The sequence below is a fragment of the Pararhizobium sp. PWRC1-1 genome (assembly GCF_049897905.1).
Lineage (GTDB): Bacteria > Pseudomonadota > Alphaproteobacteria > Rhizobiales > Rhizobiaceae > Pararhizobium.
In genome coordinates this window covers 1-114,345 of sequence record NZ_JAFCXE010000017.1, presented here as the reverse complement: position 1 = coordinate 114,345, position 114,345 = coordinate 1, and the positions used below count along the sequence as shown (strand labels likewise).

Genomic DNA, 114,345 nt, shown 5'->3' with positions numbered 1-114,345 from the left:
TTCTTCCTTCGTCATAGGCAGATGCACGAGTGGATTGCGCTCCTCGCTGTTCACCGACCCTGCAAAACCCGGCCAGCTATGTCGATCGGAAAGCATCGGATCGACAAGGAAGCGAACGCCGCCATAGATGACATGCAGTGTTGCATTGCGTATCTGGGTTATCGCTATACCGCCTTTGGACGCGGCTGTATCCTGCGCGCTTGCAGGAAGGGCACTGGCTGCAAGTGCAGCGCCTGTTAGTGCAAAAAGTTCTCTGCGGGTGGTCATGTGTCTTCTTCTCCCGTGAAGGCCGTTAGCGAGCGATGAACTTGTCGGTGGAGATCACCTCGCCATAGGCGAAGGCTAGTGCCGACATCAGCGTGGCATGAACCTGCGCCGCCGGGATGGTGACGCCGTCGAAGTCTAGATCAAGCGTGGCGCAGGCATCGTGGATCGTGGTGGTTTTGTAGCCCAAATCATTGGCCGCACGTACCGTCGCATCGACGCACATATGGCTCATCGCCCCGACAACCACGACTTCCTCAATGTCTTTTTCCTTGAGAAGATCTCCCAACCCGGTGTCGCGGAAGGAATTCGGGACGTTCTTAGTGATGACCGGCTCGCCGGGCGCGGGGCGCACGGCATCGTTGATCTCGGCCCCTGCACTGCCGGGGACGAAAAGCGGACCGTCTGGCATTTCGTGGCGGATATTGACGACCAGATCACCTTTTGACCGGGCATCATCAATGACGCGGGCGGCGTTGGCTGCGGCGGCCTCGATCCCATACAACGCGAAATTGCCTGATGGCCAGTAATCATTCTGCAGGTCGACGACCAAAATGGCGCGGTTGGACATGAACGTTCCTTTCGTGATCTCATATTTGTTGCACTGAGTATCGCTTTGCGCGACTGTCTTGGCCACTGGCGCAATCGACAGAATTAGAGGCAATAACGCCAAATGACTGCGACCCAAATCGGCATCGTTCTTTACCCAGGTGCGCAGCTTTCGGCCGCCCTGGGCCTAACCGACCTGTTCACAGTCGCGGGTCGGATTGCAGACGGCGTAGAACATCCCACAACACGTTTGCGGGTACGACATCTTCGGGTCGAGGGTGAAACAGATCCCGTTGTCTTGTTCGACAGCGATCCCGATCCGATCGGCGAAGGCGAAGGTCCCTGGGATGTGCTGATCCTGCCGCCCTCGCTGGAGCCACCGATATCGGTCGATGCCGCCGCGCCCCTGGCGCGCTGGCTGCGCGCGCGACATGGTGAGGGTTCCGTATTGGCTTCGGTTTGCGCCGGGGCCTTCCTTCTGGCGGAAACCGGCCTTCTCGCCGGTCGTGCGGTTACGACCCACTGGGGCTCTGCCGATGACTTCCGCAACCGCTTTCCCGATGTGGCGCTCGACATCGATCGGTTGATCATCGACGGCGGCGATATCATCTCGGTGGGGGGGCTGATGGCGTGGACCGATCTCGGTTTGAAGCTGGTAGAGCGTTTTCTGGGTCCTGTGGTGATGGCTCAGACCGCGCGCATGCTGCTGGTCGATCCGCCGGGACGTGAACAGCGTTATTACAGCGGGTTTGCCCCGCGACTGACCCATGGGGACGGAGCCATCGTCAAGGCACAGCATTTTCTTCAATCAAATGGAGGCAGAGAAGCCGGACTTGCGAATCTGGCCGAACAGGCAGGGCTGGAAGAACGGACCTTCCTGCGTCGCTTTCAAAAAGCCACGGGCATGACCGCGACCGACTACGCTCAACGCCTTCGGGTCGCCAAGTCGCAGGAGCTCTTGCAGTTTGGGCTTTTGCCGATCGAACGCATCGCCTGGGAGGTCGGCTATTCCGATCCGGGCGCGTTTCGCAAAATCTTCTTTCGTATTGTTGGCTTGACCCCAGGAGAGTATCGCCAGCGATTTCGGGCCTAGCTGCGACTCTCGGATGAAGACTGATTGCACGCCGCCTTCGGTGACTACAGGACCGACACAGGATGGGCCTTGCCCATGAAAATTGTCGCTCCTCCGCCGATCAATCCACGCCACGGCACGCTGAATTTCACGTTTCGACTCCGCAACCAAGCTCTCCGCGCTGCTGCTCGACAAGTGAGATCGTGCTGCGATTGAGGATCTTATCAGGAAGCGCATCACCCCAGTCCTTCATGGCATAAAGGATATCGCGCAAAGACAGTCCGAGTTCGGTCAGCTCGTAGACCACACGCGGAGGCGTTTCTGCGTATGCCATTCGCGTCACCAGACCATGCTCTTCAAAGCGCCTGAGGCGATGGGTCAGCGTGTGTGCGCTGATCGCGGGCAGCATGCCGCGCAATTCGGTAAAGCGACGCGGCCCGCCCAGCAGTTCACGGACAATCAAGGTGGCCCAGGGGCCATCGAGAAGAACCAGAAATCGCTCGACCCCGCAGCACGGCAGTTTTTTCGCAACCATCGAATTTTCTTCCATTAGTGCATTTGACGTAACTGATGCAGATAATGCACCGATGAGCTCCTATCTTCAACGACAATGGAGCAAACTATGTCATTCATCATTCACGGCGCGACGGGGGCACAAGGTGGCCCGCTTTTTAACCTCTTGCTAGCAAAAGGGAAAACCGTACTTGCAGCGGTCCGCGATCCGGCCAAGTCCGAGGGAAAACCATGTATCGCCGTCGATAACAGTTCTCTGGATTCCCTAGTAGCCGCCTACAAGGACGCGGATGGTGTTTTCTTTCACCTGCCGCTGGCTCCGGAAACGTTAAGCATTGAGTATGCGCGCAACTTTCTGGAAGCGATCAAGATAGCAAGGCCCAAGCGTGTGGTGATTTCGACCAGTGGCGCCGTCATTGATGATCCCGGATCCTCCGTTCAGGTGCCTGAAGACAGTGCCATCGGAATTCTCGTTCGCGGGATTAGAAGCACGAACGTATCCCACGCCATCGTGGCTCCCCGCCTTTACCTGGAAAATCTGCTTTTGCCCATGGTAGTGGGCGGTGTGAAACAAGACGGCATTCTCTTGTATCCGATCCGCGCGGAGCTCCCGGTATCTTGGAGCTCCCATCTGGATATCGCAGAAGTCGCCGAAAGACTGCTAGCCGACCATACGGTCACCGGCATCGTCGGTGTAGGACACCTGCCCGGAATGAAGGGTGCTGCACTGGCTAATGGCTTCTCAGCGCGGTTCAATCGACCAGTCCAGTTCGAAGAACAGTCGCCGGAAGAATTCCGCAAATTGCTGGAACCGATGTTCGGCCCTGCCGCTGCCAATGTTGCCGCCTTTTATCAAGCTCTCTCAACGCTCGAGGAAAACGTGATTGCTGAAGAAACGAGCGCGCAGCGGCTTCTCGGCCTCGCACCACGCAGCGTCGAACAATGGCTGGATGACGTGTCCGCCTGACTGCTGTGTATGTGACGAATTAGGAAGTCGTCTCGGTCAGAGCCGAGGCGACTGATCGTCCGGGATAACTGTTTTGGAGGGTTGATTGTCTCGGAGCATCGCATGAGCGATCAGTTTGCGACCTGCTCCCTATCTGTGGACGACCGTCGTGGTCCGACGTTGACCGCGACCTCGTCTTTTGGCCATCCGCTCAATTCATCCTTTTCTGCCCTCTGCTCCTCTCGACGCAATATCGCATCGAAAACAAAGACGCCTCCTGGTACAATGCCGGCAACGAGTGCGGCGGCGACGCGCGAGATGGACCACCGCAGTGGCCGGCGCGCCATAATCACTGCTATTACGTACAGGACAAAAAGCGTACCGTGGATCGGGCCCATCAGGCGGACCATCTCGGGGTACCCGCCAAAATGCTTCAACGGGACAGCGACACCCAAAAGCACCAGAAAGGATATGCCTTCAGCAAGAGCGAAGAGGCGTAGCCGTGCGCTTTCGGAGCGTTCTTCCGGCTGGTTGATTTCAGCCACCCGCCTCACGCCATGCAGCCGTTGCGACCAGCGAGGGAGGTGGTAGACAAAAAATGGTGCCGCGCAGACCACTGGAATGAGCATTCTCCAGTCTAGGGGCCATTCAAGGCCTGTGAAACGGTAGAGCTGAGTATTGAAGAATGAAGCAAATGCACAGATCAAAGCGAGGCAGCTAGCGAGTATGTGATCAAGCACCCGCTGTCGCAAAGTTCTGATGCTCAAGGTCAGAGCATGCAGGCTGCGACCGGACACAAGCAAGCCAAGTAGCCCGAAGACAATAGCGGCTCGCGCTTCCGGCGATGGCACTGTGGCCAGTTGAGCAATCCCCGTACCCGTCATGACGAGGAAAACGAGTGAACTTCCAAGGGCCAATATCCAATCTAGATAGTGGTGGCGCTCGTCCCCGTGTCGAAGGCTGCGTACTGCCATAATTGTCAGATAACCCGTCAGCAGGCCGATCGCTGCCTGAAAGATATCCTCATGCCAGAAGGCAAGCGGAAAGGATGTTATTGAAGCTATCCCCATCCCCCAAACGAAAACACGGCCCCACCTGCGGTGCGAAGAACCGCCTTTCTTTGTGAACAGCGGAACAATTCCGCCATACATTCCGATATAGCCGGAGACGATATGCAGCAGAAGTACGGGATGCCGGACCCAGACAACGCCGCCGATGATGCTATCCATCATTGCGTCCTCCTGCTCTAGTACTTTGCAGTGGATCTCGATCGATAGTCCGGGGATCCGGCGCTTCAGCGCGCCCGCTTTCCCTCGTCATTGGTCGGGGACGGCCCTGCAACATCGCGGTGGCCGATGGTTTCTTCCCACCAGAGCGGGCACAAGACGTTGCTGGCATTATTCGACCTCACGGAGGAGTTTCTCGATCGCGTTCAAACGCGTTCTGAGCTCTGTGACGTCCTTGTGAAGCCCGGCAATCGCCTCGTCTGCACCCGTCACTCGTTTGATATCGAGCCGACTCCGATAGGCCGATGCAGCATATTTCATGGCGAAAACGGCAAAGATCGCGACAAGGAGGAGGATTGAGATGGGATAGAAATTGGCGGACGTTTCAGTCATCAGAGTCTCCGGTGCTATGAAGTGTGCCAGGCGTAGGAAACGGTCCTGCCTGTGCGATGGATTGGGGATCGACAGCGAGTGCAAAAGGCACAATCTCGTAGAAATTGGCGGCTTTCCCGCTTTGCGCCGTCTCGAATTGGCTGACAACCAGCTCGGCGGACTCCAGTTTGCGCAAATGCATTTTCATGAGCGGTCGACTAATCTGGGCTTCCCGCGCAAGCTCGCTTACGTAAGCGCGCCTCCCATCGGAAAGCTGCGCGACAATCCAGAGACGGGCGGGGTGCGCCAGTGCCTGTATTCGCAGCAACAGTTGCTCGGCTGTTTTCATGAGACGGCCTTTCATAGAAGCATTTAAGGCAGTGGTTTTTCCCATGGCTGCGTGCCAGTCGGAACGCAGCCATGGGACCGGAAGATGTCAGAGAGAAATAGCGTTTATGTTTCCACCAAAGTCCCACTGCCCGAACTTTCGGCTCAGTTGTACTTATTCATAACTCCCGCAGCTTTCCGCGACACCTCACCCATGTCGATGCCCGCGGCTACCATCCAGGCGATGGCAGCTTTGGTTACCTCAGGGCCGGCTTTCGCAGGCACACCGGCATCGAATGGCGGCTCTGGATCATACTGCATGGTAAGCTGCTGGACTTTCGCGGTGTGTTCGCCGGCGAGTTCTGCCAGTAGCGTAAGCCCGAAATCTAGCCCGGCCGTCACGCCGCCGCCGGTGATCCGGTTGCGGTCCTTGACGACCCGCTTTTCTACGGGATTGGCACCAAAGAGCGCGGGCATTCTTCGACTAAGGTGTCGGCCCGCATCACCACGCCGCTGTCACTCATCATCACGTCAGTGTTCTTCCAGACAAGATGAACGTCACAGTGTGCATTGAGGGCCGTCTGCGGGCCGATGAGGTCCAGTGGCGTCAATCCCGGAAAAAGCAGCATGGCCACTTTGGGCCGCGGCCCGTCGCTCGGGCGAGCGACGTGATACTTTTCCCCCTGCAGCGGTAGCTTAGCCTTACTCTGGGCCACCGCCGAGTCCGAAGCGGCCAATGCGAACGAGCTTGCAGCAAGAGCTCCAAATGATCGGCGATTGAGGATTGGCATACGGTTCTCCATATCTGGCGAGCGGCTTCTGCGGAAGCATCATAGGCATGCTCGAAACACACCCGCATTGCGATAGATTTTTTTTACGCGATATATTTATATTACGCAATGCGACAACCTGTCACCGTTGCTTGTGCTTGAGCGCCATAGGGAGCGTTGCCCAATCGCGACTCCGGCGTCTTGTGCCGCAAAGCTTACCGCGTGACGGAGCGCGTTAGTCGTTCCATTGCTTAATCTGTTGTGTCGCCTTCGAGCCACGCCGACGACAGCGCCGCCGAAAATGGTGATATTCCATGCCGTGACGATCATCGCCTGGGCCACGTCGACCGCCGGGCTGGCCGCGCGTGCCGCCGCGGTCTGAAAGAGCGTTGCCGCCCGCCAAATGCTGGTCCCAGATAAGTGCGGCCCTATAGATCGCCAACGGTTCGGTCATCACGCGAGTATGAGCCGCTGCGAGGAACAGGCCGATGCTGTTGACGGTCACTGGTCGCCGCCAGTGCTGCTGTTTGCCAAGATCCCCAAGTGTTGCCACACTGTCAGACTTGCCTTGGTCACATCGGGCAAAATGACGATCGGAGTCCGGCGAGTGGTGTGAGGGCTAATTTCAGGCCGCTCCATCACGGGCGTGTGTTCGACGCCAGATGCTCGAACAGGCTTCTTGCGGGAGGCGTCAACGCCTCGTCGCTGCGAACACAGACAGACAGCCGCCGCGTGGCCCAGTGGTCCTGGAGCTGGGCGATGGCGATGCGGGCCGATCGCTTTGCGCGCTGCGCCGCAGATTCGGGCACGACGCCGATGCCAACACCTTCGCCCGCCAAGCGGCAGATGCCCTCGAAGCTGCGCAGCGCCACGCGGATTTTGAGCTTCACCCCCAACCGCGCCGCCTGCATCTCAATATGTTGCTGAAGCGCGCCGTCCGTCAGGCCGATAAAGGGATGGTAGAGCAGATCGGCGAAGCGAAGCTGCAGCCTTTCAGCGAGACCATGCCCCTGCGCGCACACCGCCACAAGGCGGTCGATGGCGAAGGGGCGCAATGTCAGGCCGGCGGTCTCGGCAGCGCTCGACAGGATGCCGATCTCTGCAAAGCCCGCAGCGACGCTTCTGGCGATATCCGTGCTCTGACGCTCCTTCAGTTCGACATCGACCTGGGGGTGGGCCGGCATCCATGGCGCAAGGCGACCCGGCAGAATTTCCGTGATGGCCGCCGTGTTGGCGAGGATCCGGACGGTCGCGCGCAGTCCCTTCGCATGACGCCCGAGCTCGCCGCGCATCTGCGCCATCTGGTGCAGGATCGTGCGCGCATGATGGGCGAGCGCTTCGCCGGCTTCGGTTGGTGCCACACCGCGCCGGCCGCGATACAGCAGCACGACTTCGCCCGTAGTCTCCATGTCGCGGAGTCGCTCGCTGGCGGCCGGTAAAGACAGTCCGGCCTCAGTCGCGCCATGGGTGATGCTGCCGGCATCGACGACGGCGAGAAACAGGCGGAGGTCGGTGAGGTCGAAACGCATAGGGTATACTACCCGCTTCTGTGCCTTCGGAATAGCCGAAGCCAGATTTCGGCAAATCCGCATTGTCGATCGTCCCCAAACCGATACTCATGCGGAATGTTCGATCTCTCGATACCGCTACTCGTCGCAGTGTTTGCAACCTTCTTCGCCGCCGGCCTTGTCAAGGGCGTCACCGGAATGGGCCTGCCGACCGTGGCGATGGGGGTGCTCGGGGCGCTCATCTCGCCGGTGGCAGCCGCAAGCCTGCTGATCGTGCCATCCTTCGTCACCAATGTCTGGCAGCTCGTCGCCGGCCCGAACTTCGGTGCGCTTCTCCGGCGGCTCTGGCTGATGATGCTTGCCGTCGTCGCGGGAACTTTGCTCGGCTCGGCATCGATCGCCAGCGGCGACACAAGCCTGACGACGCGCCTGCTCGGCATCGCCCTATTCGTCTATTCCGCCTACACGCTGTTCGCCCGTCAGGTTAGCGTTCCGCGCCATGCTGAACGCTGGCTGTCGCCGCTCATCGGTGCGATCACCGGGGTCGTCACGGGCGGAACGGGCATGTTCGTCATTCCGGCCGTGCCCTATCTTCAGGCGCTCGGGCTCTCGAAGGACGATCTGGTTCAGGCGCTCGGCCTGTCCTTCACCCTATCGACCATCGCGTTAGCCGTGGGATGCATGGGGTGTTCCAGATGGATCATCTCACCCTGTCGGCGGTCGCAGTTATACCCGCCCTCGGCGGTATGTGGGCGGGGAGCCTTGTTCGCAAACGGATCAGCCCGGTGGTCTTTCGCCTTGGGTTCCTAATCTGCTTGTTGCTGCTCGGATGCGAGATGACCACGAGGTCGCTGCTGTGATCGCCTCGGGCCGGTCGTTCGAGCACTGCAGACACTACGAGGTGTCGATCTGATCGTCGCCGTCAACTTCGCCACGGAGGTCGGCGACGTGACCAGATTTGAGAGCCCGCGCCAATTGATGGGCTATCTCGGCTTGGTACCTGGCGAGCGATCAACGGGTGAGACCGTCAGACGAGGCTCTCACTAAGGCAGGCAACGGTCGGGTTCGGCACATGCTGGTTGAGAGCGCCTGGACATATCGACATCCGCCGAAGGTCGGCGCGAAGAAGCTATACCGACTGGAGGAAGCCACCGAAAGTGCGAGGGATTGCGTGGAAGGCTCAGAGCCGGTTGACGGCTCGCTATCGTATGTTGGCCGCACGAGGAAAGCGGACGACAGTGGTTTGCACCGCCATTGCCCGCGAGCTGGCGGGATTCATGTGGGCTGTTGCAAGGGAGGCGCAAACGATCAAATCGTAGATCGCCGCCACGAACTTGCACCTCGCGCATGGGCGGAGGCGGGACAACGGCAGGGACCATCCGTCAGCCGCTTTGTGGCCGGTAATGACCGACGCGTGCCCTATGCAAATTTGAGGACGGTAACCATGCGCGGCTTACGTACATTGTTTGGTTGGGCTAGTAGAACAATCCGCCCGACGGCCAAGGATAGACCCACCAAATGCTTTTGTTTCGCCGATTTCCCCAATTTTGCATTTTCGTCACGCTGACAATTTTGACCCAGATTGGTGGTGTAGCCTATCTGTTCTCTATGCTTGCAGGATCTGCGATGGGAATGCGGCGTTCATTCGCGAAGTTTTTCGTTTTCATTCTTTTTTACGCTGCCGCCACGGCGTCAGCGAATATGATCGCGCCGACCTTCGGGCGGGTCCCCATATCGTGCCTAGCGGGAGAGGCTGACAATCTCGCGGTCAAGTCGCCGATCTATTGTCTGCTGAACCGAAACTACGTAACGCCTCCCTTGCTTAATCTGGTATCGGCGCTGGCTGATGATTTGAACCAAAAGTTTCCCGGCACGACCACAGTGGTGCTGGACGGCAACTTTCCTTTCTGGGACGGCTTTCCGCTGCTTCCCCACCTTTCCCACGCCGATGGCCGCAAGCTTGACATTGCTTTCCACTACAAGGGTATCGGCGGCGATTTCGTCAATCGCGAGACAAGATCGCCAATCGGCTATCTTGCTTTCGAGCAACCATCTTCAGGCGACGAACAGCCCTGCAGAGGAAGGCACGACATTCTTACCACACGATGGAATTTCGATTGGCTCCAACCATTCTTTCCCACCTATCAGATTGAGGAGAGGCGCACGGCGTTCAGCCTTCAATGGCTTTCCACTGAGGGTGTCGAACGGTTCAGACTGGAGAAAGTTTTCATCGAGCCGCATCTCATAAATGCGCTTGGGGTCAAGGATGCTGTGATCCGTTTTCAGGGCTGCCGCGCCGCTCGCCATGACGACCATATTCATATTCAGATCAAGTGATTTGGCGCCGCCGGTTGGAGCCTTCCCACTAACCATACCCGCGCCAGACGAATAGGTGCGGATGCGCACCCCATCCGCTGTGATTGTTACCGGTTAAAGCTCTTCAATTCGGGGAGTTCGTAGTCATACTGTGAAATTAAAGGCCTATCCGGGCTTGATCGCTCGGATGGCATAGCGATGCTGCGTCGCACGGGCCAACCCTTTCAGGATATTCCAGTGCTTGGCCTGGGTGCGGTGGATTTCGCCAAGATCGGTATCGATGACGATGTTTTCGAACCCGGCCGCAGCCAATAATGCGGCGACGGTTTCGGCACGCGCGCCTTGCGAAAAATACACCCTCGAAATGATGCTGCGGTGGTTTTCCATCATGCCGGGCGGAGCATGTAGCGGATCGCTCTTCAAGAGCCCGCAGCGCTGGCCCCAGCCGGCGATTTTCATCAGCGCGCGCTCGACCATTGTCGTGTTGACGAAATCGCCGTCGATCACCAGCAGCGTACCACCGGGTTTCAGCACCCGCACCCATTCGGCAAAAGCGTTCGCCGGATCGACCAGCGTCCAGACCAGATGCCGGTTGATGACCACGTCATAGTGATCGTCCGGCTCCATGGTGTTCTCCGCGTCGCCGATGCGGAAGGTGATGTTGCGGGTACGGATTTTCGCCTTGTCGCGGGCGCGCTCCAGCATCGGTTCGGCCCAGTCGAGCCCGGTTACCTTGAAGCCGAGGTCGTCCATTAGATGCGAGACGACGCCGGTGCCGCTGGCCAGATCCAGTGCCGAACGTCCGTTGCCCTTGCCAAGATGCTTGACGAATAGCCGATGCCAGGCAGCGCGTTCCTCCTCGGAGAAAACCTCGTGGCCCGGCGATTGGTCGAAAGTTGCCGCGCGTATCGACCAATAGGCTTTGATCTCGTCGCGCAGGTCATAGTTCGAGAGACGGGGCATGTCGGTCATAGCTGGCTGCCTTGGATTGAAGTGGGGCCATCGGTTTCTGGAACATTTCTAAAAGATAAAACTTGACTGTCAAGATCATGAAATTTACGAAACGCCTAGTTCCCCGATGGAGTTGAAAAACGATGGGTATGTTCGGCAAGGCGGCCCTGGTCGCCGTGGGTCTCTGCGCGCTTTTTTCCAGTACAGTGCTGGCCGGTGAGAAGGTTATCATCAAGGATATAACCGGCCGCAACGTCGAGGTCAGCGTCCCGGTCGAGAATGTCATTCTCGGCGAGGGCCGGCAGATCTATTTCGTCGCGGCACTGGACCGGGATGCACCTTTCAAGCGTATCGTTGGCTGGCGGGACGACCTGTCAAAGGCCGACCCCGAAACCTATGCCGCCTATCTCGCCAAATACCCGGAGGTGGCAAAGCTGCCGACCTTCGGCGGCATGAAGGATGGCACGTTCGATATAGAACAGGCCATTTCGCTGAAGCCCGATGTCGTCATCATGAACCTTGATGCGAAGACCTCGACCGAAGAGGCCGGCTATATCGAGAAGCTCGGCAAGGTCGGCATCCCGCTTGTCTATATTGACTTCCGCGAAAAGCCGATGGAGAACACAGAGGCCAGCATGCGGATCATGGGCAAGCTGCTCGGCGAGGAAATCAAGGCCGAGGACTTCATCAAGTTCCGCGCCGACAGCATCGCCAAGGTCACCGACGTGCTTGCTACGGTCGACGCAGTCCGTCCCGTCGTTTTCGTCGAGCGCGCTGGCGGTTATTCCGATGATTGCTGCATGTCGTTCGGCAACGAGAATTTCGGCAAGATGGTCGAAATCGCCGGCGGCATCAATATGGCCAAGGACATCATTCCGGGCACGTTCGGTGCGGTCAACCCGGAACAGATCATCGCCTCCAATCCCGACCAGATCATCATCACCGGCGGCAACTGGCAGGGTTATGTTCCTGGTGGCAACTGGGTCGGCGTCGGCTACGGTGCCGATCTCACCGAAGCGCATCGCAAACTTGAGAACCTGACGAAGCGTCCGGCATTCACCGGTGTCAAGGCGGTCAAGGACGGCAATGTCCACGCCATCTGGCATCAGTTCTACAACAACCCGTATCAGTTCGTGGCGATCCAGGAGATTGCGAAATGGCTGCATCCGGAGCTGTTCAAGGATCTCGATCCGGAAGCCACGTTTAAGGAACTGCATGCGCGCTTCCTGCCGCTGGACTACAAGCCCGGCTACTTCGTCTCGCTGAAAGGCGAATAACTGATGGCCATTGCCGCAGAACAGCCCGAAACGACAACAGGGCGCGCCCAGTACCGCGCCCTGGCTTTTCGCCGGATCGTGCTGATCTGCGGCATGGTTGCCGCCCTACTCCTCAGCGTCTCCATCGACATGGCGCTGGGGCCGGCCAATTACAGCTTGAAAGAGGTGCTGACCTCCCTGTTCCATGCTGACTCCGTTAGCGACCAGCTGCGCGTCGTCATCTGGGATATCCGCATGCCGATCGCGCTGATGGCCGTGACCGTCGGCGCATCGCTGTCGGTCGCCGGGGCGCAGATGCAGACCATTCTCGCCAATCCGCTGGCGAGCCCCTTTACGCTGGGGATTTCCGCCGCCGCCGGATTTGGCGCAGCGCTCGGCCTTGTCGGCGGCGTGGCGCTGTTTCCGGCCGCTGTGCAGTTCATGATCCCGATCAATGCCTTCCTGATGGCGATGGCAGCGGCTTTGTTCATCCACTTCGCCTCTACCATGCGTGGCGTCACGGTCGAAACCATCGTGCTGCTCGGCATCGCATTGGTCTTCACCTTCAATGCGCTGTTGTCGCTCCTCGAATATCTGGCCTCCGAACAGGCGCTGGCTGCCGTGGTCTTCTGGACGATGGGCAGCCTCACCAAGGCGACCTGGCCAAAGGTCTGGATCACCGGCGCGGTGCTGGTGTTTGCCCTTCCGCTGTTTGCACGGCAGGCCTGGGCGCTGACGGCGTTGCGGCTGGGTGAAGACAAAGCTGCAAGCCTTGGCATCAATGTGCGCGGGCTGCGGCTGCAGACGATGATGACGGTCAGCCTACTTGCGGCCATCCCGGTCTCCTTCGTCGGTACCATCGGTTTCGTCGGCCTGGTCGGCCCGCATATCGCCCGCATGCTGGTGGGCGAGGATCAGCGGTTCTTCCTGCCCGCGTCTGTGCTGTGCGGCGCGCTGCTTTTATCGACCACGTCAGTCGTGTCGAAAACGCTCATTCCAGGCGCCATCCTGCCGATCGGGGTTATTACCGCGCTGGTCGGCGTACCTTTCTTCTTCATCCTGATCTTCACCAATCGGAGGCGGGCATGGTAGGTCTGGCACTCAAAGGCGTCGGCGCCAAATACGGTAAGCACGTTGTGCTGTCGGATGTCGATACGGATGTCCTCAACGGCGGCGTCATGACTGCCGTCATCGGTCCGAATGCAGCCGGCAAATCCACCTTGTTCAAGCGCATCGCCGGCCTCGTCTCGGGGCCAGGAACTGTTGTCCTATCCGATACGCAGAAGGGGCCGGAAACAATCTGCTACATGCCGCAGGACACCGGCGCCAATGCCGTCCTGACGGTCTACGAATCCGTGCTGCTTGCCAGCAAGCAGGGCTCGAGCTGGAAGGTGCGCGACAGCGAACTTCTGGAGATTGATCGCATCCTGCAGGCCCTGCGGATCGACGACCTTGCCTTTCGCGGGCTCGGCGAGCTGTCCGGCGGCCAGCGCCAGTTGGTGTCGATTGCCCAGGCACTGATCCGTAAGCCGGAAATCCTTTTGATGGACGAACCAACCTCGGCGCTCGACCTGTTTCGCCAGATCGAAGTGCTGGGCTTCATGCGGTCCCTGGCGGCAAAGTCCGGCATGTCGGTGTTGATTGCTTTGCACGATCTCAATCATGCGCTGCGCTATTGCGACAATACTGTCGTCATCGCCAAGGGCGCGATGGTGGCCAGCGGCCCGACTGGCGATGTCATCACCGGTTCGATGCTGCGCGATATCTACAGGGTCGAAGCCCGGGTCGAGATGTGTTCGCTCGGCAAGCCCGTCGTCATCGTCGATCACTCCATCCTCTGACTATTTGCCTCACTGCTGGGCCTGACAATTGGATCCGGAGAATACCGATACATCGTTTTTCGAGATCGCCCATCCCACATCGACGCTATTTCCTGAGATTAATCCTCGACAATCTTTGTGTCCGCTCTCGAAAGTACGCTCAAGGTTTGGTTCACCGGCGTCCTCACCGCTCCTTCATCGCACACGATGCGACCTGAGGCATATCTTCGCCCTGCATCGTTCGTGACAATACAGAATGCGCTGAAATCGAGTTCGTCATAGTTTCCCAACGCTCTCCCAGATATACCGCAAGGAGCTGGTGTCGAGAGGAGCAACGCGACACCAGCTCGATTCCGCAAGCGCCGAAATAGTCGGATTGGCCCACATCGGGCCGGGAGACGTAGACCCTCAATCTCCGCCACGCATTCCGTATACCCCGGCGTTTTTCGCCCTATTTTATGGGCACGAACATTCCTCGCTTGATATCCTTCAGGACGACATTCGTGTGAATTCTCTTGATCTGAGGGTTCTGGGACATGATGCCTGCCGTGATGTCGTCATACTGGTCAACATCCTCGGCTGTGATGATCGCAACGAGGTCAACGGAGCCCGTGACATAGTAAATCTGCTGGATATGGTCCTGTTTGTCCGCCCAAACTCGAAACCGTGATAGCGCGTCATAGTTTTCGCGCTCGATTTCCATGCCGGCAATGAAGGTCATAGGGGTGCCGGCAATCTTACGATCCACAATCGCGATCTCCGCCAAAATCACACCGCTCTCACGCATCCGCTTCAGCCGCCGTTGAACTGAAGAGGCTGAAAGCCCGACCTTTTCAGCGAGTGCCTCTGCCTTGTGCTGGCAATCGCGCTGCACGATCTCGAGAATGCTGCGGTCGAATTGATCCAATGGCTCCGACATATGCTGTTTGATCCCTGATGTTTTCCTGCATCCTATATATATGGATGGGGCCGCCAATATCCGGACAATACGGGCTTTGCATTTTTTACGCGCATCAGTCGGACAAATCGGCCCGATTTTGGGCGTATCGGCCAAATCAGGTCGGACTGACCATTTTTTTGGTCGCCCTGCGATCTTCACCGCTTCGTGCCCCTCGTCCACCATTCCCGTATCGTTCATCAAGGGGGAATGGCATGACACAGTACAACATCGCACTTGTCGGTTTTGGCGGCGTCAATCGCGCTTTGGCCGGGCTTGTCGCCGAAAACAATGACAACTGGAACGTACAGTTGGGGTTCCGCCTAAACATCGTCGCGGTCAGCGACCTTCATCTCGGCTCGGTCATATCCCCGAACGGCATCGATGCCCGGATGCTGGTGGAAACCAAATTCGCCAAAGGTGGTTTCGCGCAACTGTCCGGCGGCAGCGCCGAGGCCGACAATGAAAAGGTGATCAGGCGAGCCCCCGCCGATATCATCGCCGAAGCGACCTTTACCAATCCGCTGGATGGAGAGCCTGCCGTTTCCCATTGCCGCTGGGCGCTGGAGAGCGGCAAGCACGTCGTCACCACCAACAAAGGGCCGGTGGCGCTCGCCGCCGCGGAACTGAAGACGCTCGCCGCGCGCAATCACGTCATGTTCGAATATGAAGGTGCTGTCATGAGCGGCACACCCGTTCTTCGCATGGCGCAGAAAACCCTTGCAGGCGCCGGGGTGCGCGGCTTCGAGGGTATTCTCAATGGCACCTCGAACTTCGTCCTCGGCCGCATGGAAAAGGGGCTTGGCTTCTCGGACGCCGTCGAGGAAGCCCAGCAACTCGGCTATGCGGAAGCGGATCCAACCGCCGATGTCGAAGGCCACGATGTCAGGCTGAAGGTCGTCATTCTCGCCAACGAGTTGCTCGGCGGCAAGCTGAAGCCCCAGGATGTTTCGTGCCAGGGCATCTCCGGTCTGACGCTAGCCGACATCGAAACGGCAGCGCGCGAAGGCTATCGCTGGAAGCTGATCGGCGACGCATCCCTCACAGACGAAGGCCGCATCGAAGCGAGCGTCAGCCCGCGGCGCCTGCCGGTCGATCACCCGCTCGCCGGGGTCGGCGGGGCAATGAATGCCGTCTCGTTCAAGACGGAGATGCTGGGGGCCGTGACGGTTACCGGGCCGGGGGCCGGACGGATCGAAACCGCCTATGCGCTTCTGTCGGATATCATCGCCATTCATCAGGCGCGGTCGACCACCGTCAAGAAGGAAGCCGCGTAATGACCGCCGCAATGCTTCACATTGCCAGCGTGAGCCAACCGGTCGCGGTGCGCAATCCCTATGACGGGACGATCGTTGGGGAGGTCAAGAGCACAGGAGCCGATCGCATCGGCGTGCTGATGCAGCGCGCCAGGATTGGCGCCGCCGCGTCACGCCGTTTGCCGAGGCACCAGCGCGCGGCGATTCTTGAAAAGACGGCGCAATTGATTGAAAGCCGTAGCGAGGAGTTCGCCCGCCTGATCGTCCGAGAAGCTGGAAAGACAATCGTCCAGGCTCGCAAGGAGACGGCCCGCTGTGTCAATACGCTGAAACTCTCGGCCGAAGAGGCGAAACGAAATGCCGGCGAGGTCATTCCCTTCGATGCCTATGCGGGATCTGAAACGCGACGAGGCTGGTTCACGCGCGAAGCGCTTGGCATCATTGCGGCAATCACGCCCTACAACGACCCGCTAAATCTCGTGGCCCATAAACTCGGTCCCGCGCTCGCCGGCGGCAACGCCGTCCTGCTGAAACCCTCCGAGCTGACGCCGCTTTCGGCACTCCGCTTGGTCGACACGCTCGTCGAGGCCGGCTTGCCGGAGGAGATCATCACGATTGCGATCGGTGGTGCCGATCTCGGCAAGGCAATCATTTGTGAACGTGACATCCGCATGGTCTCCTTCACCGGTGGGTTTGCGACCGGCGAGGCAATCGCACGGACCGCGGGCCTCAAGAAGCTAGCTATGGATCTCGGTGGAAATGCACCGGTTATCGTTTTGTCGGACTGCGACTTCGAACAGGCCGTCGCGGCTTGCATCTCCGGCGCGTTCTGGGCGGCTGGCCAGAACTGTATCGGCACGCAACGCATCCTGGTTCAGGCACCGATCTATGAACGCTTCCGCGAAGCATTCGTCGCGGGAACGCAGAAACTCCGGACAGGCAATCCCGAGCATGAAGATACGGATGTGGGGCCGATGATATCGGAAGCCGCGGCGGCGCGAGCGGAAGCGATGACGAGCGAGGCGATCGAAGCCGGCGCGACGCTTCTATGCGGCAACAACCGGAAAGGAACTCTCTTTCCGCCGACGGTGCTGGAGAGCGTGCCGCAAACTTGCAGTGCATGGACGGATGAAGTCTTTGCACCATTGGTCATGTTGCAGCCCTTCGCAGAGCTTTCGGATGCAATCGGTATAGCTAACGAGCCTGAATACAGCCTGCATGCGGGCATTTTCACCAGTAATATTGGGCATGCGATGCATGCGGCTGAACGTATCGATGCCGGTGGCGTGATGATCAACGACTCCTCCGACTACCGGTTTGACGCCATGCCGTTCGGTGGTTTCAAATATGGCAGCATAGGTCGTGAGGGCGTCCGTTTCGCCTACGAGGATATGACACAGCCGAAGGTGATCTGCATCAACCAGTCCTGACATGCGCATTATTCACAAATTCCGGCCAATTTTGCGAAAACACTGCGAATAAAGACGTGATTGTGCGGAATCTCCGCAGGCCAAAGCCCTATGATCAAACCAAATATCAAAAACACTTGGGGAATTAGAGGAATGACGCAGAAGGCAGCTCCGGCCTTGCTCGTGGACGATGTTCACAAGAGTTATGGCATCCATGAAGTGCTGAAAGGAATCTCTCTTTCTGCCCGCAAGGGAGACGTCATTTCCATCATCGGATCGTCCGGTTCCGGAAAAAGCACGTTTCTCCGCTGTATCAACTTTCTTGAAATCCCCGATCGCGGGCGGTTCGTCATTAATGGTGAGGAAGTGTTGATGAAGACGGGTGCCGGCGGGCGCGTGCATCCTGCCAACTGGCGGCAGATCGAACGGCTGAGGACCGGTCTGGGCATGGTCTTCCAGAGCTTCAACCTCTGGCCTCATATGACTGTCCTCGAAAACGTGATCGAGGCGCCTGTTCATGTTCTGGGAATGAACCGCAAGGAAGCGATCGACCGCGCCGAAAGCCTTTTGTCAAAAGTCGGGCTCCATGACAAACGCAGTGCCTACCCCGCCTTCCTGTCCGGCGGCCAGCAACAGCGTGCCTCCATTGCCCGTGCTCTTTGCGTCGATCCGGCGGTCATGCTTTTCGACGAGCCCACCTCCGCCCTCGACCCGGAGCTTGTCGGCGAAGTGTTGAAAGTCATCCGTGAACTGGCGGAGGAAGGGCGCACGATGCTGCTGGTCACCCATGAGATGAAATTCGCCCGCGACGTCTCCAGCCACGTGATGTTTCTCCACCAGGGCCGTGTCGAGGAGGAAGGGCCGCCAGCCCAGATTTTCGGCACACCGACCAGCGCGCGTTGCCGCCAATTCACAAACACATTGCCCGTGTGACCTCACGCATCTTTATCCGGAAATCAAAAAAGGGGAATCGAATGAAACTGCTTTCCACGTTGCTTGCGGGCGCCGCCCTCATCCTTTCGGGCACGGTCGCTACCGCCGAGGTCCGCTTCGGTATCATGAACGAAGCCTATATGCCCTTCTTTACGAAGGACGCCTCCGGCAAGTGGATCGGCTGGGAAGTCGACCTGATGGATGCCGTCTGCGCCGAAATGAAGGAGACATGCTCGATTGTCGATATGTCCTGGGACGGCCTCATTCCGGGGCTCCAGACGAAGAAGTTCGACGTCATCTGGTCGTCGATGTCCATCACCGAGGAACGCAAGAAAACAATCGATTTCACCGAGAAATACTACAACACGCCGAGCAAGATGATCGGCGCCAAAGGTGATCAGGCCGGCGTTTCCCCGGATGATGTCGCAGGCAAGACGATCGGCATTCAGGTGTCGACCATTCAGTCCGAATACTACAAGACGCATTTTGCCGAAAAGGCGTCCGAGAAGACCTACACGACACTGGACGAGGCGTTTCAGGACCTCGCGGCAGGGCGGATCGACTATGTGTTTGGCGATGCCATCCCGCTGATGGAGTTCCTGAAAACGGATTTTGGCAAGGATTGCTGCGCCGATATGGGCAATGTAGCAGACGATCAGGCGATCCTCGGTTCAGGCATTGGCGGCGGATTGCGCAAGGACGATGCCGCCCTGCGCGACAAGCTGAATGCCGCCATCACAGCTCTGCGGGCTAACGGCAAGTATGCCGATCTTTCCAGGAAATATTTCGATTTCGACCCCTACGGCAAGTAGTCAGCCGTTTGACCCGCGGCGTGCGTGTTCAATTTCGCGCCTGTCCTTGGACGGACGGATTCCGCCGGCATCGCAATCGCGCCTCCTGCGGGTGTTTTATGAAGGTGTACCGCCCATGACATCCACCCAGTCGCTGCTGGAGTTGCTCTCTCCCTATCCGCCAGGATGGGGAGGCGTTCTTCTCGCTGGCGCCCTTTCGACCGTTACGATTTCGCTCGGCGCCTATCTCATCGGCATGCTGATCGGGCTCGCAGGCGCACTCGGAAAACTTAGTGGCGGACGACCGGTCCTGCTCCTTCTCGATCTCTACACCACCGCAGTCCGCGCGATACCCGAGCTGATCCTGATCGTCGGGCTTTTCTACGCCGGAACCGACGGCATCAACCGGATGCTGCTGGCAGCGGGCTTGCAGCCCATCGAAATCAACGGCTTCTTCGCGGCAGTGGCCGTCCTTGGCATCGTTCAGGGCGCCTATATGACGGAAGTGCTGCGCGGCGCGATCCTCGCGATCCCGACCGGCCAAGTCGAAGCAGCCAAGGCATTTGGCATGCGCCCGTGGCTGCGGTTCCGGCGCGTCATCCTGCCGGCGCTCATGCCCAACGCCCTGCCAGGCCTCGCCAATCTCTGGATGTCAGTCACGAAGGACAGCGCCTTGATTGCCGTCGTCGGGTACCAGGAACTCGCGCTAGCGACCCGTCTCGCTGCGGGAAATACCAAGCACTATTTCCTGTTCTTTCTCGCTGCGGCCGTTCTCTATCTGGTCATCACGCTTCTTTCGAACGTGATCTTCGGATCGTTGGAAACGTATTTCCGGCGCGGCCAGCCGAAGATCGCATAGGACACACCGATGAATTTTTCATGGATCACAACTTATTGGCCCCTTCTGGCCGCCGGCGCAGTGCAGACCGTCCTACTTCTCGCCATCTCTGTCGGTTTCGGCTTCATTCTCGCCATCGGCCTCGCTTTGGCGCAGATCAGCGGTCCGCGCGGCGTCCGATGGCTAGCGCGTGGTTACTGCACCTGCCTGCGGGGAACACCGCTGCTTATCCAGCTCTGGCTTCTCTACTATGGCGTTGGTTCATTGCTGCCTTTGATCCCCGGATTGCGCGGCAGTTTCCTGTGGCCGGTGCTGCGTGAAGGGTTCTTTTTCGCGGCGCTGAGTTTCACACTGAACTATGCCGCCTATGAAGCTGAAGTGTTGCGTGGCGCGCTTCTCGCCGTTCCGAAGGGTGAACTCGAAGCAGGACGATCCGTGGGAATGTCGAACTGGCTATTACTGAAACGGATCTGGTTGCCGCGTGCGATCCGCATCGCATTGCCGACAATCGCGGGCGAAGTTGTGCTGCAGTTGAAGGCAACGCCGCTCGCCTTCACGGTGACAGTCATGGACCTCTACGCCGTCGCTTACAAGGTGAGGCAGGACACGCTGCTGGTCTACGAGCCGCTGATGGTCGTCACCGTGTTCTACGTCTTCCTGACCCTGCTTCTGACCCGTGCCTTCAAGATCGTCGAGGCACAGGTTCCGGTGCGCCGCTAAAGCTGCGCATGTTCACCGCTGCGGTCGCCGGGTCCGGGGATTTTCGGCGATTTTCCAGGCAATGGGCGGTGTTTCGTCTCGAACGGTGTCTCCAGTCTGCGCAAACAGAAAAAAACTGAAAGGTTTCCAATGTCTTCGAACGCGTCGCCAGCAGTCCCCGGACCAGTCGGTCCAATTTCGCATGCTCCCCTCGTCGAAAGCAACATGATGTTGCGCCCGGAAACGCTGGCGCTCGCAGGCGGCCTCCGCATCGATCCGACCACTAAGGCGATTGCACCCAACATCTCCATGTCGGTCAACAACCTGCTCGTTCCTGGCGACGGCGCCTTCTCTGCCGATGGCGTATCTGATCTCACGGCTCTGCCGTTTCTTTATGCCCGCTGGACCAACCCCACCGTGCGGCAGCTCGAGCAGCGATTGGCAGCGCTTGAGAGCGCCGACGACGCGCTGGCGACAGCAACCGGCGTCGCTGCGATCGCCGCAACCTTCCTGACCTTTCTAAAGAAGGGCGACCATCTCATCGTGAGCGACGTCTGCTATGCGGGCGCCAACGAGCTCGCACGCCGCATCCTGCCTGACTACGGCATCGAAGTGACGGCCGTGAACATGTCACGGCTTAGCGAGATCGCCGCTGCCTTCCGGCCCAACACCCGACTTGTACACTGCGAAAGCCCATGCAATCCGATCCTGCGATTGACTGATCTCTCAGCGGTGGCAGCGCTTGCACACGAGCATGGCGCGCTTGTCTCGGTCGATTCGACGCTGGCGACGCCGGTTGCGACGCGGCCACTCGCGCTCGGCGTCGATCTCGTCATCCATTCGCTGACGAAATTCATCAACGGCCACGGTGATGCGCTGGGTGGCGCGGTGTGCGGCCGCCAGGAACTGGTCGCGAAAATTCGCTCGCGCGCCGGAGTTTATCTCGGCGCCTCCCTGTCCGCGCAGAATGCCTGGCTTATCATGCGTGGCATCGACACGCTCTTTCCGCGGATCCGGGCAATCTCCGAAACGGCGATGCGCCTCGCCCAGTTCCTCTCGGGGCATCCGGCAATCACCTCGGTGGTTTACCCAGGACTGGATTCGCATCCGCAGCACGATCTGGCGAAGCACCAAATGGACGTTTTCGGTGGCATGATCACTTTTCAGACGGAATCCCCGCAGTCCATGGCCCTCCGGCTCGCCAACAGACTAAAGGTGGCTCACTATGCTTTCTCGCTCGGCCACCAGCGCAGCATTGTCGTCCTTCTCGATACAAGCCAGATGATGACATCAACCTACGGGCTACAAGGCGCGCAACTCGAGGACTATCGCACTTTTGCCGGCGATGGTGTTTTCCGTTTTTCAGTGGGTCTCGAGGCTGTTGATGACCTCATCGAGGATTTGGATCAGGCACTACGCTCTTGAAAGGGTCTGCCGATGGCTGTGTTCACCGACCTGTCCGACAATGACCGTGACGAGATAGCGGCGGCGTTCGGTCTGCTTCCTCTCATCTCCGTCATCGGCATTGCGGACGGAGACACGGAAACGACCTACCTGTTCCGCTCGCGCCACGGCGAGTTCATAATCACCCTGTTCGAAAGCGGAGCCGAACCTTTCGATCTGGAGCGCGCCTTCCAGACGATGGAAACCCTTTCGATGGCTGGCATCCCCTGCCCGACGACATTACGCGCCCAAAAAAATGGCGCAGCGACAATTCAAGTATCCGGAAAGCTGGTGGCAGCGGTGAGCTTTGTCGCGGGTTCGCCGCCGCGGCAACCGAATATTGCGAAATGCACCGACCTCGGCAGCACCATCGCCCGCATGCATCAGGCTTTGATGCCGTCGCGCAATCAACCCGCGTTGTCTCTCCCGAGAGGTCCCATTCACGGAGCGCTGTCACTCGATAATGTCTTTTTCGTCAGTGACGTCGTCAGCGGGATCATCAATTTCAGGCTGCGTCATGACGAAGTGCTGGTTGCGGAATTGGCAGACGTGCTCGTGGCTTGGACAATGTATCCAGACGGCTCCCTCGATGAAGATTGCGCGCAGGCGATTGTCGCCGGTTACACCTCGGTTCGCTCTCTGGAGGAGAAGGAATGGGATGCGCTCCCTGTTCTTGTGGTGTCGTCCGCCGCCCGGCTGATGGCCGGTTCCACTGCCGGCGAACAGTTTCTGGCCTTCAGCTCCCGCTGCTATACATCGGCCGCCCGCCTTTTCGCTCGTCTCACAACTATGGTTCGCACATGAAGAGAATACTCGATCGCGCCGACGAACGCATTCTCGCCGAGTTGACGCGAAACGCGCGCATACCACATGCGGAACTTGCGGAGAAGATCAACCTTTCGCGAAACGCCGTGCGCCAGCGGATCGAGCGCCTGGAGCGCGATGGGCTCATCCACGGCTACACTATCGTCGCGGGTGAAGGACGGCCGGCTCAGTCGGCGATCGCGGCAATGATTTTCGTTTACCGGCACGACCGGATGCGCGGCGGCGACGTAATCAGCGCATTGCGGCGCATTTGCGAGGTGGTGTCCTGCGATGTCATGAGCGGCGAATTCGATCTCGTCCTGCGGGTCGAAGCGGCGGAGCCCGACCGGATCAGGCTGGTCTGGCAGGAGATTTCCTCGCTTCCCGGCGTGCGGGACACCCACACCTCCTTTGCCTTGTCATCGGTTATTCGCCGCTAATATTTTCAGCTCGATTGGAGATCATCAGCAACATGAGTAGACTATGCATTCTTGATGGCGGCATGAGCCGAGAACTGCTTCGTCTCGGCGCGCAATTACGGCAACCGGAATGGTCGGCGCTGGCGCTGATCGACACGCCCGATATCGTGCGGCAGGTCCACCGCGAGTTCATCGAGGCTGGCGCGGATGTCGTTACGACGAACAGTTATGCTCTCGTTCCATTCCATATCGGAGAAGAACGCTTCCGCACCCAAGGGACTTCCCTGATTAGCCTATCTGGTAGGCTGGCCCGCGAGGCCGCGGACGCGCAGACCGATCGCAAGGTCCTTGTTGCCGGTTCATTGCCGCCAATTTTCGGATCCTACGAACCAGCACTCTTTGAACCCGCACGTGTACAGGATTATCTCGGTGTTTTCGTCAAGGCACTGGCACCCCATGTCGATGTCTGGTTGGGCGAGACGTTAAGCCTGATTGCCGAAGGGGAAGCGGTTTGCACTGCGACTGCGGGGTCTGGCAAGCCGCTCTGGGTCTCCTTCACCCTCGCCGACGCTCCGGAAGCGATTGCAAGCGAGGAGCCGAGACTGCGATCAGGCGAAACTGTAACCAGCGCCGCAACCTGGGCAGCGTCCAGGGGACTTCAGGCTCTCCTTTTCAACTGCAGCCGGCCCGAAGTGATGGCGAAGGCGGTGGCAACCACCTCAAGCGTGTTTCGCGATTGCGGCGCCGAAATCGAAATCGGTGTCTATGCCAACGCATTTGACGAGGAAACAGACGGCGGCGCCAATAAGTCACTGCATGTTACGCGTGACGATCTGACAGGGGACAGCTATTCCCGCTTTGCCTGTGATTGGGTGGCGGCCGGCGCAACACTCGTGGGCGGCTGTTGCGGCATCGGAGCTGAACACATTCACCGCGTGACTGGCGCCCTTAAGAGCCCGAGCGTGTAGAGAGCGCTGCTGTTCCCATCCATGTTTGGAAGGGCGTCCTTTGGGGTTCGGGCACTTCTGATCTCGGAAAGATTTCGTCATTAATCAAAGCGCCTATGATGATCTTCTGGGGGGATCAAGACCAGTTGATGGACGCCTCCCAGCAAGAGAAGCTAAAGGCGGCGTTTCCTAGATCTCGGTTTGAAATCTTCCCAGGGGCTGGTCATAATATGTTCTGGGAACAGCCCGAAAAGGCAGCTGAGCTAATCAACGCATTTCTGTCGCAGTGACACTCGAACAAGGTTAAGGCGACAGTGGAGAAATCCGAAGTGAAAGCGATCTCGGCGAAAAGCCGAGCTCACCAACGCTCGTGTCGTCTTGGCCGGGGCCGAACAGGAGCTTCGACCACCTCTACAAACCCCGCAGGTTCGAGGACTTATCGCGTCCGCCGAGGTCGCCGTCGTGAGCCCGAACGGACTGGGTTACAATGCCCGGCTCACCGCAATCGAGGCTGGACTGCGCGAGCAGCATCGGCAGTGGAAGGATCACCAGTCATAGCGTCAACTCGGAAACCGTCGCAGCCGACCGAACCGCTTAGGCAATTAGTTCTATCTCGCCGGGCTCGAACCACTCCTGCCGTATCATCGCGTCGCGTGCCAGCGTCGGATCCACAGTGTAGTAAACAACGGCGGGGCTTTGCTCGGCGCAGCTGCAGGTCACATAAAACAGTCGCCGCGTCCGATCGATGGTCGTCTCCTTCCCCGCCGCTTCATTCTCGAGATCCGTCTTGCTCTTGGCCTTCGTCTCGAAAAGCTTGTCGTAGGCGAACATGAAGCCACGCGCTTCATCATCACTGACGACAACCATTAGCGTCCCTTTGCCGGAAGTTCATGATTCACAGTCAAGGTGATCGGGGCGGATGCTGTATTGGCTTTATACCGCAGCGTGCGGCGCTCGGATGGCGCGACACCTGACAGAACAACTCTCCGAAGTTCGATTTGGAAGCTTACTGACGGAGGAGGGAGGATGTTTTATCAGGGGACCATTGTTCCTGCCCACTAAGATTGGGCTTTTTGCGACACAGGTAGAAAACATGGCTGTTCCTACAAACAAAGATGAATTGCTTAAAGCGATAGATTCAAACTTCGATCGGCTAATTATTGAGCTGCGCGGCGTCCCGTTGTCGGTGGTTGATGAACGCAGTTTGGAGGGACATGCGATGGGAACGCAGATGAGCGTTGCCAATCTCGCCGCCTATCTGGTCGGGTGGAACGAGCTGGTGCTAAAATGGCTCAACCGGGACGCGGCAGGCGAGCCGGTCGATTTTCCCGAAGCCGGCTTCAAGTGGAACGAGTTGGGCCGCCTCGCTCAGAAGTTCTATCGCGACTATGAGAGCGTTCCCTATCCCCAACTTATTGAGCGCCTGGCGGCGGCGAAGGGCCAGATTGTGTCGTTGATAAAGGACCACAGCAACGAAGACCTCTATAGCCGCTCTTGGTATGCGAAATGGACGATGGGCCGCATGATTCAGTTAAACACGGCATCGCCTTACGCCAATGCACGCGGGCGGTTGCGTAAGTGGCTGAAAACGAAAAGTCTGTTGCAGAAATCCTAAATTCTGATGCATCAAGCCTCAGCGTGGGTGTCGCCATTGTCAGCTGATGCTGCTTTTTCTTCTTCGTCTTTTCCACCGAGGGTGCCGGCGTGTTCACATCATCGTCGTCATCATGATCTTCGCCGGGCCGAACTTCATCCATTCGGTGCTTGATCGCCAACGCGTAAATCTCTGTCAGATGCTGGTTCATGGCTTGGGTATCGCACCATGGCATGACGAGAGCTGCGGCCTTGCCGTGTTTGGGGCAGATGGCACCGAAGATATAGGCCGAGCGGGTGCGCTGGTCGTGCGGTGCGGATGGCCTTGATCCGCGCTTGGCCCAGCGGCGAGTGATCTTGTTCTTCTGGCCGATGCGCGCCTCGTCCTTACATGAGGGTTCGTGAGTCAACGTCATCCTGTCACATCTTTTCCCCTTTCAATTCCGGAAAATCACTGCGAGTTTGGGGCGGCGCTGTGCGGCAGCCTTTGCTGCGTAACCTTACATGCGGTCGGACTCAGCGTGGAACCCCTGACCATAATGCCTCATGCACGAGGCAAAGCCCCAATGAGCACGACCCACCTGAAACGCGGTCTCGATTGACCATTGAGGAAGACGGTCGTGCTCCTCGCACAGCCAGCAAATACTGGCTGTGATTTCTACGCTGCTCGGAAAACGGCTCCAGCCGGGATTTCTCTTTTCGGTATAGCGCCAGAGTGCGATCAAAAGTTTGCGTGCCATCGCGACGATTGCAATACGTCGGACCCGCCCTTTCAATTCGCCAACTCTCCTATGAAACCAGGAAGAGAGGTCGCTTTTGGGCTGATATCGCAGCCAAAGCCATGCCGCTTGGACCAATGTTTTGCGGGCTCGAGCATTGCCTGCCCGACCGATGCGTCGGTCCTTATCAACATTGCCACTTTGATGCGGCATCGGCGCAAGGCCGACATAACTTGCCAACTGTTTTCGATTTCCAAATTGACGGTAAAAGACCTCGCGCGCCAGCACCGCGGCGAAGTTGTCACCAACGCCATAAATCTCGCTGAGAGCGGTGACCTTCGTGGTGATCGCGTCACCTGATGTGGCAGTCAGATGTTCATCGCGCTCGGTATCCAGCTCGCTGATCAGTTCTCGGACAAGGACCAGGCGGCGACGCAATCGGTTCAACTCCGATGCAAGATGTTGGGGAAGCTTGCGTCCGTCGCCGGTCTCAAGGAGCGCCATGTCTCGCTCCCAGCTGCGCAGTGATGGCCGCGAGCGGATACCTTGGGTGACAAGGAGAGCAGATATGCGATTTTCGATCCGCGTTCGCTCCTGCACAAGATACTCTCGCTCCCTGTGTACCCGTTTGCCATCCTCCTCATCGGGAGTGGGCACCTGGCATATCTGGGTGTCTCCGCCGATAGGACAACGACGACGGATGCCAAGGGTCCGAAGGATTCTTCCTGATAGACACGCATGGCGGGCGTGACGCCACTCAAGACCGTTGGGGCAAAACATGGGCCGTCGGCCTTGCCTCCCGCAAGCAACTGGACACCGGAGGCGACGGCATCCTCGACCAGTTCCGCCAACCGTTTGACCGCAGTCCCGTTAATGACGGGACCAAGCACGTTTCGTCGATTAAGGCTCGGCACGCGTGTTGGAGGTCCTACTTATGCCAGCGTGTAGGCCGTCTTCACCACGGTGAAGAATTCGGCCGCATATTTGCCCTGCTCGCGCGAGCCGAAGGAGGACGCCTTGCGGCCACCAAACGGCACGTGGAAATCGACACCGGCGGTCGGCAGGTTGACCATCACCATGCCGGCTTCCGAGTTGCGCTTGAAATGCGTCGCGTGCTTGAGGCTGGTCGTGGCGATCCCGGCCGAAAGACCGAACGGCGTGTCGTTGGCAACGCTGAGCGCTTCCTCGTAATCCTTGACCCGGATGACCGAGGCGACCGGACCGAAAATTTCTTCACGGCTGATGCGCATCTGGTTGGTGGCTTCGGTAAACAGCGTCGGCTGCAGGTAGAAGCCCGGATTGTCGCGGGTGATCGTCTCGCCGCCGAAGGCTAGCTTGGCGCCCTCCTGCTTGCCGATGGCAATGTAATCCGTGTCGGTGGCAAGCTGGCGTTCATCGACGACGGGGCCGATATGGGTGCCGGCCTTCAGCGCATCATCGACCACCAGGCCTTTAAGCTTTTCGGTCAGCGCAACGACGAACTTGTCGTGAATGCCTTCGGCGACGATCAGGCGCGACGATGCCGTGCAGCGCTGGCCGGTCGAGAAGAAGCCGGAGTTTGCAGCCGCCTCTACAGCAACGGTGAGGTCGGCATCATCCAGCACGACCATCGGGTTCTTGCCGCCCATTTCCAGCTGAAACTTGCGGTTATGCTCGATGGAGGCGGCAGCGACGCGCTTGCCTGTGCCGGTCGAGCCGGTAAAGGTGATGCCTGCGAGATCCGGGCTGTCGAGCATCGCTTGTCCGACGACCGAGCCCTTGCCCATGACGAGGTTAAGCACGCCCTTCGGCAGGCCGGCGCGGTGCAGGATGTCGGCGATCGCCCACGAGCAACCCGGCACCAGTTCGGCCGGCTTGAATACAATGGTGTTGCCGTAGCAGAGGGCCGGCGCAATCTTCCAGGCCGGAATGGCGATCGGGAAATTCCACGGCGTGATGATGCCGATGACGCCGATCGGCTCGCGGGTGATCTCGACGCCGATGTTCGGGCGAACCGACGGCAGGACTTCGCCAGCCAGGCGCAGCGCTTCGCCTGCGAAGAAATCAAAGATCTGGGCGGCGCGGATGGTTTCGCCGATCGCTTCCGGCAGCGTCTTGCCTTCCTCGCGGGCAAGCAGGTTGCCGAGCTCTTCCTTGCGGGCGAGGATTTCGTCAGCAGTCTTTTTCAGGATCGCATGACGCTCCAGAATGCCGGAGCGCGACCAGGCCGGAAACGCTGCTTTTGCCGCGGCAATCGCGGTCTTTGCGTCGTCAGCGCTGGCGCTGGCATAAAGACCGACGATCTCGTTGGTGTTCGACGGATTGATGTTCTCGATACCGTTGCTGCCGACCCAGTCGCCGGCGATCAGATTGTGATGAAGTGTCATAGGGCTCTCCTCCGTTCGATCGATGAAAGGGCCGCCTCTCAAAAGTAGGCGGCCCTTGAAAGTGTTACTGGCGCTTATGCTTTCCAATGAGGGCTTCCATCATACCCATTTCTTCGCCCGAAAGATCTTTAAGTGGGGCACGAACTGGGCCAGCATCGAAGCCCTGCAGCCTAACGCCTGCCTTGACGGCCGAGACCGCATAACCCTTGCTCCGGTTGCGGATTGCCATGAACGGGTAGAAGAAATCATTCAGATAGGCTTCGCACTTAGCCCGATCGCCCGCTCGCAATGCCTTATAGAAATCGATAGCAAGAGCCGGAACGAAATTGAAGACTGCCGATGAATATGTCGTAAAGCCGGCGCCCATATAGGCCTCTGCGAATAGTTCTGCAGTCGGCATACCACCGAGGTAGGTCAGACGGTCGCCCATCTTTGCAGTGACCTGGCGAACGAGCGCGATGTCACCTGTTCCATCCTTGAAACCAACCAGGTTCGGGCACGCATCACAGAGTCGGGCCAGGGTATCGGCCTGCAGCACCGAATTATCGCGATTGTAGACCATGACGCCCATGCCCGTGGCATCGCAGACTGCTTTGATATGCTGGTACAGCCCTTCCTGTGGCGCGTCGATCAGGTAATGCGGCAATAGCAGGATGCCGTCTGCCCCAGCCTTTTCGACTGACCGAGCGATAGAGACCGCAATTTCTGTGCCGTATCCACAGCCCGAAACGATGGGAGTGGTGCCGGCAGCCTCTTTCGCTACTCTAACAATTTCGGGGATTTCATCAGGCGTGAGCGAGAAGAACTCGCCCGTTCCACCCGCGGCAAATAGCGTTGCGGCTCCGAAACCCGACAGCCAGTTGACATGTTCGCCATAGCTGTCAGCCTTAAACTTTCCATCTGCGCCAAAGTGGGTAACTGGAAACGAAAGGAGCCCAGCTCCCAACGCATGCTTCAAGTCTTCGGTCTTCATGGATTACCTCCTGTGGGGGGAAGCGCACTCGAGCGCCGCCGGGTTGGTGATTGAGTGATGGGAGACGCCGTTCAGCCTTCTAGAGACTGAACCATGGCGGCCAGCCGGTCGCAGGCAGTGTCGAGTTCCCGGTCAGATGCCGCTATTGAAAAGCGGATGAAGCCGGGCGCGCCGAATGCGGCACCTGGCACGCTCGATAGGCCGAAACCATTCAGCAGATGGGCGGCAAAGGCTGAATCGTCGGCAAGCACCTCACCTGCCGCGGTCTTTTTGCCAAGCAGCCGCTGAATACCAATGAATGCATAAAAGGCTCCATCCGGTGGCGTGAAATCCACGTCCTGGATCTGCCCCAAACGTTCGGCGACGATGTTGGCCCGGCTGGCAAATATCGCCGCCCCGTCCCCGACGAACGCCTGGTCGCCCGTCAACGCCGCAAGGGCTGCCGCCTGCGCGATGGTTGAGACCGATGTGACGCTCTGCGATTGCATCTTGCTGAGCGCTGCGATCAATGCCGCGGGGCCTGCGGCATAACCGACGCGCCATCCGGTCATCGCATAAGCTTTGGAGACGCCGTTGACGATGAGGGTGCGGTTGCGCAACCCCGGGCAGGCCTTCGCGAAGGATACAAAAGGCACGTCTTTCAGCAGCACATGTTCATAGATCTCGTCTGAAACCACCAAGACGCGTGGATGGCGGGCCAGAACCTCGCCCAACGCACAGTATTCTTCCTGCGAATAAATGGCACCGGTGGGATTGGACGGAGAATTTAGCATCAGCCAGCGTGTTCTTGGTGTGATCGACGCCTCAAGCTTTGCAGGATCGATCTTGAAACCGACCTCTGGGCTGCAGAACACATAGACCGATTCACCGCCATGCAGCGATACGATATCGCCATAGGAAACCCAGCAGGGCGTCGGGATGATCACCTCGTCCCCCCGCTCCAGTGTGGCAAGAAACACGTCGAACAAGATCTGTTTGGCGCCATTGGCTACCATCACCTCGTCGACAGAGTAATCGAGCTGGTTTTCGCGCTTGAATTTGGCCACGATCGCCTGGCGCAGGCTTTTCGTGCCGGCCGCAGCACCATACCGGACGCCACCCTTGCGGATCGCTGCTACAGCAGCGTCCGCGACATGTGCGGGAGGCTCGAAATCCGGCTCGCCAAGCGACAGGTCAATGATGTCGCGGCCTTCTGCGGCTAATTTCTTTGCTGCCATGGCGATCGCCATGCTCGGCGACGACTTGATACCAGCCGCACGTTTGTTTTCGAAACTCATGTCCAAATTCCCGAAAAACTTTGGTGGTGACCGGCCGATTTCTCCACCGGTCACAAGCGGATTAGCTATTCGACACGTAGTCGAAATCCCGGTCGCGTTGCGCAGCTATCGGATCGCGGTTGTCGGGCGCACCGTATCCGCCGCCACCCGGAAGCTGCAGGATCAATCTGCGGCCCGCGGGCACGTGCTGGCGCCCTTTGGTGGCGAGGATCGTCCCGTCATCGAGCAACACGGCACCCGCTGCGCCATTGGCTCCGCCCTCGCGTCCACGGGGTGGATGATCGACGCGGTCGAACATGGCGTTAAAATGCATCTCGTGACCGTCTGTTGGTGAGATCTCCACGACCTGGCCGAGACCACCACGGAACTTGCCCGCACCACCGGAACCGTCACGCAGTTCCTTGCGCCAGAAAATCACCGGGCCCACATGCTCGGTCGCCTCGATCGACATGGAATGCACGCCGCTCGGAAACGCCGTGGCGCTGAGACCATCGAGCGTGGAGCGTGCGCCGGCGCCACCGCTGTTGAACAGCAGCACTTCGGCACGCTGGCCGCCATCGGCCGGAGCCTTTTCACCCTGTAGCGGGCGAACGCTGACATGCAGGTTCCACAGCGCACCCGCACCTTCCGCTGGCACCTTTCCGGGGAGCATCTTGTGCACGGCGCCGAGCACCGCGTCGGGGACAAGGTGTCCAAGCACGTGCCGAACGGAAACCGGCGCCGGGTGCTGAGCATTGAGGATGCAGTTTTTGGGGGCCGTCACGCGAAACGGCAGCAGCGAAGCGTGGTTGTTGGGAATCTCCGGCGCGATAGAGCATTTCATGCCATAGCAGGCATAGGCTGCCGAATAGATGACCGGGCAATTGATGCCCTTGGGGCTCGGTGGCGATGTACCCTCGAAATCGGCAAGGATGTAGTCTTCCGCCACATCGAGGCGTACCGCGATATCGATCGGAGAGCCATAACCGTCGACGCGCATCGTATTGGAATAGGAACCCTTCGGCAGGGCGGCAATGCGCTCGATCGTAGCGTCGTAGCTGCGCTTGAAGATGAATTCGCCGAGCGTTTCCAGATCGGCCAGCTCGAACTCTTCCATCATGTCCATTAGGCGGCGGTGGCCGATCTCGTTGCAGGCCGCCAGCGAATAGACGTCGCCGACCACCTGATGGCTTTCACGCACGTTGTTGTGCAGGATATTGACGAGATCCTTGTTGACCTTGCCGCGTTCGGCAAACTTCATGATCGGAACGAAGATGCCCTCTTCATAGACCTCATTCGCGTCCGGGCCAAAACCGCGGCCACCGACATCCACCACATGGGCCGTGCAGGCGAAATAGCCGACCAGCGCGCCATTTCGGAAGCTGGGCGAGACGACGGTGAAGTCGTGCAGGTGGCCGGTTCCCTTCCACGGATCGTTGGTGATGTAAACATCGCCCTCAAAGATATTTTCAGGGCCGATGTCGCGGATGAAATGGCCGACGGCTTCAGCCATGGCGTTGACGTGACCCGGGGTGCCGGTTACCGCTTGAGCTATCATTTTGCCACCGCGATTGAAGACACCGGCGGAAAGATCCCCTGATTCACGCACACTGGTGGAGAAGGCGGTGCGGATGAGGGTGACGGCCTGTTCTTCGACAACGGAGATCAGCCGGTTCCACATGATCTGCATGTGGACGTCGGAAAGTGCACTGGTTTTCATGTCAAATCCTCCGTTCAAGCGCTCTGCTTGACGCGTATGAGCAGGCAGCCATCGGCCTGCATGATGACTTCTCGGCTTGCGGTGATGATCGTTGAGGTTTCGCGTTCGGTAATGACTGCGGGGCCGGCGACGAAATCGCCCGGCTTCATGTCGGCGCGTGCAACGATCGAGGCCGTCTGGAAACTGCCTTCCTGAACATCGAAAATTTCGCGGGTGCCGCGGACTTTTGCTTCGTCCACCTTCTCGGTCTTGCCAATCCTATCTGGGGGCGAGACTTTCGAGGTGGCGCGCAGCGACCAACTAACGATCTCGACATCGAGACCTTCAATAACGCGGCCGAAGAAATGTTCGTATTGTTCGTCGAACAGCTTACGGAACAGCTCGCCGTCGGCATCTGCGTAATCGCGCACTTCGATGGTGACCGGCACTTCCCATCCCTGGCCGACGTATCGCATGTAGGCCGTGCATTCGAGATCCGGATCGGCCTCGGGCGAACCGGAGCGCACGAAGGATATGGCCTCGGCGCTGAGGTCGGCGATCGTTTGATTGATCACAGCCGCATCGAACCGGCTGATGCGGCTGTAGGCGCTGCGCACACTCTCGAACCCAAAGGGAGCACGCAAGAAGCCGATGGCCGAGCCAACACCCGCACCCGGCGGGATCAGCAGTTCGGACATACCGAGCTTTTCGCACAGACGCGCGGCGTGGATCGGTGCTGCGCCGCCGAAGGCGATCATGGTAAACTCGGAAAGCTCTTTACCGTTCTCCACCGCGTGCATGCGCGCCGCATTGCTCATGTTTTCATCAACCACTTCGCTAAGCCCGAAAGCGGCCGTTGCAACATCGGTTTTGAGTTTCGAGGCGATGTCGGCATCCAGAGCTCTGTCAGAGGCAGGGCGGTCGAGTTTCATCGCACCGCCTGCGAATTCGTCGGGATCGAGGCGGCCGAGGATTAGGTCGGCATCGGTGACGGTGGGATGTGCGCCGCCGCGGCCGTAGCAAGCCGGTCCCGGTTCGGAGCCGGCACTATGCGGGCCGACTCGGATCTGGCGCATGCTGTCGATGGTGGCGATCGAGCCGCCACCGGCGCCGATCTCGACCATTTCGATGACCGGAATAGAAATCGGCATGCCGCTGCCCTTCTTGAAGCGCCAGGTGCGGGCCACTTCGAAGGTCTTGGAGGTCTTCGGCGTCTGTTTTTCGATCAAGCAGATCTTTGCAGTCGTGCCGCCCATATCATAAGAAAGCACCCGATCGAGGCCGTAGCTGCTGGCGATGTGAGCGGCGAAGATCGCACCACCGGCCGGGCCGGATTCGAGCAGGCGCACAGGAAATTCGATGGCGCTCTCGACGCTGATAATGCCCCCGCCCGAGTGGATCATGAAGACCGGGCAACGGGTTCCTTCCTCGGTGAGACGACCGACGAGACGGTTGAGGTAGGATGCCATCAGCGGCTTGACGAAAGCGTTGGCGCAGACAGTGTTGAAGCGCTGGAATTCCCGCATCTGCGGCGACACTTCCGACGAGATTGAGACGGAAATGCCGGCTTTCTTGGCCAGCAGCCGATCGCGAACGACCTTTTCGTGCGCACCATTGAGATAGGAATGGATGAAGCCGATGGCGACGCTGTCGTAGCCTGCGGCGATGATGCTGTCGCACAGTGCGTCGACTTCGGCGAGATCAAGCGCCTTTAGCACCGAGCCGTCCGCACCAATACGCTCGTCGATAACGAAGCGTTCGTTGCGCGGCACCAGCGGCGCCGGCAGCACAATATCGAGGTCATACTGTTCGAAGCGGCTTTCCGTGCGCATCTCGATGACGTCGCGAAAGCCCTTGGTGGTGATGAAGGCGGTGCGCGCTCCGCGCCGCTCGATCAGCGCATTGGTTGCAAGCGTGGTCCCGTGAATGATCGTGTCAATCTGCGAAAGCTCGACAGCGGCGATCTCCGCCACCTCGTGGATGCCCTTGACGATTGCGTTTTCGGGATAGGAGTAATCAGTTAGCACCTTCACCGAATGGAGTGTGCTGCCGACCTCCATCGCAACGTCAGTGAAGGTGCCACCGATATCGACTCCGACCCTGATCTGCTTGCCATCTTTCATCATTTTCTCGTCCATGCTCCCTAAGCGAGCTTTTGTTGCGCTTGCCCGATAACCCGATTTTCGGCGTGCAGCAGACCGTCCCCGCCCGCACAGACAGGCGGGGGCCAAAAGCTCTTCAATTGTTGATTTCTCAAGCTCTGCGCGGCGGCTGTAACGGCCGCGCAGGCTTTGGCGTTGTTATTTTCCGATGAAGTCTACACCCGGCAATGTTGTCGGGAGTTTCGCGCGGTCGACACCGATCCATTTTTTGTAAAGGGCATCGAGAGATCCGTCCGCCGTGTGTTTGGCGACGAAATCAGTCAGGAAAGCGAGCATTTCGTGATCGCCCTTGCGAACCGCCATGCCTTGGAAATTGTCCGCAACCTTGTATTTGCGCTCGAATTGCTTGTCATAACCGGTCTCTTTGATGACGAGGCCATAGGTCACGCTTCCCAGGATTGCATCGACTTGGCCGGACAAAAGTGCCTGGACCGTCGTCGCATCATCGTCAAAGCGCTTGATCTGCGTATCCTTCGGCGCGACCTTGACCAGCAACGGCTCGAAGGCGCTGCCGCGGTTGACGCCGATTACATATTTCGAAAGATCTTCGTTGCCTTTTATCGCAGCGTCGGTCTTACCCCACACAGTGATGTCGTTCGACGAATAAGGAATGACATACTGGATGACTTTGGCGCGTTCTTCGGTGATCGTCATCGACGGCACCAGGAAGTCCACATTGCCGTTCACCAGCAGCGGAATGCGGTTCTGCCCGGTGATGCGCTCAAACTTTACCTCAACGCCCAGTTCCTTGGCGATCATTTTGGCGATTTCAATGTCGAAACCGTCATTGCCGCCGTTGGCATCGATGAAGCCCCATGGAAACTGATCCATCTGTACGCCGATGGTAGCGGTACCCTTTGACTTGAGCTCTTCGGGTGTGACGGCGAGCGCTGTCGTCGCGAATGAGGTCGCGGCGAAGAGCATTGCGCCAAACCCACTCAGGATTTTCGAACGCGAAGGGGTCGATACTGTCTTGGTCATGTGATCACCTCTGGTTGGTTTCTTGGCATGCGTTTTTGTTTTACCGCGCAGCGTCGAGGCGCTGCTCGATCCTGGCACTGCAGTAGGTCAGGGGTACGCAGATGAAGAAGTAGATGACTGCGACCGCCCCATAGACCTGTAGCGGCTGAAACGTAATGTTCGCCATCAACTGGCCAGAGCGAGTGAGCTCCGTCAGACCGAGCAGAGCGGCGAGCGCGGTGCCTTTGATCAGGTTGACGAGAAAGCTGATGGTGGCGGGCAGACCGATGCGAAAAGCCTGCGGTAACACGACATCCACCATACGATGCATATAGCCAATACCGAGTGCTCGAGCAGCCTCGCTTTGACCATCAGAAACGGCCTGGATGCTACCGCGCCAGATCTCGCCGAGAAACGCGCTTGTGTGCAGCGACAGGCCAATCGTCAGCGCCACCCAGACATCCACCTTAAAGCCCAGAAGCGGCAGACCGAAATAGACGAAGAACAGTTGGATCAGCAGCGGCGTGCCTTGGAAGATCTGAATGTAGGTTGCCATAAGAATGCGCAACAGTTTCCATTTGCTGGTGCGTCCAAGCGCTACAGTCAGCCCCAGCGCTCCGCCGACGGTAAAGGCGAGGAGCGATAGGACAACCGTCCAACGCGCGCCTTCGAGCAGAAAGAGGAATTCATTCCAGCCAAATTGACGGATCATCGCACTGCCTCACTTTGCCGGATAGGAAAAATAGACCCGGCCAATCATGCCGAGAGCGACAGAGACGAGCTGGGACAACAGGAGGTAGATGAAACCAAGCGTGAGATAAATCTCGAAGCTGCGGAATGTCTGGGCATCAAGCGTCTGCGCAAAATAGGTGAGCTCTTCCGCCGAGACCGACGAGACCAGACTGGAGTTCAGCATCATCAGGATGAACTGGCTGCACAGCGCCGGGTAAACGGCCCTGATTGCAGGCCGGAAGACAATAAACCGATAGATGTCGGCCGTATGCATCCCAAGCGCCCTGCCCGCTTCGATCTGGCCCGGACGGATGGACTGCACGCCGCCACGCACGATCTCCGCCGCATAGGCTGCGCAGTTCAGCGTCATGGCAAGGATCGCCGCTTGCTCGCCGCTGAGCCGGATGCCAATCGCTGGCATGCCGAAAAATACGAAGAACACCTGCACAAGGATGGGCGTATTGCGGATCAGCTCGATATAGCAAATGGCACTGGTGCGCAGCGCCGGCACCTTGCTCATGCGCATCATCATGAAGACAATACCGAGCGACAATCCGAAGACCATCGAGAGGGACGACATTCTCAACGTACCGATCACGCCTTCCAGCAGCATCGGCCACGCGGCAAAAACCGGTGCAAAGTCGAAGGTGTAATTCATCAGCCCCTCCTCAATGGTTGAGGGTCTGGCTGAGGAACGTTTTGGTTCGTTCGTGAGCCGGATTGCTGAAAAAGACGTCCGGCTTGGCGCTCTCGATGATTTCGCCACGGTCCATGAAGATCACACGATGTGCGACGGCACGCGCAAAGCCCATCTCGTGGGTAACGCAGATCATGGTGATGCCATCGTCTGCAAGCGAGATCATCGTGTCGAGCACTTCCTTGACCATTTCAGGGTCGAGCGCCGAGGTAGGCTCATCGAAGAGCATAATCTTGGGATCCATGCACAGCGCCCGGGCTATTGCCACGCGCTGCTGCTGCCCCCCGGAGAGCTGGGCGGGATATTTTTCTGCCTGTTCAGCGATGTGCACGCGGTCCAGATGGCGCATCGCCTTGTCTTTCGCCTCGGCCACCGAAGCTTTGCGCACCCGGCGCTGGGCGAGCATGCAGTTCTGCAGAACGGTGAGATGTGGAAAAAGGTTGAACTGCTGGAAAACCATGCCGACATCGCGGCGAATATGGTCGGCATTGCTGCCCTTCTGGCTCAGCTCCGTGCCATTGACGGCGATGCTACCCTGCTGGATTTCCTCCAGGTGATTGATACAGCGGATAAGGGTTGATTTACCCGAACCCGAAGGTCCACAAAGGACGATATGCTCGCCGCGACCAACCTCAAGGTTTATCCCTTTCAGGACTTGAAGGTGACCGTACCATTTGTTGACGCCCATCATGGCTATGGCTTTTTCCGACATGCTGGTCCCGTTCATGGCCAGTTTCCCCTTTATTTGCTGTCAGGATTTTGGTGCGACTTCGAAAATGGCGTCGACTTCCACGGAGGAACCGCGCGGCAATGACCCCGCACCAAGCGCGGTGCGCACATGACGTCCTTTGTCGCCAAAGATCTCCACGAGACAGTCGGAAGCGCCGTCGATGACTGCTGGATGACCTGTGAAATCGGCGGGCGCATTGACGAAGCCACGCAGTTGGACGCAGGCGATGACGCGATCAAGATCCCCATCTAGAGCGGCGTTGACCCGCGCCACGATATTGAGCGCGCAGAAGCGAGCAGCCTTGTATCCGTCCTCAGGCGAGATATCCTGACCCACCACGCCAACATAATGTTCAACTCCGTCGATCCGCGGGATCTGGCCTGATACGAACAGAAGGCTTCCGACGAGCCGATGAGGAATGTAATTTCCTGAAGCCGGGGTAATCGCAGGCAATACGATACCTAGCTCGGAGAGACGTGCGACGACGACACCCATAGCATTTTCCATCATTGTCAGACGCGCGGATGCGCAAACCATGTTCCCGGGAGCATTTACCAACGCTACAATACGTCAGATGTTGCTCCACTTTTCTGGTGATGAGAATTGTTGAAATAGTATCTCTTGTCAAGACGAAATCGAGAGATACTATCTCCAAATGCGCGGGCTCCGTGGAACATCAAATTTATTGTGTATTAACAATGAGTTAAGAACATGTAAAAATCTATTTGCTAGTGTCACCACCGGTGTTCGTGGGCTTTGCCAGCAAATTTTTTTACCTTCCACCCCCGTAAAGTGGGTGCTGAATCCGTCGCTCTGACAAAGTGTGCGCACTCTATATCAACAAAATTAGCACCGGGTGGTAGCATCACCTCCGAGTGAAGTGCTACCTTGCGCAAACTACTTACATTCTGCAGCGTGATTTGTGGCGAAGGGGAACAGGTTTTGGACAGTTTAACGGGCCGAACAATTCAGGCGCTCAAGGCTCACATCGGCACCGGCCGGTTCGAGAGCGGTGCCAAACTGGGGTCGCTCGCCGAATTATCCGAGCGGTTCGGCGTCAGCAGGACCGTCATTCGAGAAGCAGTGTCGGCCTTGCGGTCCGACGGCATTGTCGAGTCGCGACATGGTGTCGGGGTGTTCGTCCGAAAAAGACCCGGTCCCGACATCGAAGACGCCAACTCGTTGGATGCAAACATCACGCTTGCTCCCCTGGCTTGTCTGCAAACGTCGTTCATGGACTTGCTGGAACTTAGAATGGCTTTTGAGGTTCATGCTGCCGGGTTGGCGGCCGTTCGGCGATCTTGGTCTCAGGAATCCAACATCTGGAACGCAGCCCGCGCGTTTGAAGCTTCACTTGAGGACGAGGCCGCGCTTGACAATCTCGACTTTGTTTTTCACCGATCGATCGCCGAAGCAACCAACAATGGAGCCTTCATCGAGTTCTTCAGCCTTATGAGCCTCCAGATTCTGCCTCAACCGGCTTTTTCCAAGCAGCTCAATCCGGCCCTTATTACTCTCGACTATATTCAGAATACAGTGGTCGAACATCGAGCGATCTGTGAGGCGATTAGCTCGGGGAGTGCAGAACGGGCGCGCGAGGCGATGCGGGCGCACCTCAGCAGGAGTCACCTACGGTATCGAGGTTTTTCGGACGGAGACAATTCGCCCCTCAGCAACGTCGCATCGGAGGAATGAAACACGCACGAATCCATTGCACGTCCTGAATGGACTCGAACCGCCGACGCGTTATTCCAGTCACGTGGGATAACAATGATTTATGGTATCGCCATATTCTGAGAGCGTCACCAATCTTCGATTCATGTGCGCGGCAGTATGTCGTAACTAAGCAGTGGACATTAGCACATACTAAATTTGTAGCGGTATTTTTGGAAGCAGGCTTAGTTGGACGAAAATCAAACCTGCGGTTCAGCAGGCCTTTATTACATACTCAGTCGCGTGGAAGTATGCAGGATCGGCCCATCGTGCTCCCCGCCGACCGGATCGAAAGCGATCGTCGCGCCGGTCTGCTCGATCGCATCCACCAGTTTAGCGCCGAAATCGGCCTCACGGCTGTCAATGACATGGGTCGCGGCCGTAAATACCGACTAATGGTTCTCGGACAGCGCCAAAATCCCAGCAGTTGCAGAATTCCGGGACGCGATCCCCGCTCGCCGATTCGAACCAACGATACCAAGTTTATTGAATGAGACGTTCACCATGAATTCGAACACATAGCTCTCAGCTCATGCTGACATTCTCTGCTTGGCTTGCCGACGTAGCTCGTCCTGGAACAAGAGTCTTAAGCACCGAAAAGATCGAAACCCCAGTGCGCGGGCCAACCTGTGCGCCGTTGTGGGAGAAACACCACATCCACGCGCGAATGTTCCAGCACTCTCGAAGACGACGGAGTTCGGTCGCTCGAACATCGCTCTTGCCAAAATCGTGAGTTTTTCTGGAAGTATGATCTTCTTTGCAACGATCAACGATTTAAGTTCCTCCATCGATTTCGGCGATTGAATGCAAAACTTGAATGCCATGGTATTCCTCCTCTGGCAAAAGCAGCAGATGGCATATCGACAGTCGACCACTATTGAGCGGCATCGATGGTTCTGATCCAGCCGGCCGCCCGGCTCGCGGCGTTGACGAGTACGGGCTTCGGAGCTTTGTACCATTCGTTCTCCGGCAGTTCACGTCGCAGACGGACGAAGCCGATGGCATCATCGAGCGTCGGGAATTCCTGTGGCAAGGTCAGGTACAGAAAAAGCGCAACGACGGCAACGGAGCGGGAGCGGCCGCCGCGGCAGTTGATCAGCATGCTGCCGTGTTCGCGCCGCGGATAGGATGGTTTATCGGGGAGGATCTGCTCCAGCGCCGCCCGCAGGATGTAATGGGCTGCGACCATCTGGGTCTCGGGATTGCCGTCGCCGTCGATCAGGCCAATCTTGAAATAGCGGATTTCACCTGGTCCGTAGACGCTGCCTTCATGATCCGAGACGACCTGCGGCTGTTCGACGAAGTTGAAGTCGAGATTGACGGCACAATTGACAACCGTTGTGATGCCCTTGCTGCGCAGAAGGTTGAGATCGCTTGCGCCTTCCTTGCCCGAAATGAACAGATCGACGCCGTAAAGCGGATGCTGCTCGTAGATCAGGCTGAGCTTTGGCAGCTCGCGCGGTTCCGGTTGTTGAGAGACGTCCTGTTCCAGTTGCTGCATGTCGTTTCTCCGCAGGCGCCGATCCGCTGGGCGCCGCCATTCCATGGTTTCAATTCATTGATCGCCCGAAGCATTTGCTCAGGCGGTCGCCGCTATCTCGCTTCGCTGTGCTGCGATCTTTGCGATGCGGCTTTCGGAAATGGAGTGTGCCACCCGCGCAAGTGTCGTGTAGTTGGCGCCTTTCCCCGTTGCAATGTAGCCCGGGCAAAGGAAGTCGGCAGACCCGTTTGCCACCTTGCCAAGGGTTAGCGGCTCGTATCGGCCGGCGGCATTCTTGAGGATGAGCGTGGCGGCGGCGACATCCCAGGCATTGACACCAAATCCGGCGGCAGCGTCGGCCCAGCCGGCGGCGACATGGGCGATGCTGAGGGCCGCACTTCCGGGGCGGCGCAGCGTCGAGAAGATCTCGACCAGTTCGCCCAGATTGGTGAGTGCCACTTCCCGGCCATCGAGCCGGAAGTCGCGCGACACCGGATAGCCGGTGATCAGTGTGGCCCGGGTCTCATCCTCGACCGAGCGGGAGCGCAACGGCGAACCGTTCAGATAGGAGGTTTTCAGATCAGCCGCAAACATCAGGTCTGCAACCGGGTCGTAGATCGCACCGGCGACGACTTCGCCGTCGATAACTGCGCCGATCGAGACACACCAGAAGGCCAGGCCACGGGCAAAATTCGCGGTACCGTCGATCGGATCGACATACCACTGGATCTCGCCATTGCCGATCTGGCCGCCCTCTTCGCCCATGATCGCCGAGTTGGGTTCATGCTCAAGGATAAAGGCCCGGATGGTCGCTTCCGCCCGCTTGTCATGGATGGTGACGATATCGTGGAGATCGACCTTGTAGTCCACGGCCATGTCCGAGCGGAAAGCCTCGAGCAGCGGATCGCGCACGGCAAGTGCTGCTAATTTCGCGATTTCCATCAGTTGTACCGAGCGGGAAAACGCCTCCTCGTTTACAGAGTTGGGTTCAGGCGAGTAGGGGATTTGCATCGGCATGTCCAGTCTGTTGGTTCGGGTAAAAGGCCGGCGCGGTGGAGGACGCGCCGGCAAGTGGGTCACTTCGAGTAGTTCACGCGCCAGAAATCCTGCCACTCTTCGCGGCGATCGAAATCGTCGAGGCCGGTGGAGGAGTTGTAATCGAACAGCTTGTCGGAGACTTTCAGCAGGCCTGACGGCTCGTCGTCCGGCATCTTGATGTCGGTGTTGGTCGGCAGCTTGCCGTCCTTCATCTGCGGCGCGATGCCTTCTTCGGTCAGGATGTAGTGGATGAAGAGCCTGGCCGTGTTCGGGCTCTTTGTCTTGGAGGCGATCAGCCCAAGCTTGATATAGCTCCAGCCAACCCACGGATCGAGGTTAGCGCAGATACCCAACTTGTAGCCCTTATCGGCATTATCGCGGAACTTGGCCGAGCTGAGCAGGCCGAAAAAGGGTTCCTTCTGTCCGGGCGCCCCGACGGCTTCGGCAACCGGATCGTCACCGTCCGTTGCCAGGGGTGCGTTCTGCGCCAATGCCTTGATCCAGGCGGCCGCAGCGCTCTTTTCGCTGGTTTCGAGATCCTTGCCGAAATGCGCCTTGTAAGCCGCAGCCACCTTGCCGGTGCCATAGGTTTCCAGCTGGTTGAACCAGTCAGTGTAGTTGCCCTTGGTCAGGGGGTCGACCATGGCGACTTTGCCCTTCCACTTCGGCTCGGTCAGTTCCCAGATATTGGCAACCGGGCATGTGTCGTTGACTTCCGTGTTGTAGGCCCAGACATTGGCATTGGTGGAGATCGCCAGGGGGCTCTGGAGCTGCGCCGGGATCTTCGAGGCCATGTCGCCAGGCAGATGGTTCTCGACGAATTTCTCCGGCAGGAGCTGGGCCAGAGCCGCCGGCGCGTCGGTGATCAGAACAACATCGCCCTGGACATTGTCGGCCTGGCTTTCGCCGATGATCATCTCCAGCTGGCTGTTGGCGGAGACCTTCATGCCCGTCGCCTTCAGCCCATATTTGGTGCTGAAATTTTCGGCCATCTCGACGATCTTGCCAGTGCTGTCATAGATGTTGATCGGCTTTTCCAGCTTTGCCGCAGCAACCAGCGCGTCAAGATCGATGGCATCTTCTGCGCGGGTTGAACCGCCAGACACCCCGGCAGCGAGACCGGCGGCCATCATGGCCAATGTCAGGTGCTTGTTTCGTTTCATGATTTCCCCTCCCAAGGCAAAAGTGAAGGCAGGCCATGGACGTATGTCCCTTCGCCTGCCTCCGGTTTAATTCTTGTAGTTCACACGCCAGAAATCCTGCCAGCTCTCGCGCTTGTCGAGATCATCGGCCGCCGTTGCCGCGTCGAAAGACATCAGTTCGTCAAGGTGCTTGGCAACGCCCGAGGGCTCGTCCGCCGGCAGGCCGATCTTGGAATTGCCCGAGATCTTGCCGTCTGCGGTCTGTGGCGAAATGCCCTCTTCGGTCATCAGGTAACGCACGAACAGCTTTGCGGCATTGGGGCTCTTGGTTTGTCCGGCAATCAGGCCGAAGCCGGGATACAGGAAGCCGGAGAACGGCTGGACGCCCGAGCACAGGCCCAGCTTCAGCCCCTTGGCCTCGTTGTCGCGATACTTCGCCGTCGAGGTGATGACGAAGAAAGGTTCGGCTTGTCCCGGCGCGCCGGCGGCTTCTGCAACCGTTGTCGAGTCCGAAAGCAGCGGCTCGTTTTCAGCAAAGGCTTTCACCCAGGCTGCGGTGGCGCTCTTTTCGCCGGTCGCCAGTTTCTTGCCGTAAAAGTCTTCATAGGCCTTGGCCACATCGGCATCGTGGTGTGTTTCGATCTGGTTGAACCAATCCGCATAGAGCGGCTTGTCGAACAGGTCGAGCATGGCGAGCTTGCCCTTCCACGTCGGCTCGGTTAGCTGCCAGATGTTAGTGACCGGGCACTTGTCGTATTTCTCGGTGTTGTAGGTCCACACATGCGGATCGGAGACGACGACCAGCGGAGTACGCAGCTTTCCGGGAATGTCGCTTGCAAGGTCTGGCGGCGTCCAGCTGGTGGCGATGCCCTCCGGCAGAAGCTCACCCACCGCGGAAGCGACATCGGTTGCGACGCTGACATCACCCACGATGTTGCCGGCCTGATGCTCGCGGACCATCAGCTCGACCTGGGTCGCCTCGTTGACCTTCTTGCCGCTGGCTTGCACGCCGTATTTGGCGGTGAAGGCCTCGGCCGTGTCGACGATCTTGCCGGTGACGGCATAGACGGTGATCGGCGGTTCTTTCTTCGCCGCCTCAATGAGTGCATCGAGATTGAAGGCGTCTTCGGCATGGACTGCGCCGCCGATCGCCGTGGCAAGAACGAGGGCCAGTGTGGAGGCGGTTGCATGCCGCCTCCATTTCGTTGCCCGTCTGGTTTGGGTCATCATATCCTGCTCCATCGCTTATTTCTGATAGTTCAACCGCCAGAGGTCCTGCCAGGTCTCGCGCTGATCCCAGTCGTCGAGACTGGTTGCCATGCTGTAGGGCAGGACCTGATCAAGGGCGGCTCCGATGCCGGACGGCTCGTCGGCCGGTGGTTTGACGTCCGTGTTGGTCGACATCTTGCCGTCGATCGCCTGCGGCGCGATGCCCTCTTCGGTCATAACATAGTGGATAAAGAGCTTGGCTGCGTTCGGGCTGTTGGTGCCTTTGGTGATAAGGCCGACACCGGGATAGAGCCAGCCGAGCCAGGGCTTCAGGTCCTTGCAGAGGCCGAGCTTCATGCCCTTGTCGGCATTGTCGCGAAACTTCGCCGAGCTGATCAGGCCCATGAAGGGTTCCTTCTGGCCCGGGACGCCGACGGCTTCGGCTGCTGCAGCGTCCGCGTCGGTCAGAAGTGGTGCGTTGGCGGCGAGTGCCTTGACCCACGCGGCCGTGGCGCTCGTCTCTCCGGTCGGGAGATCCTTGCCGTATAGGTCCTTGTAGGCGCCGGCGACCTTATCGTCGCCATGCTTGGTCATCTGGTTGAACCAGTCGACATAGGATGCCTTGCCGAGCGGGTCCTGCATCGCGACCTTGCCCTTCCACTTCGGCTCGGTCAGTTCCCAGATGTTGGCAACGGGGCATTTGTCGAACAGCTCGGTGTTATAGGCCCAGACACTGGCACTGGTGACCACCGTCAGCGGGTCCTGATATTCTGCTGGGATGCTTTTGGCGAGATCTGGTGGCAGCCAGCTTTCGGCAAAGCCCTGAGGAATGAGCTGGGCCATCGCGGCTGGCGCATCGCTGATGATCGAGACGTCGCCTTGAATGTTGTTGGCACGCGCTTCCCGAATGATCATTTCGAGCTGGGCTGATGCCTTGACTTTTGAACCTTCGGCGGCGACGCCATATTTCTTGGCGAAATTCTCCGCCATTTCGACGATCTTGCCGGTGCTGTCATAGACCGTGATCGGCTTTTCCAGCTTGGCCGCCTCGATCAGCGCATTGAGGTCGAAAGGCTCCTCCGCCTTCGCCGCACCGCCAAACAAGGCCAAGATGGCCGTTGCGCATAGCAGGGTGTTCCTGCCGCCCGTCATTTTACGCTTCATACTGCTCCTCCTTCAGCAAGCATATGTTCGTTCTCCGGTTGTTCAGTTGTAGGTGATGTTCCTCAGCAGCGCGTCGGCTTCGGTTATCCGCTGACCGTTCGCGTCAAACGCATGCAGGGCCTCGGCCAGGACATGGAAAAAGACGCGATCTCCGCTATCGACGCGCGGGAGGGCATGGGTGGTCAGGAACAGCGTGTGGTTCTGGCTCCTCAATTCCAGAATCCAGCTGCCCCCGGTTGGCAGTACGCCCGTCACGGTCATTTCGCCGAAGAAGCTGCCTTGCGGCACGTCCTCCAGCTTGCTTGCATAGCCCATGGCTTCCGGCCGCATGCCGATCGAACCGATGCCACGCAACTGCGGATAATGGGCCGCGAAATAGGCTTCGGCCTTGTCTGCGACATCGGAGACCCCGGGTTTTCCAAACGTCAGGATGTTGATCGGCGGGCTGCCGACGAATTCCGCAACGAAACGGTTGGCCGGGCGATCATAGATATCGTTAGGCGTGCCCATCTGCTGCAGGGTGCCCTCGTTCATGACGGCGATCGTTGTTGCTAGCGTCATGGCTTCCCACTGGTCGTGGGTGACAAAAACGATCGTCGTCTTGAATTCCTTGTGCAGCCGTTTTAGCTCGGCGCGCATTTCGAGCCGCAAACGGGCGTCGAGATTGGACAGCGGCTCGTCGAGCAAAAGCACGCCGGGATTGACGGCCAGCATGCGGGCAAGCGCGACGCGCTGCTGCTGCCCGCCCGAAAGCTGTGACGGGTAGCGGTCGCGGTATTTGGCGATATCGAGCGTCTGCATGACGCGCTCGACGCGCGCCTCGCGTTCGGCCTTCGGCAGCTTGCGCAGCCGCAGGCCGAAATCGGTGTTGCGCTCGATCGTCAGGTGCGGCCAAAGGGCATAGCTCTGGAAGACGAGGCCCATCTCGCGTTTTTCCGGTGGGACGAAGATGCCATCCGCGACGGAGTCGATGATCCTGTCTCCGACCCGGATTTCGCCGCCCGAAAGGTTTTCGAGGCCGGCAATCATCCGCAGCGTCGTGGTCTTGCCGCAGCCGGATGGACCCAGCAGGCACATGAACTCACCGTCGCGAATTTCGAGGTCGAGATCGGAAACCGCGTTGGCGGAGTTTACACCATAGTTCTTCTGCGCTCCGCGCAGGTTGATGGTAGGCATCAGCTTCCAAGTCCTTCTGCAAGATTTGTGCGGGTCAGCTTCTGGGCCAACAGCGTGCCGAAATAGGCGATGGCGGCGATGATCAGCACCACGGCATTGGCGGCCTGCGTGTAGTGATAATCGACCAGTCGCAGGGAATAGGTGGTCAGCACGTCGGTGCTCGGCACAGCCAGGATCACGAAGAGGCTGAGCCCCTTGATCCCCGAGATGAACGGCAGCAGCACGCCCGTCACCAGCGATCCCTTCTGGATCGGGATGACGATCAGGATCATGCGGCGAACCCAGCCAGCGCCGGCGATCTGGGCTGCCTCTTCCGGGTCCTTGCCGAGCTGGGTCATGGCCGAGATACCGGCGCGCGAGGCGTAGGGCATCTGGTCGGCAATAAGCGCCAGAATAAGGATGGTCACGGTGCCGTAGAGAGCTGGCATCGGGCCGCGCGGAACCGCGAATAGTGAAAGATAGGCGGCTGCAAAGGCAATCCCTGGAACCAGGTAAGGCAGGAAGGTTACCTGGCGCAGATAGACCGACAAGGCGCGGACCGGTGTGCGGATGACGACATAGCCGACGAGCAGACCAAGAATGCCGGACACCAGCGAGGCTAGACCGACGATCATCATCGTGTTCTTGGCCGCAGCCCAGAGCTCGGGACTGAGCAGGATACCCGTCTGCAATGCCACCGTATGAAGGTCGGTGCCGATCCAGTAGTCGAGCGTGAAATTGTCAAGCGTGAACTTGGCCGGCATCTTCATGACTGTCGAGAGAGCAAGCGTCAGAAGAGGCATGGCGACGCTGAGGATGAAGATCGTCCCCGCAAAACCGGTCGCCGGAAGGCGCATCTTGCCGAGGCGGCTTTGCCTGTTCATTGATCCCTTCGAGCCAATGGTCACGAAGCGGCGTGCTTCCCGGACCAAGCGTGCATCGATCATCAGCGTGATGATACCGATCAACATGATCGAGGCGGCGACGACCCCGGCAACACCGGTCTGGCGGGACGCGATGCTGCGGAACAGCGAGGTCGAGAGAACCTCGAACTTGACCGGAAGGCCGAGCACGTAGGGAACACCGAATTCGCCCAGGCACTTTGCGAAAATCAGCACCATCGAAGACATCAGCGCCGGGCGCATCAGTGGCAAGATGATCTGAATGGCAACCTGGTAGCGGTGAGCGCCGAGGATTCGGGCGGAATCCTCCAGCTGTGAATCGAAGCGGCGAAGCGCCGAGCCGAACAACAGGATGACGAAGGGCGTGTAGTGAAGCGCCAGGATGATGGTGATCGGAAAACGGCCATAGGCGACCCAATCCGGTGGTGTCAGGCCAATGGCTTCGAACCAGCCGGGTTGGCCGCCAATCGTGCGATTCTTGAACAACGTCGTCCAGGCCAGCGCAAACGTCCAGGCGGGCAGCATGTAGGGCACGATCAGAGCGGTCGCAAACCAGCGGCGGCCGAACATGTCCGTCCGGCTGATCAGCCAGGCAAGCACGGTGCCGATCACCAGCGACAATGAGATGGCGCCGAGTGCGACGGTAAGGGTGTTGAAAAGCGGACGCCAGAAGAGGTCGGTGGCGACTGGCGAGAAAAATGCCCGATCGATGTAGTAGAGCGTGAGATCGCCGACCTCCTTGCTAAGACGCCGTTCGTGCCCGAACTGCACCCGAACTGCGTCGAGAACGATCGAGATGATCGGAACAACGATCAGGTAGGTAAAGATCAAAGCCGTCAGGACGCCAATCAGCGTCGTCGGTTCTCGCAGGGCAACCTTGAAGCGGTATCGCCAGGCCTGCCATGCCGAAGGCGCGGCTACCGGCTTTCGAACCAGAGCCTCCACCTTCGTCGATTCAGTCAGAAGTGCCATTATATTTCCCCGTAACCACAGTATTGCCCCTGCACTCCGGCAGATGCCTTCGACGCGTCGCGCTATCCCTTGGCGGGTCGGCACGATGCGCACGGGCGCGGGCAATGGCTTCAATCCTCCAGCATCAGGCCTCCCGGCCTGCTTAACGGCGATAATGCAGCCCCTCCCAGAGGCATCGTTACCCTCAAAAAATGGAATGACCATTCCGTTTTTTGGATCACCGTGGAATGCATGATCTATCGGCGAGGTCGTTTTGTCAACGACAAAATGCACACGCGGTCATGCGATTATCTAGTTGATTTTAAATCATTATTTTTGCGAATGCCGCACAATATTCGACGTACCCTGCGAACGTGTGCCTCTTCTTCCAGATCCCATCGAAATCATTTGAAGGCATGCGCCCGTTCAAAGCCAGCAGAGTGCGCATGTCTCGTTGCTTCCACTGGGCATCGGCACAAATTTTTAGGTTGGAAAAACCGGTGCAATGTGGCCTGTAATATCAAACACTTGATTTGCATTGGGGACGTGAATGGGAAGAGGCTTCGTAACGGCCGAGGAGGTGGCCAAGAAGGCGGGGGTTTCACGTTCGGCCGTTTCGCGCACATTCACCCCTGGCGGTAGCGTGTCGAAGGCGGTTCGCCGCAAGGTAGTCAAAGCGGCTCAGGAACTTGGCTACCGTGTCAATCGCCTGGCGCAGGGTCTTAACAATGATCGTTCGAACCTGATTGGCGTTGTTGGCGCAAATCTCGGGTCTCCCTTCATTTCCAAACAGCTTGATCTCCTAAGCATCGGTCTCCTGCGGCGCGGGCTGCAATGTCTTTTGCTGAATGCAGCCGACGCCCGCAAGGATATCGCGCCGCTCATCGAGCTTCTTTTTGAGTTCCGTGCGCAGGCGATCGTCGTCCTTTCCGGTGAGCCACCAGCATCGATTATCGATGAGTGCATGGCCAATGGCGTCAGGCTCATCCTGATCAATCAAAGGCTGGACCGCACGGATACGAACATGGTGTTGAGCGATGATTCCCATGGTGCCGATCTCGCCGCGATGCGGCTGATCGAGGCCAAGTGCCGAAAGGTTGCGGTGATATCAAGCGGCAGCAAAACGCCGGCACAGATCCGGCGCGCGAGTGCCTTCAGCCAGCGCATGGCCCTTGAGGGCGTCGACGTCGTTTCCTGGTCTGACGGCCCGACCAGCTATGAAAGCGGCTATCAGGCAGGGTGCGACCTGTTGGGCGACAGGACAATTGATGGCGCGTTCTGCGTCACTGATCTGCTTGCGCTGGGGTTCATGGACGCTGCCCGGCTGGAGATGAGCCGCCACGTGCCGGAAGATCTGTCGATCATCGGCTTCGACGATATCCCCCAAGCCGGCTGGAAAAGCTATCAGTTGACAACCGTCGGACAGTCTTTCGAAGCCTTGACCGAGAAAGTGCTGACGGCGCTGGCAAGCGACGATCCGGAAACCCGGCTTCAAGTCGTGCCCGTTGCCTTGGTCGAGCGCATCACCGCCCGTTAGAGCGCCTGCTTGATCCGGCTTTCGCTCAGAAGGCCGCTCTGGTCGAGAATCGGATGGGCGACCGAGGCGATATGGGCGTTGATCCGCTTCAGGTCGCGCAGCATGTCGAGATGCACGGAGCTCGTCTGAATACTGTCGGCCCGGCCGTCGCGAAGTCGCTGCAGGTGCCGCTCGGCCGACTGCTTTTCCAGCCGGCGCACGTCTTCCTTTACTTCGACCAGCCGGCGCGCAAGGTCGGCATTCTGGGTCGCAAAAACCGTTTGCGCCACGCGGATATTATCGAGCGTGATGGTGAAAAGGTGCTCGAGCTCTGTTTTTCCGTCGTTGGAGAATTGCAGGCCGAGATTGATCTTCTTGGCAATTTCCGGGCGGATGCCCTTTTCGATGATATCGCCGATATGCTCGAGATTGATGGCATATTCGACAATATCCATGGCCCGGCGATGATCCTTGCCGGTCAACCCATCCTGGCCAACCTTCGAGACATAGACCTTGATCCCGTGCTGGATGCGATCGACCCGTCCTTCCAGCGCGCTGATATCGGCGAGTTTGGACAAGTCGTTATACTGCATGGCCTCATGGGCCTGTATCAGCATTCGCTCGATCAGGTCGCCGACCAGCATGGCCTCGCGGCTTGCTCCGGCAAGCGCTGCGACCGGCCGGTTGAGGTCATGGCTGTCGAGATAGCTGCGATCGGCTTCGCTTTGCTTCTGCTCCGGAAGAAGGGCTGTGGTCGCACGCAGGAGCAGCGGCGAGAGCGGCCAGGCTATGATGGCAACGGCGAGATTGAAAAGCAGATGGGCATCAACAGCGAAATTGGTGTGCGAAAAAGGCGACATCTCAAGCAATACGGCCCCGTAACCGGCAAGCGGCAGGGCCGCAATACAGCCGATGGCCCGCACGATCAGGTTGCCGAGGGTCACACGACGGGCAGCAGCCGGCGCTTTCAACGTTGCCAGCACAGGCGGGATGGCGCCTCCAAGATTGGCGCCCAGAACCAGCACGATGACCAGGCTGGTATCGATGCTGCCGTTTGCCGCGAGCGACAGTATGAGAACGACGATGGCAAGGCTCGAGGACGCCAGGACAGCGAGCACAGCCGAGAAGATCAGCGCGACTGGCCAGGCATTGCCGAGCAGGGTGATGAAGAGGCTGAGTGCCGGGGATTGGCGTATGGGATCAGTCGCGGCGGAAAGCAGGTGCAGCGAAAGCAGCATCAGGCCGACACCGACGAGGGCGGCACCCGCCCCCTGCCGCGGTGCCGACTTGGTGCGCGAGAGAATGACGCCAGCAAGGATCAGCATCGGCGAAAGCCAGCCGAGGCCAAGGGCAACAATCCATGCCGTCGTTGCGGTGCCGACGTTGGCACCAAGCAGCACGATCTGCGCCATGGCCGGCACGATCAGATCCTTCTCCACGAATGAAGCCACCATCAGGGCTGTTGCCGTGGAACTCTGCAACGCAACCGTGGCAACGAACCCGGCAATGAAGGAGCGGAACTCGCCACGGGTACCGGCGGCAAGGCCGATGCGCAGTTTGGCGCCAAAGGCGCGTGTCATGCCGTCCTTGATCTGGCTGAGGCCAAAGAGCAGCAGCGCGACCGCGCCAAACAGATTAATGCTGATATTGAGCGATTCCATCAGATCACCTCACTTGTCCGTCCGGCAGGAAAGCGGAATCGGCCGCCGTGTCATGGAAATGGGCGTCGGCGAGGACGGCAAAGGCCGGAAGGCCGCGTGTCAGCATGATTACGGCTGCTTCCTGCCTTCGATGAAGTCAATCCATTCCGAAGCACGTTGCGCGGCGGCATAGAGCATCGGCTTCGGCGTTTCGAACCATTCATCGGGCCGCAACTCCCGTTTCTCGCGGATCACAGTGAGTGCGTCATCCAAAGTGGGATAAAGGTGCGGCTGTTGCTTGTGAAGGAAAAGCGCGACCAGCGAGACAGATCGGCTGCGGCCGCTACGGCAATTGACGAGCACGTTTCCACCGTCAAGAAAGGGGTAGGTCTCTCGTTTCGGCATCGTCTGCCGCAGCACCCCGTCAAGAATATAATAGGCTCCAAGCATCATCGTGTCCGGACTGCCTTCTCCGTCGATCAGGCCAAGCTTGTAGTAACGAACGTCGCCATAGCCACTGGCACACAGGTCGCTCTCTTCTGCTGCCGTCCGCACAAAATTGATATCGAGATTAACGGCACAGTTTACGACCGTGGTGATGCCGTGCCGGCGCAGGAGCCCAAGATCACGCGCACCTTCGCTGCCGCCAATGTAAATAGCTGCGCCATGCGGGCCGAAGCCTTCGCCAATCAAGCTGATTGCAGGCCGGGCATAAACAGGTCCATCCATTTCCACTCCTCGCACGCACGAGGCGGGCTCTTCGCAAGCTCGCCTTCAGAATTAAGCCGATGTTACCTGCCGCCGGTCCAAAACCTGTGATATGACCAGCGGGATATTCGAAGCCTTGCTGACACCCTGCGCGACGCCTGCGGCGGCCGCGAGCACCGGTCCCCCCTCCTCCAGGCTGCCGATATCGAGGAACGGGCAGACGTCGCCGCCGGCTTCACTGACGAGCAGCAAGCCTGCGAGGCAATCCCAGGAATTCATGTGCAATTCGATATAGCCGACGGCCATCCGCGACATAGGCGAGCGCCAAAGCTCCCGAGCCCGCGCGGCGGACATTGGTGCCCATTTCGAGCAGATTTTTGACGACATCGAGATAGGTGGCATTCGGCACGCGGGTCGACCATCCCATCTCGATGGAGGCCGCATCGAAGCGCTCCGTCTGTGCGACCGTGATCGGCAGTCCGTTCCGCGTTGCCCCCTCGCCACGGCGGGCGAAATAGAGTTCGTCGAGAGCGGGATTATAGATAGCGCCGATTTCGCATCGCCCATTTTCAACATAGGCGATGGAAATGCAAAAATGCGGAATCCCGCGGGCAAAATTGGCTGTCCCATCCACGGGATCAACGACCCAGACACGTTCTGCAATATCGCCGCCGCCCTCTTCCCCGAAAAAGCTATCATTCGGGAAATGCGCCGAAAGCAAACCCCGAATATGGGCTTCAGAGGCGGCATCCGTCACCGTCAGGAAATCCTGGGGACCCTTCATCGAATAACTGCGCGTTGTCTCGCCGTGAAATCCTTTCAAGACGAGCTCTCCGGCAGAGCGAATAACTTCGCAGCACAGGTCGGCACGAGCTGCCAAGGTGTCTGGATAGGGCATTGGTTCCATCGACTCCAACCGTATAACGCATTTTTGAACGCGTGTTCATATTGCACACGCGTTCATTGACCTCAAGTCTAATTTACAATTAAAACCTGACATTGCAGATATGCTAACAGCGAAGGGAGTGGAGCGTTTTTTTGCCAACAACAGTGCGCTTAACTGTTGCGCCTGCACAAAATCCGTTGCCAAAGGCCGGGACAATTCGGCGGTCTCTGTACGGCCTGTCTCCATCTGCCGTCGGCAAGGCCGTCACCAAGCTTGAAACCCAGTTGGGCGTGCGGCTCATTCAGCGCTCGACCCGCAGCCTGCGGCTGACGGAGGAAGGACGCGCGTTTCATGAAAGATGCCGCCACATCCTTGAGATCTCGACGATGCCCAGGAGACACTTCTGAGAGCTCAGGAAACCCCGCGCGGGCGCGTTAGGGTGAGCGCGCCAATCGTCGCCTATCACCTGCTGTTGCCGGTGCTCCCTGATTCCTGTCGCTTTACCCGGTGATCGAGCTCGATCTCGATTTCAACGACCGTATCGTCGACCTCATCGACGAGGGCGTCGACGTCGCAATCCGTAGCGGACAAATACCCGACAGCCGTATAATGATGCGCGCGCTTCGTCCGTTTCAACTGCTTCTCTGCGCATCTCCGGGATATCTGGAACGGCAAGGGACGCCCGCCTGCCCGCGCGACCTCTTTGCTCATATCGGGATCGGATTTCGGTTTCCCAATAGCGGGAAGCTACAGGATTGGCCGCTCGTCCTTTCCACGGGAGAGCCAGAGGTCCGGATCCGCCATATCCTGACCTGCAACAATATGGAGGCGTTGCGCGGCGCGGTGCTGCGCAGCCTGGGCATCGGCTGCATGCCTGATTTTCTGGCAGCAGCCTCGCTAAAGACGGGTGAACTAGTGCCGTTGCTGATCGATCACCTCGATCTGCCGGGCCAGTTCAACCTGATCTGGCCATCAAGCCGGCATCTTTCGCCCAAGATACGGGTGTTCGTCGACTTTATCAGCACGCGGCTGTTTTCAAGCGAGTGTCAGCTACCTTCCGTGGCGCAGAGCTCTTGAGGCGTGGCCCGAATATGTCCGGCGCCGGGCCTTCAGCCGATCTCAGTGGGGCGCCTACGCAGCAATTGCGGAGCCGTCGTGAGCCAGAAGTGGAGTTAGCGATGCTCTCCCACAATTTCGAACAACCGACCTCGATTTACCTGTTCGACTTAGGAATTTGTTCTCAATGCCTGAGAATTTGGCTGAGGAACAGTTTCGTACGCTCATGCTGCGGGTTGGTAAAGAATTCCTCCGGACTCCCCTCTTCGATGATCTGGCCGGAATTCATGAAAATCACCCGATCGGCAACCGCTCGCGCAAAACCCATCTCGTGGGTGACGCAGACCATCGTCATGCCATCACGAGCAAGGCTCGACATCGTATCAAGAACTTCCGAGACCATTTCCGGATCCAGTGCTGAAGTCGGCTCGTCAAATAGCATGACGGCCGGCTCCATGCAGAGGCTGCGGGCGATCGCGACGCGCTGTTGCTGGCCGCCGGAGAGCTGGACCGGATATTTGTTGGCCTGCTCGGGAATCCGGACACGTTCCAGGAACCGCAGTGCCGTTTTCTTGGCTTCCGCGGCAGAAACGCCCTTGATCCACATCGGCCCGACCATGCAGTTCATCAGCACCGTCATGTGCGGAAACAGGTTGAAGTGCTGGAACACCATGCCGACATTCTTGCGGACATCGGCGACGTTTCTCATCTTGCCATGCAACCTTATACCATCGACTGTAATCTCACCCTCTTGATGCGCTTCAAGCCGGTTGAAGCAGCGGATCAGCGTGGATTTCCCGGAGCCGGAAGGGCCGCAGACGACGATGCGTTCGCCTTTCCTCACTGTCAAATTGATGTCCTTCAACACCTGGAATGCGCCATACCATTTTGCGACGTCCTTTGCCTCAATGATCAGGTCCATGCTCATCTGAGTTTACTCCTGGCATAGTGGCGCTCGATGCGGGACTGGATGAGTTCGAGGCAGATCGACATGATCCAGTAGATGAGCGCGGTCGAAATAAGCATTTCCATATGCTGGAAAGTCTTCTGGCCGAGCGTTCGGGCAAGAAACATCAGTTCCCAAACACCGATGACGGAGACCAGCGAGCTATCCTTCAGCATAGAAATGAACTGGTTTCCGGTCGGCGGAATGATAACCGGAAGCGCCTGCGGCAGGATGATCCGCCGCATGGTGATACCGAAGCCGAAGCCCATGGACCGGGAAGCTTCCCACTGCCCGCGATCGATACTCTGGATGCCAGAGCGGAAGATTTCGGTCATGTAGGCGCCGTAGCAAAGCGATAATGCCAAAATCCCGGCCGGTACCGCGTCGATGACGAAACCGAGCTGTGGCAGACCGAGATAGATCAGGTAGACCTGCATCAAAAGCGGCAGACCGCGAAAGAACGATGTGTAGAAGCTGGCGATCGCATAGGCGAAGCCGTTGGTCGAAAGTTTGGCGACGGCGCCGAGGATCGCGATGACCGAAGCAATGGCGATGGAGATCGCCGACACATAGAGCGTCGTTACGGCACCCTGCGCGATCAGGAATGGCAGCTTTTCCCAGATGAACGGTAGGCTGAGATGGAAAGTCTCGAAGAATGCCAGAAACAGAATTAGAAGCTCGAACCAGACGATGGCGACCTGGACTTTCAATGGCGCGAAGCCAATCAATACCACGTTCAGCGAGAAGATCACCGCGACGACGAAGGCGACCGCGAACCGACCGTAAAGCCCGCTTTGCAAGGGATCGCCGATCACCGGGCGCATCAGCTCGCCCATCGTCGTGCCGGTCAGGTTGAATGCGAGGAAGACTGCAAGAATGATGGCGAACATCGTGGCGACGAACCACGGCTTGTGCACGAGAATTTCAGATTCGACTGTATCCGGATAGAGCATCTCTTGTCCTTCGGACGGTTTGGCGGCCCGTGTTTGCGGACCGCCAGAGAGGATGGTTATTTCACGACGGTGTAGTCGACGCCGTACCACTTGACCGAAAGCTTGCTAAGCGTGCCGTCGCTCTGCATGGCCTTCACCGCTTCGGAAATCTTGGCGTCGAATTCCGCGTCGCCATGTTCCGTTGCAACGGCCAACGGCTCGTAAAACACGGGGTCACCTAGCTGCTTGATCGGGTATCCCGCTTTTTCCGCGTCCATGATGCTCGGCAGCGACGAAACGACTGCGTGAAGGCGGGTGCCATCACCCAGGCGCAGGTCATCGAATGCTGTCGTCGAATTGCTGTAAGACTTAACGTCCTTCGGCTTGAACTCGTATTTGAAGGCAGGTGCACCGGCTGCGTCCAGTGTCAGATCCTGCTTCGCATATGCCTCGAAGGTGGAGGTGGCCGTCGTTCCGACGGCCTTGTCGTTAAGGTCTGACAGCGTCGTCGCCTTGCTGTCTCTGTGAACGGCGACGGCGGCCGGGGTGTAATAGTAGACGCCGGGGAAATCGAAGATCTCCGCCCGCGCCTTGGTCGGGGTCATCGAACCGACATGCATGTCCCAGCGGCCCGACCAGTTACCGGCCGTAATGATGTCCCAGCCGGGGGTAACGAACTCGACGTCGACGCCGAGGCGTTTGCCGATATCTTTGGCGACATCGACGTCGAAGCCGTCAAGTTCGTTCTTGTCGTTCATGAAGGATTGCGGTGCCCAGTTGGCATCCGTCGCAACCTTGAGCGTCTTGGCCGCCAGCACGCGGTCCAGCACTGCCCCGGCATTGGCCGGAAGTGCCGAAATGGTAAAGGCGAGCGAAGCTGCAAGCGCCGTCAGTCTGGTGAGATGTCTCATGCTGTCTGTTCCCTTTGTTGTTGATGGATTTTACGGCTTAACCCTCCCGGTTTCGCCGCCATGGTCGTCATTTAGTCATCACCGGATGCACCCGGTCTTCCGGTGATCCGGAGCATGTTTGTGCTACCGCTTGCTTGAAACGGCGGAAATCAAAGCTCCCCCTTCTCGCGCATCTCGGCGCGGACAGTGCCCGCCACGCGGAAAGCTTCGACGCCTGCGGGAATGCCGCAATAGACGGCGATCTGGACGAGTGCGGAACGCAGTTCGTCATCCGTCACGCCATTGCGGATCGCGCCGCGGACATGGAGGCCGAACTCGTGCATGCGATTGAGCGCGGCCAGCATTCCAAGATTGAGAAGGCTGCGCTGCTTGAGGTCGAGGCCGTCGTTGGTCCAGGCGGCACCCCAGCAATATTCATTGAGGACATCCTGGAACGGCCGGGAGAAATCGTCGGCATTGGCGAGAGCACGATTGACATAATCGTCCCCGAGCACCTTGCGTCGCACGGCCTCGCCGGCTTGCCGAAGCGCCTTATCCATGGCTCACCTCTTCCGTCGAAAGGAAATCGGCCATCAGGCGGGCCACGGTTACGGGTGCTTCAATCAAAATGGAGTGACGTAGCCCCGGCAGGATCGCCAATGTCGAGCCGGGAATGCGATCATGCATGTAGGTCGCCATGCGCGGGTTGGACCCGGCATCCTCCTCGCCGGTCGCAATCAGCGTCGGGCAGCGGATCTGGTCGAGAAAACCGCCGAAATCCGTTTCCGCCAGGACACGATAGGCCGATGCGTAACAATCCGGATCGTTCTCGGCATCCCGCGCGCGCAGTTTTTCGATGACGTCCGGATTGCGCTCCTGGAACCCTTCCGTCAGCCAACGCGACAGCGAAACATCGTGATGGGCGCCAGGGTTTCCCATCCTGAGGGCCGCAAGCCGGGACAGGACCCGTTCGCGCTCCTCCGGTGTACGGCCGGCGACTGTGGACAGAAGCACCAGCTTTCTCAATCGCGCCTGATGGGTGAGCGCCAACCGCTGTGCGATCAGCCCGCCGAGCGAGAAGCCTGCCAGATGGAAGGTCTCGAAACCCGTATGCGCCGCGAGTGCCAGCGTCTCATCAACAAAATCGTCGATTTCGTAACGGCCCTTGATCCGTGTCGACCGGCCGTGGCCGCGCAGATCGAAGGTCAGGATCGTAAAACGATCCTTGAGTTCAGCCACCACGCCGGCCCATGCCTCCAGAGAGGACCCGACGCCGTGGATGCAGACCAGCGGCTCCGGACCATCGCCGCCGATACGGTAGTTGAGCGTCACGTGGCTGACGGTATGTTGCCGAAGCTCCGTCATCTCAGAGTCCCGACGCCACTGAGCGCTGACGGTCTAGGTCACGAGCTGCAAAGAACGGCATGACTTCATCGACGAACAGCCGCAGCGTCTTCTTCTGCAATTCGAACGGCAGGTTGAAGGTGAGGCCGAGGCAATACTGATCGACGCCAGCCGCCTCATAGGCGAGCAGCTTCTCGATCACTTCGTCCGGCGTACCGAACAGCAGGTTCTTGCGGATATTGTCGGGATTGTAGTTGTCCTTGCCCCTAACGCTCTCGAACGGAACCGCTTCCGGAAAACCATCCCGGACCGCGCCGATATTCTGCATCAGGTTCTCGAAGGTCCGGCCGTAGTCCATGCTGTGCTGGACGGCGAGTTGCCAGTCTTCCGGCTTGTCGTAGACGCAGGTCCGGCGCTGCATCATGAAGCGCGGCCGCTGGACCTCCGGATGATCGGCGACGGCCTTTTCGAACTTGTCGGCGAGAACCTGGATTTCGGCTGCAGGCGCGGACAGCGGTGTCGATAGGATATTTGCACCGATGCTGATGGCCCAATCGAAGGTGCCGGGATCGCGCGCCGCGACCCAGATCGGAGGATGCGGCTGCTGCAGTGGTTTCGGCACCGCTGTCGCAAGCGGGAATTTCCAGTAGTGGCCGTCATGGGCATAGTCGCCCTGCCACAGTTTCCGGACGGCCGGCACCAGTTCCTTGAGATAGGCGACGCCTTCCTGCTGTGGCATGCCGCCGGCCATGCGGTCGAATTCGTATTGATAGGAGCCGCGCGCAATGCCGAATTCCAGTCGGCCATCCGTCAGGTGGTCGCAAAGCGCTGCCTCGCCGGCAAGCCGGATCGGGCTCCAATAGGGCGCAACTAATGTCGAGGTACCGAGCCGGATCTGCTCGGTCTGCTGTCCCAACCAGGTCAGCGTCTGGAACGGGTTGGGCGAAATCGTGCATTCGATCGTGTGATGCTCGGCGGTCCAGAGCGTTTCGAAACCGCCTTCGTCGGCCATGCGGGCAAGCTCCAGCAGGTTGCTCTTGACGCTGGACATCGGCGTGTCCGGTGAGAAACGTTCCATGGTGAGTGAGACTGCGAATTTCATGAAAATTTTCCTCCCTCGCGGGCCAGGGTTTCTTGTGTCGGGTCACTTCAGGCGAATGACGAAGGGGTCCTGCATGGCACCGGAATAATCGATGATGACGTTCTTCAGCCGCGAGAACTCGCGCATCACTTCGAAGCCACCGCGCCGGCCGTAGCCGCTCTCCTTGAAGCCGCCATTGGCGGACATGAAGGAAGACGACCGATAGGTATTGATCCACACGGTACCCGCCTCGATCTGGTTGGCGAAGCGTAGAGCGCGATCGATGTCCTTGGTCCAGATGCCGGAGGCGAGGCCATAGCGCGTGTCGTTGGCGAGCGTGATCATCTCGTCTTCCGACGAGAAGGGCATGACGCCGACAACCGGGCCGAACAACTCTTCGCGCATGAACGTCATGTCATTCTGCGCATCGACCATGACCGTTGGCTCGAAATACCAGCCGCGCCCAAGCTCGCCCGATTGCGGACGCTTGCCGCCGCTCGCGACCCTTGCCCCTTCCTTCACGCCGGAAGCGACATAGCCTTCGACCCTGGAAAGCTGGTCTGCCAGGGCGAGCGGGCCGATATCGGTCTCGTCGACAGTCGGATTGCCGACCCTGATGCGCTGCGTGCGGGCAACAAGCGCCTCGACGAAACGGTCGTAGACGCTTGCCTCGACAAAGCAGCGCGATCCGGCGACGCAGGTCTGCCCGGCCGCGGCAAATACACCGGAGACGACGCCGTTGACGGCATGCTCGATATCGACATCGGCAAAGACGACATGTGGGGACTTGCCGCCCAGCTCCATCGAGCAGGGAACGAGGTTTTCGGCCGCGTGTCCGGCAATCCGACGACCCGTCGCGGTGCTGCCGGTGAACACGTATTTGGCGATACCAGGATGTCGTGTCAGCGCTTCTCCCGCACTATTGCCCGTGCCGGTGACCACGTTGACGACACCGGCCGGAAAGCCTGCTTCGGCAATCAGTTCGGCAAGCGCCAGCGTCGAGGCGGTCGCGTGTTCGGATGGCTTGATGACGACGGTGTTGCCAATGGCGAGGCACGGGGCGAGCGTGCCGGTAAGAAGCATGAGCGGCGAATTCCATGGTGTAATCATCCCGACGACGCCGATCGGTTCGCGCAAGTTGAAGTTGAGCATGTCGAGCTTGTTGACCGGGATCGTCTCGCCCTGCAGCTTGTCGGCCATCCCGGCGAAATAGTTGTAGGCGTCCGGCATGGCGCGCATCTGCGCCCGTGTTTCCTTGAGAAGCTTGCCGTTATCACGCGTCTCGATATCGGCCAATTCGTCGGCGTGCTCCAGCACGAGATCAGCCAGCCTGCGCACCAGGCGGCCACGATCGGTCTGCGTCATCCGCCGCCAGGCGGGGTTGCGAAAGGCGGCCTGCGCCGACGAAACAGCAGCCTCGACATCATCCGCATCGGCTTCGGCGAGCTCGTACCATCGCTCGCCGGTGGTCGGGTCGAAGCTGTCGATGTAGCGTCCGTTTTTCGGCGCCACGAACTGGCCGCCGATGAACAGGCCCTGGCGCGACCCTTCGATAGTTTTGACCGTCGTCTTCATATCTGGTGTCCTGCTTCTCAAATTAATCTTGCGCGGTTTAAATCTGGGCGATCTAATCCTGGGCGACTTGCATCCAGGAGCGGGCCTGCCCGTCGATCATCGCCACCCGGCCGCCGTCTCCCGTGTCCATGTAGATGCCGAAGCGATTTTCCTGCCGTTCGCGCACGTAGCGGCGCAGCATCGACCGCAGCTCGTGGGTCGGGATCTGGTCGTAGGGCAAGGCGTCGATCGGGAAGAACTGCAGCCCGGCCGGTAGTTCTCCACCGGCCGCGTCGGCCGCAAGTCGGGCGCGATAGATCAGGTAACCCGGGTCGCTGTCGGCGACGTCAAAGACGGAGTAGAGGAACGTATCTTCGGAAACGAGGCTCAGTGCATCGCCGTCGTCGATCATCAAGCGGCTGTCGGCCTTGCGCCGTTTTGCCGTCGGCAGAACCCAGCCGCCCTTCCCCTCTGAGCGCAGGAGCAGGTTGTCCTCTGCCTCGATAAGATAGCCGATGATCATCCCGTGAGAGGCAACCCAGCCCGCGGGCAGTGGATCCTTGACGCTCGCATACCGGCCGCGGCAGAAGCCGAGAGGTGCCGAAGGGCTGGTTCCGAAGGCCTGCACCTGGCCAACGAGGATGACGTGATCGCCGGCATCGACGCGGGTATGAACCGTGCAATCGAACCAGGTCAGGCTGTCGGTCAGGATCGGCGAGCCGGTATGCACCCGGTCATGGTTGACCGACTGGAACTTGTCGGGGGATTTCGACGCGAATGTTGCCGAGACCTCGATCTGGCCTTCATGCAGAAGATTGACGGCAAAAGCCGGGGCCGCCGTGAAGGCCGGAAAACTCGACGCAGATTTTCCGACGCAAACGAGCAGCAAGGGCGGATTGAGCGACACGGAGCTGAAGGAATTGGCGGTCATGCCCCGGGGCGTGCCGTCCTCATCCAGCGTCGTAATCACCGTGACGCCGGTTACGAATGTGCCGAAGGCGCGGCGCAGAGCGATGGGGTCGATTGCCGTATCGGGTCTTGTCGCTGTCTCAGCCATCGTTGCTGCCATCCTCATTCCAGTTCGATGAGAGAAGGCTAGCGGGTGGAAGTCGGCCATTCTTCCTCCTGTCCGAAGCAAGAAATGGGAATCTCCTGCTCTGATCCGAAGGACACCGAAAGGAACAAGCACGCACGCTCTCGAGGCCGCTAGACGCGGGCCGCCGATCCATGAAACCAATGATGAGTGCTAGTTTTCGTTCGGGGTGCGATTGTCGATCACGGCATGCAACCGTAGCGCCAGTTCGACCGCAAAGCGCTGTTCCGGCGTCTCCACGTCGATGCTGAACAGTTCCTGGATACGCGACAGGCGGTATCGCAAAGTGGTCACATGCAGACCCATCGTATCCGCGCAGGCCTGGCTGCGACAGCCTTCCTTCAGGTAGGCTGACAGCGTCTCGAGATACGGCGTCCCGTTCTCGTGGTCATGCTCGGCGATGGCGCCGACGCTGTCATGGACGAACCCCCGGATATCGCCGGCATCGGACGCCGCGACCAACAATGGCAGCGGTCCGAAATCCTGCCCGGACAGCGCGCCGGTGCGGCCGAAGGAACGGCCGATGCGGATCGTGCGACTGCACCGCTCCCAGGCCGCAGGATAATCCGCAAGAACGCTGCAGCGATTGCTGACGACGACGATTGGTTCTTCCTCGAAGGAGCGCCCGAGATCCTCGACGATGCGGCGCATCATCTTCTTGAGTTTTTCTTGCCGTTTGCTGGCATCGAACGGCACCAGGCAGACCAACCCGCCATCGGTGGCAATTACGCTTGCTGGCATCGACGCCTGCTGCAATATCCGTGCAACGCTGTGCTCGACATCGATCGAGATACCGCCTAGGCTTTTCGTGCGCTCCGGAAAATCGACGACGATCATCTGCTGCGCAGTTGCAAAATTGAGCCCGAGGCGTTGCGCACGCTGCAGCACGTCGCTGGCATTGCGCCAGCGCTGCTCCACCACTTCAAAGAACAGCTCCGTCTGGGTGCGGGTTTCGAACCGGAAGCGGATGAAACTGCGCATCATCTGGACGTTGAGCGCAAACTTGGCGCTATCGAGCATCAGCAGATCCAGATCGGTGAATTCGCGCGACGACGGGAATATGATCAGCGCACCAACCAACTGGGCATCGACATTCAGGAGTTCGATCCGCGCCGAAATCGTGAACCGCCGCGTTCCGTCATCAAGAAACAGATTGGTCGTCTCTCCGCTGCCGCGATCGATCGCGTCGCGCGCGGCGCGCATCAACGGCAAGCGGAGGGACGTCGTCGCCGCCTCCCACCAGGCTGTATCCTCGAAATGGCCGAGGTTGGGGGAACGGCCGGGGATCACTTGGTTTGTGGTGAAATCGATGACGACAAGTGGATTGGGCAAAAGGGCGCCGACCATGCTCGACAGGGAGGCGACGGAACCATCGGCCAGCACGTGGTCCAGCAGCGAAGTATGCGCCTGCAAGGCTTTCTGCAGACGGTCAGACGAGCGCTTCTCCGCTTCCAGCCGATGCTGTCGTTCGACGGCGATTGCCCCCAGATGCACCATCATACCAAGGAAAGCGAGGTCGTCTTCCGAGACTTCTGTGATCTGGCGCGCGATCACGCTGAGCACCATGGGCCGGCCCTCGCTGTCGGCGCAGTTCATCGGCATGACCAGAACCGTGCGGTAATCGCGTTCGAACGCCTCGCGCCGATAGCCCGGGAATTCCTCGGATTCACGCGCATCGCGGATATAGACAGGCTCGTTGCGCTGAAGCGCAATCAGCGAGGGGCTTGTCGCCAGTTCCCACTTATCCGGCAATTGCCGCTGGATCAGCGTCGGATCATACCGCACGACAACGTGGGCATAGCCGTGAGCCGCATCGATCGCCATGATCGAGCCCAGCGCCCAATGGGCGTGACGGCAGGCGGCAATGATCAGGTCGCGCAGGACGGCGGTGAGATCGCCACCGCTGTTGATCTGACTGGCGACATCCCTCAATGACAAGATCTGCGATTTCTGGTCCACGCTGCGCATGTACTCCCTGGGGAACCAAAGTTTGCACCGTTCTTACCCTCAGTTCTACTCCTTACCAGAGTAAAATGCAGTCCTCCATTCCTGCGAAACGCAGGAAGACTTCGAGGCTCGATGCTCACTAGTTTATCCACCATCATCAACGGAAAGATCGCGACAATGGATATCGGCGTCAGAAAAATTGCCAATTTCATCGAGGAGACCTTCATTGAAGGCGGCAAGGATGCGGAGCGGCCGATCACTATGGTGGTTGTTGCAGCCATCCTGCGCAACCCTTGGGCGGGAGAGGGTTTCGTCGACAACTTGCGCCCAGAAATCCTGCGCGTTGCGCCCGTGCTCGGCCACGAACTGACACGCCGCCTGCTGGCTCTAATGCCCGCAGAAAAGGTCGAGGCCTTCGGCAAGACCGCAGCCGTCGGCGTGAATGGAGAAATTGAGCACGGATCCGCCCTCATCCACACGCTGCGCTTCGGAAATGTCTTTCGCGACGCTGTCCAAGGCACCTCCTACCTCGAATTCACCAACACGCGCGCAGCTCCAGGTGCACTGCTGTCACTGCCGATGACACACAAGACTGAATCCGGAAAGCGTTCGCACTTCCTCACCGCCAGTTTCCAAATCGCCGATGCGCCTGGACCCGACGAGATCGTCGTCGCGATCGGCGCCTGCGACAGCGGCCGGGCTCATGCCCGCATCGCCGACCGTTTCCAGGACATGGCGGAAATGGACGCTGAAAAGCACGCGTGAGCCGCATCCTTCGCCGCCTTAGCATAAACGGGCGGCGTCAGCATGATTGCTGTTGCGTCACCGGCAGAATATGTAACCGCATGAAACTTGACTCGATCGACCTGCGCATCCTCGAAGCCGTCCAGCGCGATGGCCGCATCACCAAGGTGGCGCTGGCCGAAGAGGTCGGGCTTTCGCCCACGCCGTGCTGGATGCGACTGCGCAAATTGGAAAAGGCCGGCATCGTCTCGGGCTATCACGCCCGCGTTGCGGTCCGTCGCCTGGCACCCGTCGCCAACGTCATGATGGAAGTCACCCTCGAAAACCATCGGCAGGCGGATTTCGATCGCTTCGATCGTGCCGTCGCCACCATACCCGAAATCACCGCCTGCTGGTCGGTCGGCGGCGGGGTCGATTATATCCTCAGGATCATGGCGGCCGATATCGACGCCTATCAGCGGCTGGTCGACAGCCTGCTCGACCGAGAAATCGGCATCGCCCGCTATTTCACCTATATCGTCACCAAGACGGTGAAGGAGGAAACGGCGCTGCCGCTGTCCGTGCTTTTGTCCACGCCGGAAGCGCCGAACGACTAGACGATTCCTCTGCGGCAGCCATCTTCTTTGGACCAATCCTCTCTTATCGTTCGGCTCAACAGACCATTCCTCGCGTGAAAGCTGTCAGACTTCCGGCAACTTTCAAGCACGAGGAGCCGGAAATGAACGCCGTATTCGCACGACCTGCCTGTCACGAGGCGCTTGAGCGCCTCAAGGACAAACATCTCCTGAAATCACTGGCCTATGTCGGCGGCCGCTGGATCGCCAGTGGCGCGAACCGCACGTTCGAGGTGCGCGATCCCGCCTCCTCCATGCCGCTTGCCTGGGTATCCGCGCTGGACGCGGACGAGACCACAAACGCTATAGACGCAGCATCGACGGCATTCCCCAAATGGCGCGCCCTGCTGCCCCAGGAGCGCGCCAGAATTCTGCGCCGCTGGTACAATCTGGTGCTTGCGGCCAAGGATGATCTCGCGCTGATCATGACACTGGAACAGGGAAAGCCGCTGTCGGAGTCGGCAGGCGAGATCGACTACGCCGCCTCGTTCATCGAATGGTATGCCGAGGAGGGCAAGCGGCTGAATGCCGAGAGCGTCACCAACCACCTGATGGGTGCCGAGATGATCGTGCGTCGCGAGGCGCTCGGCGTTGTCGGCATCATCACGCCCTGGAATTTTCCGTGTGCCATGATCACCCGCAAGGCGGCGGCGGCGCTGGCGACCGGCTGCACGGTCGTTGCCCACCCCTCGTCCGAAACACCTTTATCCGCCTTGGCGCTGGCCGAGCTTGGCGAGCGGGCCGGACTTCCGGCCGGTGTGTTCAACGTCGTCCCCGGTGATGCCGCGACGATCGTCAGCCGCATGAGCAGCGATGCCCGATTGCGCGCGATGAGCTTCACGGGTTCGACCGAAATCGGCAAACTGATCGCCGGCCAATGCGCAACGACCATGAAGCGTCTGGTGATGGAACTCGGCGGTCACGCGCCGCTGATCGTCTTTGCCGATGCCGATATCGACAAGGCGGTGGATATAGCGATTGATGCCAAATTTGCCACATCCGGACAGGACTGCCTTGCCGCCAATCGCATCTATGTCGAGCGTCCGGCGCTTGCGGCCTTTAACACCGTCTTCAAGGCCCGCATCGAGGCCTTGAAGGTCGGCACGGGGCTGGTGGCTGGCGCCGAGATCGGCCCGCTGATGCATGAGCGCGCGATCACCAAGGTAGAGGAACAGGTTTCCGACGCGCTTGCCCGCGGTGCAACACTGCTGACCGGCGGCGCGCGCCATAAGGCCGGGCCGCTGTTCTACACGCCGACGCTTCTCGCCGACGTGCCCTCCGACGCGCTCATCATGCACGAAGAAACATTCGGGCCGGTCGCCGCCGTCACCGCCTTCGACACCGAGGCCGAAGTCGTCGCCTGCGCCAACGATACGGAATATGGACTGGTCGCCTATGTCGTCACTGAAAACGGCGCACGCCAGATGCGGCTCGGCCGGGCGCTCGAATACGGCATGGTGGCGATCAACCGGGTGAAAATCACCGGCGGCCCCATTCCCTTCGGCGGCTGGAAGCAATCCGGCATCGGCCGCGAAGGCTCCCGCCACGGGCTCGAGGCCTTCACCGAACTCAAGTACATCTGCATCGACACGGCCGCCTGAGGCTCATCCACGCGCTCCCGAACGCTAAAAAAAGGAAAATACCATGTCCGAACATAGCAACGAAATGACCGCCTGGGACCGGGACCACTTCTTCCACCCGTCCACACATATGGGCATGCACGCGCGCGGTGAAACGCCGACGCGCATCATCACCGGCGGCGAAGGCGTCTACATCACCGACACCAACGGGCGCACCACCCTCGATGCCTTTGCCGGCCTCTACTGCGTCAATGTCGGCTACGGCCGCCAGAAGATTTCCGATGCGATCGCAGAGCAGGCAAAGAACCTTGCCTACTATCACGCCTATGTGGGCCACGGCACGGAAGCCTCGATCACGCTGTCGAAGATGATTATCGACCGGGCGCCGAAGGGCATGTCCCGGGTCTATTTCGGCCTGTCCGGCTCCGACGCCAACGAGACCAACATCAAGCTGATCTGGTACTACAACAACATCCTCGGCCGTCCGGAAAAGAAGAAAATCATTTCGCGTTGGCGCGGTTATCACGGTTCCGGGGTCATGACCGGTTCGCTGACCGGCCTTGAACTCTTCCACAACCTGTTCGACCTGCCGCGCGCGCCGATCCTGCATACGGAGGCCCCCTATTATTTCCGCCGCCCGGACCGCTCAATGAGCGAGGAACAGTTCTCGCAACATTGCGCCGACAAGCTGGAGGAGATGATCCTGGCTGAAGGGCCGGACACGATCGCAGCCTTCATTGGCGAGCCGATCCTTGGCACCGGCGGCATCGTTCCACCACCTGCCGGCTACTGGCAGAAAATCCAGGCCGTGCTCGAAAAGTACGATATCATGCTCGTGGCGGATGAAGTCGTGACCGGCTTCGGCCGCCTGGGCTCGATGTTCGGGTCCGACCACTATGGAATCAGGCCGGACCTGATAACCATCGCCAAGGGCCTGACCTCGGCCTATGCGCCGCTGTCCGGCTCGATCGTCTCGGACAGGATGTGGCAGGTGCTGGTCGAAGGCTCCGACAGGATGGGCGCCATCGGCCATGGCTGGACCTATTCCGCCCACCCGATCTGCGCCGCCGCCGGTATCGCCAACCTCGAACTGGTCGATGAACTCCGTCTTGTCGAGAATGCCGGCTATACCGGTGCCTATTTCCGCGCCGAGCTCGCCAAGGCCGTGGGCGGCCACAAGAACGTCGGCGACGTGCGCGGCGACGGGCTGATGGCAGCGGTCGAATTCGTCGAGGACAAGGATGACTGCACGTTCTTCGACGCATCGAAGAAGATCGGCCCACAGGTCTCCGCCGCCCTGCTTGAGCGCGGGGTCATTGGGCGTGCCATGCCACAGGGCGATATCCTCGGCTTTGCCCCACCGCTCTGCCTCACCCGCGTCGAAGCCGACATCATCGTAAAGGCAGCGGCCGGCGCAATCGAGTCCGTTCTCGGCCGCTGAGCTGCGCTGGCTCCGCTTGAAAGGAAACGACATTGGCGGCCGTGCGGATTAATCACACCGCCGCCTGCGGCTGCGAACAGTTCTTTGGACGAGAACCGCTGTGAAATGCAAACGCTGTCTCTGCGTGGGCCGCGCGACAGCTCAAGGGTTAGCAGGCTGTCTTCCAGATGGCGGGACTGAGCTCCAGTTTAAGATACTCGAAACGCTGGCGATCTTGAACGGCGATCATCACTTGGCGGCCGTGCTCTTTCGAAAACGTTCTTAGCAACGCCGCGAAATGGGCAATGTGCACGTCGTCCATGGTGATTCGATCGTCGATGAAATCGGCGGTGTTACAGCACTGAACGCTCCATTTCCCGACGAGGTTGACGAAGCGGTTTGGGATTCGGCGTATCGAGCCGAAGCCATCCGAGAATTTACGATGCCGGCCTAAAGATGGAGCCTAGCGACTTTCCGACCCCGGTAAGTCCGATCTTACCACCGCATTTGCGGCCGGCTCTTTTGGTTGTTATGGCCATCGCCCAGCGCGCAGGACCGGAGATGCTTTGCGCACTGCGTAGCCAAATGACGGGCGAGAACAAAGCCCGCTTCGGCAACGCGCTACTATAGAAAAGATAGTGAACCCCGCACGTAAGTCGGGGACGTCTTCGTAGTTGCACTTAATCTGAGGTTCTCCGCCCACGGGATCTCAAATAAACTGCCAAACAACAACGAATCGTCCGCATTCTCACGCTTAAGGTGCCAAACGACAGCACCGGAATCGATCAGGATATCAAGCTCAACAGACGCCACCATTGCTGCCCAGGAATTTCGATACGCATCGTAAACCAACCTCGCCTAAGTACGTCGCTAACGACGTGCCTTACGCCATCACGGCGATATCAGGCAGACGATGACAACCGGGGGGTTACCAAGGAAACGTCACTTCTCAAATTGCGTTGGTGTCAGATCCCTTTTTCCAACCGTGCGAACCACTCGGTGGAGCGTGCCTCGCCATTTCGATCCGTATAGCAGATTTTGTAAATCTTGGCTCGCGTCCGGATTTCCGGAACTTGAGAAGATCAGTTGCATTAACAAAAACTACACTCACGTCACCTACAGCTGAATACTAGAATGAGGTGCGTGAACCCATGGAGTACCCATGAAGATTGTGGCCAACACCCGGATCACCGGCCTCAAAATGGGGGGGGCAGCAGCGTGCCGCGATAGAAATCCTGAAACGTTTGCCTGCAATTGGACGGATTGCGCCTACGCGCCCGTTAAGCGGCATTAAAGCGCATTTGTGGGAGCAGACGGTTTTGCCGGCAAGGACGTTGGGCAATGTCCTTTGGTCCCCTTCGGCAACCGGGCCGATCACCAAGGCGAACCAGGTTGTCACACTTCACGATGTTGCATTTCTTGACCTACCAGAGTTTTTCTCCAATTCCTTTGTGACACTCTATCAAAACCTTTTGCCTGTTTTGGTGCGGCGGGCCATCCGCGTTGTGACGGTTTCAGAGTTCTCCCGGGCACGTATTGCCGAAACACTGAACGTCGCTCCTGAGAGAATTGAAATCATTGGGAATGGTGTCAGCACCCACTTCCGACCATACCCGGACGCCGATATCGAGGCCACGCGAATGGCTCTATCCCTGCCCAAGAAATATGTGCTCTTGCAGGCGACTGCTGACAAAAGGAAGAACTTGATCCGTTCTTTGCAAGCATGGGCGCTCGCACAAAAGCAACTGCCCGAGGACATACACCTGGTCGTGTCGGGCAATCCCGACCGTAGTCATGTCTTTGGAACGCTAAACCAATTGCCTGTGGTGCCGCGGACAAACTTCATCGGTTATGTCGAGGAGAGCCAGATCGGTCCCTTGCTGGCGGGCGCAACTGCATTCCTTTTCCCCTCGCTGTATGAGGGCTTTGGAATCCCGATCATTGAGGCAATGAGCTGCCGGACTCCTGTCCTTACCTCCGCCGCGACCGCCACTCAGGAAATCGCCGGGGAGGCCGCTCTTCTTGTGGACCCATATTCGGTGGAGGACATCGCCGCCGGCATTGTGCGGTTGGTCGAAGACGAGGATTTTCGGGCGGAACTTGTGAACAAAGGTTCGCAGGTGGCTGGTCAGCATAGGTGGGATGACGTGGCTGCCAAATATAAAGCCCTGTTTTCTTCGATTGGTGCCAATTTGTGAGCGTTAGGCCATTCCGCACACTGTTTCCAATTATTTGTGATTATTTGGGGATCATCCTCTGATGACAAATTCAAGCCAGAATAAACACATCTACGGTCTTGATATCCTCCGGGTCATTTCGGCTCTGGCGGTCATGTCCTACCATTTCGCATTCCGAGGTCAAGCCGCCGGGGAATTACCTGCGATTTTCATTTCAGACTTTCTGAAGTCCGTCGCCAAGTACGGTTATCTGGGTGTCAGCATATTCTTTATAATCAGCGGATTTGTGATTTCATATTCCGCTGAAGGGCAAAAGCCGTCCGATTTCTTGGTCTCGAGGTTCGCACGTGTATATCCCACATTTCTCATCATCATGAGTGTCACCGCAGCCGTCATGATGTTTTCATCCAATCCCCTGTTTCAGATTGGCCTCAGTCAATATGCGGCAAACGTATTCATATTTTCTCTTGTTCTGGGAGAGCCTTTCGTTGATGGCGTATATTGGTCGATCGTTCTAGAAGTCGTTTTCTATGGCTGGGTTTTTGTCCTTATCGCGCTTGGGCAATTCCAAAATATCCTCAGGATCATTCCGTTCTGGATCGCATTCTCATTTCTTAATGAGTTTTATGTCGGTTCGACGCATTTGCAGAATCTCTTTATCACCGAATACTGTGGTTTCTTTTCAATGGGGATTGTTTTCCACCGGTTGCGCCGGGAATTTTCCTATTACGGTATTGCCCTATTTATGTGTGCCGCTGCCTTTTCGATATATACATCTCTTTCTGGCGCAACTTGGTTTGAAGACACCTATTCCGTTGCGCTTTCCAGGCCGGTGATCACAACGATTGTCGTCGTTTCTATTGCCGCCTTTATTTTTCTGACGAGACTGAGCATCAGCGCGCGATACTGGAGTGTCTTGGGCATTCTGGGCGGCGCTACCTATTCGTTCTATCTTGTCCATCAGAATATCGGTTACATCGCAATAACCGAGTTGTTGGACGTCGTTCCACCATTCAGCGCCCTGACCATGGCGTCGACAGGGCTGGTTGCATTCTCCATTCTCTTCCATTTGGCTGTAGAACGGCGGCTTAATCCAACAATAAAAAAACGATTGCTTCTTCTGATGGCCAAGCCAAATAGGGCCACATATTAGCCGGCAATGCGACGACCAGTACAATCAGATAGACAGTTTCTTCTTTCCGTTCGCAAGACCGGGATTTTGCTTGCGATGCCGTAGGCCTGCAAGGCCAGGCTGGCAAGGTCCAAAAATTGCGTCTTGACCTGTATTCATGGATGTATCTCCTCAAAATCTTGAATGACCAATCCGTCCGATTCGCTTCTTGACAAGGCAAACACCGGACGCAACTTCACATCGAGCCAGGAAAGGCGCGTTCTAATACCCGTGGTGGGAGGCTCATCGGTAACCGTTATCGACGCACCGACGAATTCTGGCAGAGGCCCCAGATCGACGCCGCCTGGACCCGTCCCCACCCACTGATATTTCGTTGGCAGTTCGTCATTTGGCAAAATGACCATTTGCGGCAGTTGTTTTAGCGTGGGGTGAACGGTTCCATGTATTTCCCTCAAGCCGCGCACGTACTTCGGAAATGACGGCGGCGAGAACGGAGAATGTCCAAATAAGTATGGTACAATCCACTCCGGCTTTGTTCTTAGTTCAAATTGGTAGTCTCGTGCGTCGTTTCTTTGCCGCAATAAAATCCAAAGCGTTCCTCGCTTCGGGCCAAGTTCAATCGGGATCGCGTCTCCCGTCAATTTCGCTCGGGTGGTGCAGTGATCGGAGCAAATCCTCGGCTGGTACTTGACCTGCCAGACACCTGTCCCGCTGACCAGTTTGCCGTCGACGCGAAAATCTGCCGTTAATCTGTAGCGGAGGATTGTTTCTGGGAAGGACCAATAGAACCATCCTACGGCCGCCGCGCAAAGCACGGTCAGCCAGAGCATCGCACTTGGCAAGGAGCCCAGCTTCTTACGTGGCATTGTCGCATTGCCCCCGCTTGATTTCCTCTACGGCACCTTACCCAGCACGTTTCCGGTTGCATTCGTTATCGGTACCCTCAATGGGTTTGACTTCCGCGCCGGTGAAGATGTGCCCCTCGGGATCGGAGAGGCAGACTGCGCGATCCGGCCATTTCTTCTGCGCAGACACAAAGAAGCGGCAAAATCCCTATGGGATCGAAGCGCATATAGGCGCCGATTCTTGTGTGGACACCGCGAGTGCGATCCTCCGTAGCTTCGTCGTAAGAACGCAGAAATATATCCACCACCCAATAGTCCGGACAACAACGGCGAAGAGAGCCAGGACTACTGAAACGAGCCTATTTTCGAGCGCTCTCATGCTACCAATACATCGCATTGATCGGCGTCCCCGGAATGATCGGCTGGGCAATTACCAACAACCTAAACTAGCATTCCTTTGCTCGTCAATTGGAATGCATCAATGTAATCATGAATTATTACGTATTAAAATTACCTATATGCAATCTATTGATGTACGAAGCGTAGCATGAGGCAGTGTGGACGGATCTAATCAAGATGGCCCTCGAACATTCAAGGAGCAACAGATATAGACGCGCCGCTGGGGCGTTGGCGCGTGGATCAGCAAATGAGCGGAATTTGGTCTTTGACGAGCGCGGTCCAATGACGCCTTTGTATCGACTCATCGCGGTTTCAACCAAAGCCCGTTTGCCATAGCCGGCACCGTCCTGCCATTTCAACCGGCCATCGATCTGGATGGATGCGATGTGATCGTCTCTCTGGCAGGACGCCTGGGCGTTGGGTCGTTCAACTGCGTTCGAGCGCGGTGGAATGACGACCCTTGCGCCTGCACTGTGACGCAGAACAGCGTCGTAGGTGGGAGTGCCATCATAGGCTCCATCGGCAGTGAGCTGGCCGATCTCATCGTCGATCTGATCCAGCAACGGCTCCAGCTGCGGGGCATCGCCGGTTTCCTGATCTGTCAGGCTATGGGCAATGATCTCGCCACTGTCGGCGTCAACAGCCAAGTGCAGTTTTCGCCAGCCACGCCGGGACTTCGCTCCGGGCTTTTCTGCCAGCCATTGGCCCGCGCCATAGATCTTGAGCCCCGTACTGTCGACCAGAACATGAATGGGTCCATCCGCCGCATGCTGCCGGTCGTTGCTTCTGGCCGATGGCTTCCAGGTTCTGGCCCTGCGGCTGAGCGTGGTGTGATCGGGCACAGGCAAATCCAATCCCATCACGTCAAGCACCGAACTCAGAAGCCCTTCGCTCTGGCGCAAACGCAATCCGAATACCATGCCCAGCATCAGCGTAGTTTCGATCGCCAGATCCGAATAGAGAGGCTGGCCCCCGCGCGTTTTGCGACGTGGGGCCGCCCAGCCCGCTAACGCTTCCGGCGTTATCCAAAGGGTTAAACTGCCACGGCGGCGAAGGCCCGCCTCATACTCCGCCCAGTTCGTCACCCTGAACTTCATTTTACCGATGTGATGGCGGCGGGGCGGCGTTATGTTTGTGCGGCATGCTGGATCAATCGTGCTAATTTTCGATCGCAGCCACATAGTTCCAACACGTTGAAATTTGATCCCCGCACCAACGCCGCACTGAACGACTCTTAGCGTGGCGATTTCCGACGTCGCGTTGATCGTCTGTCGGACGGCGGTTGGGGCATTCTAGGTCTTGAGCCGTCGAAACATTTCGGCGAAGCAGCGAAACTCCCCGTTATCGCCATCGAACCAGGCGTCCAGTCCACAGTAGGCGACCGCGGTCGCGGCTTCACTGCCGTAGAGAGCGTGTGCCTCGGCAAAGATGGCGTCCCCGGCCGGATGGCCTTGGTCGGATCCAGAACCCGATTGCTGCGGTCTCTTTGACCGGAATGGTTTGCGCCACATCATCTTCTCCCGCCTGAAGCGATTTGGGTGATCATCAGACGTTACCCGGCGATTTAGCGCATGGTATCAATGCGAAGTTTTGCTCCAAGTTATCTGTGCGGCCTAACCGGCGGTCGGGCAATATCGATGATGTCGTCCCCTGGAGGCTATCGGATCCTCGCTGTGCCACAGTCACCCCATGCCGATCCTAAAGTCGACGCCCCTCGACGACAGTTAGAACACGCGCAGGTTGGTCGCCTTGATGGGATGCCAAACCACCGACGTTGATGGCAAGCCATTTGGCCTGAATATGGTTAGAAACGGCCATCAAACACCACGGGTCCTGGCCAATGGTCGATCGCATGGTTGAAGTCGTCCAAGATCACGCTACATATACGTGTACGCGCTGACGTGCACGGGGATAGACGATGCTCACTGCTTTCGATGTCGTTTTGACGAACATGAGACAAGGGGTTGCGCTGTTAAGTGCGGAGCTCCGCATCCTATTATTCAACGATCGGCTGTTGCAACTACTGCAATTGCCGAGGATTGCAATCGGGGCCGATGCAAAAACCATCGCTGTGCAGATGCCTATCCGTGACCAATCCACGGTATGGTTGACACACTTGTCAGCCGAAACCAAATCGCTGCATCAGGAAATAGTGGTTGGCGAGACGCTCGTCTCTATGGTTACCAGTCCCGTGGGCCACGGCCGGTGGTTAATCCAGTGCGAGGATATTTCGGCGCTCGCCCGCGTAAAAAAGGATATATCCGATCAGAGCAGCCTTTTCGACACGGCTTTAGACAATATGCCGCACGGGCTGTGCATGTTCGATGCCAACAAAAATCTGATGCTGTGCAACGCTGCGTATTCCCGCTTATACACCTTGCCGGCGGAATTGACGCGACCGGGAACCCCTCTACAGCAAATTCTCGATCACCGGTTAACCCAGGGTAATGCGCCTGCCAATCGTGAGACCTATTTCGATGTCGTAGTCGAAGCCGCTCTGAAAGGGTCTACGGCAAGCCAAAATATTTTACTGCTGGATGGCAGGGTGATTAAGATTTCACACCAACCCATGGACAATGGCGGATACGTCGCAACCCATGAAGATGTCACCGAAGCGGTGCGTGCCGAAGAGCAAATCAAATATATGGCGGGCCACGACCCGCTGACCGGCTTGCCCAATCGAACGCTATTGCGTGAGAAGATCGACAAGGAAGTCGCCGCCAGCGGAAAAACAACCGCCTTATTATGTTTGGATTTGGACCGCTTCAAAGAGGTAAACGATACCCTGGGCCACGCCGTGGGCGATCTCCTGCTCAAAGCCGTAGCGGATAGGCTGACGGCCTGCCTGCGCGAGGGTGACAGCATCGCACGACTTGGCGGCGATGAGTTCGTCGTCTTCCAGGCGGATGTCGAAAGCAGCGACCAAGCTTCTACCTTGGCTCGTCGGATTATTGACGTTGTCGACAAAGCTTTCATCATCGATGGAAAATCCGTTCGCATCGGCGTCAGCATCGGCATCGCGATGGCCCCGGACGACGGCGACATCGCGGACTCGCTCTTGCAGCATGCTGACACGGCTTTGTACAAGGCAAAGGCAAATGGCCGCGGCACCTTTTGCTTTTTCGAAACTGCGATGGATGCCAACAGACAGGAGCGACGCGACCTCGAAGTTGCCCTTCAGCATGCCCTCGAAACCAAGCAGTTTGAAATTTACTATCAGCCGCAGGTGGATACAAATAGCGAACGGGTTGTTGGCTTCGAGGCGCTGTTGCGTTGGCACCACCCTGAGCGCGGTCTGGTTTCACCGGCCGATTTCATCCCACTGGCGGAGGAATCCGGGTTGATCGTGCCCATCGGGGAATGGGTCTTGCGCCAGGCCTGCAAAGACGCCGCGAGTTGGTCGGCCGACATCAGCGTGGCCGTCAACCTTTCCCCGCTCCAGTTCAAGAGCCAAACGCTTGCTCACACCGTCATCTCCGCGCTTAGCGATGCGGGGCTGCCGGCCTCTCGGCTTGAGCTCGAGATCACAGAATCCGTTCTGTTGACCGACAACGACACGGCCTTGGCGACGCTGCACCATATCAGGAGCCTAGGGGTGCGGATTGCGATGGATGACTTCGGTACTGGATATTCGTCATTGAGCTATCTGCGGCTCTTTCCATTTGACAAGATCAAGATCGACCAGTCCTTCATTCGCGAACTTGGAAACTCCAAGGATTGCGCAGCCATTGTAAAGGCGGTCGTCGATCTGGGCGCAAGTCTCGGTATTACGACCACCGCCGAAGGTGTCGAGACGAGCGATCAGCTTGACCGCGTCAGGGAGCAGGGCTGTAGCGAGATTCAAGGCTATTTATTCGGAAAGCCGCTACCTCTTACCAGCGTCCACGAACTGTTACAGCGGCGGCTGCCGGGGGCTGCTTGATATCCCCCGGGCAGGCGCGAGCGCGGCGTGTCCGAGGCGGAACGCATTCATTTTCCGTGTTCTTTCAGGCTCTTCCTACCCTGGCTGCAAACAGAGCGTTGGTCCCTTTGTCGGGCCCGAAGATTCTGTTGCCTCGGTGCTGGCGCTCCCATCTATAGGGTCGAGCCGGTAATCCTGAATGTGAGCAGCCTCCCATGGCGTCACCTGGTGTGGGAATCTGATCTGGAATTGCGGGCGGGCGCCGAACGCCCGGACGCTTGCGCGGTGCGGCGCCTGCTTTTGCGCGGTCGCCGGTTGGCCCCGCGACCACAGGGCACGACTTAACGTTCGAACCGCTCCAGCATGGCCTTGAGTTGAACGTTCTGCACCCGAAGTTTATCGATAAGCTTGCTGCGCAGGAGCTTTATCTCGTCATCGAGGCTGATGGCCTGAGGGGTGATGGCCTGAGGGGTGATGGTGACAGAATAGCCAAGCTGGCGCCCGGCGACTGCTTCCCCGTCCTTCTTCTTCTGTCGCCTTGGCGCAAGGGCCCGGGGGGCGGGCGAGGAGTGTTGGGTATCGGGCTCTGCCGCGACACCATCGTCGCGCCCCGAAACGGCAGGAGAAGCCGTATCCGTGGTCGTTGCCGCCGCAGGGCCCACCGCAATATCGACAGCAGCTATCGCATTGCCCCACTCGCTGGCGATCGCTCCGGCTAGGGCGGTTCGGTCACGGAAGCCGCGTCGTCAGGGACCAACTCGGCAGCCGGCGGTGTTTCGGCGCCTTGTTGCTCGACGTTAGCTCTCGGCAGACTCCGTTGCGGTTCCTGGCGCCGTCTCGACGTCAAACGCGCAACGAAATTCCATAAGGATGCCATTGTCATTGACCTCGTGTTCTACTCGCCTGCACCCTGGCTGTTGCGATCGCTCGCTGCAACGAGGATCTCGATGCGACCGGCAAGATTGCGCACCGCCAATTCCGTAGCAGGTGACCATCCTCCGGCGGTGCTGGCGTAGAGCGTATCGAAACGCTCACGTTCGATCGCCGCGAGGCTGAGTGCATCAATGGCGGCTTCGGTGATGCACAGACGAACCGCCGTCCGACTGCCAAACCGAAACAGGACCTTTGTGCCACCCGAGGAGAAGCCGCGCCATTGCGAGCCGCGTTCCTCCCAGCCGCATATTTTCCCGTCGCCGTTGTGATGACCAAACCAGGCGCTGCCATGGGGCACCTCCCGGATCAGCCCTAGGGCGACGGCACGCTGCAAGAGGCGGCTGGGAATAACCCTTATATCGTTGAGGTAGCGGTAGGCGGGAGAGCCTTGGCGCAGCGGCGGACGTCTGGACCAACGTTCCGGGATAACGCTGCTGAGTGTTCGTCGCGATGGGAGAGCCAACGGCGCTCCGGATGCCGCAACACCGGCGAGCGCACCAACCGACCTGAGGGTCGCTGCAAAATCGTCTGGTTGAAGCCAGGCCTGCAGGCCGAAAACATCTCCCTTCCTGTCCGACAGCGGGTCGAACCATCCCCTCCCCCCATGGGTGACGATGGCAATCTCGCCATCGCGCCGGTATTTGACGGCGCGACGTGTGCTTTCCTTCAGGTCGATATGAAAACCCGCCTGCTCCAGCACGACCCCGCACGACACCCTGTCCTTTATCCGTTCGATTTCCTGACTTCCATATTCCCAAATCCTTTCCCCCCAAACATTTCAAGGGCGCGACCCCGGTCGCCGCGAAGGCTGACGGTTGCAAGGGCGCGGATGATCAAAAGAGAGCGTTAGAAAATCGGGCCGCGGCGAAGCTTCCCTTGCGGCCGGCAAGCTGCAAGCGGCACGGTCCGTTCGGCCCCGCGTCAGGGATGGCCGCCTGGAAGGGGGAAGACCGGCGACGGGCTGCCACTTTGTCGCCAGCCCGGCCGAAGGGCGACGCCCCCCCGGTCTGCTTGGGAATAGACGGCTCGCGGGACCATATTTAGCCTCGGGATCCAGCAGCCGTTTCGCTTTGGAGGTTGTTCGACTTCACGCGGTAAAAGGCCCCGGTTTTCTGGCGGCGCTTTTTGCGCTACGTGTAGCCTTTGCCGGTCAAAAGAGGTCACACTTGAAAACAGTCTCCCGGTGATATAGGTTATAGTACAATTGATAACCCAAATAACCCGGAGCACCGAGATGGCTATCACTAATGGTCTTCGCGTCTATGATGGAGCCGAGTTCGCTCGCGCGCTACAAGTCGAAATGGATTCCGCTTCCGGCGAGAAGACATCGGACGCCGGTGCGCGCCTGGTCAATCGTAAGCTGACGGCAAAGCAGCGTGCGTCTTCAATTGGCGCGAAACTGCGCAGGGCGATGGCGAGCGCGATGCACTCCACGCCTGAAAGCCATGTCGATCACATGATGGTCGTGCTTGTTGACATGCCAAATCAGGCTGTGCGGGACACCATCCGCGATATCGTCGAGCATGTGCCGGCGATCGTGGAAGCCCGCCAGAGCAAACTGACCGATGACGCCATCGATGCACTGGTATCGGTCTACATGCGCACGCCTCCCAATGCCGAGGTCGAGAGATTGCTCTACGACAGCAACGCCAAGGCGAGAGCGCGGTTTTTTGAAGGATGGCCAAGTTTCACGAGCAAGGATCTGGCAGAAGTTGCCGGACATGGTTCCAAGAACAAGAGCATGACCGCCTCGCGATGGAAGATGAAGGCAAAGGTATTCTCGATCAAGCATGGCGGCGTCGAGTATTTCCCGGCCTTCCAGTTCGAGGAGGGGCAGCCCATTGAAAGTGTCGCCAAGGTGCTCGCCCTGCTGGGTGAGAAAAAGTCTGGCTGGCAATTGGCATTCTGGTTCACCTCTCCCAATGGATGGCTTGCCGGCAAACGCCCAGTCGACCTGTTGAAGGACGGCGATGTCGTGGTTTCCGCCGCAGCAAATGAGGCGGAATACATCGCCGGATGACCAATACGCCTCCCTCACCGTTCCCGGCCTCGAACTCTCATGACATCAAGGCCGGGACGAGGTTCCACCGGGTCCACGATCAGCGTTTTGGAAGCTGCTCTTTCAATCCCGGCAAGGGTCGTCCCAGCCGTTTTGCTCCGCTAGTCTCGTGCACTGGTCCTGTCCCGACGCAATACCTCGCGACCAACTACGAATGCGCGGTTCACGAGACGATCTTTCACGATGTGCCGATTGACGAGCCGAACAAGACCGTCGGGGTCAACAATATCAAGCCTCTTGCCCATTCAATCATCGAGCTGAAACACGATCTCGTTCTGGTTCCTCTTTTCGCCCCTGATCTGGCCAGGTGGGGCGTCAGCAGAGCAGACCTCATCGATACGACAGCTGCCGACTATCACATCACCGTTCAGTGGGCCCTGGCCATTCATCAAAGCCGGCCGGACGCGCATGGCCTGATCTGGACGTCGAAACGTTGTGATCCACAGCAAGCGGTGCTCTTGTTTGGAGATCGCGTCGCCGAGGCCGGCCTGACCGGAATCAGCAATGTTCCGATCTACGCGGACGTTGGAGAAATGCGGCAGGTTACTGCGTTCGCTGCACGGGTTGATATCACCCTCATTCTGTAAGCGCACGGCTGTTGTTTGCGCGCGGCCCAGCGCGTTGGCTTGATATGGTCCGCTTGATGGTGTCGCCAACGGCACCTACTGGCCACCGGCCATTACGAAGACGAACTAGATCGGACTGCACCCGTCGTGACGTTGGATATCAAACGTCGAGCCTTTGAAGGAGATGTCCATATGCGCCTGTTATCAAACCACCACGCCGTCGGGTTCGTTGTCGGCACTGTTCTCGCGTGTATCACGCTGAACGTCTCTGCTTGGGCACAATCCGATCCTCTTCCGTCATGGAACGCGACGCCGCTTAAACAGGCCATTCTTGATTTCGTGAAGGCGTCTACTTCCGAAGGTCATCCAAAATATGTCGTTCCCAAAGACCGGGTTGCAGTCTTCGATATGGATGGAACGCTGGCACCGGAAAAACCCGTTCCCATTGCATTGATCCCGGTACTGGCCGACGTCAAGGAAGCCGTGGCGGCCAAGCCGTTCCTTGGCGAAAAGCCCGCCGTCGCCGCGCTCTTGAAAGGCGATGAACAAGCTCTTCATGCCGCTGGCCAGCAAGGCATTCTCGATCTTGTCAACGTCGGAACCGATGGCAAGACGACGGAGGAGATCGTGAAGAACGTTCGGCCACTGCTGGACAAGGGAATTCATCCCAAGTTCAAGGTGCCGTATTCGAAGACGGCCTATCAGCCGATGCGCGAATTGTTGGCGTTGCTCGAAGCCAATGGGTTTCAAAACTGGATTTCCAGCGGCAGCCCGCTTCTCATCACGCGAGAACTGTCGATGGAGATGTTTGGCATCCCGCCAGAGCGTGTGATTGGCAGCTATGTTGGAACGAAGTTCGACGAGCGGGATGGCCGAACTGTTCTCGTATTCGATGGCAGGATCGCGAACTTCAATGACGGCGCGGGCAAACCGGTGAGCATCAACAACGCCCTAGGCAAGCGCCCGGCGTTTATTGCTGGCAACGAGGGTGGGCGTGGCGACATCGCCATGATGCGCTGGTCGAAAGACCGCGATGGTCCGAGCTTCCAGCTTCTGATCAACCACGACGATGAACTGCGGGAATACGCCTATTCCGAATCTGACAACTATTCACTCGAAGCGGCCAAGAAATATGGCTTCCACATCGTCAGCATGAAGGACGACTGGAAGACCACCATCGAACGGTGAACTTTAGGAGGATGACATGAAGACGATGAGACATCTAACCGCCGTCTCTCTCGCTGTTAGTTTAGTGGGTGTGCCGCAGCTCGCTAAAGCCGAACCAGTAACGCTCTCTCCCTCCTGGCAGCTTTCGCTGCCCGCCGGACCGGACGGAAACGTGAAAGTAACCGAGGCCTATGCCCGGATGGTGGCAAGGGACGCCTATTTCTGGGCGTGGCCGATGGTGAACATTTACAACAGACGGCTCGCATTCGAGAAAGCGCCAAAAGTGGGCTTGATGAACGGCGTGCTGCCGTTTGCTCCCCTCAACGCGATGTCGATGCTGCATGACTACATCCAGCCGGAACAGCGTTGGGTGGCTTGCCCTAACCAAGACGTCGCTTACGGGGCCGGTATCGCGGCCTTAGAGCGGACACCAGTTGTCGTCCAGGTGCCAGACTTCGGCGACCGATTCTGGGTCTATCAGGTGGTCGACATCCGCACCGACAGTTTCGCCCAGATTGGCGCGATGTATGGGACGAAACCGGGATTCTATCTGCTTGTGGGACCGGACTGGAATGGCGAGGTACCGAAGGGGATCACCAAGGTGTTTCGGGCGCGCACGAATACGGCATTCATTGTTCCCCGCGTGTTCATGGACGATACCACCGAAGATCGTGAGGCAATCCAGCCGATGATCTCCGGGATCGACATGTATCCACTCGCCGAGTTCGACGGAAAAGCAAGGGAACGCGATTGGCGGTCATTGCCGACGCTTGGCTCGCCAACTGCCGAGGGCGATGCCTCCGAGACAAAGTGGGTCTTTCCCGAAACCTTCTTCCAGCAGTTACCGCAGGTGATGAAAGATGCGCCTCCGTTGCCGGGTGAAGAAGCGATGTACGCCCAGATCAAGGCTGTCCTGACCGCTGCTGGAAAGGATCAGAAAATCATGGCGGCCATGGTGGATGAGGCTCAAAAGACGGAAGCCGAACTGGTGGACCCTCTGCTGCAGTTCCGGAACTGGGGTGTCCAGCTCGAGCACAACTGGTCAACGACCTACAATAACGCGGCTTTCGGAACGGATTATTTCACCCGGACAGCAGTCGCCAAGTCCAATATCTTGGTCAACTCTCCGACGGAGACCAAATACTTCTATCAGGACCTGGACGCAAAGGGCCAGCGTCTGAACGGGGCGGCCAGCTACACCGTCACATTTCCCAAGGGCGAAACCCCGCCGGTGGATGGCTTCTGGTCTCTAACGATCTATGACGCACAGCACTTCTTCGTCCCGAATGCGCTCTCCCGGTTCTCGCTCGGGACGAAGAACAAGTCACTGGCCTATAACGACGATGGGTCGCTGACGATCTACGTCCAGGAAAAATCGCCGGGCGAGGATAAAGAGGCCAACTGGCTACCTGCACCTGCAGGAGACTTTTCTCTATATCTCCGCGCATATTGGCCGAAGACGGAGATCGTCGATGGGAGCTGGACGCCCCCTGGCGCAAACAAACAGTAATTGTGATGACCTCCGCGGACGGCGCTAAGCAGACTGACGGCTTCAGAGCCGTCAGGGATTGTTCGGAATGGCCGAAATGGAGGCGCAAAGCTGATCGAACCCAGGGAGAGGCTCTCTGGGCACAAGGACGCGGCCCCACAACGCGTGGGGCCGCTCCTCTTCAGATTTCCGTCCGCTCGGCCAGTTCCAGTGCATCCTCGATGTCAACGCCGAGATACCTAACTGTGTTCTCGATCTTGGTATGGCCAAGCAGGATCTGGATCGCTCGAAGATTGCCGGTGGCCTTATAGATCATGGCAGCTTTCGTTCGCCGCAGTGAATGCGTGCCGTAGTCCTCCCGACGAAGCCCAATCGCCGTCACCCACTCATCGACCAGTCGGGCGTACTGGCGAGTGCTGAGATGATCGGTGTGGTCGACGCGGCTGGGAAAGGCATAGTCATCGACTGTTCCTCCCCTTCTCTGGAGCCAGGCAAGCAGACTAGCTCTGACCTCGGTCGTAATCTCGAACTGCACGGGTCGTCCGGTTTTCTGCTGGACGACCATCGCACGAGTTCGAATTTCATGACCCGTGACGAGAGTCCCGATTTTCACTTTTACCAAATCGCAGCCACGGAGCTTGCTGTCGATGGCAAGATCGAAAAGCGCACGATCTCTCATCCTTCCTTCTCGGTCGAGAAAGAAACGCACTGCCCAGATCTGGCGCTGCTTCAGGGGCTTCTTGACGCCAACTTGCTTGCCTGCGTTCCAAGCCGGTCGACCCAGTGCAGCAGGATCATACTGTGAGATACCCATTTCAGTTCTCCTATGGCCACCATTGGCCAGAGGGAGAACGCGCAGTTCCCACTCCCATAACGGGCCGATAACGGACTGGCAGCATGTAGGGCCCAGATGTCGATACCGGACATTCAATCGGAGGTCCGCGGCTGGCATTCCTCAACTCATGAATTGCAAGCGGCTCCGGCACTATGCGCCAACAGCGGACATTCCTTGCTCGTGATAGTTTTGCTGCCCATTTGAAACAGGGGGCAAACATGTCGAAAAGGGTAATGCTCTACGCTAGATATCCTACAGATCCGCGGGACTGCGACACGAATTCTTCTGGCGAAATCCCCTTCAGAAAGTCTTCACTGTGCCTTCGTCAAGGGCGGTGCTTTCCATGTGCCGTCCTCCGCCGCTTTCTTCGGCCAGTAGAGGCGCATGTACATCGCGAAGGGTCCTTTCGGCGCAGGTAGCCAGTTGGCTTCCTGGTCCTTGCCGGGGGATTCGTTCTGGACGATCAGCGTCAAGCCGCCATCGCCGTCCTTCTTGAGTTCGGGAAGCATCGGGGAGTTTACCAGATAGCGGCTGATTGGGTTTGCCACCAGCAGGCTCGCCGGCAGTTCATACATCGTCAGTGACCAAAACGCGTTGACGGGCGGCAACTGGCCCGGCGCAAACCGCAAGGCGTAACGGTTGGCTCCCTCCAGCTTCTGGGCATCGGCATCGACGCGATATATTGGATACATAGCCTCCTGTTTCGAATTTCCCCAGAGGCCAATGGTCCCGAGCCAGCGGTACAAATAATTGTTCTTCATGGCTTCGCGCGTGCCGAAGAGATCGCCCGACGTCACCTTCCCGTCGTCAAGCAGTTTCACGCCCCCAGCGAAGGCGGCATAGGCGTCGATCACGCCCTGTTCGATGGCGGTCTTCATTTCTGGCGAGAGCTTGCTGGGATCGAAGGTCTCTCCTGCGCCGATACCGATCTTGGCGAACCGCGCCATGAGTTCTGTCTCGGAAGGGTCTGTCGGGCAAAATTGCAGAATGAAGTTGAGGACATTGAAGAACTGCAGCGAGGTCTTCTCTTCCGCAGGCGTGAGCGGCTTGATGAAAGCAATCGTCGGTGCTGCCTTGGGTGCAGCCGTGCCAAGGAACGCCGACAGCGTCTGCGCCTTGTAGGCGGCTTGTACCTTCTTCACGTTGTCAATGTCGCCGGGATTGAACAACTGCGTGCGAAAGACGGCGAGGCCAAATTCCGTCTCGCTGCGGATCACCTTCTTCAACCCCTGGGGGGGTCACCTTTCCAGTTCGGCCCGGCGATGAGGAAGCTGCCGCCATCGTTACCCGTGGCGCGGCTGCCGAGGTAGGCGTAGTTGAAGGTGTAGGCATCTATAAGCTGAACACTGAAATAGCGATCCTTTTCGATCGGTGACACGGTGATCACGATTGGTTCGGCGCGCAGATCCATGCCCAACCAGGAATAAGGTGTATCTGAATTGGGCGTTTGAAGCGCCGTATCCGCCGGCGTGAAGACGCGAGGAATGTTATGGATCTGGTTCCACGGCGCCTTGAACTCGGGATCCTGGCGATCCACGAAGTAGGCGTACTGGACGCGATAGCTATCCACCAGCGGGAAGCCGTAGATGTACGCCTCCTTGGCGATGGCGCGAGCTTCTTCCGCTGTCACGTTCTGGGCTTGTGCGCTTCTGGAACCAAGTCCGATGAGGCCCACAGCCGCCATCGAACCTTTCGTGAAATCGCGTCTGGTTATGTTCATCGTATGTTTCTCCAAGTCGGTGCCTTGCCCGGTCGCGGGTGTGTTCGCGGACGTCTATTCTCGGTCAATTTCCGGTCTCTCGTTACTGTGTCTTCGTCATCGGTGGCTTCTTCCATGTTCCGTCGAGCGCTTCTTCTTTCGGCCAATAGAGGCGCAACGGAACCCAGAAGGCCCCTTTGGGCGCGGGCAGCCAGTTCGGTTCCTTGTCCTTACCCGGCGATTCGTTCTGGATGTAAAAAGTCAGGCCGCCATCCGCGTCCTTCACGAACCCTGGCAGCATCGGCGAGTTGAGCAGGTAGCGGTCGATCGGATTGGCGACGAGCAGACTCTGCGGCAGATCATACATCGTCATGGACCAGAATGCGTTAACCGGTGGCAGTTGGCCAGGCGAGAAGCGCAGCGTGTACTTGTTGGCGCCGTCGAGCTTCTGTCCCGCGTCATCGACAAAGTACAGTGGATACATCGCTTCCTGCACAGAGTTGGCGTAGATGCCGGTCACCGTGCCGGCCATGCGGTAAAGGTAGTTGTTCTTCAGATACGCCCGATCCCCAAAGAGATCACCGGCGGTCACTTCCCCCGTGTCGATCTTCTGCTTCTGCAAATTTCCGAGATCGACCCAGGCATCGGCCATACCCTGCTCGATGGCGGTCTTGAACTCAGGCGAAAGCGTGGTCGCGTCGAAGGTCTTACCTGCGCCGACGCCGATGTTGGCAAAACGCGCCATCAGTTCGACCTCGGACGGATCGGTGGGACAGAACTGCAGGATGAAGTTCAGGATGTTGAAAAACTCGGGAGACTTCCTCTCATCCTCTGGCCAGCGGCTTGATGAAATCGATCGAGGGTGCGGCGGCTGGTACGGGCTGGCCCAAAAACGACGACAGCGGCTGCACCCTGTAGCCGGCTTGGACCTTCTTCATGTTATCGAGATCGGCCGGGTTGAAGAGCTGCGTTCGAAAGGGGGAAAAGGCGAACTCGGTCTCCGACCGGAACACTTTCTTCACGCCCGCAGGCGTCTCGCCCTTCCAGCTCGGCCCGGCGACGAGGAAGGTGCCGCCGTCGTTGCCCGTCGTCCGGGTGCCGATGTAGTCGAAGTTGAAGGTGTACCAATCCATGAGCTGGACACTGAAGTAGCGATCCTTTTCGATCGCCGGCACGGTGATCACGATTGGTTCGGCGCGCAGGTCGAGGCCGAGCTGCGAGTAGGGTGTATCCGAATTGGGCGTCTGGATCGCGGTATCGGCCGGCGTATAAACGCGCGGAATATTGACGATCTGGTTCCAAGGTCCCTTGTATTCGGGGTTCTTGGTGTCGACGAAATAAGCATGCTGGATGCGATAGTTGTCCACCATTGGGAAGCCGTAGACATAGGCCTCCTTGGCGATGGCACGGGCTTCATCCGCGGTGACATCGGCAGTTTGCGCCTGAGCCAGAGTAAAGCTGGCGATAGAAGCTGCGCCCAAACAGGCCGTTGCAAAACTGCGTCGCGATAGGTTCATGGTCGTTCCTCCGGCCTCCGGTGACATGCTTGCGTTCAGACAATTCGCCCAGACAGGAAAGGTCAACTAACTGGGTCCTACGGGGCGGAGGCGAAAGGCGCTTGTCCTGAAACAAGCGCCTTCCGTTGTCGAAGGTGTCAGGGCACGAGCTCGACCTCGCCCGGCCGCCATTCCTTGGTGAAGAACGGTTCAAGCGGGCTGTAAAGCCGCAGAAGTGTGAACCATCCTTTTTTCGGATCGGTTTGAATCCAGTTACCCTTCTTTGCGTCGGCCGGCTTGGTAGGCCCGAAATAGACCGTGGTGGTGCCGTCGGCGTCCGCAACGGCGGCGGGTGTCGGATACGACTGACTGCCGGCACGCGCGTAACGCTGCGGTGTCGCCAGCAATGAGCGCGTCTGGTTGTCGTAAACGGTGAACGACCAGAACGCCGCCGCCGGAATGTCTTTCTGTAGCGTTACGCGATAGGTCTTAGAGCCATCGAAGTAGTTCTTGTCGGCGTCCATGAAACCCATCAGATATTGAGAGCCGACGCCCGGCATCTGCATGATCATGCCCGGCGAGTCCATGGTGTAACCGTAATAGAACCCCGTACGGGCGTTGAGCGTTCGCGCACCCGTCGCCGGAACCGGTTCGAAGTAACCCTCCTTGCTAACCGGCGGAGGCGGCGTCTCGAACGTGTAGCCGCCCTCCCACATCATGCTGGCCCACATGGAATCCGGGTAGAGCGACCAACCGGGAACTTCATTGGCACGCCAGTTGAACATTCGTCCGGCGGCGCTTCCAACGGCGGCGGCGTCGGTGAGGATCTTCTTCATCCGGGCATCGGGATTGAACGGCTTGCCCTTCACGATACCGATTGCCGCGAGCTGGCCCAGAATTTCCGGACTCGTTGACGTTGCGGGCTCGGATTGTACCAGTTCATTGATCATCTCGAAAAACGAATAGTCGCTCGGCGGAACGGTGTTGAACGCCTTGCCGCTGCCTTCTACGAATTTCGTCGGCGGGATTGGCGGGTCCTTCTCAAGCCGGATCTTGCCGTCGAGCGCGGTGGCGATGCTGGTGCCGTATCCGCCCGGCGTATACGAATAGATTTTCAGCTTCTCCTTGACGTTCGCGACCGCGGGCTTGGGATCGTTGTTCTCGAGGTTCGCCCGAACGGCATAGAGCACCTTATTGGATTTCGATTTGCCGATGAAGAAACCGTTGTCGGGTAGCGGACCGTCATAGTCCGGCGGCAGGATAAGATACTTGCCGCCCTGACCCCGGTCGGGGCCGGGCGCTCCGATGTCGATGATCCAGCCGAACCACATGTCGTTGAGCGTGCCGATCGCCTTCGGCGGCACCTCGATCACCATCGGCCCCTTTGTCAGGTCGATGGTCGCGACCGTATAGACCGTGTCGATATTTGCAGTGAGAAACACCGAGTTGTAGTCCATCAACTCGGAGAAAATAACTACCGTGTTGTCTTCGGCGCCGATGCTCTTGAAACCCTTGCGAATTGCATAGGCCGACGCACCCGAGTAGGCGTTCATGAAGGCATCCACGCCGCGTATGTAGTCCAGGCTGTCCCGAACCTTCTGCGCTGTTTCCGCGCTTGGCGCGCCGTCCTTGAATTCAAGCGTGCCTATGCTCGTCTCGAGCTTGTCAGGGGTGAGCACGCTCGGCGGGATGTCGGCGGCGGTTTGATCCGCCGCTAGGCCCGGTACCGCCAACATGACGCAGGTGGCAACGGATGCGAGAAGTCCAGATAACTGTTTCATTGTCTCATCTCCGGTTTGTTTCGACGTGGTACGGGCGGTGGTGCTAGCGACAGATCATCGGCATGCCGGAATAAATCCAATAGACCGAGGCCGGGATTCCCCCGAACCAGGCAGTGACAAGCCATCGTTCCTGCCACACCCAACTCAGAAAACGTGGATGGGGTGGTTTGACGACGGCGTGGAGTTTTCGGGAGGTCATCAAACTGCCCTCGCTCGATAACTCGCTTGGCACGTGCGTCATCGAAAATGTGCCGATGACCTGCGGATCGCGGAGAAACCAAACCAGCCACCTAGACGGCTAAAGCTCAGTCCCTGCATCGCGAGCTACAGGTTCTCGCCTGCCTGCACAGTTTCAAAGATGAATTTGCCTCCCGATCTTCAGGGTAAGCGCGCCTTCCAAGCACAAAGCTCAGTTCCTGGAACCTGTGCGGTAAGCCGCGAGCCGACGGTCCACTGCTGGATTTGTCAACCTGCCACACCCTTCGATTGTCAGAACCCTAGACGCGTACTGTGGGCTGGAACCCAAAAAGAGCAAGTATGTTACTGTAACATACGGCGTTGCTAGGCAGGCTGCGCACGGTTGACGGTCAAGGGCGTGGGGGCCGTCTGAACGGCACGACCGCAGCGTCGTCGAGCGCCACCTCTATCTCGCTTCGAAGACTGTCGACAAGCTCGACCAATTCGGCGTGGCGCTCGTATCGGTCGGGGGCCAACGCGGTCTCCCATGACAGTCGCAGCTCGTCGGCCGTGGCGAAGTCGTGGCAGAGATCGCGGAAGCTCTCGTCACGGGCGGCGAGTTCGTCGATCAGGCGGGCGCGGGTTGGAAAGCACTGTTTTGCGAAACCAACGTCGTGTCCCATGCTTGGCTCCCCCAAGGGCGTTGCCGTCTTCGTCGGCGACGGATTTTTTTTCAACAGCACATGATGACTCAGAGTTCGCGTTTTGGAGCGTATGTTACAGTATCATCTGTTGCGCGCCCATGAGGCACTATCAACTCGCCGCGCGTGATCCGGCTGCCCTGACAGGATCGGACGGTCGCAACAGTCTCAGGATGCAACCAAAGAGACCCCGGACCCCGATATGCTACGCTCGATGAAGAAGTTCCGCTTCAAGCAGGTGCAATGATAACGTTCAAGAAAGAGGGATGCCTGGTGGACGAGGCTGGGTTTCTGTCATAGGTTGAAGTAGGGGTTCCAAATATAGCGACATGCCGACGCAACATGGTTGAGGATCGAGTCATGCAGACCTCCGTGCCGGACACCAGCGAAGAAGCGCAGCCGTTAGAGCGGCCCTGTCCCAGCCCTGACGAAATAAGGGGCCAGCTTGCTCGAATCCTGGAAAGCCCCGAGTTTCCAAGCGTCGGACGCGTGGCGGCCTTCCTCAACTTCGTGATCGAAGAGGCGCTCGCAGGCAGGGCGCAACGCCTCAAGGGCTATCTGATCGCCGTCGAAGTCTTCAAGCGCCGGGAAGGGTTCACGCAGGACGATCCGGTCGTGCGGATCGAGGCGGGGCGCTTGCGGCGAATACTCGAGCGGTACTACCTCGTCGCGGGACAGCACGACCCCGTCAGGATAGACATTCCAAAAGGCGGCTATGCCCCGTCGTTCACCTGGAACGAGCCTCCCGCTGCGACAACTGCAGACGGCGGGTCAAATCCGCTCCGGATCGGCAGGTTGACGGGAAGCCTCGCATGGCTTCGCGAAAGGCGATGGAGTCATGCCGCCCTTGCGGGCACGGTGTGCCTGGCTGCGCTGGCCTATTGGGGGACCGAACGGTTCGCCATCAGCGTGAAGCGGGCCAACTACGCGGAAGTGCCGGCGGAGCCGACGCTCGTGATCGCCCCCTTCGAAAATCTGGGCGATGGTCCCCAGGCCCGATTGTACACGGCCGGACTGACCGAAGAGCTTCTGACCGCCCTGCCCCGGTTCAAGGAGATAAAGGTCTTTGGGCGTGAGACGTCGAAATCACTGTCCTCGAAAGTCGACGTGTCAGTGATCCGCGGAGATCTGGGCGCTCATTATCTGCTGTCTGGCGGCGTTCGTGTGTCCGGCAGCCGGGTGCGGGTCACAGCACGGCTTCACGACACGTCGGACGGTGCAATTCTGTGGTCGCAGGACTACGAGGACGATCTGAGCACACGGGAACTGTTCACCATCCAAACCGATGTCGCCAACAAGGTCGCAACGGCGGTCGCCCAGCCCTACGGCATAATCGCGCAGGCGCGAACCGCCCACCCTCCGCCGGATGACCTTGGCGTCTACGACTGCACCCTTCGCTTCTATGCCTACCGCACCGACCTTGGTCCAGATTCGCATTTGAAAGCGCGTGACTGTCTGGAGCGTTCAACCGCGCGCTACCCTGCCTATTCGACCGCATGGGCGATGTTGTCCATCGCCTATCTCGACGAGGGTCGCTTCCGCTTCAATCCCAAGGCTGATCCCACGCCTCCGATGGAGAGGGCGCTGACAACGGCCCGGCGTGCGATCGACCTCGAACCGGACAACACACGGGCGCTGCAGGCCCTGATGACAGCGTTGTTCTTCAATCGGCAACTTGCGGAAGCGTTGGAGGTCGGCGGGGAAGCGTTGAGGACCAATCCCAACGACACGGAGCTTCTGGGCGAGTTCGGGACACGGGTGGCGATGAGCGGCCAGTGGAAACGGGGTGCGGCACTGCTCGACCAGGCGCTTGCGCTCAATCCCGGAGGAGCGGGCTACTACGACGGCACCCGTGCGCTCGCGGCCTATATGCTGAATGACCAGGACAAGGCGGTCCGCCTGATCCGGAAGGCGGATCTGCAGAGATTCCCGCTTTTTCATGCCGTGGCAGCCGCGATCTACGCAGATGCTGGCATGATGGATGATGCGAAGCGGGAGGCTGCGACATTCATGAAGATGCGCCCGGAATACATCGACAACATCGTCGAGGAGCACAGGAACCGCAACATTCAACCCGCCGACAGCCTCCGCATGATCGCCTCACTTCGCAAGGCTGGCCTACCCGTTCCAGCCGCTAAGGAACTCGACGCGGAACTCTCGTTGTCAGATGCCTCCCCCGCCCTCTAAGGTCTTAGCTCTCAGGGGAGAGTCTACGGCGGCCAGCAACAGAGCATACTGTATGTTACGGGCGGAAGCTGGCTTGAGCGCGTACAGTTCTATCGGAGGCAGGCTGCCTGCCGGATAGGACACGCAACGAAAGGCATTGTCTATGACCAGAACAGTCGCAAGAATCGCGTTTTCCGTGGCGTTGGCCATGATCATCGGCCTGGTTACAGCCCCCGCCACCAAGGCTGGCGAGGCCGAGGCCAAAAACCTGCTGAAATCCATGTCCGACTACCTGGCCTCGCAGAAGGCGATCTCCTTTACATACGACACCAATCTGGAGGTTGTGACCAAGGATCATCAGAAGCTGCTGCTGGCAAGCTCAGGCAAGATCGAACTCGGGCGACCGGACAAGCTCCGGGCAACCCGGATGGGCGGCTTCGCCAATGTCGAGATGATCTTCGACGGCAAGACGATGACGCTCTTCGGCAAGGACGCCAACCTGTACACGCAGGTCGAGGTGCCCGGTACGGTCGACAACCTGGTCGTGGAGCTCCGGGACAAGCTGGGCCGACCGGTCCCAGGAGCCGACCTCCTCCTTCCGGACGTCTACGGCGAGCTGATGAAGGACGTGATCGATGTGAAGGATCTCGGCAGCGGCGTGATCGGGGGCGTCGAATGCGACCACCTCGCATTCAGGACAAAGGACGCGGACTGGCAGATCTGGATCGCACAGGGCGAGCAGCCCCGTCCATGCCGCTACGTGATCACGGCCAGCAAGGTCGACCAGGGCCCGCAATACAGCATCCAGATCTCCGACTGGAAGACAGGCATCGACGTCACGGCGGAGGACTACAGCTTTGCCAACAAGACGGATGCGAAGAAGGTCGATCTGAAGGGCCTCGCCGACAGCGACGAGTTACCGGATCACTTGGCAATGGGAGCGAGCAAATGAGCAAGAACATGAAACTATCGAAGGTAATCGTCGCAGTCGCCCTGGTGCTTCCTTTACTCGATGCCGGAGAGCGGCTGTTCCCCGGCTTGGAGGGGTTTGTCGGAACCGCCGAAGCCAGGGTCGGGCGTCCCCTTACTCCGGTGAGCGTTGCGGGCGTGGCGCGGCGGACCGTGCGGCGCTGCGCCGTCGGCGTCTATTACTGCTAGGGCGGCCGACACGGCCGAACTCGGGGGAGTGCAGATCATTCGGAATAACAGCCACCAAACCATGTCGCTCCTCTTGCTGTGCCTCGTGCTGCTCGTGCCCGCGGGGTGCGGCGGACATCCCAAGGCGGTGCTCACACCCGTCGCCGATACGGTGCCCGGTTCCGACCGCGTCAACATGCTGATCGCCACGACACGCGGTAGGTCCGAGGTTCCCGGCGAGATGTTCACGGGCGAGCGCGCCCGTGCTCCGGCGTTCGCTGACATCACGGTGTCGATCCCCGCGGTCCGAAAGGTCGGAGAGGTCGCGTGGCCGAAGAAGCTGCCCTCCAACCCGGCGACCGACTTCGCGACCCTGAAGGCGGACGAGATCCCGTTGGAGGAGGCCAAGACATGGCTCAGTGCCACCGTCAGGAAAAGCCGCGACCAGAGCGTCCTCGTGTTCATCCATGGGTTCAACAATCGCTTCGAGGATTCCGTCTACCGCTTTGCGCAGATCGTCCATGATTCCGGCGTCCATAGCGCACCCGTCCTGGTGACCTGGCCCTCGCGCGGCAGCCTGCTGGCCTATGGCTATGACCGCGAGAGCACCAACTACACCCGCAATGCCCTCGAGACCCTGTTCCAGTATCTGGCGAAAGACAAAGAGGTGAAGGAGGTCTCGATCCTCGCCCACTCGATGGGAAACTGGCTGGCGCTCGAGGCCCTGCGGCAGATGGCCATCCGCAACGACGGCCTTCCGGCAAAGTTCAAGAACGTAATGCTGGCGGCTCCTGATGTCGACGTGGACGTCTTCCGCTCGCAGATCGAGGACATGGGCAGCCAGCATCCACGGTTCACCCTCTTTGTGTCGCGCGACGACCGCGCCCTCGCCTTCTCTCGCCGGGTCTGGGGTGACATCCCGCGGCTTGGCTCCATCGACCCGGAGACGGATCCGTACAAGCAGGAGCTGGCCGACAACAGGATCACCGTGATCGACCTCACTAAGGTGAAGGCGGGCGACGATCTTCATCACAGCAAGTTCGCGGAATCGCCCGAAGTCGTCCAGCTCATCGGCGCGCGCATTTCCGAAGGCCAGACGCTGACCGACAGCAAGGTCGGTCTTGGCGACACGATCCTGGCTGGAACCACAGGAGTGGCCGCTGCGGCCGGCAGCGCTGCGGGGCTGATCATTGCAGCTCCCGTCGCCGTCGTCGACGCGGACACGCGCGACAACTATGCCCACCATGTCGGCGGGCTAGTCGGACAGAGCGGTGGCAAGCAGAAGATTGCCGTGAAAGACTGTGATCCGAAGCAGGCAGGACGTGTTTCGCCATGTCGCGCACCGCAAAACCAATAGGGGGAATACGACAATGACGCACTATCTGAAACTCGGGCTTTCGATGGCGGTCGCTGCCATGATCTGCGGCAGCGTCCAGGCGGCAGACGTCTCGCCCTTGCTGACTCAGGATCCGCAGCCAGCCGAAACGCAGGACGGCTGGACTTTCACCGTCGCGCCTTATTTCTGGATGGCGGGACTGTCGGGCGAAACCGCCCAGTTCGGCCTTCCCACCGTCCATATCGACTCCGACTTCGGCGACATCCTCAGCAATCTCGACTTCGCCTTCATGGCGGCAGGCGAAGCCCGCTATGACCGCTTTAGCGTCATCGGGGACGTGATCTACGTAAAACTAGGTGCGGATGCCAGCACCCCGGCGGGCATCCTGGCATCGGACGTCGACGTGACGTCGGAGACCTTTTCGGGTCTGCTGGGACTTGGCTACGCGGTGCTGGACGGCCCCGAAGGCCACCTGGATGTCGTAGGCGGCGTCAAGGTCTGGTCGGTCGACACGACTATCAGCTTCACAGGTGGCCTGCTCGACGGCGTGGCGCGAGACGACAGCGCGACCTGGGTGGACGGCATGGTCGGTCTTCGGGGAAAATACTCCCTGACCACGGAGGTCTACCTGACGGGCTGGGGTCTGGTCGGTGGCGGCGGCGCTGACATCGACTGGGATGTGGCGCTGGGTACTGGGCGGCGGCACCCGAGAATGGACCGGAGGGACTGGGCGTCCGTCTCGGTCTGACGTTCCTCTTTCCAAAATGAGGACGGAAGCGCGATTTCGTCCCAAGCGCGAGGGAGGGGGACATTGAGCTCGCTCGTTTTAGGCCTGTCTGTCTTCGTCTGCCTGTTCGGAGCTGCCCTACTGGGAATGGTGCTGCGCGCCCGGTTGCCGAGCCATCACCTGGATGCCGAGTCAAAGGACGCGATCCGCCTTGCGACGGCAGTCGTCGGCACCTTGTCCGCTCTCGCCCTGGGGCTGCTGATTGCGTCCGCGAAGACCGCCCACGACACAGCGGAGGCCGAGTTGCGGACCTCGGTCGCCCGCATCGTGCTGCTGGACAGGGTCATGCGGCATTACGGTCCGGAGACGGCGGATGCAGGGGTACGGCTCCGCCGCCTCGTCGATGCTAGACTGAACCAGGGCTGGGGTGGATCGTCGGAGCGAGCAGCGACCGATCCATACGACGAGTCTCAGACGATCGAACCCGTTCAGGTCGAGCTGCGGTCGTTGACGCCTGAAACCGCGCCGCAAAGGCTGCTTCAGGCGCGCGCGCTCGAGATCAGCGGCCAGCTTGCCGAGGCCCACTGGATGATCGTGGAAACCGATGACGAGGGATTGCCGACCGCGTTTCTCGTCATTCTCGTCTTCTGGCTGGCATGGCTGTTCGCAACATTCGGCCTTCAAGCCCCCGCCAATCCCACCGTCATTGGCGTGATGCTTGTCTGTTCGCTTTCCGTGGCAGCGGCCGTGTTCCTCGTCGTTGACATGTCCCACCCTTACCTCGGCGTCATCCATGTCTCGGACCATCCACTGCGTACCGCCTTAGCGCACCTGGGACAAGGATGATGGCGGGCTCGTTCGGACACTCCAGGTGAGGCCGGGGAAAAAACAAATGAGATTGCGTCGAATTCTACGAGTCGTTTTGTTCATCGCAGTTGCCATGATCGTCTTCGTGGCGACCCTCTGGGCGGCGCTTGCAATATGGTACCGCCTTCCCGTGCCTGGACTCGGTCGGGAATTCGCCGCTGGCGGGTTCGCCGCCTTCGGGCTTGCGACAGTCGCAATGCTTGGCAGCCGCCGGCCGTTCTCGGCACTGGCCGTGTTCGCTGCCGCGTTCCTCGGCGTCATTTTTTGGTGGAGCACGATCAGCCCGGATGAGCACGCGGAGTGGTCTCCCGATGTGGCCAGACAGGTGACCGGAAGCGTCGACGGAAACAGCCTGACGTTGACGAACGTTCGGGACTTCCAGTGGCGCAGCAACACCGATTTCACGGAGCGCTGGACAACGCGAAGCTACGATCTCGATAAACTCCAGGGTGTCGATCTCTTCATGTCGTACTGGTCGGGGACGAAGATAGCCCATGTGATGTTGAGTTTCGGCTTTGAAGGCGGCGAGCAGCTCGCTTGGTCGATAGAAGTTCGTCGTCCCGTCGGCGGCGCGTTTTCGCCCCTTGCCGACCTGTTCAAGAGCAATCCGCTGGTGATCCTGGCGGCCGACGAGCGGGATGTCATCGGCGTCCGATCGAATGTTCGTGGCGAGGATGTCCAGATCTATCGGCTGAGGGCGAGCCCTGAGCAGGCCCGGCTTCTACTGCTCGAATACGTCGCCGACGCTAACGCGCTGGCTAAGACGCCCGAGTTCTACAATTCGATCACGACGAATTGCACGACGACCGTCGTCAAGATGATGCGTGTGGTCGGAGACAAGGTGCCGTTTGATTGGCGGCTGATCGCAAACGGTTATCTTCCCGACTACGCCTATGACCGGGGAGCCATCGACACGTCGATACCGCTTCCCCGGTTGCGAGAGATTTCCAAAATCGACGAGCGGGCGCGGGCGGATGGATTGTCGCCCGACTTCTCGACGGCGATCCGTCTCGGCGTGCCCTACCCGGCCGCCGTCTCTACGCCGTAACCTACAGTAACATACTGAGGAAACCGCGATGATTGAGGCATGGTGCGCCCTGTCAGGAATTCGCTAGGCGAAGTCACCGACACCCTCAACCGGGACGGAACTCATGAAGCTCATTAAGTACTTTCAGAACGTCGCTGCGGCTACCGCCCTCATGATGATGGTGGCCGCGCCAATGCTCGCTCCGACCCCGGCCGAGGCCCGCCGTGCGGTGGCTGGCTGCGGAGTCAGAGGATGTGCAGCCGTCGGCAGCCGCGGCGCTGTCGCAGTCCGTCGCCCGCCCGTCATGCGCGCGTCGTCGTCGTGAGCCCTCGCCGCTATTGGCCCGCTGGCGGTGCGATTGCGGCGGGAGCTGCCATAGGCTTCATCGCAGGCACGTGTGCGGCCTCGGTCGCCGGGACGCCGCCGCGATCTGGCATGTGCTGGTTCTATACCGACAGCACCAAGAAGACGGGTTTCTGGGATGTCTGTCCGCGATAGTGTGCTGTGACATCGGCATGAGGATTGAGTACGGCGACAGCTTTGGACATACAACGGTGATCCACCCGACATCACCCTGGCAAGGTCGTCAGAGGGCCATCCATACCATGGCGGCCGTGCCTGCGCATGATGGCGCGTTGCGACGAGCCTGACTGCCAGTGCCGCTGCAGATGTCAAAGCTGAGATCATGGATTCGTACGGATCGTACGGACGGTAAATGCCGTATTACAGTAACATACTTTCCCTTGACCGCCCCCATGACATACAAATTCCGGGGGCGGACCAGATATCCCGCTTCAAACGACGGTAGAGTGAGACATGCCGAAGAACTTGAACACAGCGTGAGGTCGCGACTGGGCCGCGCTACTGGGCGCGGCCCAGGACAACGGGCCAGAAGGTCTCGGTGTACACCTCGGTCTGACCTTCCTGTTTTCTAAATGAATGTTCAGAGAACGCTTTCAATCCACCATTCAGCCATGTGCAAAGGATGTTCGATATGCGCCTCACAGATACGAGACTGCTGCTGCTTTCTTCGACGGCGCTGGCCATCGCCTCCACGGCCGCCCTCGCCCAGGAGCGCCATGCCTATTTCGGGCAGACGCATCAGCACACAAGCTGGTCGATGGACGCCTATATCATCGGCAACACGGTGACAGGTCCGGCGGAGGCCTATCAATATTCGATGGGCGAGGTGATCAAGAATCCCGCCGGGTACGACGTGCAGATCAAGACTCCCCTCGACTTCTAAGGCGTGACCGATCACTCGGAGTACGTCGGCGTCATCCGGTTGGCCAACGATCCGACGTCGGCGCTTAGCAAGCTTCCCATTGCTGAAAAGCTGAAGGTCACCAAGGACAACCCCGCCGTTAAAATCTTCCAGTAGCTCGCCGGAAGCATCGCCAGCCGCAAGACAATTCCCGAGCTGAGCGACCCGAAGATGGCCGGGACTGTCTGGCAGGAGAACACGGCTATCGCGGACAAGTACAACAAGCCGGGCCAATTCACAACGTTCTGCTCATACGAGTGGACGTCGATGCCGAATAGCCAGAACATGCACCGCAACGTGTTCTTCAAGGATTGTTCGAAGCTTCCCCAGGCTCCGTTCTCCGCAATGGATTCCGACCATCTTGAAGACCTGTGGACCTGGATGGACGGCCAGAGAAAGACCGGGAACGAGGTGCTCGCCATCTCGCACAACGCCAACCTTTCCAACGGCCTCATGTTTCCGGTCGACGTCGACAGCAAAGGCAATCCGCTGGATGCGACCTGGGCGCAGCAGCGGATGACGAACGAGCCGCTAACAGAGATCAAAAGGTCAAGGGAACCTCTGAGACCCATCCCGACCTGTCGCCGAACGACGAATTCGCCAACTACGAGATCATGAACTACCTCATTGGCATCGATAACAGCACATCGAAGCTGCGTGGCAGCTATGCCCGCGAAGCCTACGAGAACGGCTTGGCGATGCAGGCCACCCGAGGTTACAACCCGTACAAGTTCGGTGTCGTCGGCGCGGGTGACTCTCACAACACAGTCACCGCATACGCGCAATCCAATTTCTTCGGTGACCATGGACTGGTTGATGCGACACCGCAGGCTCGACTTGCCGGAAAGGTCGAAGCTGGCATGGATATCCTGAAAACAGGAACGTCTGGTCTCACGGTTGTCTGGGCGGAAGAGAATACGCGGGAATCCATTTTCTCCGCGATGCAGCGCAAGGAGGTCTATGGCACCAGCGGCGTGCGCATCCAGGCCCGGATGTTCGGAGGCTAGGACTATGACAAGAGGCTGCTTGCCAATGAGGACTGGGCGAAAACTGCCTATGCCAGCGGCGTGCCGATGGGTGGGGACCTTCCTCCGGTCGACGGCAAGGTTCCGTCCTTCGTCGTCACGGCGGTTAAAGACCCCGCCGATGGAAATCTCGACCGCATCCAAATCATCAAGGGATGGACCAAGCACCGACAGGACGGGCGTGCGCCAGACGACTGACGGCGCAGCGACCGTGGCTGGTCGCGTTCGCGTTCGGGCTGCTGCACGGACTAGGTTTCGCGGGCGCGCTGGCAGACCGTGCGCTGCCTCAGAGCGACATCCCGCTAGCGCTGCTGTTTTTCAACGTCGGCGTCGAGTTCGGCCAGTTGATGTTCATCGCGGTCGTGATCGCGATGGTCGGACTAGCAAGACTGGTGCGGTATCCACCGTCTGTCGGCCGGAGGGCATTTGTAGCGGCCACATACCTGATCGGGACCATGGCGTCGTTCTGGTTCGTCGAGCGTTTGGCCGCATTCTAGTCAAACGGCCATTGTCGCGGTTCGTTATTTCCCGCGTGCCCTCCCGCGTGCTGGGTATCACGGGCGTATGTTACGGTAATAGACTTGCGCCTTGCGGCATATCTATTTTGCACGATTTGAGAGCAAGCCGCGATCTGACCGACGATGAGGTGCGGTCGCCGTCGCCGGAAATTCGCCGCCAGACTGGAATGAGGGCGCATAGCGGTGCGGCAGCAATCTCCAAGAAGAGCACACCTAAGTTGACACGTGCGGCCCCGCTGTGCGCGAGGCCGCACGCTCTCAGATAATATGTTCCGCTAATTCCAACGCATCCTCAATGTCCACTCCTAAATACCTGACGGTATTCGATCTTTGGTGTGGCCGAGGAGGATTTGGATCGCGCGAAGATTTCCTGTTGCCTTGTAAATGATTGCGGCTTTGGTGCGCCGAAGCGAGTGCGTGCCGTAGTCTTCGCGTCGTAGACCAATTGCGGTCACCCACTCATCCACCAATCGGGCATACTGGCGAGTACTCAGATGATCGGTATGGTCGATGCGACTGGGAAAGGCGTAGTCATCAACTGTTCCACCTCTCCTTTCAAGCCACGCAAGCAGACTTGCCCTCACGTCCGCCGTGATTTCGAACTGCACCGGACGGCCGGTCTTTTGATGGATGACCATGGAACGGCTTCGAATTTCCGCTCCTGTCACGAGACTTCCGATTTTCATTTTCACCAGATCGCAACCACGGAGTTTGCTGTCGATTGCGAGGTCGAACAACGCGCGATCGCGCATGCGTCCCTCCCGGTCGAGGAAAAAGCGGATCGCCCAAATCTGGCGCTGTTTCAGCGGCTTCTTGACGCCGACCTTTCGGCCGGTGTTCCACGCCGGACGGCCCAGTGCGGTAGGATCGTATTGTGCAATACCCATTTCATTTCTCCTTCGGCCAACATTGGCCGTTAGGAGAACGCATGGGCTCAGGGTTGCCGGGGCCGTGTCCGGACTGTCAGCTTTTGGTCTCGGTTCTTATCAAGCGGACGTTCAAGGCTCGCCACGAATCGCGGGCTGCAGCCGCATCCGATCTCCAGTACGGGCATGCCCTGTCTAAGCGGAAGCGTATTCATACAGGCGGCCAGACGCAGCGACAGGTCTTGTCCCATCAATGCCTCGCCCGCCGGCGAGAGGCCCTCATTTTCGGTGTCGTACCCGCGGCTGCAAGGCTTGGATCGAGCGTGAACAATTCCTTGGCTTTTCCAACGCCTTTCAACGCAAATCGCCCGACGGAAACGAGCTTGTCTCGTTCTTCCCCCAGCAGGAGGTCGGCGAACTCCGAGGAGCAGAGCATGTTTCGCCCCGTGGATTGGCACATGTCGCTGATGCGGCTTACTTCATTGACTGCCTGGCCAACCACAGTGAAATCGAGCCGGTCGGGTGTGCCGATGTTGCCGTAGAATACATCGCCCGCATGCAGACCGAGATGGATGTCGGCGACAGGCAGGCCCTCTGTTTTGCGGCGGCGTGCAAGCTGGCCGAGGCGCAGCCGTAGATCGTGCTCCGCGTCAACGGCCGCTCGGCACGCATATTCCGGCCGGGAACTCGTAAACATCGCCAGCACACCGTCTCCGATCAGCTTCAGGACATCACCGCCGGCCGACCTGACCGCCCCAATCACCGCCTCCGCATAGTCGTTGATCAGAGGGATCAACTGATCGACCTGCACGGACTCGGAGAGATGGGTGTAGCCAGTGATGTCCGAATACCAGAGCACGGCCCCGATACGCCTGACAGCATCATGTCGAATCGCGCCGCTGAGCACACGCCGGCCGGCATCGCGACCGAGATATGCTTCGGCGAGCGTCTTCGTCAGCCGGGTCTGTGCAGCGGACCTAATGGCGAGGCCGAGGTGAGGCGTAAGTTGCGCCAGGCAGGCCACATCAACGTCGCTGAATCCGCCCGGCCGAGCCGTGGTGAAACGCGCATAGAATGCATCGACATCTTCGACTCGTACTGCCTGCCGCGTGCGGTAGACGAATGCCAGATAGTCAGTCTGACCAGCGTCACACAATTCCTGGATCGCTGGATAGCCGTGGGTTTCGCCGTGCTCCAGTCGGCAGCGCAGCGAGGTCTCGCGCCGACGCAGCATTTGCAGAAAGGGGCTACGCGACCGCTGACCCGCACCTTCCGGATCACGACTGCCGACATGTTCTTCTTCGCGGAAATGGTTTCCGGGATGCTCGTCCCAAAAAAACGCGCGCGCCTCATACATCGGATGTAGCGTGTCGATCATCACGAAGACTTTGCCGAGCGGCAGTCCGGCCTCGACGCATCGTTGGCAGAATGCCTGCGTAAGCGAGGCCTCGTCTCGAATCCCCAGCAGGCCGGCCTCGGCCAACCACGCGGCGATCTCGTTGCAGTCACGTGTATCCATGACCCGATCATACCGGCATCGTCCGCAGGTAAGAAGCCTAATTGCGCTGCTGGGCCAGTTGATATTGCCAGGGTCAATGCAGGACGAGAAGTTTTGGTTGCCCAGACGCCGACGACGGTCATCGCTTGCCTGTCTTGCGGGTTATCTCATCGAGCGTGGACTGTGCGGCAGTTGACGCAGACATCGATGGAGGTAGGCAGTGTGATCCATACCAAGCCTGCCCTCCTACCGCGGTGGATTTGGTACCGTCGCCTATGCGTCGATCTGGTTGTTGCGAACTGAAGGAGGCAGAAAAGAGTCGAATCGCGACCTTCGCTGTGGCTGGCGGGAAGTCAAAACTGGCGCGGCCGAGACCATCAGCGCAGTCACCTCCATATCAGCTTCTGGGTCGAGGCGAACTTTATCTCTACGGCCGAGATGCAGGCGCGTTGCTGTCAAACAGCACAGGGGCCGTCTGCGGTCTGCCTGCTTCTGAAACGCAGTAGACGAATGCGGTCATACGACAGTGGTGTGGCCGACGTCCGCTATCGGGCCAAGCATGCGTAACCGGGCGGCCCTCGCGAGCCGCCCTTCGATAACGAAACGACCTATTGGCCTTGTTTCTTCATGGCCTCGGCAATCTGTGCCTTGACGGCACTCAGCCCAAAGCTCGCGCCTTCCTGCATCGGTGGGAATTCGATGGCGGATTTCGCCAGTTGCTCTACCCGTTGCTGAGCAAGAACGAAGCGCCAGAACTCGAATTTGTACCATTCGAAATATCCGAGCGAGCCGGTGTTTCCCTTGTAAAACGCTGTCCGCTCGAACGGGTCCAGACGCAGATTGACAATGGTTGGCGCACCCAGTGTCACTGTGTCACCGAGCCAGCCGCCGGGCTGTTCCTTGAAGGTATATTTGTAGTCTTCGACGCGGGCGGCACCGAGAGTACTTTCGGCGAAATACCAGATTTCGTGGCGGTTCGACGGTCCCGACCCGGTGATCATGCTCGTCTGGTCGTAACCGTCGAGGTGCACTTTGTACTTCTGCCCGTTCATTTCCTTCCCGGCCTTCAGTTCCACAGCAATATTGGGATTGCCTGCCGCTGCCGTGAATGTCGGGAACCAGTCGAGGCCGGAAATCAAGCCGTTACCGACTGAGCCGGCCGGGACATGTCCGGGCCAGCGGATCATCGCCGGCGCTCGGAAACCGCCCTCATAAGTCGTGCCCTTACCACCATAGAACGGCGTCTGCCCGCCATCCGGCCATGTAAAGTTCTCGGTTCCGTTGTCGGTGGTGAACATGACGATGGTGTTGTCGTCTACGCCCATATCCTTCAGTTTCTGCATCGTAGCACCAACGATGTCATCCAGTTGAGCCATACCAGCCTCGTGAATGGTCCAGCCATTCTCCGAGTTGCGCATATTTTCATACTTGTCCGAGAGATGCGTTACGATGTGCATACGGGTCGGGTTGAGCCACAGGAAGAACGGCTTTCCGTCCGCCTTGGCTTTGTCGATGAACTTGAAGGAGAGGGACTGGATTTCGTCGTCAACGGTCTTCATGCGCTCAGGATAGAGCGTGCCAGCATCCTCGATCCGTTGTTTGCCCACCTTGCCCCAGCGCGGCATCACCGTGGGATCATCCACCTCTGTCGCCCATGAGTGAACCATGTTACGCGGACCCACGACATTGAGCAACTCTTGCGGATAGCCTGGGTGTGATGGGTCCTCCATGGCGTCGAGATGATAGAGATAGCCGAAGAACTCGTCGAACCCATGAACGGTCGGAAGAAACTCATTAAGATCGCCAAGATGGTTCTTACCAAACTGACCCGTGGCGTAGCCCATGTCCTTTAGTACGGTTGCAATGGTGGGAGCGGCTGCGGGCAACCCAATCGGTGAACCTGCCTGACCGACCGTCGTCATGCCCGTGCGGACTGGCAATTCGCCGGTAATGAAGTTCGCTCGGCCCGCAGTACAGCTTGCCTCGGCGTAGTAATCGGTAAAGAGCATTCCTTCAGCCGCAAGTTTGTCGAGGTGAGGCGTTCGTCCAGCCATCATGCCACGATTGTAGGCACCTATGTTCCAGATGCCAACGTCGTCCCCCATGATGACAACGATATTAGGTTTTGCAGTTTGATCCTGAGCGGTTGCGGATACGCTTAACGTGCCTGCAAATGCCGAAGCCAGCAGACCGAAACAGAGACTCCTCACGGTCGTCATGTTTACTCCTCCTCTTACTTTTTGAGCGTTAAGGCACCGGATCGATGCCACGATACTGAAACTGCGTTAGGCCGAATTGGGATTGTAAATATTGATTGCTCGCCTCGAAGGCCGAAAATGTACCTGCCAACGTGGCTGGGATAATCGTCGGGGATGCTATCGCCGAGGTCCCCTCGCAATGGCTGCGATAGACGGGTTCGATCCTCAATTCGAGTATCTCACAAGTTTAACTCGGCGACCAGGCTGAGACCCACGGCAGGGCCGGAGCATGGCCGTCCGCTGAGGGTCGCCTGTCGGCCGAACCAACACAATTTATCGGGATCGCCTTCTGAATTCGCTCACCTGAAGCGCCTCGCTATGACGTACCATACGGTGTCATACTAGACTTCTCCCAAGAGCCGCCTATCGTCGCAACGTTGCCTCTCGATAGAGCTGAAACCGGAGGACGGACCAAATGTTGATAAAAAGCATTCTCCAGTCGGCAGCCATAGCGGCAATGCTCGGCATTTTATCCGCGACCGCTTCGACGCAGGACCTCTCGCCCACAGAATTACAGCAACGAACAGTGGCGCGTCGTGCGGTCGACGCAGTGATCTGGGGCATGCCGATCGTTGCCCTAGACGCCCTGCGGCAAGCCTACTACCGAGACGGCAAGGCGAAAAACGGTGACATTATCTGGTGGCCAAAAGGCAGCACCTGGAAGAACCAGTCACTCACCCCCAATACGAGCCTTCGCTACCTCTATGCCTTCGTGAGCACGAAAGACGACGGGCCGATCGTTCTGGACCTGCCAGCCGGCGCGAACGGGTCCAGCTTCCTGGGCACGGTTGCCGACGCTTGGCAGGTGCCGCTCACTGACGTGGGGTTCGAGGGCAAAGGCGGCAAATTTCTAATCCTGCCACCCGACTTCACAGGCGAGGTGCCGTCCGGCTACATCCCTATCCGCTCCAGGACCTACAATACCTTCATGGGCATCCGCTCCATCCTGGCGAGCAACTCGGTAGAGGACGAGAAAAAGGGTGACGATCTGGTAAAGCTCGTCAGAATCTATCCGTTGTCGAAGGAGGATAACCCGCCTGCGCAGCGGTTCGTGGACATGACGGACACGATGTATGACGGCCTCGTGCGTTACGATGAAAGCTTCTACACCAGTCTTGCCCGCATGCTGAACGAGGAGCCTCTGCAGCCCGAAGACCTGCAAATGATGGGCATGCTCCTCCCGCTGGGGATCGAGAAAGGCAAGGATTTTAGTCCCGATGCCGCGACCGTGGCCCAGTTGCAGTCGGCGGTCACAGAGGCGAAGGTCTGGCTCCTCGCACAACAAATCCAGATCGCCGGAGACTGGTGGCCCGGCAGCCAGTGGAAATTGCTGATCCCGGCGATTGGCCCGAAGACAGCATTCAAGTGGACAGTTCCCACCTATTTCGATGTCGACACGCGGGGCGCTGCCTTTGCCGGATTCTTCCTGCCGCCCGCGAAGCTCGGCGGAGGCAGCTTCTACCTCGCCGCGAACTTCGACGGCAAAGGTGAAGCGCTGCGCGGCGACAACAGTTATCGCCTGGAGGTTCCGGCGAATGTTCCCGTCAGCCAGTTCTGGGCCGTGACAATTTACAACGCCGAGACGTCGGCCCTCTTCCTCGACTTGCCGCGACCGACTCTGGATTCATTGGACAAAGAGCTGCGCAAGAATGCCGACGGCTCCGTCGACATCTACTTCGGACCGAAAGCTGTCGCTGGGCAGGTATCGAACTCGATTATCACGCCAGCCGGGACGAACTGGTTCCCCTGGTTTCGATTCTACGGTCCTGAAAAGGCGGTTTTTGATAAAAGTTGGAAAATGCCCGACATCGAAAAGATTCAGTAGGTCCTGCGCGCAGCCTGGTATGGTAAAAAGCAGAGAAAAATTATCGTGATGGAAGCGTACCGGCGCCGGGCATCGTGATTTTGGGTCAGTAGAGGCGTCCCGGCATCTGACGCTTGAAGGGATCTGAACCAACAACCGTGTTATTCGACTTTCATTCCTAGTAGATTCAGTCGTCCGACCACGGACTTGGGCTAAGCGGAATGAATGAGTTGGGGCGGGAGGCGGACCGCCGGTTGCCAAAACGGTCAATGCCAGAAGCAGACATCCGGAACGTCGGTGCAGAGGTCTGGGATCGGCCCAAGCAGCCGTCCACGGGAAGCGCTCCGGCGTGCAGTTGCGCACAAAAGGCCGAATCAGGCGGCCAAGATCTAGGCTCGAGACGCTACTCGTGAGCTAGCGGTTCGGTACATCATTGCGGGAGGCCCCCCTCATCGACATTAGCATCTGCGATTATCGGGACGTCGTGGGGCTGCCCCATCAGGTTTCTGTTTACGGTACAAGGACACTCGCGGTGACCACTAAGGAAAACAGCCTGATGTGTCACAGCTTGAAGTTCTTGCGGTTATATGCGTGCTGGAAACCCATCTTTCTGAGGTTTTCATAGGAAATACTGGGTTTACCAAGTCACTTCTGTTTCGACCACGAACGTCGAGACGCCTTGTGCGATCCCGTGATCGGTGCGGATCTGGATTGGAAGCAGCCGCCGATGACGAAGACCCCGTGATTGTGAGGTTGGAAAACTGCCTCGGAATAAAACTCAATAACGCCTTCTATTGCCGGTGGCTAACCCATTTGCCACCAGACTCCATCAGCGGCGGAGGTGGGAACCGTTATATCACTTTGGAGTTCAAGGGCTCTCTGTACACGAAAGCGAAAACATGCCTGAAGTTGCCACGACTGCGCGGCCGATCCAGCAATTTGGTGCGCTTTGCGTCCGGTACACGATAGAGGTAGCGGAGCAGGAAGCTTGGGAGGAAGCCGGTGTCATCGGGCGGTCGAAGAAGCTATCGATTGGCGACTTCGTCTATGACAAGGTGCTGGGTGACGGAAGCACGATCAGACCAATCGTTGCCGTTTTCCTTCCTGAAGTACGACGTCAAAGGAAGCGGTTCCCCGAAAGTACCGAGAGGCGAATCGCGTGGCTGACGCCGCCGGAGGCCGCGCGGCGCATCGATGAACCACACCTGCAACGTTTGATACTGAATCGGCCGCTCGGTGCGACCAACCTGACGCGCCCGCGCCTTCTGAGCGGAGAGATCGCCTCGGTCCGCCATGCTTTCACCTTAGCGCCATGTCTTATCAGGGCAAGAGACTCCTCGACTTCGCATGTGGCAGCAGGATGCCGTAAACGAGCGCGGCGATCGAGAGGAGATCGCCCGTCGTCAAATCGACCATTGCCCAAAATCCGTCCCGTTGGGTGATTATCACCTCGGAGTGGTTGCGTGTTCAGCACCAAGCGCCCCTAGCAAGCAGCCCGACGGCTTTAAAGAACTCAATCGCGTGGTGTGAACGACCGAAATGAGGGCGCCTTCCAGACGTGACCGCTCGAATAGAAGTGCTCTGTGCCCGCACGTTCCCCTTGGAGGGGACACGAGATTTCTTTAGAGTTTGGCAACTTTTAGAGCGTCCGTTTGAAGAAACTTCCTCCCAGCTCTCTTGCATGGCCCAGAACGTAAAATCACCAAAACCGTTTGCTTTCGAAAAGCTTATCGCATCCCCTTTGCTGTCCCTAAACACCAATGTGACCAATCAAGCGATGGAATGGGTACCGCTTATAAATGATGTCCAGCGAGAGCTTTTGCGAAGTAGTGAACTTCAAAGTGGGAAGCCAAAGCGAGACAGATAGCCCGAAAATATGTAAATCGCTCGATCAGAAAGCCCTCTGCTCGGGCATAAGCGTGCCTTGATGTACGGCGTCGACCTGTCCGCTGTTGGGCCCAATGCGGACCCTGGCGAAATTACGCTCCTTGTTACAGTGGGGTACTTCCATCAAACTTAGAGCGCCCTATCGTTCGACGATCACCATTTTTCGAACGGCATTCCCGTGCTTCCTTTCCCATCCTGCTTCGCGCGTCCATTGTGATGTCCGCTTTCGGGGCGCGACTAGGGTAGACGCCATTACCAAAGTAAGAATGGGTATCGGGAAATAAGCAACCGTGAATTCTTAGATCCCCGATCCGTTGAGTTCCTCCTCGTCCTTACCCGCCCATGCGATGGGCACCGTCATGCGATCGACATTGGCTGAGGGCATGGGCATCCAGCATTTCAGTTCCGTCTCCGCATATTCGATAATCCGGCCCGGCGCGGAATCAGAAGAGCGCCAGGCTTCTGCACCGAATTGATCACCTTTCGACCAGTATGCAAGATCAACCGTCCCCGGTCCCTGTTCGGATGGGCGGATCGTAACGAGAATGCGACTGCCGTCCATTGGCGCGGTCCGCATATGTCGCCAGCGGCTTGGTTCTTCCATTTTTGCCTCCTTTCCAACTAGATGGCGGAGTGTCACCTCGCGAGCTAGAACGGTCAACTCTCACTTTGGACGAGAGTTCAGTGGAAACGCCGCAGCATACGTTTTAAACGAGACTTCCTCGTCAAAATTGCAGTCCAGCCGCACTTCGAACGAACTCAAGCTTCTGCTGTCGGCCCGTGACCAATCGAATAGCAGACTGAGTGCTTCCAGGAACTAAAGCGGGTGGTGTGAACGTGGCAAGACGGCGCGAAACGGAAATTTATCTCCGTCGTTGGGCCGAAGCAGATATTCCGCTATCAATACGATTATTGCGAAAAGCAGGTATCCGGGGCGGCGGTGTGGAAGCGGTCAAAGCGACGTTGCGACACTCGTAAACCAATTTCGGGTAGTCGCAGAAAGTCTGACGGCTCCATGATGTCGCGACGACCATGCGGGGTCATTGCTTTTCACCCGATCGAGGCGCTTCATGCGTTTTCGGCTTGGTGAATTCTCGGCGGGGCATCCGATGGTCAATTCTCCTCAACCTCTGCGGACACGACTGACGGATTTGCTCGGCTGCGATTATCCGATCATTCAGGCCGGCATGGGGGGGCCTGGCCGATCAGAACTCTGCGCGGCCGTGACGGCAGCCGGTGCCTTTGGCTGCATCGGCATGGTCAAGGAGAGGCCGGAACTGATCCAGCGTGAAGTCGCGGCAGTGAGGGACAGAACCAACCGCTCTTTCGGCGTCAATCTTGTTCCATCCGTTACCGACCCCGTTTTACTGGACGAGGAGCTGGAGGCCTGCTCCGCAGCAAAGATTGAGGTCATGGTGTTCTTCTGGGATGTGCGGGCGGACATCGTCGATCGCGCCCACAAGGCCGGATGCAAGGTTCTCTATCAGGTCGGAAGCCTCGCTGATGCGATCGCAGCCAGTCGCGCCGGTGCCGACGCGATCATTTGCCAGGGATTTGAGGCCGGCGGACATGTCCATGGCAAAGTCACGGCCATGGTCCTTCTCCCGCAGGTGGCGGCGGCTGTGAGCATACCCGTCATCGGCGCTGGTGGCTTCGGCTCCGGAGCAAGCCTGGTCGCCGCGCTTGCGCTCGGCGCGGAAGGAATCCATTGCGGGACTGCATTCCTGGCGACGAAGGAGTCCTACGCGCATGACTATTACAAGCAGAGGGTTATTGATGCCACCTCGTCGGACACGGTCTATTCCGACGTGTTTGCCATCGGCTGGCCACCGCAGTCGCCGGTACGGACAATCGAAAACAGTATCACCAAGCTATACGCCGACAACCTGCTCGGGCATGGCCCCGATGATTTTCCACGCGATGTCATTGCGCAGTATGAAGACGATCTCGTCTGTCGCCTGAGCACGTGGTCGCCGTTGCGCGGCATGACGGGCGACATGGAAGCGCTGGCGCTCTACGCGGGCCAGGTTTGCGGCCAGGTGAAGCGCGTTCAGCCGGCTGCCGACGTCGTCCATCAGATGATGGAAGAGGCACATTCCGCGCTGACCCGCTTGGGCTCATTGAAGTAGAGGTCGCAAGCCGCTGATGACAGGGGTCCGTTGATAAATTGCACCTCTCCTAGCTGTGTCCGCTTCACGCCTCAGCGGACTGTCAACTTTCAGGGAATTGCAAGGCAACTTGAACGACCGACTTAAGGGCGCGAAGCGGAAATCATTTCCACAAGGGGGCCGAAACCAGACTGTCCGATATCGAATGCGTTCTCGTGAAAAGTTTGCCGTACGCAGCAGCCTCCAAGACCGACATTGAGAGCGCGGTTGCGCAAGAACCGCTAAAACGGCATCCTGCAGATCCTCGGAGATCGCCTCGTCGGCGTGGATGGCGACACCGCTGTGCGGAATGACCGGATCGATCGCCTGCATGATTTCGCGGGCGCCGTCGTTGCGTTCGTAGTCGTCGGCGGAAATCGGCTTGGTGGCGAACGTCTTCCGGAAGGCAGCCAGCTCCCAGTCGACGGCATCCTGATTTCGCCCAGCAATGGCATCGGCGGCCATTTCCCGCGCGAGCACGTTGAACGGTTTGCCGGTATCGTATCCGAGTGGATCGTCTTTCGGTTATAAGCATGTCGCGGCGGCCGCGAGATGGGCTTCCGCGCAGCACAATTCCGAAAGTCGTCGCGACATGCTGCCAAGAACGCTCCTCACCGGTAAGCGATAGGTTCTCGAGGTCAATCCAACCCGTCAATTCAGGCCGGCACGGGCAAGTCCCTCGATCAGGCGCGCCCGATCCTCGGCGCGGACGAAAGAAGATGTTACTGCGACCGCGTCCCGTGAGATGTCAGGGACTAGCGACTTGAGCCGTCCGAGCAAGTCCGTGGCAGCCTCCTGGTTATCCAGAAGTCCGGCACAGGCCGTGCCGATTACCAGCGGAACCGCGTGGCCGGACCGCAAGCGATGCGCCTCCCGTGCATAACTCAATCCAAGCTCGTAATTCGCGCCTTGGAAGTAAGCCATGGCGTAGTAGAACTGAAAGTCGCCGAGAAAAGCCTCGCGCGGGCTCAGTCTGAGGGCATAGTCGATGCAAGGAATGGCCTCCGCCGCGCGGCCCCCGTTGGCATGCGCAAGTCCCAACTGGCCGTGTGCAAACGCGGAGTTGGGGTTGAGCGCGACAGCCTGGCTGATCGCTGCCGTCGCCAGGACATTGTCACGCGTCGCAAAGGCTATCATCGCCTGCGCAAGGTAAGCCCACGGTTCCTTATCGTCCGCGGCAATGGCTTTTTGGACGATATCCCTGGCAAGGGCGAGGGCGTATCCCATGTCCTCCCATCCCTGGAACGCGCGCCATATCGTAATCCAACCTTTCATCGCGAGCGCCTGGGCATAATCGGGAGCCAGTCCGATGGCCCGATCGAGCAGGGGGAGCATCTTCTGGCTGCTCTCCTCAGACAACTGGGAACACAGGAACACCGCCCGCACGACACATTCCCAGGCATCGAGGCCATAATGCGGCTTGGGGCTTTCGCGGGCATGCTCTGCCGCCAGGAGTTCCGGCCCGATGCGGCCGACGACGCTGGCGGTGATTTCGTCCTGAATGACGAAGACGTCGCCGAGGTCGCCGTCGTACCTCTCGGCCCAGAGATGGGCTTCGGAGGCCGCATCGACGAGCTGCGCGGTCACCCTCACGCGGTTGCGGGACTTGCGGACACTGCCCTCAAGAACATAGCGGATCCCGAGTTCGCGCCCGATGGCGCGCACATCCACGGGCTTTCCCTTGTAGGTGAACATCGTGTTGCGGGCAATCACGAAGAAGCCCTTGAGCTTGGATAGCGCGGTGGTGATGTCCTCGGTGAGCCCATCGCTGAAGAAGTCCTGCTCCGGGTCGGAGCTCATGGCGTTGAACGGCAGCACGGCAATGGATGGTCGGTCCGGAAGTGCGGGCCTGGGCGATGCCGTTCGTGCGGTCGCCCCTTCCAGAAGGGTGCGGTACAGTCGCACCGGCCGCTCCATGTTCTTGAGCGCGCGTTCGCCGAGGTACTCGTAGTCGCAGTCAAGCTTGCCCTGGAGGTGATCGTACGCCGTGCCGGAAATGCAAATGCCGCCTGGATCCGCCAGGGTCTGGAGGCGGGCCGCGATGTTGACGCCATCGCCGTAGAGATCCCCATCAACCTCGTGGATCACATCACCGAGATTGACGCCGATCCGGAAGATGATGCGTCGCTCCGTTGGAATATCGGCCTGGTTCTCGGCAACGCCCTTCTGGATGGCGACCGCGCACGCGACGGCATCGACGACCGAGCCGAACTCCACGAGCGCACCGTCGCCCATCAGCTTGACAATACGGCCCTGATGCTCGGCCAGCAGCCGATCGATCACCTCCCGGCGCAGAACCTTCAGGGCCGACAACGTCCCCGCCTCGTCATGCTCCACAAGGCGGGAATAGCCGACCACGTCAGCAGCCAGGATCGCGGCCAGCCGCCGCTCTGCTCTTGCAGTTGCCATGGCTGTCTCCCCCTCAGGAGATCCGCCGGATAAAGCCCAGGCGATTGACGCGACATGCACCATCCGGCTGCCCGAAACCGCGACCGTGCTGGTTCATGATACCACTGAGACGGTGATATGGCGACGCTTCACGAGTGTGCTGCCTTCAAAAGGAACAAGATCCGCGAAGCGGAACCAGTCCGGCTCGGAGGCCTGGATGACCACGTTGAAGTCCGCTCGTTGCTGCTCCAGCGTCACGATCTGCGTTCACAACTTCTTGAGATGTCTATCTTGGCCCGCTTTCTCTTCAACTCGTCTACCAACCATCTGCAACCGCTCTATAAGATCGCGGCAATCCTATTCGCTCAAGCGGCTTCGAGTCTGGTGGCAGTTGCTACCTAATTGCGGTGATTTGCCATGCAGGGAGATTTTGTTCGAGGTATTTCGCAGCAGGGCTCCGGCATTGACGAATACTCACCTCTGCGCGAGCCGGAGGCGTTGCGTGCCCGATGTCCGCAGTCGGCCTAAGCGGACCGTCAGCTTTCAGGAAACTGCAAAGGCGACCTGAATGACCGACTTGAAGGCGCAAAGCGGCCATAGCGGAGTGCTTCTTCTGCGCCTGTCACGAACGATGAGCGCGATCGTCATCATGCTACCTACGGCAATTGGAAATGCACGGCATGGCCCATGCCGTTGGCGAGCTCAGATCGTGGTCGAGTAGCTATGCCATTCGGCTTCGCCCTCACAGATCCGGGCGGGCGGATTTCCCGCACCCGGCTCTTCCCGAGAGTAACCCGCATCATCTCCTGGCCTGCGCCCAAGTTCGAGTAATACGTGGGACTGGCAGCGCGAAGCGTGCGGTGAGGATTTCAAATTCCAACCAACCCATTCGCCGGCTTTTCTGACTTCGCCGTCTCAGGCAGCGGAACCATATGCGGCGTGTTTGCTGATAGAAACCGTTGAGCGCGGGATAGTTATGCGGCCTGCCGTAGTAGTCGTAGTGTCCACGCAGCACAGCGGCAAGCCACTTGTGCTGGGTAGCCAACGTCATGTGCATGTGCCGCCATGCTCCCTCGCGCAACGCCTTCAGCTTTCGCGTCAGGCGTTTCCCTTCC

At 58.8% G+C, this 114,345-nt stretch carries 95 protein-coding genes and 18 pseudogenes (1 of these 113 only partly in view); 51 read left to right on the top strand and 62 right to left on the bottom strand.

From position 1 onward, the window contains the following. On the bottom strand, positions 1 to 267 hold the start of the coding sequence (locus tag ACP7E0_RS23880; protein WP_426128407.1) for an MBL fold metallo-hydrolase. 606 nt of this gene lie to the left of the window's left edge; the window shows 267 of its 873 coding nt (coding positions 1–267); the start codon lies at positions 265 to 267; its stop codon lies off the left edge, out of view. Positions 268 to 292: 25 nt separating this feature from the next. After that, on the bottom strand, positions 293 to 835 hold the full coding sequence (locus tag ACP7E0_RS23875) for a cysteine hydrolase family protein (RefSeq protein ID WP_426128451.1): 543 nt from the start codon (positions 833 to 835) through the stop codon (positions 293 to 295). Positions 836 to 937: 102 nt separating this feature from the next. On the opposite strand from ACP7E0_RS23875, the gene ACP7E0_RS23870 reads away from it, so the two are divergent. After that, on the top strand, positions 938 to 1,906 hold the full coding sequence (locus ACP7E0_RS23870; protein WP_426128406.1) for a GlxA family transcriptional regulator: 969 nt from the start codon (positions 938 to 940) through the stop codon (positions 1,904 to 1,906). A 127-nt stretch (positions 1,907 to 2,033) separates the two neighbouring features. Here the strand turns inward: ACP7E0_RS23870 and ACP7E0_RS23865 are convergent, their stop codons facing one another. Then, complete coding sequence (locus ACP7E0_RS23865; protein WP_426128404.1) at positions 2,034 to 2,435, bottom strand: winged helix-turn-helix transcriptional regulator; 402 nt, start codon at positions 2,433 to 2,435, stop codon at positions 2,034 to 2,036. A 72-nt stretch (positions 2,436 to 2,507) separates the two neighbouring features. Between ACP7E0_RS23865 and ACP7E0_RS23860 the strand changes: the two genes are divergently transcribed. Beyond that, positions 2,508 to 3,365, top strand: coding sequence for an NAD(P)H-binding protein (locus ACP7E0_RS23860; protein ID WP_426128402.1), 858 nt, complete (start codon positions 2,508 to 2,510; stop codon positions 3,363 to 3,365). A gap of 110 nt (positions 3,366 to 3,475) precedes the next feature. Here the strand turns inward: ACP7E0_RS23860 and ACP7E0_RS23855 are convergent, their stop codons facing one another. From ACP7E0_RS23855 to ACP7E0_RS23825, 7 genes are all read right to left on the bottom strand, one after another. Further along, the gene (locus ACP7E0_RS23855) at positions 3,476 to 4,576 is read right to left on the bottom strand and encodes a DUF3817 domain-containing protein (protein WP_426128401.1); all 1,101 of its coding nucleotides are present in this window, start codon (positions 4,574 to 4,576) and stop codon (positions 3,476 to 3,478) included. A gap of 165 nt (positions 4,577 to 4,741) precedes the next feature. Then, the gene (locus ACP7E0_RS23850; protein ID WP_426128400.1) at positions 4,742 to 4,963 is read right to left on the bottom strand and encodes a hypothetical protein; all 222 of its coding nucleotides are present in this window, start codon (positions 4,961 to 4,963) and stop codon (positions 4,742 to 4,744) included. Beyond that, positions 4,956 to 5,291 carry an ArsR/SmtB family transcription factor gene (locus ACP7E0_RS23845; RefSeq protein ID WP_426128398.1) on the bottom strand — a complete coding sequence of 112 codons (336 nt, stop codon included), beginning with the start codon at positions 5,289 to 5,291 and terminating at the stop codon, positions 4,956 to 4,958. The genes ACP7E0_RS23850 and ACP7E0_RS23845 overlap by 8 nt, the downstream gene beginning before the upstream one ends. Before the next feature lie 143 nt (positions 5,292 to 5,434). Continuing rightward, positions 5,435 to 5,746 carry a hypothetical protein gene (locus ACP7E0_RS23840; RefSeq protein WP_426128396.1) on the bottom strand — a complete coding sequence of 104 codons (312 nt, stop codon included), beginning with the start codon at positions 5,744 to 5,746 and terminating at the stop codon, positions 5,435 to 5,437. Next, complete coding sequence (locus ACP7E0_RS23835; protein WP_426128394.1) at positions 5,716 to 6,060, bottom strand: hypothetical protein; 345 nt, start codon at positions 6,058 to 6,060, stop codon at positions 5,716 to 5,718. The genes ACP7E0_RS23840 and ACP7E0_RS23835 overlap by 31 nt, the downstream gene beginning before the upstream one ends. Before the next feature lie 214 nt (positions 6,061 to 6,274). Beyond that, positions 6,275 to 6,544, bottom strand: a complete 270-nt coding sequence (locus ACP7E0_RS23830) for a hypothetical protein (RefSeq protein WP_426128392.1) — start codon at positions 6,542 to 6,544, stop codon at positions 6,275 to 6,277. Positions 6,545 to 6,677: 133 nt separating this feature from the next. Next, positions 6,678 to 7,568: a LysR family transcriptional regulator gene (locus ACP7E0_RS23825; protein ID WP_426128391.1), complete on the bottom strand. Its 891-nt coding sequence runs from the start codon at positions 7,566 to 7,568 to the stop codon at positions 6,678 to 6,680. Between the two features lie 96 nt (positions 7,569 to 7,664). Between ACP7E0_RS23825 and ACP7E0_RS23820 the strand changes: the two are divergent. The 3 genes and pseudogenes from ACP7E0_RS23820 to ACP7E0_RS23810 all read left to right on the top strand — a co-directional run bounded on the left by ACP7E0_RS23820 (position 7,665) and on the right by ACP7E0_RS23810 (position 9,884). Further along, a pseudogene (locus tag ACP7E0_RS23820) lies at positions 7,665 to 8,407 on the top strand (sulfite exporter TauE/SafE family protein). Positions 8,408 to 8,411: 4 nt separating this feature from the next. Continuing rightward, positions 8,412 to 8,866: pseudogene (locus tag ACP7E0_RS23815) on the top strand (transposase); the annotation flags it as partial. 199 nt (positions 8,867 to 9,065) lie between these two features. After that, positions 9,066 to 9,884 (top strand): hypothetical protein, encoded by an 819-nt coding sequence (locus ACP7E0_RS23810; protein WP_426128389.1) that lies wholly within the window; start codon positions 9,066 to 9,068, stop codon positions 9,882 to 9,884. 144 nt (positions 9,885 to 10,028) lie between these two features. Here ACP7E0_RS23810 and ACP7E0_RS23805 read toward each other — a convergent pair whose 3' ends face one another. Beyond that, positions 10,029 to 10,835, bottom strand: a complete 807-nt coding sequence (locus tag ACP7E0_RS23805) for a class I SAM-dependent methyltransferase (RefSeq protein WP_426128387.1) — start codon at positions 10,833 to 10,835, stop codon at positions 10,029 to 10,031. Positions 10,836 to 10,957: 122 nt separating this feature from the next. Here ACP7E0_RS23805 and ACP7E0_RS23800 point away from each other — a divergent pair, with 122 nt between their 5' ends. Genes ACP7E0_RS23800 through ACP7E0_RS23790 form a run of 3 tightly spaced genes read left to right on the top strand, consistent with a single transcriptional unit; the run spans position 10,958 to position 13,911 of the window. Next, positions 10,958 to 12,091: an ABC transporter substrate-binding protein gene (locus ACP7E0_RS23800; protein WP_426128385.1), complete on the top strand. Its 1,134-nt coding sequence runs from the start codon at positions 10,958 to 10,960 to the stop codon at positions 12,089 to 12,091. 3 nt (positions 12,092 to 12,094) lie between these two features. Continuing rightward, on the top strand, positions 12,095 to 13,162 hold the full coding sequence (locus ACP7E0_RS23795) for a FecCD family ABC transporter permease (protein WP_426128384.1): 1,068 nt from the start codon (positions 12,095 to 12,097) through the stop codon (positions 13,160 to 13,162). Continuing rightward, positions 13,156 to 13,911, top strand: coding sequence for an ABC transporter ATP-binding protein (locus tag ACP7E0_RS23790; RefSeq protein WP_426128382.1), 756 nt, complete (start codon positions 13,156 to 13,158; stop codon positions 13,909 to 13,911). Before ACP7E0_RS23795 ends, ACP7E0_RS23790 begins: the two co-directional genes overlap by 7 nt. Positions 13,912 to 14,341: 430 nt before the next feature. On the opposite strand, the gene ACP7E0_RS23785 is transcribed toward ACP7E0_RS23790, so the two are convergent. After that, positions 14,342 to 14,809, bottom strand: a complete 468-nt coding sequence (locus ACP7E0_RS23785; protein ID WP_426128449.1) for an Lrp/AsnC family transcriptional regulator — start codon at positions 14,807 to 14,809, stop codon at positions 14,342 to 14,344. A 233-nt stretch (positions 14,810 to 15,042) separates the two neighbouring features. Between ACP7E0_RS23785 and ACP7E0_RS23780 the strand changes: the two genes are divergently transcribed. From ACP7E0_RS23780 to ACP7E0_RS23730, 11 genes and pseudogenes are all read left to right on the top strand, one after another. Next, the gene (locus ACP7E0_RS23780; protein WP_426128380.1) at positions 15,043 to 16,104 is read left to right on the top strand and encodes a homoserine dehydrogenase; all 1,062 of its coding nucleotides are present in this window, start codon (positions 15,043 to 15,045) and stop codon (positions 16,102 to 16,104) included. Then, the gene (locus ACP7E0_RS23775; protein WP_426128379.1) at positions 16,104 to 17,513 is read left to right on the top strand and encodes an aldehyde dehydrogenase family protein; all 1,410 of its coding nucleotides are present in this window, start codon (positions 16,104 to 16,106) and stop codon (positions 17,511 to 17,513) included. Before ACP7E0_RS23780 ends, ACP7E0_RS23775 begins: the two co-directional genes overlap by 1 nt. A 132-nt stretch (positions 17,514 to 17,645) precedes the next feature. Next, on the top strand, positions 17,646 to 18,425 hold the full coding sequence (locus ACP7E0_RS23770; RefSeq protein ID WP_426128377.1) for an ABC transporter ATP-binding protein: 780 nt from the start codon (positions 17,646 to 17,648) through the stop codon (positions 18,423 to 18,425). Between the two features lie 41 nt (positions 18,426 to 18,466). Then, entirely contained in the window at positions 18,467 to 19,237 is a 771-nt protein-coding gene (locus ACP7E0_RS23765) for a transporter substrate-binding domain-containing protein (protein ID WP_426128375.1), read from the top strand. Positions 19,238 to 19,352: 115 nt separating this feature from the next. Then, positions 19,353 to 20,075 carry an ABC transporter permease gene (locus tag ACP7E0_RS23760; RefSeq protein WP_426128373.1) on the top strand — a complete coding sequence of 241 codons (723 nt, stop codon included), beginning with the start codon at positions 19,353 to 19,355 and terminating at the stop codon, positions 20,073 to 20,075. Positions 20,076 to 20,084: 9 nt separating this feature from the next. Next, positions 20,085 to 20,774: an ABC transporter permease gene (locus tag ACP7E0_RS23755; protein WP_426128371.1), complete on the top strand. Its 690-nt coding sequence runs from the start codon at positions 20,085 to 20,087 to the stop codon at positions 20,772 to 20,774. A gap of 204 nt (positions 20,775 to 20,978) precedes the next feature. Then, positions 20,979 to 22,178, top strand: a complete 1,200-nt coding sequence (locus tag ACP7E0_RS23750; RefSeq protein ID WP_426128369.1) for a trans-sulfuration enzyme family protein — start codon at positions 20,979 to 20,981, stop codon at positions 22,176 to 22,178. Between the two features lie 12 nt (positions 22,179 to 22,190). After that, positions 22,191 to 23,000, top strand: a complete 810-nt coding sequence (locus ACP7E0_RS23745) for a phosphotransferase (RefSeq protein WP_426128368.1) — start codon at positions 22,191 to 22,193, stop codon at positions 22,998 to 23,000. Next, the gene (locus ACP7E0_RS23740; protein WP_426128366.1) at positions 22,997 to 23,440 is read left to right on the top strand and encodes an Lrp/AsnC family transcriptional regulator; all 444 of its coding nucleotides are present in this window, start codon (positions 22,997 to 22,999) and stop codon (positions 23,438 to 23,440) included. Before ACP7E0_RS23745 ends, ACP7E0_RS23740 begins: the two co-directional genes overlap by 4 nt. Before the next feature lie 32 nt (positions 23,441 to 23,472). After that, on the top strand, positions 23,473 to 24,387 hold the full coding sequence (locus ACP7E0_RS23735) for a homocysteine S-methyltransferase family protein (RefSeq protein ID WP_426128364.1): 915 nt from the start codon (positions 23,473 to 23,475) through the stop codon (positions 24,385 to 24,387). After that, a pseudogene (locus ACP7E0_RS23730) lies at positions 24,372 to 24,656 on the top strand (alpha/beta fold hydrolase); the annotation flags it as partial. The gene ACP7E0_RS23735 and the pseudogene ACP7E0_RS23730, both read left to right, overlap by 16 nt. 304 nt (positions 24,657 to 24,960) lie before the next feature. Here ACP7E0_RS23730 and ACP7E0_RS23725 read toward each other — a convergent pair. After that, the gene (locus tag ACP7E0_RS23725; protein WP_426128362.1) at positions 24,961 to 25,233 is read right to left on the bottom strand and encodes a hypothetical protein; all 273 of its coding nucleotides are present in this window, start codon (positions 25,231 to 25,233) and stop codon (positions 24,961 to 24,963) included. A gap of 226 nt (positions 25,234 to 25,459) precedes the next feature. Here ACP7E0_RS23725 and ACP7E0_RS23720 point away from each other — a divergent pair, with 226 nt between their 5' ends. After that, positions 25,460 to 25,981: a ClbS/DfsB family four-helix bundle protein gene (locus ACP7E0_RS23720; RefSeq protein ID WP_426128447.1), complete on the top strand. Its 522-nt coding sequence runs from the start codon at positions 25,460 to 25,462 to the stop codon at positions 25,979 to 25,981. Positions 25,982 to 26,147: 166 nt separating this feature from the next. Here the strand turns inward: ACP7E0_RS23720 and ACP7E0_RS23715 are convergent. From ACP7E0_RS23715 to ACP7E0_RS23655, 13 genes and pseudogenes are all read right to left on the bottom strand, one after another. Then, a pseudogene (locus ACP7E0_RS23715) lies at positions 26,148 to 26,345 on the bottom strand (IS630 family transposase); the annotation flags it as partial. 312 nt (positions 26,346 to 26,657) lie between these two features. After that, a pseudogene (locus ACP7E0_RS23710) lies at positions 26,658 to 27,362 on the bottom strand (IS110 family transposase); the annotation flags it as partial. Between the two features lie 14 nt (positions 27,363 to 27,376). Further along, positions 27,377 to 27,592 (bottom strand): annotated as a pseudogene (locus ACP7E0_RS23705) (aldehyde dehydrogenase family protein); the annotation flags it as partial. 18 nt (positions 27,593 to 27,610) lie between these two features. Further along, on the bottom strand, positions 27,611 to 29,044 hold the full coding sequence (locus tag ACP7E0_RS23700; protein WP_426128360.1) for an aldehyde dehydrogenase family protein: 1,434 nt from the start codon (positions 29,042 to 29,044) through the stop codon (positions 27,611 to 27,613). A gap of 64 nt (positions 29,045 to 29,108) precedes the next feature. Next, complete coding sequence (gene kdgD, locus ACP7E0_RS23695) at positions 29,109 to 30,017, bottom strand: 5-dehydro-4-deoxyglucarate dehydratase (RefSeq protein WP_426128358.1); 909 nt, start codon at positions 30,015 to 30,017, stop codon at positions 29,109 to 29,111. Positions 30,018 to 30,088: 71 nt separating this feature from the next. Beyond that, positions 30,089 to 31,294: a pyridoxal phosphate-dependent aminotransferase gene (locus tag ACP7E0_RS23690; RefSeq protein ID WP_426128356.1), complete on the bottom strand. Its 1,206-nt coding sequence runs from the start codon at positions 31,292 to 31,294 to the stop codon at positions 30,089 to 30,091. Positions 31,295 to 31,355: 61 nt separating this feature from the next. After that, positions 31,356 to 32,993 carry a hydantoinase B/oxoprolinase family protein gene (locus ACP7E0_RS23685; protein ID WP_426128354.1) on the bottom strand — a complete coding sequence of 546 codons (1,638 nt, stop codon included), beginning with the start codon at positions 32,991 to 32,993 and terminating at the stop codon, positions 31,356 to 31,358. A gap of 14 nt (positions 32,994 to 33,007) precedes the next feature. Then, the gene (locus tag ACP7E0_RS23680) at positions 33,008 to 35,098 is read right to left on the bottom strand and encodes a hydantoinase/oxoprolinase family protein (RefSeq protein WP_426128352.1); all 2,091 of its coding nucleotides are present in this window, start codon (positions 35,096 to 35,098) and stop codon (positions 33,008 to 33,010) included. A gap of 174 nt (positions 35,099 to 35,272) precedes the next feature. Further along, positions 35,273 to 36,115 (bottom strand): transporter substrate-binding domain-containing protein, encoded by an 843-nt coding sequence (locus ACP7E0_RS23675; RefSeq protein ID WP_426128350.1) that lies wholly within the window; start codon positions 36,113 to 36,115, stop codon positions 35,273 to 35,275. 40 nt (positions 36,116 to 36,155) lie between these two features. Next, positions 36,156 to 36,806, bottom strand: coding sequence for an amino acid ABC transporter permease (locus tag ACP7E0_RS23670; RefSeq protein WP_426128348.1), 651 nt, complete (start codon positions 36,804 to 36,806; stop codon positions 36,156 to 36,158). 9 nt (positions 36,807 to 36,815) lie between these two features. Beyond that, the gene (locus ACP7E0_RS23665) at positions 36,816 to 37,484 is read right to left on the bottom strand and encodes an amino acid ABC transporter permease (RefSeq protein ID WP_426128347.1); all 669 of its coding nucleotides are present in this window, start codon (positions 37,482 to 37,484) and stop codon (positions 36,816 to 36,818) included. A gap of 10 nt (positions 37,485 to 37,494) precedes the next feature. Beyond that, a complete protein-coding gene (locus ACP7E0_RS23660) occupies positions 37,495 to 38,235 on the bottom strand; it encodes an amino acid ABC transporter ATP-binding protein (protein WP_426128446.1) in 741 nt (246 codons plus the stop codon). 39 nt (positions 38,236 to 38,274) lie between these two features. Then, positions 38,275 to 38,748, bottom strand: coding sequence for a RidA family protein (locus ACP7E0_RS23655; RefSeq protein WP_426128345.1), 474 nt, complete (start codon positions 38,746 to 38,748; stop codon positions 38,275 to 38,277). A gap of 447 nt (positions 38,749 to 39,195) precedes the next feature. Between ACP7E0_RS23655 and ACP7E0_RS23650 the strand changes: the two genes are divergently transcribed. Together ACP7E0_RS23650 and ACP7E0_RS23645 are read left to right on the top strand one after the other, a co-directional pair. Further along, the gene (locus ACP7E0_RS23650) at positions 39,196 to 39,948 is read left to right on the top strand and encodes a FadR/GntR family transcriptional regulator (protein WP_426128444.1); all 753 of its coding nucleotides are present in this window, start codon (positions 39,196 to 39,198) and stop codon (positions 39,946 to 39,948) included. 29 nt (positions 39,949 to 39,977) lie between these two features. Then, on the top strand, positions 39,978 to 40,460 hold the full coding sequence (locus ACP7E0_RS23645) for a hypothetical protein (RefSeq protein WP_426128343.1): 483 nt from the start codon (positions 39,978 to 39,980) through the stop codon (positions 40,458 to 40,460). Positions 40,461 to 40,840: 380 nt separating this feature from the next. Here the strand turns inward: ACP7E0_RS23645 and ACP7E0_RS23640 are convergent, their stop codons facing one another. The 7 genes from ACP7E0_RS23640 to ACP7E0_RS23610 form a co-directional block, all read right to left on the bottom strand. After that, positions 40,841 to 41,467, bottom strand: a complete 627-nt coding sequence (locus ACP7E0_RS23640) for a dual specificity protein phosphatase family protein (protein WP_426128341.1) — start codon at positions 41,465 to 41,467, stop codon at positions 40,841 to 40,843. A gap of 78 nt (positions 41,468 to 41,545) precedes the next feature. Continuing rightward, positions 41,546 to 42,463, bottom strand: a complete 918-nt coding sequence (locus tag ACP7E0_RS23635) for an inositol monophosphatase family protein (protein ID WP_426128339.1) — start codon at positions 42,461 to 42,463, stop codon at positions 41,546 to 41,548. A gap of 59 nt (positions 42,464 to 42,522) precedes the next feature. Beyond that, entirely contained in the window at positions 42,523 to 43,647 is a 1,125-nt protein-coding gene (locus tag ACP7E0_RS23630) for an ABC transporter substrate-binding protein (RefSeq protein ID WP_426128338.1), read from the bottom strand. A 66-nt stretch (positions 43,648 to 43,713) separates the two neighbouring features. Then, positions 43,714 to 44,853: an ABC transporter substrate-binding protein gene (locus ACP7E0_RS23625; protein WP_426128443.1), complete on the bottom strand. Its 1,140-nt coding sequence runs from the start codon at positions 44,851 to 44,853 to the stop codon at positions 43,714 to 43,716. Between the two features lie 18 nt (positions 44,854 to 44,871). After that, positions 44,872 to 45,999, bottom strand: coding sequence for an ABC transporter substrate-binding protein (locus tag ACP7E0_RS23620; RefSeq protein ID WP_426128336.1), 1,128 nt, complete (start codon positions 45,997 to 45,999; stop codon positions 44,872 to 44,874). Between the two features lie 42 nt (positions 46,000 to 46,041). Beyond that, positions 46,042 to 47,175 carry an ABC transporter ATP-binding protein gene (locus tag ACP7E0_RS23615; protein ID WP_426128334.1) on the bottom strand — a complete coding sequence of 378 codons (1,134 nt, stop codon included), beginning with the start codon at positions 47,173 to 47,175 and terminating at the stop codon, positions 46,042 to 46,044. Then, positions 47,175 to 49,028, bottom strand: coding sequence for an ABC transporter permease (locus ACP7E0_RS23610; protein ID WP_426128333.1), 1,854 nt, complete (start codon positions 49,026 to 49,028; stop codon positions 47,175 to 47,177). The genes ACP7E0_RS23615 and ACP7E0_RS23610 overlap by 1 nt, the downstream gene beginning before the upstream one ends. A 529-nt stretch (positions 49,029 to 49,557) precedes the next feature. On the opposite strand from ACP7E0_RS23610, the gene ACP7E0_RS23605 reads away from it, so the two are divergent. Next, positions 49,558 to 50,544: a LacI family DNA-binding transcriptional regulator gene (locus tag ACP7E0_RS23605; RefSeq protein WP_426128331.1), complete on the top strand. Its 987-nt coding sequence runs from the start codon at positions 49,558 to 49,560 to the stop codon at positions 50,542 to 50,544. On the opposite strand, the gene ACP7E0_RS23600 is transcribed toward ACP7E0_RS23605, so the two are convergent. From ACP7E0_RS23600 to ACP7E0_RS23590, 3 genes and pseudogenes are all read right to left on the bottom strand, one after another. Beyond that, a complete protein-coding gene (locus tag ACP7E0_RS23600; protein WP_426128329.1) occupies positions 50,541 to 52,184 on the bottom strand; it encodes a Na/Pi cotransporter family protein in 1,644 nt (547 codons plus the stop codon). The two genes, ACP7E0_RS23605 and ACP7E0_RS23600, sit on opposite strands and share 4 nt — an antisense overlap. 108 nt (positions 52,185 to 52,292) lie before the next feature. After that, on the bottom strand, positions 52,293 to 52,892 hold the full coding sequence (locus ACP7E0_RS23595) for a dual specificity protein phosphatase family protein (RefSeq protein ID WP_426128327.1): 600 nt from the start codon (positions 52,890 to 52,892) through the stop codon (positions 52,293 to 52,295). A gap of 51 nt (positions 52,893 to 52,943) precedes the next feature. Then, a pseudogene (locus ACP7E0_RS23590) lies at positions 52,944 to 53,778 on the bottom strand (inositol monophosphatase family protein). Between the two features lie 212 nt (positions 53,779 to 53,990). Here ACP7E0_RS23590 and ACP7E0_RS23585 point away from each other — a divergent pair. After that, positions 53,991 to 54,834, top strand: a pseudogene (locus ACP7E0_RS23585) (LysR family transcriptional regulator); the annotation flags it as partial. Between the two features lie 163 nt (positions 54,835 to 54,997). Here the strand turns inward: ACP7E0_RS23585 and ACP7E0_RS23580 are convergent. From ACP7E0_RS23580 to ACP7E0_RS23540, 9 genes are all read right to left on the bottom strand, one after another. Then, positions 54,998 to 55,741, bottom strand: coding sequence for an amino acid ABC transporter ATP-binding protein (locus ACP7E0_RS23580; protein ID WP_426128326.1), 744 nt, complete (start codon positions 55,739 to 55,741; stop codon positions 54,998 to 55,000). Continuing rightward, positions 55,738 to 56,712 (bottom strand): amino acid ABC transporter permease, encoded by a 975-nt coding sequence (locus tag ACP7E0_RS23575; RefSeq protein WP_426128325.1) that lies wholly within the window; start codon positions 56,710 to 56,712, stop codon positions 55,738 to 55,740. The genes ACP7E0_RS23580 and ACP7E0_RS23575 overlap by 4 nt, the downstream gene beginning before the upstream one ends. 56 nt (positions 56,713 to 56,768) lie before the next feature. Next, entirely contained in the window at positions 56,769 to 57,602 is an 834-nt protein-coding gene (locus ACP7E0_RS23570) for a transporter substrate-binding domain-containing protein (protein WP_426128324.1), read from the bottom strand. Positions 57,603 to 57,751: 149 nt separating this feature from the next. Continuing rightward, positions 57,752 to 58,141 (bottom strand): carboxymuconolactone decarboxylase family protein, encoded by a 390-nt coding sequence (locus ACP7E0_RS23565; RefSeq protein ID WP_426128322.1) that lies wholly within the window; start codon positions 58,139 to 58,141, stop codon positions 57,752 to 57,754. After that, positions 58,134 to 58,946, bottom strand: a complete 813-nt coding sequence (locus tag ACP7E0_RS23560; RefSeq protein ID WP_426128321.1) for an alpha/beta fold hydrolase — start codon at positions 58,944 to 58,946, stop codon at positions 58,134 to 58,136. Before ACP7E0_RS23560 ends, ACP7E0_RS23565 begins: the two co-directional genes overlap by 8 nt. Position 58,947: 1 nt before the next feature. Further along, complete coding sequence (locus ACP7E0_RS23555; protein ID WP_426128319.1) at positions 58,948 to 60,027, bottom strand: LLM class flavin-dependent oxidoreductase; 1,080 nt, start codon at positions 60,025 to 60,027, stop codon at positions 58,948 to 58,950. A gap of 42 nt (positions 60,028 to 60,069) precedes the next feature. Beyond that, positions 60,070 to 61,581, bottom strand: a complete 1,512-nt coding sequence (locus ACP7E0_RS23550; RefSeq protein ID WP_426128317.1) for an aldehyde dehydrogenase — start codon at positions 61,579 to 61,581, stop codon at positions 60,070 to 60,072. A gap of 52 nt (positions 61,582 to 61,633) precedes the next feature. Beyond that, positions 61,634 to 62,617, bottom strand: a complete 984-nt coding sequence (locus ACP7E0_RS23545) for a flavin reductase family protein (RefSeq protein ID WP_426128315.1) — start codon at positions 62,615 to 62,617, stop codon at positions 61,634 to 61,636. A gap of 189 nt (positions 62,618 to 62,806) precedes the next feature. Then, entirely contained in the window at positions 62,807 to 64,612 is a 1,806-nt protein-coding gene (locus ACP7E0_RS23540) for a helix-turn-helix domain-containing protein (RefSeq protein ID WP_426128441.1), read from the bottom strand. Positions 64,613 to 64,777: 165 nt separating this feature from the next. On the opposite strand from ACP7E0_RS23540, the gene ACP7E0_RS23535 reads away from it, so the two are divergent. The 4 genes from ACP7E0_RS23535 (at position 64,778) to ACP7E0_RS23520 (ending at position 68,979) form a co-directional block, all read left to right on the top strand. Then, entirely contained in the window at positions 64,778 to 65,365 is a 588-nt protein-coding gene (locus ACP7E0_RS23535) for an amino acid synthesis family protein (protein ID WP_426128439.1), read from the top strand. A gap of 80 nt (positions 65,366 to 65,445) precedes the next feature. Next, positions 65,446 to 65,940: an Lrp/AsnC family transcriptional regulator gene (locus tag ACP7E0_RS23530; protein WP_426128313.1), complete on the top strand. Its 495-nt coding sequence runs from the start codon at positions 65,446 to 65,448 to the stop codon at positions 65,938 to 65,940. Between the two features lie 122 nt (positions 65,941 to 66,062). Next, the gene (locus ACP7E0_RS23525; protein WP_426128311.1) at positions 66,063 to 67,559 is read left to right on the top strand and encodes an NAD-dependent succinate-semialdehyde dehydrogenase; all 1,497 of its coding nucleotides are present in this window, start codon (positions 66,063 to 66,065) and stop codon (positions 67,557 to 67,559) included. Between the two features lie 43 nt (positions 67,560 to 67,602). Next, complete coding sequence (locus ACP7E0_RS23520; RefSeq protein ID WP_426128309.1) at positions 67,603 to 68,979, top strand: aspartate aminotransferase family protein; 1,377 nt, start codon at positions 67,603 to 67,605, stop codon at positions 68,977 to 68,979. 148 nt (positions 68,980 to 69,127) lie between these two features. On the opposite strand, the gene ACP7E0_RS23515 is transcribed toward ACP7E0_RS23520, so the two are convergent. Beyond that, positions 69,128 to 69,280, bottom strand: a complete 153-nt coding sequence (locus tag ACP7E0_RS23515; RefSeq protein WP_426128307.1) for a hypothetical protein — start codon at positions 69,278 to 69,280, stop codon at positions 69,128 to 69,130. An 847-nt stretch (positions 69,281 to 70,127) separates the two neighbouring features. Here ACP7E0_RS23515 and ACP7E0_RS23510 point away from each other — a divergent pair. Beyond that, a complete protein-coding gene (locus ACP7E0_RS23510) occupies positions 70,128 to 71,156 on the top strand; it encodes a glycosyltransferase family 4 protein (protein ID WP_426128306.1) in 1,029 nt (342 codons plus the stop codon). Positions 71,157 to 71,217: 61 nt separating this feature from the next. Continuing rightward, entirely contained in the window at positions 71,218 to 72,288 is a 1,071-nt protein-coding gene (locus tag ACP7E0_RS23505) for an acyltransferase family protein (RefSeq protein ID WP_426128304.1), read from the top strand. A 134-nt stretch (positions 72,289 to 72,422) separates the two neighbouring features. Here the strand turns inward: ACP7E0_RS23505 and ACP7E0_RS23500 are convergent, their stop codons facing one another. Together ACP7E0_RS23500 and ACP7E0_RS23495 are read right to left on the bottom strand one after the other, a co-directional pair. After that, on the bottom strand, positions 72,423 to 73,133 hold the full coding sequence (locus ACP7E0_RS23500; protein WP_426128302.1) for a hypothetical protein: 711 nt from the start codon (positions 73,131 to 73,133) through the stop codon (positions 72,423 to 72,425). Between the two features lie 476 nt (positions 73,134 to 73,609). Beyond that, positions 73,610 to 74,654, bottom strand: a pseudogene (locus ACP7E0_RS23495) (IS5 family transposase). A 775-nt stretch (positions 74,655 to 75,429) separates the two neighbouring features. Here ACP7E0_RS23495 and ACP7E0_RS23490 point away from each other — a divergent pair. Next, positions 75,430 to 77,433: a putative bifunctional diguanylate cyclase/phosphodiesterase gene (locus ACP7E0_RS23490; RefSeq protein WP_426128300.1), complete on the top strand. Its 2,004-nt coding sequence runs from the start codon at positions 75,430 to 75,432 to the stop codon at positions 77,431 to 77,433. Between the two features lie 320 nt (positions 77,434 to 77,753). Here the strand turns inward: ACP7E0_RS23490 and ACP7E0_RS23485 are convergent, their stop codons facing one another. Beyond that, on the bottom strand, positions 77,754 to 78,074 hold the full coding sequence (locus tag ACP7E0_RS23485) for a hypothetical protein (RefSeq protein ID WP_426128298.1): 321 nt from the start codon (positions 78,072 to 78,074) through the stop codon (positions 77,754 to 77,756). Positions 78,075 to 78,307: 233 nt separating this feature from the next. Beyond that, a complete protein-coding gene (locus ACP7E0_RS23480; RefSeq protein WP_426128297.1) occupies positions 78,308 to 79,060 on the bottom strand; it encodes a DUF3991 domain-containing protein in 753 nt (250 codons plus the stop codon). A 519-nt stretch (positions 79,061 to 79,579) separates the two neighbouring features. On the opposite strand from ACP7E0_RS23480, the gene ACP7E0_RS23475 reads away from it, so the two are divergent. The 4 genes from ACP7E0_RS23475 to ACP7E0_RS23460 all read left to right on the top strand — a co-directional run bounded on the left by ACP7E0_RS23475 (position 79,580) and on the right by ACP7E0_RS23460 (position 83,647). Continuing rightward, on the top strand, positions 79,580 to 80,365 hold the full coding sequence (locus tag ACP7E0_RS23475; protein WP_426128295.1) for a hypothetical protein: 786 nt from the start codon (positions 79,580 to 79,582) through the stop codon (positions 80,363 to 80,365). Further along, entirely contained in the window at positions 80,362 to 80,991 is a 630-nt protein-coding gene (locus ACP7E0_RS23470) for an RES family NAD+ phosphorylase (RefSeq protein WP_426128293.1), read from the top strand. Before ACP7E0_RS23475 ends, ACP7E0_RS23470 begins: the two co-directional genes overlap by 4 nt. A 126-nt stretch (positions 80,992 to 81,117) precedes the next feature. Then, positions 81,118 to 82,158 (top strand): HAD family hydrolase, encoded by a 1,041-nt coding sequence (locus ACP7E0_RS23465; RefSeq protein ID WP_426128291.1) that lies wholly within the window; start codon positions 81,118 to 81,120, stop codon positions 82,156 to 82,158. Positions 82,159 to 82,174: 16 nt separating this feature from the next. Beyond that, positions 82,175 to 83,647 (top strand): DUF1254 domain-containing protein, encoded by a 1,473-nt coding sequence (locus ACP7E0_RS23460; protein WP_426128290.1) that lies wholly within the window; start codon positions 82,175 to 82,177, stop codon positions 83,645 to 83,647. Between the two features lie 160 nt (positions 83,648 to 83,807). Here the strand turns inward: ACP7E0_RS23460 and ACP7E0_RS23455 are convergent, their stop codons facing one another. The 5 genes and pseudogenes from ACP7E0_RS23455 to ACP7E0_RS23435 form a co-directional block, all read right to left on the bottom strand. Then, a complete protein-coding gene (locus ACP7E0_RS23455) occupies positions 83,808 to 84,440 on the bottom strand; it encodes a tyrosine-type recombinase/integrase (protein ID WP_426128288.1) in 633 nt (210 codons plus the stop codon). A 332-nt stretch (positions 84,441 to 84,772) separates the two neighbouring features. Beyond that, positions 84,773 to 86,181: pseudogene (locus ACP7E0_RS23450) on the bottom strand (DUF1254 domain-containing protein). An 82-nt stretch (positions 86,182 to 86,263) separates the two neighbouring features. Further along, a pseudogene (locus ACP7E0_RS23445) lies at positions 86,264 to 87,677 on the bottom strand (DUF1254 domain-containing protein). A gap of 137 nt (positions 87,678 to 87,814) precedes the next feature. Continuing rightward, a complete protein-coding gene (locus ACP7E0_RS23440; RefSeq protein ID WP_426128286.1) occupies positions 87,815 to 89,437 on the bottom strand; it encodes a DUF1254 domain-containing protein in 1,623 nt (540 codons plus the stop codon). A gap of 587 nt (positions 89,438 to 90,024) precedes the next feature. Further along, a complete protein-coding gene (locus ACP7E0_RS23435; RefSeq protein ID WP_426128284.1) occupies positions 90,025 to 90,297 on the bottom strand; it encodes a hypothetical protein in 273 nt (90 codons plus the stop codon). A gap of 378 nt (positions 90,298 to 90,675) precedes the next feature. On the opposite strand from ACP7E0_RS23435, the gene ACP7E0_RS23430 reads away from it, so the two are divergent. The 13 genes and pseudogenes from ACP7E0_RS23430 to ACP7E0_RS23370 all read left to right on the top strand — a co-directional run. Beyond that, positions 90,676 to 92,502, top strand: coding sequence for an adenylate cyclase (locus tag ACP7E0_RS23430; protein WP_426128282.1), 1,827 nt, complete (start codon positions 90,676 to 90,678; stop codon positions 92,500 to 92,502). 142 nt (positions 92,503 to 92,644) lie between these two features. Further along, positions 92,645 to 93,433, top strand: a complete 789-nt coding sequence (locus tag ACP7E0_RS23425) for a DUF2092 domain-containing protein (RefSeq protein WP_426128280.1) — start codon at positions 92,645 to 92,647, stop codon at positions 93,431 to 93,433. A gap of 8 nt (positions 93,434 to 93,441) precedes the next feature. Further along, entirely contained in the window at positions 93,442 to 93,639 is a 198-nt protein-coding gene (locus ACP7E0_RS23420) for a hypothetical protein (RefSeq protein ID WP_426128278.1), read from the top strand. Between the two features lie 61 nt (positions 93,640 to 93,700). Then, the gene (locus ACP7E0_RS23415; protein ID WP_426128437.1) at positions 93,701 to 94,975 is read left to right on the top strand and encodes an alpha/beta hydrolase; all 1,275 of its coding nucleotides are present in this window, start codon (positions 93,701 to 93,703) and stop codon (positions 94,973 to 94,975) included. A gap of 43 nt (positions 94,976 to 95,018) precedes the next feature. Next, positions 95,019 to 95,651, top strand: a pseudogene (locus ACP7E0_RS23410) (hypothetical protein); the annotation flags it as partial. Continuing rightward, positions 95,627 to 95,722, top strand: a pseudogene (locus tag ACP7E0_RS23405) (transporter); the annotation flags it as partial. The pseudogenes ACP7E0_RS23410 and ACP7E0_RS23405, both read left to right, overlap by 25 nt. A 43-nt stretch (positions 95,723 to 95,765) precedes the next feature. Then, the gene (locus ACP7E0_RS23400) at positions 95,766 to 96,527 is read left to right on the top strand and encodes a DUF4239 domain-containing protein (protein ID WP_426128276.1); all 762 of its coding nucleotides are present in this window, start codon (positions 95,766 to 95,768) and stop codon (positions 96,525 to 96,527) included. A gap of 46 nt (positions 96,528 to 96,573) precedes the next feature. Beyond that, the gene (locus ACP7E0_RS23395) at positions 96,574 to 97,596 is read left to right on the top strand and encodes a DUF4105 domain-containing protein (protein ID WP_426128274.1); all 1,023 of its coding nucleotides are present in this window, start codon (positions 96,574 to 96,576) and stop codon (positions 97,594 to 97,596) included. Between the two features lie 103 nt (positions 97,597 to 97,699). After that, a pseudogene (locus ACP7E0_RS23390) lies at positions 97,700 to 98,073 on the top strand (hypothetical protein). Between the two features lie 496 nt (positions 98,074 to 98,569). Then, positions 98,570 to 98,821, top strand: coding sequence for a DUF3604 domain-containing protein (locus ACP7E0_RS23385; RefSeq protein ID WP_426128272.1), 252 nt, complete (start codon positions 98,570 to 98,572; stop codon positions 98,819 to 98,821). A gap of 3 nt (positions 98,822 to 98,824) precedes the next feature. Beyond that, entirely contained in the window at positions 98,825 to 98,956 is a 132-nt protein-coding gene (locus ACP7E0_RS23380) for a hypothetical protein (protein WP_426128270.1), read from the top strand. A gap of 54 nt (positions 98,957 to 99,010) precedes the next feature. Continuing rightward, positions 99,011 to 100,062, top strand: a pseudogene (locus ACP7E0_RS23375) (DUF3604 domain-containing protein). Continuing rightward, a pseudogene (locus tag ACP7E0_RS23370) lies at positions 100,059 to 100,361 on the top strand (HupE/UreJ family protein); the annotation flags it as partial. The pseudogenes ACP7E0_RS23375 and ACP7E0_RS23370, both read left to right, overlap by 4 nt. A 279-nt stretch (positions 100,362 to 100,640) precedes the next feature. Here the strand turns inward: ACP7E0_RS23370 and ACP7E0_RS23365 are convergent. The 3 genes and pseudogenes from ACP7E0_RS23365 to ACP7E0_RS23355 form a co-directional block, all read right to left on the bottom strand. Continuing rightward, a pseudogene (locus ACP7E0_RS23365) lies at positions 100,641 to 101,269 on the bottom strand (tyrosine-type recombinase/integrase). Positions 101,270 to 101,498: 229 nt separating this feature from the next. After that, positions 101,499 to 102,767, bottom strand: a complete 1,269-nt coding sequence (locus ACP7E0_RS23360) for an adenylate/guanylate cyclase domain-containing protein (protein ID WP_426128268.1) — start codon at positions 102,765 to 102,767, stop codon at positions 101,499 to 101,501. 587 nt (positions 102,768 to 103,354) lie between these two features. After that, a complete protein-coding gene (locus tag ACP7E0_RS23355; protein WP_426128436.1) occupies positions 103,355 to 104,965 on the bottom strand; it encodes an arylsulfatase in 1,611 nt (536 codons plus the stop codon). Positions 104,966 to 105,419: 454 nt separating this feature from the next. Here ACP7E0_RS23355 and ACP7E0_RS23350 point away from each other — a divergent pair, with 454 nt between their 5' ends. Next, a complete protein-coding gene (locus ACP7E0_RS23350; protein ID WP_426128266.1) occupies positions 105,420 to 106,829 on the top strand; it encodes a DUF1254 domain-containing protein in 1,410 nt (469 codons plus the stop codon). Between the two features lie 2,164 nt (positions 106,830 to 108,993). Here the strand turns inward: ACP7E0_RS23350 and ACP7E0_RS23345 are convergent. Beyond that, positions 108,994 to 109,299 (bottom strand): hypothetical protein, encoded by a 306-nt coding sequence (locus tag ACP7E0_RS23345; RefSeq protein ID WP_426128264.1) that lies wholly within the window; start codon positions 109,297 to 109,299, stop codon positions 108,994 to 108,996. A gap of 466 nt (positions 109,300 to 109,765) precedes the next feature. Between ACP7E0_RS23345 and ACP7E0_RS23340 the strand changes: the two genes are divergently transcribed. After that, positions 109,766 to 110,824 carry an NAD(P)H-dependent flavin oxidoreductase gene (locus tag ACP7E0_RS23340; protein ID WP_426128261.1) on the top strand — a complete coding sequence of 353 codons (1,059 nt, stop codon included), beginning with the start codon at positions 109,766 to 109,768 and terminating at the stop codon, positions 110,822 to 110,824. Here the strand turns inward: ACP7E0_RS23340 and ACP7E0_RS23335 are convergent. Continuing rightward, positions 110,813 to 111,307, bottom strand: a complete 495-nt coding sequence (locus ACP7E0_RS23335) for a hypothetical protein (RefSeq protein ID WP_426128260.1) — start codon at positions 111,305 to 111,307, stop codon at positions 110,813 to 110,815. The two genes, ACP7E0_RS23340 and ACP7E0_RS23335, sit on opposite strands and share 12 nt — an antisense overlap. Before the next feature lie 186 nt (positions 111,308 to 111,493). Continuing rightward, positions 111,494 to 113,251, bottom strand: a complete 1,758-nt coding sequence (locus ACP7E0_RS23330; protein WP_426128258.1) for an adenylate/guanylate cyclase domain-containing protein — start codon at positions 113,249 to 113,251, stop codon at positions 111,494 to 111,496. Between the two features lie 117 nt (positions 113,252 to 113,368). Between ACP7E0_RS23330 and ACP7E0_RS23325 the strand changes: the two genes are divergently transcribed. Next, positions 113,369 to 113,632, top strand: coding sequence for a hypothetical protein (locus ACP7E0_RS23325; RefSeq protein WP_426128256.1), 264 nt, complete (start codon positions 113,369 to 113,371; stop codon positions 113,630 to 113,632). Between the two features lie 397 nt (positions 113,633 to 114,029). On the opposite strand, the pseudogene ACP7E0_RS23320 reads toward ACP7E0_RS23325, so the two are convergent. Continuing rightward, positions 114,030 to 114,345 (bottom strand): annotated as a pseudogene (locus ACP7E0_RS23320) (group II intron reverse transcriptase/maturase); the annotation flags it as partial.

Bases quoted from the DNA above. Each gene is read 5' to 3' on its own strand.
- ACP7E0_RS23875 (WP_426128451.1), bottom strand. From the start codon at position 835: ATGTCCAACCGCGCCATTTTGGTCGTCGACCTGCAGAATGATTACTGG.
- ACP7E0_RS23870 (WP_426128406.1), top strand. From the start codon at position 938: ATGACTGCGACCCAAATCGGCATCGTTCTTTACCCAGGTGCGCAGCTT.
- ACP7E0_RS23865 (WP_426128404.1), bottom strand. From the start codon at position 2,435: ATGGAAGAAAATTCGATGGTTGCGAAAAAACTGCCGTGCTGCGGGGTC.
- ACP7E0_RS23860 (WP_426128402.1), top strand. From the start codon at position 2,508: ATGTCATTCATCATTCACGGCGCGACGGGGGCACAAGGTGGCCCGCTT.
- ACP7E0_RS23855 (WP_426128401.1), bottom strand. From the start codon at position 4,576: ATGATGGATAGCATCATCGGCGGCGTTGTCTGGGTCCGGCATCCCGTA.
- ACP7E0_RS23850 (WP_426128400.1), bottom strand. From the start codon at position 4,963: ATGACTGAAACGTCCGCCAATTTCTATCCCATCTCAATCCTCCTCCTT.
- ACP7E0_RS23845 (WP_426128398.1), bottom strand. From the start codon at position 5,291: ATGAAAACAGCCGAGCAACTGTTGCTGCGAATACAGGCACTGGCGCAC.
- ACP7E0_RS23840 (WP_426128396.1), bottom strand. From the start codon at position 5,746: ATGCCCGCGCTCTTTGGTGCCAATCCCGTAGAAAAGCGGGTCGTCAAG.
- ACP7E0_RS23835 (WP_426128394.1), bottom strand. From the start codon at position 6,060: ATGCCAATCCTCAATCGCCGATCATTTGGAGCTCTTGCTGCAAGCTCG.
- ACP7E0_RS23825 (WP_426128391.1), bottom strand. From the start codon at position 7,568: ATGCGTTTCGACCTCACCGACCTCCGCCTGTTTCTCGCCGTCGTCGAT.
- ACP7E0_RS23810 (WP_426128389.1), top strand. From the start codon at position 9,066: ATGCTTTTGTTTCGCCGATTTCCCCAATTTTGCATTTTCGTCACGCTG.
- ACP7E0_RS23805 (WP_426128387.1), bottom strand. From the start codon at position 10,835: ATGACCGACATGCCCCGTCTCTCGAACTATGACCTGCGCGACGAGATC.
- ACP7E0_RS23800 (WP_426128385.1), top strand. From the start codon at position 10,958: ATGGGTATGTTCGGCAAGGCGGCCCTGGTCGCCGTGGGTCTCTGCGCG.
- ACP7E0_RS23795 (WP_426128384.1), top strand. From the start codon at position 12,095: ATGGCCATTGCCGCAGAACAGCCCGAAACGACAACAGGGCGCGCCCAG.
- ACP7E0_RS23790 (WP_426128382.1), top strand. From the start codon at position 13,156: ATGGTAGGTCTGGCACTCAAAGGCGTCGGCGCCAAATACGGTAAGCAC.
- ACP7E0_RS23785 (WP_426128449.1), bottom strand. From the start codon at position 14,809: ATGTCGGAGCCATTGGATCAATTCGACCGCAGCATTCTCGAGATCGTG.
- ACP7E0_RS23780 (WP_426128380.1), top strand. From the start codon at position 15,043: ATGACACAGTACAACATCGCACTTGTCGGTTTTGGCGGCGTCAATCGC.
- ACP7E0_RS23775 (WP_426128379.1), top strand. From the start codon at position 16,104: ATGACCGCCGCAATGCTTCACATTGCCAGCGTGAGCCAACCGGTCGCG.
- ACP7E0_RS23770 (WP_426128377.1), top strand. From the start codon at position 17,646: ATGACGCAGAAGGCAGCTCCGGCCTTGCTCGTGGACGATGTTCACAAG.
- ACP7E0_RS23765 (WP_426128375.1), top strand. From the start codon at position 18,467: ATGAAACTGCTTTCCACGTTGCTTGCGGGCGCCGCCCTCATCCTTTCG.
- ACP7E0_RS23760 (WP_426128373.1), top strand. From the start codon at position 19,353: ATGACATCCACCCAGTCGCTGCTGGAGTTGCTCTCTCCCTATCCGCCA.
- ACP7E0_RS23755 (WP_426128371.1), top strand. From the start codon at position 20,085: ATGAATTTTTCATGGATCACAACTTATTGGCCCCTTCTGGCCGCCGGC.
- ACP7E0_RS23750 (WP_426128369.1), top strand. From the start codon at position 20,979: ATGATGTTGCGCCCGGAAACGCTGGCGCTCGCAGGCGGCCTCCGCATC.
- ACP7E0_RS23745 (WP_426128368.1), top strand. From the start codon at position 22,191: ATGGCTGTGTTCACCGACCTGTCCGACAATGACCGTGACGAGATAGCG.
- ACP7E0_RS23740 (WP_426128366.1), top strand. From the start codon at position 22,997: ATGAAGAGAATACTCGATCGCGCCGACGAACGCATTCTCGCCGAGTTG.
- ACP7E0_RS23735 (WP_426128364.1), top strand. From the start codon at position 23,473: ATGAGTAGACTATGCATTCTTGATGGCGGCATGAGCCGAGAACTGCTT.
- ACP7E0_RS23725 (WP_426128362.1), bottom strand. From the start codon at position 25,233: ATGGTTGTCGTCAGTGATGATGAAGCGCGTGGCTTCATGTTCGCCTAC.
- ACP7E0_RS23720 (WP_426128447.1), top strand. From the start codon at position 25,460: ATGGCTGTTCCTACAAACAAAGATGAATTGCTTAAAGCGATAGATTCA.
- ACP7E0_RS23700 (WP_426128360.1), bottom strand. From the start codon at position 29,044: ATGACACTTCATCACAATCTGATCGCCGGCGACTGGGTCGGCAGCAAC.
- kdgD (WP_426128358.1), bottom strand. From the start codon at position 30,017: ATGAAGACCGAAGACTTGAAGCATGCGTTGGGAGCTGGGCTCCTTTCG.
- ACP7E0_RS23690 (WP_426128356.1), bottom strand. From the start codon at position 31,294: ATGAGTTTCGAAAACAAACGTGCGGCTGGTATCAAGTCGTCGCCGAGC.
- ACP7E0_RS23685 (WP_426128354.1), bottom strand. From the start codon at position 32,993: ATGAAAACCAGTGCACTTTCCGACGTCCACATGCAGATCATGTGGAAC.
- ACP7E0_RS23680 (WP_426128352.1), bottom strand. From the start codon at position 35,098: ATGATGAAAGATGGCAAGCAGATCAGGGTCGGAGTCGATATCGGTGGC.
- ACP7E0_RS23675 (WP_426128350.1), bottom strand. From the start codon at position 36,115: ATGACCAAGACAGTATCGACCCCTTCGCGTTCGAAAATCCTGAGTGGG.
- ACP7E0_RS23670 (WP_426128348.1), bottom strand. From the start codon at position 36,806: ATGATCCGTCAATTTGGCTGGAATGAATTCCTCTTTCTGCTCGAAGGC.
- ACP7E0_RS23665 (WP_426128347.1), bottom strand. From the start codon at position 37,484: ATGAATTACACCTTCGACTTTGCACCGGTTTTTGCCGCGTGGCCGATG.
- ACP7E0_RS23660 (WP_426128446.1), bottom strand. From the start codon at position 38,235: ATGTCGGAAAAAGCCATAGCCATGATGGGCGTCAACAAATGGTACGGT.
- ACP7E0_RS23655 (WP_426128345.1), bottom strand. From the start codon at position 38,748: ATGGGTGTCGTCGTCGCACGTCTCTCCGAGCTAGGTATCGTATTGCCT.
- ACP7E0_RS23645 (WP_426128343.1), top strand. From the start codon at position 39,978: ATGGACTCGAACCGCCGACGCGTTATTCCAGTCACGTGGGATAACAAT.
- ACP7E0_RS23640 (WP_426128341.1), bottom strand. From the start codon at position 41,467: ATGCAGCAACTGGAACAGGACGTCTCTCAACAACCGGAACCGCGCGAG.
- ACP7E0_RS23635 (WP_426128339.1), bottom strand. From the start codon at position 42,463: ATGCCGATGCAAATCCCCTACTCGCCTGAACCCAACTCTGTAAACGAG.
- ACP7E0_RS23630 (WP_426128338.1), bottom strand. From the start codon at position 43,647: ATGAAACGAAACAAGCACCTGACATTGGCCATGATGGCCGCCGGTCTC.
- ACP7E0_RS23625 (WP_426128443.1), bottom strand. From the start codon at position 44,853: ATGACCCAAACCAGACGGGCAACGAAATGGAGGCGGCATGCAACCGCC.
- ACP7E0_RS23620 (WP_426128336.1), bottom strand. From the start codon at position 45,999: ATGAAGCGTAAAATGACGGGCGGCAGGAACACCCTGCTATGCGCAACG.
- ACP7E0_RS23615 (WP_426128334.1), bottom strand. From the start codon at position 47,175: ATGCCTACCATCAACCTGCGCGGAGCGCAGAAGAACTATGGTGTAAAC.
- ACP7E0_RS23610 (WP_426128333.1), bottom strand. From the start codon at position 49,028: ATGGCACTTCTGACTGAATCGACGAAGGTGGAGGCTCTGGTTCGAAAG.
- ACP7E0_RS23605 (WP_426128331.1), top strand. From the start codon at position 49,558: ATGGGAAGAGGCTTCGTAACGGCCGAGGAGGTGGCCAAGAAGGCGGGG.
- ACP7E0_RS23600 (WP_426128329.1), bottom strand. From the start codon at position 52,184: ATGGAATCGCTCAATATCAGCATTAATCTGTTTGGCGCGGTCGCGCTG.
- ACP7E0_RS23595 (WP_426128327.1), bottom strand. From the start codon at position 52,892: ATGGATGGACCTGTTTATGCCCGGCCTGCAATCAGCTTGATTGGCGAA.
- ACP7E0_RS23580 (WP_426128326.1), bottom strand. From the start codon at position 55,741: ATGAGCATGGACCTGATCATTGAGGCAAAGGACGTCGCAAAATGGTAT.
- ACP7E0_RS23575 (WP_426128325.1), bottom strand. From the start codon at position 56,712: ATGCTCTATCCGGATACAGTCGAATCTGAAATTCTCGTGCACAAGCCG.
- ACP7E0_RS23570 (WP_426128324.1), bottom strand. From the start codon at position 57,602: ATGAGACATCTCACCAGACTGACGGCGCTTGCAGCTTCGCTCGCCTTT.
- ACP7E0_RS23565 (WP_426128322.1), bottom strand. From the start codon at position 58,141: ATGGATAAGGCGCTTCGGCAAGCCGGCGAGGCCGTGCGACGCAAGGTG.
- ACP7E0_RS23560 (WP_426128321.1), bottom strand. From the start codon at position 58,946: ATGACGGAGCTTCGGCAACATACCGTCAGCCACGTGACGCTCAACTAC.
- ACP7E0_RS23555 (WP_426128319.1), bottom strand. From the start codon at position 60,027: ATGAAATTCGCAGTCTCACTCACCATGGAACGTTTCTCACCGGACACG.
- ACP7E0_RS23550 (WP_426128317.1), bottom strand. From the start codon at position 61,581: ATGAAGACGACGGTCAAAACTATCGAAGGGTCGCGCCAGGGCCTGTTC.
- ACP7E0_RS23545 (WP_426128315.1), bottom strand. From the start codon at position 62,617: ATGGCTGAGACAGCGACAAGACCCGATACGGCAATCGACCCCATCGCT.
- ACP7E0_RS23535 (WP_426128439.1), top strand. From the start codon at position 64,778: ATGGATATCGGCGTCAGAAAAATTGCCAATTTCATCGAGGAGACCTTC.
- ACP7E0_RS23530 (WP_426128313.1), top strand. From the start codon at position 65,446: ATGAAACTTGACTCGATCGACCTGCGCATCCTCGAAGCCGTCCAGCGC.
- ACP7E0_RS23525 (WP_426128311.1), top strand. From the start codon at position 66,063: ATGAACGCCGTATTCGCACGACCTGCCTGTCACGAGGCGCTTGAGCGC.
- ACP7E0_RS23520 (WP_426128309.1), top strand. From the start codon at position 67,603: ATGTCCGAACATAGCAACGAAATGACCGCCTGGGACCGGGACCACTTC.
- ACP7E0_RS23515 (WP_426128307.1), bottom strand. From the start codon at position 69,280: ATGGACGACGTGCACATTGCCCATTTCGCGGCGTTGCTAAGAACGTTT.
- ACP7E0_RS23505 (WP_426128304.1), top strand. From the start codon at position 71,218: ATGACAAATTCAAGCCAGAATAAACACATCTACGGTCTTGATATCCTC.
- ACP7E0_RS23500 (WP_426128302.1), bottom strand. From the start codon at position 73,133: ATGCCACGTAAGAAGCTGGGCTCCTTGCCAAGTGCGATGCTCTGGCTG.
- ACP7E0_RS23490 (WP_426128300.1), top strand. From the start codon at position 75,430: ATGCTCACTGCTTTCGATGTCGTTTTGACGAACATGAGACAAGGGGTT.
- ACP7E0_RS23475 (WP_426128295.1), top strand. From the start codon at position 79,580: ATGGCTATCACTAATGGTCTTCGCGTCTATGATGGAGCCGAGTTCGCT.
- ACP7E0_RS23470 (WP_426128293.1), top strand. From the start codon at position 80,362: ATGACCAATACGCCTCCCTCACCGTTCCCGGCCTCGAACTCTCATGAC.
- ACP7E0_RS23460 (WP_426128290.1), top strand. From the start codon at position 82,175: ATGAAGACGATGAGACATCTAACCGCCGTCTCTCTCGCTGTTAGTTTA.
- ACP7E0_RS23455 (WP_426128288.1), bottom strand. From the start codon at position 84,440: ATGGGTATCTCACAGTATGATCCTGCTGCACTGGGTCGACCGGCTTGG.
- ACP7E0_RS23440 (WP_426128286.1), bottom strand. From the start codon at position 89,437: ATGAAACAGTTATCTGGACTTCTCGCATCCGTTGCCACCTGCGTCATG.
- ACP7E0_RS23435 (WP_426128284.1), bottom strand. From the start codon at position 90,297: ATGGGACACGACGTTGGTTTCGCAAAACAGTGCTTTCCAACCCGCGCC.
- ACP7E0_RS23430 (WP_426128282.1), top strand. From the start codon at position 90,676: ATGCAGACCTCCGTGCCGGACACCAGCGAAGAAGCGCAGCCGTTAGAG.
- ACP7E0_RS23425 (WP_426128280.1), top strand. From the start codon at position 92,645: ATGACCAGAACAGTCGCAAGAATCGCGTTTTCCGTGGCGTTGGCCATG.
- ACP7E0_RS23420 (WP_426128278.1), top strand. From the start codon at position 93,442: ATGAAACTATCGAAGGTAATCGTCGCAGTCGCCCTGGTGCTTCCTTTA.
- ACP7E0_RS23415 (WP_426128437.1), top strand. From the start codon at position 93,701: ATGTCGCTCCTCTTGCTGTGCCTCGTGCTGCTCGTGCCCGCGGGGTGC.
- ACP7E0_RS23395 (WP_426128274.1), top strand. From the start codon at position 96,574: ATGAGATTGCGTCGAATTCTACGAGTCGTTTTGTTCATCGCAGTTGCC.
- ACP7E0_RS23385 (WP_426128272.1), top strand. From the start codon at position 98,570: ATGCGCCTCACAGATACGAGACTGCTGCTGCTTTCTTCGACGGCGCTG.
- ACP7E0_RS23360 (WP_426128268.1), bottom strand. From the start codon at position 102,767: ATGGATACACGTGACTGCAACGAGATCGCCGCGTGGTTGGCCGAGGCC.
- ACP7E0_RS23355 (WP_426128436.1), bottom strand. From the start codon at position 104,965: ATGACGACCGTGAGGAGTCTCTGTTTCGGTCTGCTGGCTTCGGCATTT.
- ACP7E0_RS23350 (WP_426128266.1), top strand. From the start codon at position 105,420: ATGTTGATAAAAAGCATTCTCCAGTCGGCAGCCATAGCGGCAATGCTC.
- ACP7E0_RS23345 (WP_426128264.1), bottom strand. From the start codon at position 109,299: ATGGAAGAACCAAGCCGCTGGCGACATATGCGGACCGCGCCAATGGAC.
- ACP7E0_RS23340 (WP_426128261.1), top strand. From the start codon at position 109,766: ATGCGTTTTCGGCTTGGTGAATTCTCGGCGGGGCATCCGATGGTCAAT.
- ACP7E0_RS23335 (WP_426128260.1), bottom strand. From the start codon at position 111,307: ATGGCCGCCGATGCCATTGCTGGGCGAAATCAGGATGCCGTCGACTGG.
- ACP7E0_RS23330 (WP_426128258.1), bottom strand. From the start codon at position 113,251: ATGGCAACTGCAAGAGCAGAGCGGCGGCTGGCCGCGATCCTGGCTGCT.
- ACP7E0_RS23325 (WP_426128256.1), top strand. From the start codon at position 113,369: ATGGCGACGCTTCACGAGTGTGCTGCCTTCAAAAGGAACAAGATCCGC.